Origin of the sequence: Pseudomonas sp. NY15435, from assembly GCF_048068295.1 — a bacterium.
Taxonomy (GTDB): Bacteria; Pseudomonadota; Gammaproteobacteria; order Pseudomonadales; family Pseudomonadaceae; genus Pseudomonas.
In genome coordinates this window covers 1-111008 of sequence record NZ_JBLUQA010000015.1, presented here as the reverse complement: position 1 = coordinate 111008, position 111008 = coordinate 1, and the positions used below count along the sequence as shown (strand labels likewise).

Annotated in this window: 103 protein-coding genes and 4 tRNA genes (1 of these 107 running past the window's edge); 45 read left to right on the top strand and 62 right to left on the bottom strand. The window is 64.7% G+C overall.

Annotated features, from left to right (window positions below; genetic code table 11):
- From ACNFH5_RS27220 to ACNFH5_RS27195, 6 genes are all read right to left on the bottom strand, one after another.
- Nucleotides 1–1038 carry the 5' portion of a cupin domain-containing protein gene (locus ACNFH5_RS27220; protein WP_138215500.1) on the bottom strand. Its footprint begins 138 nt before the window's first position, so only the first 1038 of its 1176 coding nucleotides appear in the window; the start codon lies at nt 1036–1038; its stop codon lies off the left edge, out of view.
- 60 nt (nt 1039–1098) lie between these two features.
- Nucleotides 1099–2469 (bottom strand): adenylosuccinate lyase, encoded by a 1371-nt coding sequence (gene purB / locus ACNFH5_RS27215; RefSeq protein ID WP_416751494.1) that lies wholly within the window; start codon nt 2467–2469, stop codon nt 1099–1101.
- A 96-nt stretch (nt 2470–2565) separates the two neighbouring features.
- A complete protein-coding gene (hflD, locus tag ACNFH5_RS27210) occupies nt 2566–3186 on the bottom strand; it encodes a high frequency lysogenization protein HflD (RefSeq protein WP_045214777.1) in 621 nt (206 codons plus the stop codon).
- Nucleotides 3183–4310, bottom strand: coding sequence for a tRNA 2-thiouridine(34) synthase MnmA (gene mnmA, locus ACNFH5_RS27205; RefSeq protein ID WP_416751492.1), 1128 nt, complete (start codon nt 4308–4310; stop codon nt 3183–3185). The genes hflD and mnmA overlap by 4 nt, the downstream gene beginning before the upstream one ends.
- 71 nt (nt 4311–4381) lie before the next feature.
- Nucleotides 4382–4825 (bottom strand): NUDIX hydrolase, encoded by a 444-nt coding sequence (locus tag ACNFH5_RS27200; protein ID WP_416751490.1) that lies wholly within the window; start codon nt 4823–4825, stop codon nt 4382–4384.
- Nucleotides 4826–4928: 103 nt separating this feature from the next.
- On the bottom strand, nt 4929–7151 hold the full coding sequence (locus ACNFH5_RS27195) for an NADP-dependent isocitrate dehydrogenase (protein WP_416751488.1): 2223 nt from the start codon (nt 7149–7151) through the stop codon (nt 4929–4931).
- Between the two features lie 357 nt (nt 7152–7508).
- Between ACNFH5_RS27195 and icd the strand changes: the two genes are divergently transcribed.
- Nucleotides 7509–8762 carry an NADP-dependent isocitrate dehydrogenase gene (icd, locus tag ACNFH5_RS27190; protein ID WP_416751486.1) on the top strand — a complete coding sequence of 418 codons (1254 nt, stop codon included), beginning with the start codon at nt 7509–7511 and terminating at the stop codon, nt 8760–8762.
- A gap of 73 nt (nt 8763–8835) precedes the next feature.
- Here icd and cspD read toward each other — a convergent pair whose 3' ends face one another.
- Nucleotides 8836–9111, bottom strand: coding sequence for a cold shock domain-containing protein CspD (gene cspD, locus ACNFH5_RS27185; protein ID WP_045214920.1), 276 nt, complete (start codon nt 9109–9111; stop codon nt 8836–8838).
- Between the two features lie 228 nt (nt 9112–9339).
- On the opposite strand from cspD, the gene clpS reads away from it, so the two are divergent.
- Nucleotides 9340–9702 (top strand): ATP-dependent Clp protease adapter ClpS, encoded by a 363-nt coding sequence (gene clpS / locus ACNFH5_RS27180; RefSeq protein WP_138526520.1) that lies wholly within the window; start codon nt 9340–9342, stop codon nt 9700–9702.
- Between the two features lie 28 nt (nt 9703–9730).
- A complete protein-coding gene (gene clpA / locus ACNFH5_RS27175) occupies nt 9731–12004 on the top strand; it encodes an ATP-dependent Clp protease ATP-binding subunit ClpA (protein ID WP_054909435.1) in 2274 nt (757 codons plus the stop codon).
- Between the two features lie 86 nt (nt 12005–12090).
- Here clpA and infA read toward each other — a convergent pair whose 3' ends face one another.
- The 4 genes from infA to trxB form a co-directional block, all read right to left on the bottom strand.
- A complete protein-coding gene (infA, locus tag ACNFH5_RS27170) occupies nt 12091–12309 on the bottom strand; it encodes a translation initiation factor IF-1 (protein ID WP_002553999.1) in 219 nt (72 codons plus the stop codon).
- Between the two features lie 106 nt (nt 12310–12415).
- Complete coding sequence (locus ACNFH5_RS27165; protein WP_416751479.1) at nt 12416–13123, bottom strand: arginyltransferase; 708 nt, start codon at nt 13121–13123, stop codon at nt 12416–12418.
- A gap of 31 nt (nt 13124–13154) precedes the next feature.
- The gene (gene aat / locus ACNFH5_RS27160) at nt 13155–13859 is read right to left on the bottom strand and encodes a leucyl/phenylalanyl-tRNA--protein transferase (RefSeq protein ID WP_416751477.1); all 705 of its coding nucleotides are present in this window, start codon (nt 13857–13859) and stop codon (nt 13155–13157) included.
- A gap of 35 nt (nt 13860–13894) precedes the next feature.
- Nucleotides 13895–14845, bottom strand: a complete 951-nt coding sequence (gene trxB, locus ACNFH5_RS27155) for a thioredoxin-disulfide reductase (RefSeq protein ID WP_416751475.1) — start codon at nt 14843–14845, stop codon at nt 13895–13897.
- Nucleotides 14846–15066: 221 nt separating this feature from the next.
- On the opposite strand from trxB, the gene ftsK reads away from it, so the two are divergent.
- Genes ftsK through ACNFH5_RS27125 form a run of 6 tightly spaced genes read left to right on the top strand, consistent with a single transcriptional unit; the run spans nt 15067 to nt 22541 of the window.
- Nucleotides 15067–17478 (top strand): DNA translocase FtsK, encoded by a 2412-nt coding sequence (gene ftsK / locus ACNFH5_RS27150; protein ID WP_416751473.1) that lies wholly within the window; start codon nt 15067–15069, stop codon nt 17476–17478.
- Between the two features lie 19 nt (nt 17479–17497).
- Nucleotides 17498–18121 (top strand): outer membrane lipoprotein chaperone LolA, encoded by a 624-nt coding sequence (gene lolA, locus ACNFH5_RS27145; RefSeq protein WP_416751470.1) that lies wholly within the window; start codon nt 17498–17500, stop codon nt 18119–18121.
- 36 nt (nt 18122–18157) lie between these two features.
- A complete protein-coding gene (locus ACNFH5_RS27140) occupies nt 18158–19483 on the top strand; it encodes a replication-associated recombination protein A (RefSeq protein WP_416751468.1) in 1326 nt (441 codons plus the stop codon).
- 46 nt (nt 19484–19529) lie between these two features.
- Complete coding sequence (serS, locus tag ACNFH5_RS27135) at nt 19530–20810, top strand: serine--tRNA ligase (RefSeq protein WP_416751466.1); 1281 nt, start codon at nt 19530–19532, stop codon at nt 20808–20810.
- A 1-nt stretch (nt 20811) separates the two neighbouring features.
- On the top strand, nt 20812–22197 hold the full coding sequence (cysG, locus tag ACNFH5_RS27130) for a siroheme synthase CysG (RefSeq protein ID WP_416751464.1): 1386 nt from the start codon (nt 20812–20814) through the stop codon (nt 22195–22197).
- Nucleotides 22198–22202: 5 nt separating this feature from the next.
- Nucleotides 22203–22541 (top strand): lysozyme inhibitor LprI family protein, encoded by a 339-nt coding sequence (locus ACNFH5_RS27125; protein ID WP_416751462.1) that lies wholly within the window; start codon nt 22203–22205, stop codon nt 22539–22541.
- Between the two features lie 123 nt (nt 22542–22664).
- On the opposite strand, the gene ACNFH5_RS27120 is transcribed toward ACNFH5_RS27125, so the two are convergent.
- The 7 genes from ACNFH5_RS27120 to ACNFH5_RS27090 all read right to left on the bottom strand — a co-directional run bounded on the left by ACNFH5_RS27120 (nt 22665) and on the right by ACNFH5_RS27090 (nt 26914).
- On the bottom strand, nt 22665–23666 hold the full coding sequence (locus tag ACNFH5_RS27120; protein WP_416751460.1) for a glutathione S-transferase family protein: 1002 nt from the start codon (nt 23664–23666) through the stop codon (nt 22665–22667).
- Nucleotides 23667–23754: 88 nt separating this feature from the next.
- Nucleotides 23755–24753, bottom strand: coding sequence for a glycosyl transferase family protein (locus tag ACNFH5_RS27115; RefSeq protein ID WP_416751458.1), 999 nt, complete (start codon nt 24751–24753; stop codon nt 23755–23757).
- A complete protein-coding gene (locus ACNFH5_RS27110) occupies nt 24750–25085 on the bottom strand; it encodes a TusE/DsrC/DsvC family sulfur relay protein (protein WP_416751456.1) in 336 nt (111 codons plus the stop codon). Before ACNFH5_RS27110 ends, ACNFH5_RS27115 begins: the two co-directional genes overlap by 4 nt.
- Nucleotides 25082–25387 (bottom strand): sulfurtransferase complex subunit TusB, encoded by a 306-nt coding sequence (gene tusB, locus ACNFH5_RS27105; protein WP_416751519.1) that lies wholly within the window; start codon nt 25385–25387, stop codon nt 25082–25084. The genes ACNFH5_RS27110 and tusB overlap by 4 nt, the downstream gene beginning before the upstream one ends.
- The gene (gene tusC / locus ACNFH5_RS27100; RefSeq protein ID WP_416751455.1) at nt 25384–25743 is read right to left on the bottom strand and encodes a sulfurtransferase complex subunit TusC; all 360 of its coding nucleotides are present in this window, start codon (nt 25741–25743) and stop codon (nt 25384–25386) included. The genes tusB and tusC overlap by 4 nt, the downstream gene beginning before the upstream one ends.
- Nucleotides 25743–26135 carry a sulfurtransferase complex subunit TusD gene (tusD, locus tag ACNFH5_RS27095; RefSeq protein ID WP_416751453.1) on the bottom strand — a complete coding sequence of 131 codons (393 nt, stop codon included), beginning with the start codon at nt 26133–26135 and terminating at the stop codon, nt 25743–25745. The genes tusC and tusD overlap by 1 nt, the downstream gene beginning before the upstream one ends.
- A 113-nt stretch (nt 26136–26248) precedes the next feature.
- Entirely contained in the window at nt 26249–26914 is a 666-nt protein-coding gene (locus ACNFH5_RS27090) for a Bax inhibitor-1/YccA family protein (protein WP_024765156.1), read from the bottom strand.
- A 135-nt stretch (nt 26915–27049) separates the two neighbouring features.
- Between ACNFH5_RS27090 and ACNFH5_RS27085 the strand changes: the two genes are divergently transcribed.
- From ACNFH5_RS27085 to ACNFH5_RS27050, 8 genes are all read left to right on the top strand, one after another.
- Nucleotides 27050–27137 (top strand) — tRNA-Ser (locus tag ACNFH5_RS27085).
- Between the two features lie 214 nt (nt 27138–27351).
- Nucleotides 27352–27615 (top strand): hypothetical protein, encoded by a 264-nt coding sequence (locus ACNFH5_RS27080; RefSeq protein WP_416751450.1) that lies wholly within the window; start codon nt 27352–27354, stop codon nt 27613–27615.
- A 534-nt stretch (nt 27616–28149) separates the two neighbouring features.
- The gene (gene uvrY / locus ACNFH5_RS27075) at nt 28150–28794 is read left to right on the top strand and encodes a UvrY/SirA/GacA family response regulator transcription factor (RefSeq protein ID WP_017517075.1); all 645 of its coding nucleotides are present in this window, start codon (nt 28150–28152) and stop codon (nt 28792–28794) included.
- A gap of 2 nt (nt 28795–28796) precedes the next feature.
- Nucleotides 28797–30623, top strand: coding sequence for an excinuclease ABC subunit UvrC (gene uvrC / locus ACNFH5_RS27070; protein WP_416751448.1), 1827 nt, complete (start codon nt 28797–28799; stop codon nt 30621–30623).
- Nucleotides 30624–30656: 33 nt separating this feature from the next.
- Nucleotides 30657–31217 carry a CDP-diacylglycerol--glycerol-3-phosphate 3-phosphatidyltransferase gene (pgsA, locus tag ACNFH5_RS27065; RefSeq protein WP_416751446.1) on the top strand — a complete coding sequence of 187 codons (561 nt, stop codon included), beginning with the start codon at nt 30657–30659 and terminating at the stop codon, nt 31215–31217.
- A gap of 68 nt (nt 31218–31285) precedes the next feature.
- Nucleotides 31286–31361 (top strand) — tRNA-Gly (locus ACNFH5_RS27060).
- A 35-nt stretch (nt 31362–31396) separates the two neighbouring features.
- A tRNA-Cys gene (locus ACNFH5_RS27055) sits at nt 31397–31470 on the top strand.
- A 155-nt stretch (nt 31471–31625) separates the two neighbouring features.
- Nucleotides 31626–31711: transfer RNA gene (locus ACNFH5_RS27050), tRNA-Leu, on the top strand.
- Nucleotides 31712–31813: 102 nt separating this feature from the next.
- Here the strand turns inward: ACNFH5_RS27050 and ACNFH5_RS27045 are convergent.
- Both ACNFH5_RS27045 and ACNFH5_RS27040 read right to left on the bottom strand, forming a co-directional pair.
- Nucleotides 31814–32179 carry a DUF3509 domain-containing protein gene (locus ACNFH5_RS27045; RefSeq protein WP_416751444.1) on the bottom strand — a complete coding sequence of 122 codons (366 nt, stop codon included), beginning with the start codon at nt 32177–32179 and terminating at the stop codon, nt 31814–31816.
- A gap of 178 nt (nt 32180–32357) precedes the next feature.
- A complete protein-coding gene (locus tag ACNFH5_RS27040) occupies nt 32358–32522 on the bottom strand; it encodes a hypothetical protein (RefSeq protein ID WP_416751442.1) in 165 nt (54 codons plus the stop codon).
- 156 nt (nt 32523–32678) lie between these two features.
- Between ACNFH5_RS27040 and ACNFH5_RS27035 the strand changes: the two genes are divergently transcribed.
- Both ACNFH5_RS27035 and galU read left to right on the top strand, forming a co-directional pair.
- Complete coding sequence (locus ACNFH5_RS27035; RefSeq protein WP_416751440.1) at nt 32679–33044, top strand: LexA family protein; 366 nt, start codon at nt 32679–32681, stop codon at nt 33042–33044.
- Nucleotides 33045–33250: 206 nt separating this feature from the next.
- Nucleotides 33251–34090 carry a UTP--glucose-1-phosphate uridylyltransferase GalU gene (gene galU / locus ACNFH5_RS27030; RefSeq protein WP_088421520.1) on the top strand — a complete coding sequence of 280 codons (840 nt, stop codon included), beginning with the start codon at nt 33251–33253 and terminating at the stop codon, nt 34088–34090.
- A 58-nt stretch (nt 34091–34148) separates the two neighbouring features.
- Here galU and ACNFH5_RS27025 read toward each other — a convergent pair whose 3' ends face one another.
- Nucleotides 34149–34580, bottom strand: coding sequence for a VOC family protein (locus ACNFH5_RS27025; RefSeq protein ID WP_416751437.1), 432 nt, complete (start codon nt 34578–34580; stop codon nt 34149–34151).
- Nucleotides 34581–34668: 88 nt separating this feature from the next.
- On the opposite strand from ACNFH5_RS27025, the gene gorA reads away from it, so the two are divergent.
- Nucleotides 34669–36027: a glutathione-disulfide reductase gene (gene gorA, locus ACNFH5_RS27020; RefSeq protein WP_416751517.1), complete on the top strand. Its 1359-nt coding sequence runs from the start codon at nt 34669–34671 to the stop codon at nt 36025–36027.
- A 74-nt stretch (nt 36028–36101) separates the two neighbouring features.
- Here the strand turns inward: gorA and ACNFH5_RS27015 are convergent, their stop codons facing one another.
- Together ACNFH5_RS27015 and ACNFH5_RS27010 are read right to left on the bottom strand one after the other, a co-directional pair.
- Nucleotides 36102–37100: a bile acid:sodium symporter family protein gene (locus tag ACNFH5_RS27015; RefSeq protein ID WP_416751435.1), complete on the bottom strand. Its 999-nt coding sequence runs from the start codon at nt 37098–37100 to the stop codon at nt 36102–36104.
- A 98-nt stretch (nt 37101–37198) separates the two neighbouring features.
- Nucleotides 37199–37498 carry a hypothetical protein gene (locus tag ACNFH5_RS27010; protein ID WP_416751433.1) on the bottom strand — a complete coding sequence of 100 codons (300 nt, stop codon included), beginning with the start codon at nt 37496–37498 and terminating at the stop codon, nt 37199–37201.
- Nucleotides 37499–37667: 169 nt separating this feature from the next.
- On the opposite strand from ACNFH5_RS27010, the gene ACNFH5_RS27005 reads away from it, so the two are divergent.
- On the top strand, nt 37668–38141 hold the full coding sequence (locus ACNFH5_RS27005; RefSeq protein WP_416751431.1) for an Lrp/AsnC family transcriptional regulator: 474 nt from the start codon (nt 37668–37670) through the stop codon (nt 38139–38141).
- A gap of 31 nt (nt 38142–38172) precedes the next feature.
- Here the strand turns inward: ACNFH5_RS27005 and ACNFH5_RS27000 are convergent, their stop codons facing one another.
- Together ACNFH5_RS27000 and ACNFH5_RS26995 are read right to left on the bottom strand one after the other, a co-directional pair.
- Nucleotides 38173–38679 carry a DUF1993 domain-containing protein gene (locus ACNFH5_RS27000; protein ID WP_416751429.1) on the bottom strand — a complete coding sequence of 169 codons (507 nt, stop codon included), beginning with the start codon at nt 38677–38679 and terminating at the stop codon, nt 38173–38175.
- 88 nt (nt 38680–38767) lie between these two features.
- Nucleotides 38768–39481 (bottom strand): endonuclease, encoded by a 714-nt coding sequence (locus ACNFH5_RS26995; protein WP_416751427.1) that lies wholly within the window; start codon nt 39479–39481, stop codon nt 38768–38770.
- Between the two features lie 432 nt (nt 39482–39913).
- Here ACNFH5_RS26995 and ACNFH5_RS26990 point away from each other — a divergent pair, with 432 nt between their 5' ends.
- The gene (locus tag ACNFH5_RS26990) at nt 39914–40285 is read left to right on the top strand and encodes a hypothetical protein (RefSeq protein WP_416751425.1); all 372 of its coding nucleotides are present in this window, start codon (nt 39914–39916) and stop codon (nt 40283–40285) included.
- A gap of 6 nt (nt 40286–40291) precedes the next feature.
- Here ACNFH5_RS26990 and ACNFH5_RS26985 read toward each other — a convergent pair whose 3' ends face one another.
- On the bottom strand, nt 40292–40477 hold the full coding sequence (locus tag ACNFH5_RS26985; RefSeq protein WP_045217600.1) for a hypothetical protein: 186 nt from the start codon (nt 40475–40477) through the stop codon (nt 40292–40294).
- Between the two features lie 112 nt (nt 40478–40589).
- The gene (locus ACNFH5_RS26980; protein ID WP_045217597.1) at nt 40590–40904 is read right to left on the bottom strand and encodes a hypothetical protein; all 315 of its coding nucleotides are present in this window, start codon (nt 40902–40904) and stop codon (nt 40590–40592) included.
- Between the two features lie 222 nt (nt 40905–41126).
- Between ACNFH5_RS26980 and ACNFH5_RS26975 the strand changes: the two genes are divergently transcribed.
- The gene (locus ACNFH5_RS26975) at nt 41127–41507 is read left to right on the top strand and encodes a hypothetical protein (RefSeq protein ID WP_416751423.1); all 381 of its coding nucleotides are present in this window, start codon (nt 41127–41129) and stop codon (nt 41505–41507) included.
- A 286-nt stretch (nt 41508–41793) separates the two neighbouring features.
- Nucleotides 41794–43113: a CoA transferase gene (locus ACNFH5_RS26970; protein WP_416751421.1), complete on the top strand. Its 1320-nt coding sequence runs from the start codon at nt 41794–41796 to the stop codon at nt 43111–43113.
- Here the strand turns inward: ACNFH5_RS26970 and ACNFH5_RS26965 are convergent.
- The 4 genes from ACNFH5_RS26965 to ACNFH5_RS26950 all read right to left on the bottom strand — a co-directional run bounded on the left by ACNFH5_RS26965 (nt 43100) and on the right by ACNFH5_RS26950 (nt 47297).
- Nucleotides 43100–43666: a flavin reductase family protein gene (locus tag ACNFH5_RS26965; RefSeq protein WP_416751419.1), complete on the bottom strand. Its 567-nt coding sequence runs from the start codon at nt 43664–43666 to the stop codon at nt 43100–43102. The two genes, ACNFH5_RS26970 and ACNFH5_RS26965, sit on opposite strands and share 14 nt — an antisense overlap.
- Before the next feature lie 21 nt (nt 43667–43687).
- The gene (locus tag ACNFH5_RS26960) at nt 43688–44605 is read right to left on the bottom strand and encodes a bestrophin family protein (protein ID WP_416751417.1); all 918 of its coding nucleotides are present in this window, start codon (nt 44603–44605) and stop codon (nt 43688–43690) included.
- Between the two features lie 171 nt (nt 44606–44776).
- Nucleotides 44777–45652 carry a 3-hydroxyisobutyrate dehydrogenase gene (gene mmsB, locus ACNFH5_RS26955; RefSeq protein ID WP_416751415.1) on the bottom strand — a complete coding sequence of 292 codons (876 nt, stop codon included), beginning with the start codon at nt 45650–45652 and terminating at the stop codon, nt 44777–44779.
- A gap of 136 nt (nt 45653–45788) precedes the next feature.
- Entirely contained in the window at nt 45789–47297 is a 1509-nt protein-coding gene (locus ACNFH5_RS26950) for a CoA-acylating methylmalonate-semialdehyde dehydrogenase (RefSeq protein ID WP_416751413.1), read from the bottom strand.
- A 146-nt stretch (nt 47298–47443) separates the two neighbouring features.
- On the opposite strand from ACNFH5_RS26950, the gene ACNFH5_RS26945 reads away from it, so the two are divergent.
- Nucleotides 47444–48343, top strand: coding sequence for a LysR family transcriptional regulator (locus ACNFH5_RS26945; protein WP_416751411.1), 900 nt, complete (start codon nt 47444–47446; stop codon nt 48341–48343).
- A 129-nt stretch (nt 48344–48472) separates the two neighbouring features.
- On the opposite strand, the gene ACNFH5_RS26940 is transcribed toward ACNFH5_RS26945, so the two are convergent.
- The 4 genes from ACNFH5_RS26940 to ACNFH5_RS26925 all read right to left on the bottom strand — a co-directional run bounded on the left by ACNFH5_RS26940 (nt 48473) and on the right by ACNFH5_RS26925 (nt 52042).
- On the bottom strand, nt 48473–49174 hold the full coding sequence (locus ACNFH5_RS26940) for a YebC/PmpR family DNA-binding transcriptional regulator (RefSeq protein WP_416751409.1): 702 nt from the start codon (nt 49172–49174) through the stop codon (nt 48473–48475).
- Nucleotides 49175–49250: 76 nt separating this feature from the next.
- Entirely contained in the window at nt 49251–49670 is a 420-nt protein-coding gene (locus tag ACNFH5_RS26935; protein WP_416751407.1) for a PaaI family thioesterase, read from the bottom strand.
- Nucleotides 49667–50467 (bottom strand): RNA polymerase sigma factor, encoded by an 801-nt coding sequence (locus tag ACNFH5_RS26930; RefSeq protein ID WP_416751405.1) that lies wholly within the window; start codon nt 50465–50467, stop codon nt 49667–49669. The genes ACNFH5_RS26935 and ACNFH5_RS26930 overlap by 4 nt, the downstream gene beginning before the upstream one ends.
- Nucleotides 50468–50653: 186 nt before the next feature.
- A complete protein-coding gene (locus ACNFH5_RS26925) occupies nt 50654–52042 on the bottom strand; it encodes a PLP-dependent aminotransferase family protein (protein ID WP_416751403.1) in 1389 nt (462 codons plus the stop codon).
- Nucleotides 52043–52213: 171 nt separating this feature from the next.
- Here ACNFH5_RS26925 and ACNFH5_RS26920 point away from each other — a divergent pair, with 171 nt between their 5' ends.
- Complete coding sequence (locus ACNFH5_RS26920) at nt 52214–52987, top strand: class II aldolase/adducin family protein (protein ID WP_416751401.1); 774 nt, start codon at nt 52214–52216, stop codon at nt 52985–52987.
- 82 nt (nt 52988–53069) lie between these two features.
- On the top strand, nt 53070–54098 hold the full coding sequence (locus ACNFH5_RS26915; protein ID WP_416751399.1) for an ABC transporter substrate-binding protein: 1029 nt from the start codon (nt 53070–53072) through the stop codon (nt 54096–54098).
- 181 nt (nt 54099–54279) lie between these two features.
- Here ACNFH5_RS26915 and ACNFH5_RS26910 read toward each other — a convergent pair whose 3' ends face one another.
- The 3 genes from ACNFH5_RS26910 to ACNFH5_RS26900 form a co-directional block, all read right to left on the bottom strand.
- A complete protein-coding gene (locus tag ACNFH5_RS26910) occupies nt 54280–56742 on the bottom strand; it encodes a PAS domain-containing protein (RefSeq protein WP_416751515.1) in 2463 nt (820 codons plus the stop codon).
- Nucleotides 56743–57001: 259 nt separating this feature from the next.
- On the bottom strand, nt 57002–57280 hold the full coding sequence (locus ACNFH5_RS26905) for a DUF2892 domain-containing protein (RefSeq protein WP_416751397.1): 279 nt from the start codon (nt 57278–57280) through the stop codon (nt 57002–57004).
- Between the two features lie 91 nt (nt 57281–57371).
- Complete coding sequence (locus tag ACNFH5_RS26900; RefSeq protein ID WP_416751395.1) at nt 57372–59111, bottom strand: response regulator; 1740 nt, start codon at nt 59109–59111, stop codon at nt 57372–57374.
- 155 nt (nt 59112–59266) lie between these two features.
- Between ACNFH5_RS26900 and ACNFH5_RS26895 the strand changes: the two genes are divergently transcribed.
- Together ACNFH5_RS26895 and ACNFH5_RS26890 are read left to right on the top strand one after the other, a co-directional pair.
- The gene (locus ACNFH5_RS26895) at nt 59267–60823 is read left to right on the top strand and encodes an EAL domain-containing protein (protein ID WP_416751393.1); all 1557 of its coding nucleotides are present in this window, start codon (nt 59267–59269) and stop codon (nt 60821–60823) included.
- A 30-nt stretch (nt 60824–60853) separates the two neighbouring features.
- Nucleotides 60854–61258: a hypothetical protein gene (locus tag ACNFH5_RS26890; RefSeq protein WP_416751391.1), complete on the top strand. Its 405-nt coding sequence runs from the start codon at nt 60854–60856 to the stop codon at nt 61256–61258.
- A gap of 22 nt (nt 61259–61280) precedes the next feature.
- On the opposite strand, the gene ACNFH5_RS26885 is transcribed toward ACNFH5_RS26890, so the two are convergent.
- Together ACNFH5_RS26885 and ACNFH5_RS26880 are read right to left on the bottom strand one after the other, a co-directional pair.
- Nucleotides 61281–62027 carry an AraC family transcriptional regulator gene (locus ACNFH5_RS26885; RefSeq protein WP_416751389.1) on the bottom strand — a complete coding sequence of 249 codons (747 nt, stop codon included), beginning with the start codon at nt 62025–62027 and terminating at the stop codon, nt 61281–61283.
- Nucleotides 62028–62204: 177 nt separating this feature from the next.
- Nucleotides 62205–63158, bottom strand: a complete 954-nt coding sequence (locus ACNFH5_RS26880; protein ID WP_416751386.1) for an AraC family transcriptional regulator — start codon at nt 63156–63158, stop codon at nt 62205–62207.
- Nucleotides 63159–63249: 91 nt separating this feature from the next.
- Here ACNFH5_RS26880 and ACNFH5_RS26875 point away from each other — a divergent pair, with 91 nt between their 5' ends.
- Entirely contained in the window at nt 63250–64083 is an 834-nt protein-coding gene (locus ACNFH5_RS26875; RefSeq protein WP_416751384.1) for an oxidoreductase, read from the top strand.
- Between the two features lie 8 nt (nt 64084–64091).
- On the opposite strand, the gene map is transcribed toward ACNFH5_RS26875, so the two are convergent.
- The 3 genes from map to ACNFH5_RS26860 form a co-directional block, all read right to left on the bottom strand.
- Nucleotides 64092–64862, bottom strand: coding sequence for a type I methionyl aminopeptidase (map, locus tag ACNFH5_RS26870; protein ID WP_416751382.1), 771 nt, complete (start codon nt 64860–64862; stop codon nt 64092–64094).
- Nucleotides 64859–65068, bottom strand: coding sequence for a ParD-like family protein (locus ACNFH5_RS26865; RefSeq protein ID WP_416751380.1), 210 nt, complete (start codon nt 65066–65068; stop codon nt 64859–64861). The genes map and ACNFH5_RS26865 overlap by 4 nt, the downstream gene beginning before the upstream one ends.
- Nucleotides 65069–65152: 84 nt before the next feature.
- Nucleotides 65153–66058, bottom strand: a complete 906-nt coding sequence (locus ACNFH5_RS26860) for a LysR substrate-binding domain-containing protein (RefSeq protein ID WP_416751378.1) — start codon at nt 66056–66058, stop codon at nt 65153–65155.
- A 135-nt stretch (nt 66059–66193) separates the two neighbouring features.
- Here ACNFH5_RS26860 and ACNFH5_RS26855 point away from each other — a divergent pair, with 135 nt between their 5' ends.
- From ACNFH5_RS26855 to ACNFH5_RS26835, 5 genes are all read left to right on the top strand, one after another.
- Entirely contained in the window at nt 66194–67021 is an 828-nt protein-coding gene (locus tag ACNFH5_RS26855) for an FAS1-like dehydratase domain-containing protein (RefSeq protein ID WP_416751376.1), read from the top strand.
- 48 nt (nt 67022–67069) lie between these two features.
- Entirely contained in the window at nt 67070–68230 is a 1161-nt protein-coding gene (locus tag ACNFH5_RS26850; protein ID WP_416751374.1) for an acyl-CoA dehydrogenase family protein, read from the top strand.
- Between the two features lie 19 nt (nt 68231–68249).
- Nucleotides 68250–69599 carry an MmgE/PrpD family protein gene (locus ACNFH5_RS26845; protein WP_416751371.1) on the top strand — a complete coding sequence of 450 codons (1350 nt, stop codon included), beginning with the start codon at nt 68250–68252 and terminating at the stop codon, nt 69597–69599.
- Nucleotides 69600–69708: 109 nt separating this feature from the next.
- Nucleotides 69709–70899: a CaiB/BaiF CoA transferase family protein gene (locus tag ACNFH5_RS26840; RefSeq protein ID WP_416751369.1), complete on the top strand. Its 1191-nt coding sequence runs from the start codon at nt 69709–69711 to the stop codon at nt 70897–70899.
- Nucleotides 70900–70931: 32 nt separating this feature from the next.
- On the top strand, nt 70932–71747 hold the full coding sequence (locus tag ACNFH5_RS26835) for an HpcH/HpaI aldolase/citrate lyase family protein (RefSeq protein WP_416751367.1): 816 nt from the start codon (nt 70932–70934) through the stop codon (nt 71745–71747).
- Nucleotides 71748–72020: 273 nt separating this feature from the next.
- Here ACNFH5_RS26835 and ACNFH5_RS26830 read toward each other — a convergent pair whose 3' ends face one another.
- Nucleotides 72021–72680, bottom strand: coding sequence for a MarC family NAAT transporter (locus ACNFH5_RS26830; RefSeq protein ID WP_416751365.1), 660 nt, complete (start codon nt 72678–72680; stop codon nt 72021–72023).
- Nucleotides 72681–72850: 170 nt separating this feature from the next.
- On the opposite strand from ACNFH5_RS26830, the gene ACNFH5_RS26825 reads away from it, so the two are divergent.
- The 8 genes from ACNFH5_RS26825 (at nt 72851) to ACNFH5_RS26790 (ending at nt 84518) form a co-directional block, all read left to right on the top strand.
- Nucleotides 72851–74578: a SulP family inorganic anion transporter gene (locus ACNFH5_RS26825; RefSeq protein ID WP_416751363.1), complete on the top strand. Its 1728-nt coding sequence runs from the start codon at nt 72851–72853 to the stop codon at nt 74576–74578.
- A gap of 126 nt (nt 74579–74704) precedes the next feature.
- Nucleotides 74705–75241, top strand: coding sequence for an MgtC/SapB family protein (locus ACNFH5_RS26820; protein ID WP_416751361.1), 537 nt, complete (start codon nt 74705–74707; stop codon nt 75239–75241).
- Nucleotides 75231–75497, top strand: coding sequence for a hypothetical protein (locus ACNFH5_RS26815; protein ID WP_416751359.1), 267 nt, complete (start codon nt 75231–75233; stop codon nt 75495–75497). The genes ACNFH5_RS26820 and ACNFH5_RS26815 overlap by 11 nt, the downstream gene beginning before the upstream one ends.
- The gene (locus tag ACNFH5_RS26810) at nt 75485–76345 is read left to right on the top strand and encodes a Ku protein (RefSeq protein WP_416751357.1); all 861 of its coding nucleotides are present in this window, start codon (nt 75485–75487) and stop codon (nt 76343–76345) included. The genes ACNFH5_RS26815 and ACNFH5_RS26810 overlap by 13 nt, the downstream gene beginning before the upstream one ends.
- Nucleotides 76346–76465: 120 nt before the next feature.
- A complete protein-coding gene (locus tag ACNFH5_RS26805) occupies nt 76466–78448 on the top strand; it encodes an alpha-1,4-glucan--maltose-1-phosphate maltosyltransferase (protein ID WP_416751355.1) in 1983 nt (660 codons plus the stop codon).
- Between the two features lie 15 nt (nt 78449–78463).
- Complete coding sequence (gene treS / locus ACNFH5_RS26800) at nt 78464–81814, top strand: maltose alpha-D-glucosyltransferase (RefSeq protein WP_416751352.1); 3351 nt, start codon at nt 78464–78466, stop codon at nt 81812–81814.
- Entirely contained in the window at nt 81811–83985 is a 2175-nt protein-coding gene (glgB, locus tag ACNFH5_RS26795) for a 1,4-alpha-glucan branching protein GlgB (RefSeq protein ID WP_416751350.1), read from the top strand. The genes treS and glgB overlap by 4 nt, the downstream gene beginning before the upstream one ends.
- Before the next feature lie 173 nt (nt 83986–84158).
- Nucleotides 84159–84518 (top strand): winged helix-turn-helix transcriptional regulator, encoded by a 360-nt coding sequence (locus ACNFH5_RS26790; protein ID WP_416751513.1) that lies wholly within the window; start codon nt 84159–84161, stop codon nt 84516–84518.
- Nucleotides 84519–84609: 91 nt separating this feature from the next.
- Here the strand turns inward: ACNFH5_RS26790 and ACNFH5_RS26785 are convergent, their stop codons facing one another.
- From ACNFH5_RS26785 to ACNFH5_RS26735, 11 genes are all read right to left on the bottom strand, one after another.
- On the bottom strand, nt 84610–85572 hold the full coding sequence (locus ACNFH5_RS26785) for a lysylphosphatidylglycerol synthase domain-containing protein (RefSeq protein WP_416751348.1): 963 nt from the start codon (nt 85570–85572) through the stop codon (nt 84610–84612).
- The gene (clsB, locus tag ACNFH5_RS26780; protein ID WP_416751345.1) at nt 85569–86768 is read right to left on the bottom strand and encodes a cardiolipin synthase ClsB; all 1200 of its coding nucleotides are present in this window, start codon (nt 86766–86768) and stop codon (nt 85569–85571) included. Before clsB ends, ACNFH5_RS26785 begins: the two co-directional genes overlap by 4 nt.
- A gap of 16 nt (nt 86769–86784) precedes the next feature.
- Nucleotides 86785–87567 (bottom strand): endonuclease/exonuclease/phosphatase family protein, encoded by a 783-nt coding sequence (locus tag ACNFH5_RS26775; protein WP_416751343.1) that lies wholly within the window; start codon nt 87565–87567, stop codon nt 86785–86787.
- Nucleotides 87564–88481: a DUF72 domain-containing protein gene (locus tag ACNFH5_RS26770; RefSeq protein WP_416751341.1), complete on the bottom strand. Its 918-nt coding sequence runs from the start codon at nt 88479–88481 to the stop codon at nt 87564–87566. Before ACNFH5_RS26770 ends, ACNFH5_RS26775 begins: the two co-directional genes overlap by 4 nt.
- A gap of 143 nt (nt 88482–88624) precedes the next feature.
- Nucleotides 88625–90754 carry a glycogen debranching protein GlgX gene (glgX, locus tag ACNFH5_RS26765; protein ID WP_416751339.1) on the bottom strand — a complete coding sequence of 710 codons (2130 nt, stop codon included), beginning with the start codon at nt 90752–90754 and terminating at the stop codon, nt 88625–88627.
- A gap of 16 nt (nt 90755–90770) precedes the next feature.
- Nucleotides 90771–91244 (bottom strand): DUF2934 domain-containing protein, encoded by a 474-nt coding sequence (locus tag ACNFH5_RS26760; RefSeq protein ID WP_416751337.1) that lies wholly within the window; start codon nt 91242–91244, stop codon nt 90771–90773.
- Nucleotides 91241–93967 (bottom strand): malto-oligosyltrehalose synthase, encoded by a 2727-nt coding sequence (treY, locus tag ACNFH5_RS26755; protein WP_416751335.1) that lies wholly within the window; start codon nt 93965–93967, stop codon nt 91241–91243. The genes ACNFH5_RS26760 and treY overlap by 4 nt, the downstream gene beginning before the upstream one ends.
- Nucleotides 93960–96014 (bottom strand): 4-alpha-glucanotransferase, encoded by a 2055-nt coding sequence (gene malQ, locus ACNFH5_RS26750; RefSeq protein WP_416751333.1) that lies wholly within the window; start codon nt 96012–96014, stop codon nt 93960–93962. Before malQ ends, treY begins: the two co-directional genes overlap by 8 nt.
- A complete protein-coding gene (gene treZ / locus ACNFH5_RS26745; RefSeq protein ID WP_416751331.1) occupies nt 96014–97771 on the bottom strand; it encodes a malto-oligosyltrehalose trehalohydrolase in 1758 nt (585 codons plus the stop codon). Before treZ ends, malQ begins: the two co-directional genes overlap by 1 nt.
- Entirely contained in the window at nt 97768–99297 is a 1530-nt protein-coding gene (glgA, locus tag ACNFH5_RS26740; protein WP_416751329.1) for a glycogen synthase GlgA, read from the bottom strand. The genes treZ and glgA overlap by 4 nt, the downstream gene beginning before the upstream one ends.
- 421 nt (nt 99298–99718) lie before the next feature.
- Nucleotides 99719–99922 carry a DUF2934 domain-containing protein gene (locus tag ACNFH5_RS26735; RefSeq protein ID WP_416751327.1) on the bottom strand — a complete coding sequence of 68 codons (204 nt, stop codon included), beginning with the start codon at nt 99920–99922 and terminating at the stop codon, nt 99719–99721.
- A gap of 87 nt (nt 99923–100009) precedes the next feature.
- Between ACNFH5_RS26735 and ACNFH5_RS26730 the strand changes: the two genes are divergently transcribed.
- Both ACNFH5_RS26730 and ACNFH5_RS26725 read left to right on the top strand, forming a co-directional pair.
- The gene (locus ACNFH5_RS26730; RefSeq protein ID WP_416751325.1) at nt 100010–101119 is read left to right on the top strand and encodes a DUF3182 family protein; all 1110 of its coding nucleotides are present in this window, start codon (nt 100010–100012) and stop codon (nt 101117–101119) included.
- Nucleotides 101106–101891: an alpha/beta hydrolase family protein gene (locus ACNFH5_RS26725; protein WP_416751323.1), complete on the top strand. Its 786-nt coding sequence runs from the start codon at nt 101106–101108 to the stop codon at nt 101889–101891. Before ACNFH5_RS26730 ends, ACNFH5_RS26725 begins: the two co-directional genes overlap by 14 nt.
- A gap of 42 nt (nt 101892–101933) precedes the next feature.
- On the opposite strand, the gene ACNFH5_RS26720 is transcribed toward ACNFH5_RS26725, so the two are convergent.
- The 7 genes from ACNFH5_RS26720 to ACNFH5_RS26690 form a co-directional block, all read right to left on the bottom strand.
- Complete coding sequence (locus ACNFH5_RS26720) at nt 101934–102965, bottom strand: DUF2955 domain-containing protein (protein ID WP_416751321.1); 1032 nt, start codon at nt 102963–102965, stop codon at nt 101934–101936.
- Nucleotides 102955–104079 (bottom strand): HlyD family secretion protein, encoded by a 1125-nt coding sequence (locus ACNFH5_RS26715; RefSeq protein ID WP_416751319.1) that lies wholly within the window; start codon nt 104077–104079, stop codon nt 102955–102957. The genes ACNFH5_RS26720 and ACNFH5_RS26715 overlap by 11 nt, the downstream gene beginning before the upstream one ends.
- Entirely contained in the window at nt 104076–105596 is a 1521-nt protein-coding gene (locus ACNFH5_RS26710) for an efflux transporter outer membrane subunit (protein WP_416751316.1), read from the bottom strand. The genes ACNFH5_RS26715 and ACNFH5_RS26710 overlap by 4 nt, the downstream gene beginning before the upstream one ends.
- A gap of 13 nt (nt 105597–105609) precedes the next feature.
- Nucleotides 105610–106713: an AI-2E family transporter gene (locus tag ACNFH5_RS26705; RefSeq protein ID WP_416751314.1), complete on the bottom strand. Its 1104-nt coding sequence runs from the start codon at nt 106711–106713 to the stop codon at nt 105610–105612.
- An 11-nt stretch (nt 106714–106724) separates the two neighbouring features.
- Entirely contained in the window at nt 106725–108587 is a 1863-nt protein-coding gene (locus ACNFH5_RS26700; RefSeq protein WP_416751312.1) for a monovalent cation:proton antiporter-2 (CPA2) family protein, read from the bottom strand.
- 318 nt (nt 108588–108905) lie between these two features.
- A complete protein-coding gene (locus tag ACNFH5_RS26695) occupies nt 108906–109595 on the bottom strand; it encodes a hypothetical protein (RefSeq protein ID WP_416751310.1) in 690 nt (229 codons plus the stop codon).
- 848 nt (nt 109596–110443) lie between these two features.
- A partial coding sequence (locus tag ACNFH5_RS26690; protein ID WP_416751308.1) for an electron transfer flavoprotein subunit alpha/FixB family protein occupies nt 110444–111008 on the bottom strand: 565 nt, incomplete at its 5' end.

Genomic DNA, 111008 nt, shown 5'->3' with positions numbered 1-111008 from the left:
CAGTTTTTCCGGCAGGACCACGGTCTGGCCGCTGGCGAACAGCAGCAGGCCGACGTCCACTTCGCTCCAGGCCATGCGGGCGCTGGGGTTGCGGATCAGTACCTCGCCGTCTTCGATGGCGGCGGTCAGGTCGTCTTCCTCGATCTCCTCGCCGGCTACCAGTTCCGGATAGCGCGGCTCGGTCATGAACTGGCCGAACCAGGTGAGCAGCAGGCGTTCGTCGCTCATGTGCTCCTGCAGCAGGTTTTTCAGGCGATCAAGGGCGTCGCGCTGGATCTGGTGCTGGTCGAAGTCGCCTTTCATCGCTGCCATTCCGGCGTCGCTGTAGCGCTCCTCGTCGGAAAGGAACTGGGCGAGGAAGTCGGTGAAGTGGGTCAGCACTTCGGCGGCGCTGGGGGCGCGGAAGCCGACCGAGTAGGTCATGCAGTCGTCTTCGGCGATGCCGTAGTGAGCTACGCGCGGCGGCAGGTAGAGCATGTCGCCGGGTTCCAGCACCCAGTCGGCGCTTTCTTCGAATTCGGCGAGGATGCGCAGGTCGGCGTGCGGCAGCATCGGGCTGCTGGCGTCGCAGGTCTGGCCGACTTTCCAGCGGCGGCGGCCGTGGCCCTGCAGTAGGAATACGTCGTAGTTGTCAAAGTGCGGGCCAACGCCGCCGCCGGGAGCGGCGTAGCTGATCATTACGTCATCGATGCGCCAGCTGGGCAGGAACTTGAAGTGTTCCAGCAACTCGGCGACTTCCGGGATGAACTGGTCGACGGCCTGTACCAGCAGGGTCCAGTCGCGCTCGGGCATCTGGCTGAAGGTGTCTTCCTGGAACGGGCCGCGGCGCAGCTCCCAAGGGCTGTCGCCGTGTTCGAGGACGATGCGCGATTCGATCATCTCTTCCAGGGCGAGGCCAGCCAGCTCGTCAGGGTCAAGCGGGCTCTTGAAGTCGGGGATGGCCTGGCGCACCAGCAGGGGCTTTTTCTGCCAGTAGTCGCGGAGGAATTCTTCGGCGCTGATGCCGCCCAAAAGCTGAAGAGGAATAGCAGGATTCATGTGTAAGTCCTTGAAACAAAAACGCCCGGCACAGCCGGGCGTGCAAAGTCAGGGCGAATCTCAGATGCGCTTGGCCTGGGCGGCAGCGTTACCGATGTAGTTCGCGGGAGTCAGTTGCTTCAGCTCGGCCTTGGCTTCTGCCGGCATGTCGAGCCCCTCGATGAACACCTGCAGGGCTTCGGCGCTGATGCCTTTGCCGCGGGTCAGCTCCTTGAGCTTCTCGTAGGGGTTCTCGATGCCGTAGCGGCGCATGACAGTCTGTACCGGCTCGGCCAGGACTTCCCAACAGGCGTCCAGGTCGTCGGCGATGCGTGCGGCGTTCAGTTCCAGCTTGCTGATGCCCTTGAGGCTGGCTTCGTAGGCGATGACGCTGTGTGCGAAGCCGACGCCCAGGTTGCGCAGCACGGTGGAGTCAGTCAGGTCGCGCTGCCAGCGGGAGATCGGCAGTTTGCTGGCCAGGTGCTGGAGCAGTGCGTTGGCGATGCCGAGGTTGCCTTCGGAGTTCTCGAAGTCGATCGGGTTGACCTTGTGCGGCATGGTCGAGGAGCCGATCTCGCCAGCGATGGTCTTCTGCTTGAAGTAGCCCAGGGAGATGTAGCCCCAGATGTCGCGGTCGAAGTCGATGAGGATGGTGTTGAAGCGTGCGACGGCGTCGAACAGTTCAGCGATGTAGTCGTGCGGTTCGATCTGGGTGGTGTAGGGGTTCCAGTTCAGGCCCAGGTCGCCTTCGATGAATTCGCGGGCGTTGGCTTCCCAGTCCACTTGCGGGTAGGCCGACAGGTGGGCGTTGTAGTTGCCCACTGCGCCGTTGATCTTGCCCAGCAGCTCGACCGAAGCAACTTGCTTGATCTGGCGCTCCAGACGGTAGACGACGTTGGCCAGTTCCTTGCCCAGGGTGGTCGGGGAGGCCGGCTGGCCGTGGGTGCGCGAGAGCATCGGCACGTCGGCGAACTTGATCGCGAGCTCGCGGATGGAGTCGGCGATCTGGCGCATCAGCGGCAGCAATACGGTGTCGCGGCCTTCGCGCAGCATCAGGGCGTGGGACAGGTTGTTGATGTCCTCGGAGGTGCAGGCGAAGTGGATGAACTCGCTGACCTTGGCCAGTTCCGGCAGCTTGGCGGCTTGTTCCTTGAGCAGGTATTCCACGGCTTTGACGTCGTGGTTGGTGGTGCGCTCGATGTCCTTGATGCGTTGCGCGTGCTCCAGCTGGAAGTCGTCTGCCAGCTGGTTCAGCAGGGCGTTGGCTTCGGCGGAGAAGGGCGCCACTTCAGGGATGCCGGCATGGGCGGCGAGACGCTGCAACCAGCGAACCTCCACCAGGACGCGGAAACGGATCAGACCGTATTCGCTGAAGATCGGACGCAGGGCGCTGGTTTTGCTGCCGTAACGGCCGTCAACGGGGGAAACCGCGGTAAGGGAGGAAAGCTGCATGGGGGCGTTCTCGTAGCTGTCGGTCAACGAAAAGGGCGCACATCATACACGAATGGCGCGAACCGGTCGCCCTTGCGGCGACCGCAAGGGCGTGTTTCAGCCGCGCAACAGAGGGCGCAGTTCGTTCAGCATTTTCTTCCGGCTGAACAGCATCTGCCAGCGGTTGCCGCCGAGCTGTCGCCACAGGCGCGCGGAGCGGATACCGGCCAACAGCAGGGCGCGGATGCGCGCGGCGTTGGCGTTGATCTGCAGGTGGCGCATGTCGCCATGCACCTGGATGCGCTGGCGGAAGGTGCTTAGGGTGTCCTGGTAGAGGCCCGCGCAGGAGGCGATGACGTTCTCGTGGACCAGGCCGAAGTGCTGCACCTGTTGCTGGATCTGGTCCAGACGGGTGCCCATGATGTCGAGCATGTCGTCGCGCTTGTTCAGCTGGCGTTCCAGGCCGATCAGCGAGAGCGCGTAGCGCAGCGGCTCGCGCTGCAGGCTGTTGGGGTCGCGCTCGAGGGCGCTGACCAGGGCGCGGAAGCCCTCGCGCAGGTTGGCAGTGTCGCCGCCGTAGACGTCGAGGGTGGTCTTCGGGTCGCGCACCAGCAGGCTTCCGAGCATGCAGCCCAGCGGTGCCTCGGGAACCTGGCCGGTGCGGGCCAGGCGGTCTACCAGGGCGGCGGCTTCGAAGACGCCGGAGAGTGCGATGATCTGGTCGTGCAGATCGCTCATGTACGGTCCTTAGCGAACGCGGGTTCTGCGGATTCGATGACACCACCGCCCAGGCAGACTTCGCCGTCATAGAAGACGACGGACTGGCCGGGAGTGACAGCGCGCTGCGGCTCGTCGAAGACGGCACGGTAGCCGTTCTCGGTGCGCTCCAGTACGCAGTCCTGGTCGGCCTGGCGGTAGCGCACCTTGGCGCGCAGGGCCTTGGGCTGGTCCAGGTCGATGGGGTTGACCCAATAGATGTGCGAGGCGTGCAGGGCGCGGGAGAACAGCCACGGATGGTCGTTGCCCTGGCCGACGACCAGGACGTTGCGCGCCAGGTCCTTCTCCAGCACGTACCACGGGCTGTCGTCGGCGTTCTTCAGGCCGCCGATACCCAGGCCCTGGCGCTGGCCGATGGTGTGGTACATCAGGCCGACATGCTTGCCGATGACCTGGCCGTCGGTGGTCTCGATGTCGCCCGGCTGGGCCGGCAGGTACTGCTTGAGGAAGTCGCTGAAGCGGCGCTCACCGATGAAGCAGATGCCGGTGGAGTCCTTCTTCTTCGCGGTGGCCAGGCTGTATTTTTCGGCGATGGCGCGCACTTCGGGCTTTTCCAGTTCGCCGACCGGGAACAGGGTCTTGCCGATCTGCTCGCCGCCCACGGCATGGAGGAAGTAGCTCTGGTCCTTGTTCGGGTCCAGGCCCTTGAGCAACTCGCTGCGGCCGTCGATGTCGCGACGGCGCACGTAGTGGCCGGTGGCGATCAGGTCGGCGCCGAGGGCGACGGCGTAGTCGAGGAAGGCTTTGAACTTGATCTCGCGGTTGCAGAGGATGTCCGGATTCGGCGTGCGGCCGGCCTTGTACTCTTCGAGGAAGTGCTCGAAGACGTTGTCCCAATATTCCGCGGCGAAGTTGGCGGTGTGAAGCTTGACGCCGAGGCGGTCGCAGACGGCCTGGGCATCGGCCAGGTCGGTCATGGCGGTGCAGTATTCGGTGCCGTCGTCCTCTTCCCAGTTTTTCATGAACAGGCCCTCCACCTGGTAGCCCTGTTCCTTGAGGAGGAGGGCGGAGACGGAGGAGTCCACGCCGCCGGACATGCCGACGATGACGCGGGTGTTCTGCGGGGCTTTCAGGGAATCAGACATGGTGGCGCATCACGGGTGCAGGTAAAGGCGGGGATTCTACCAGAGCCGAGCGGCTCAGGCTCGGCTGGGGCTCAGGTGCGGATCAGGCTCAGCGGGAAACGCTCGCCTTCCAGGTAATCGTCGATGCAGCGCAATACCAGATGGCTGCGCCAGCGCTCGGGCTGGTCGGCCAGTTCATCGCGGGTCAGCCAGCGGGCGCCGAGGATGCCGTCGTCCAGTGCGCGCTCGGGGTTATGGCGCACAGGGCGGGCTGCAAAGCAGACGCGCTGGTAGGTCACGCCGTTGCTTGGCGCGGTGTACAGGTAGATGCCGGTGACGGCCGTCAGCTCCACGTCCCAGCCGGTTTCCTCGAGGGTTTCGCGCACGGCGGCTTCGAGCAGTGTTTCGTTGGCTTCCAGGTGGCCGGCCGGCTGGTTGAACACCTGTTTTTTGTCAGCGGACATTTCTTCCACCAGCAGGAAGCGGCCCTGGTCTTCGACGATGGTGGCGACGGTGACGTGTGCTAGCCAGCGCATGAATCTGTTCTCGTGGTTCGAAAAGGCGCGAGTTTAACGTGGCGGGGCGCAGAAAGCAGAACCCCCGGGAAGGCCCGGGGGTTCTGGTGTCACGCGAAGTGGCTTACGCCAGTGCGTCGATCGCGGCGTTGAAGGTCGCGCTCGGGCGCATGACCTGGCTGGTCAGCTCCGGGTTGGAACGGTAGTAGCCGCCGATTTCCGCCGGCTTGCCCTGGACGCCGTTCAGTTCGGCGACGATGGCCGCTTCCTTCTCGGTCAGGGTCTTGGCCAGGGTGGCGAAGTGAGCCTTCAGCTCGGCGTCGTCATTCTGTTCGGCCAGGGCCTGGGCCCAGTACATGGCCAGGTAGAAGTGGCTGCCGCGGTTGTCGATCTCACCGATCTTGCGCGACGGCGACTTGTTGTTGTCGAGCAGCTTGCCAGTGGCGATGTCCAGGGTCTTGCCCAGTACCTTGGCCTTGGCGTTGTCGGTCTTGATGCCTTCTTCCTCGAAGGAGACGGCCAGGGCCAGGAACTCGCCCAGGGAATCCCAGCGCAGGTAGTTCTCTTCCACCAGCTGCTGTACGTGTTTCGGAGCCGAGCCGCCGGCGCCGGTTTCGTACATGCCGCCGCCCGCCATCAGCGGAACGATGGACAGCATCTTGGCCGAGGTGCCCAGTTCCATGATCGGGAACAGGTCGGTCAGGTAGTCGCGCAGGACGTTGCCGGTCACCGAGATGGTGTCCAGGCCGCGCAGCTGGCGCTCCATGCTGGTGCGGATGGCTTCGTTGTAACCCTTGATGCTGATGTCCAGGCCGGTCAGGTCGTGGTCCTTCAGGTACAGCTCGACCTTCTTGCGCAGCTCGTTGTCGTGGGCGCGCTCCGGGTCCAGCCAGAAGATGGCCGGGGTGTTGGAGGCGCGGGCACGGGTAACGGCCAGCTTGACCCAGTCACGGATCGGGGCGTCCTTGGTCTGGCAGGCGCGCCAGATGTCGCCGGCTTGTACTTCGTGCTGCATCAGGACCTTGCCGTCGGCGTCGACGACGCGCATCACGCCGTCAGCTTCCAGTTCGAAGGTCTTGTCGTGGGAGCCGTATTCCTCGGCCTTCTGCGCCATCAGGCCGACGTTCGGTACGCTGCCCATGGTGGTAGGGTCGAACGCGCCGTTGGTTTTGCAGAAGTTGATCATTTCCTGGTAGATGCGGGCGTAGGTGCTTTCCGGCATTACCGCTTTGGTGTCTTTCTGCTTGCCGTCCTTGCCCCACATCTGACCCGAGTTGCGGATCATGGCCGGCATGGAGGCGTCGACGATCACGTCGCTGGGGATGTGCAGGTTGGTGATGCCCTTGACCGAGTCGACCATCGCCATTTCCGGACGGTGGCTGTACACCTCGTGGATGTCGTGCAGGATCTCTTCCTGCTGCGAGGCCGGCAGCGACTTGATCTTGTCGTAGACGCTGGAGATGCCGTTGTTCGGGTTCACGCCCAGCTCTTCGAACAGCTGGCCGTACTTCTCGAACACGTCCTTGTAGTAGACGGTGACGGCGTGGCCGAAGACGATCGGGTGGGAGATCTTCATCATGGTGGCCTTGACGTGCAGGGACCACATGACGCCGGTTTCCTTGCAGTCCTGCAGGGTCTTCTCGAAGAAGGCGCGCAGTTTGCTGCAGCTCATGAACATGCTGTCGAGGACTTCGCCGTCCTGCATCTTCAGGGTCTTCTTGGTCTCGACCTTGCCGTCCTTGCCGACGAACTCGATGCGGACTTCACCGGCCTTCGGGATGGTGACCGACTGCTCGCTGGAGAAGAAGTCGCCGCCACGCATGTAGTCGGCGTGGGAGCGCGAAGCCATGCTCCACTTGCCCATGCTGTGCGGGTGCTTGCGGGCGTAGGCTTTCACGGCGGCCGGGGCGCGGCGGTCGGAGTTGCCTTCACGCAGGACCGGGTTCACGGCGCTGCCCAGTACCTTGGCGTAGCGGGCGCGAGTGTCTTTCTCTGCGTCGGTCTGCGGGTCTTCCGGGAAGTCCGGAACGGCGTAGCCCAGTTTCTGCAGCTCGGCGATGGCGCCCTTGAGCTGCGGCACCGAAGCGGAGATGTTCGGCAGCTTGATGATGTTGGCTTTGGAGTCTGTGGCCAGTTGGGCCAGGTAGGCCAGATCGTCTTCGATCGCCTTGTCGCCGAGCTTGTCAGCGAAGGAGGCCAGGATACGGCCCGAAAGAGAGATGTCGCGGGTCTCGACGTCGATGCCGGCGGAAGCGGCAAAGGCTTTTACGATAGGAAGAAGCGAATAGGTGGCAAGGGCGGGTGCTTCGTCGGTGAAGGTGTAGGTGATCTTCGAGCGGATGGACATCTCGTTCTAACTCTCTTCTTTGCTGGGCGCGCACAGAGTCTCGAATCGCGTTGGTACACGCTTGCGGTCAGCGAAGTGGTTGACCGACCTTCGAGATTTGCCGCGGGGATATTGGGGCGCCAGTAGAGCGTTGTACGGCGGGATCCTGGTGAGGACGTGCGCCGCTGCGAGGAGAGAGTCTGGTCCCAGACTGCTCGGACCTCGATGACCATTAAGTCATGCCGGCCAGTATACCACCCTAAAGGCGGGGTGAAGCGTGTCCCTTTTTTAGACTAAGGAATGATGTGGTTCGATTACCGGCTTGTGAGCTACCCTCAGTGGCTGCAAGAGGGTTTCAACCAAAAAGCGGAGTTCAGCATGGGATACCAAAAGATCCAGGTGCCGGCCGGTGACAAAATCACCGTCAACGCCGATATGTCCTTGAATGTACCGAAGAACCCGATCATCCCCTTCATCGAGGGCGATGGCATTGGCGTCGATATCAGTCCGGTCATGATCAAGGTCGTCGACGCCGCCGTCGAGAAAGCCTACAAAGGCGACCGCAAGATTGCGTGGATGGAAGTCTACGCCGGCGAAAAGGCCACCCAGGTCTACGACCAGGACACCTGGCTGCCCCAGGAAACCCTGGATGCCGTTCGCGATTACGTGGTGTCCATCAAGGGCCCGCTGACCACACCGGTGGGGGGTGGCATCCGCTCCCTGAACGTGGCCTTGCGCCAGCAGCTGGACCTTTATGTCTGCCTGCGCCCGGTTCGCTGGTTCGAAGGCGTACCGAGCCCGGTGAAGAAGCCCGGCGATGTGGACATGGTGATCTTCCGCGAGAACTCCGAAGACATCTATGCCGGCGTCGAATGGAAGGCCGGCACCCCTGAGGCGCAGAAGGTCATCAAATTCCTCACCGAGGAAATGGGCGTCAAGAAGATCCGCTTCACCGACAACTGCGGCATCGGCATCAAGCCGGTTTCCCAGGAGGGCACCAAGCGCCTGGTGCGCAAGGCCCTGCAGTACGCCGTGGACAATGATCGTGACTCCGTCACCATCGTCCACAAGGGCAACATCATGAAATTCACCGAGGGTGCGTTCAAGGACTGGGGCTATGAGATCGCTCGCGACGAGTTCGGCGCTCAGTTGCTCGACGGGGGCCCGTGGATGCAGTTCAAGAACCCCAATACGGGCAAGAACATCGTGGTGAAGGACGTGATCGCCGATGCCATGCTGCAGCAGATCCTGTTGCGCCCGGCCGAATACGATGTGATTGCCACCCTCAACCTGAACGGCGATTACCTGTCCGATGCCCTGGCGGCGGAGGTCGGCGGCATCGGCATCGCGCCGGGCGCCAACCTGTCCGACTCGGTGGCCATGTTCGAGGCAACGCACGGCACTGCGCCCAAGTACGCGGGCCTGGACAAGGTGAACCCGGGGTCGGTGATCCTCTCTGCCGAGATGATGCTGCGCCACATGGGCTGGCCTGAAGCGGCCGACCTGATCATCGACGGTGTGAACGGCGCCATCGCCGCCAAGACCGTGACCTATGACTTCGAGCGACTGATGGACGGCGCCAAGCTGCTGTCGTGCTCCGAGTTCGGCGACGCGATCATCGCCAAGATGTAACCGGGTGATTCCCCGCCCATGAAAAAGGCCGGCTTGCTGCCGGCCTTTTTCGTTTCGTCTGATCCTTGACGAATCAGGCTTCCGCCGTGAGGTTCTCTACCTCGCTGCTCGGAGCAGTCTGCGCGGATGGGGTGGATGCATTGGCGTTGACGGGCTGGATGTTCACCGCGTGCAACCCCTTCGGACCTTGCAGGATCTCGAAACTGACGGGTTGGCCGGCCTTGAGTGTCTTGTAGCCATCCATCTGGATTGCCGAGTAATGAGCAAACAGGTCCTCATCTCGGCCATCAGCCAGGATGAAACCATAGCCCTTGGCGTTGTTGAACCACTTGACCTTACCGCTAAGCATGCTGATATCCCTCTGCAAAGGACTCCATCGCTGGAGTATCATCCACTACTATTCCGCTATGCCTTTTTCTAAAGACTGGCGTCCGGAACTCCTGATACCCTCCGGGGGGTATCCTTTGGTTGTAACACCCTTTTGCCGTTAGTCAAGGCGGCGTCGTCTGGGCCTGAGAGGCGATTCAAACTCCGGCCGGCCCACTCATTCACCCACTCGCAAAGCTTTTATTCCAGCATGCATGCAAGTAGCCAGATTCGACTAACATTCAATCAGGACCGCCCGGATCCATTGGAAGACGACGGAACGGGGCTGGCGGTTGAGGAAGCCAAACCTGCCCTGAAGGCGCCGTCCATGTATCGGGTCATCATGTTCAACGATGATTACACCCCGATGGATTTCGTGGTTGAGGTGCTCGAGCTGTACTTCAACATGAACCGCGAGCAGGCAACCAAGGTCATGTTGACTGTGCATACCCAGGGCAAGGCGCACTGCGGGACCTTTACCCGCGATGTCGCGGAAACCAAAGCCATGCAGGTCAATCAATATGCGAGGGAGAGCCAACATCCACTGTTGTGCGAAATTGAGATAGAAGGTTGATGCGGATGTTTGGGAGCGAGGTGAAGTCATGTTGAATCGAGAGCTCGAAGTCACCCTCAATCTCGCCTTCAAGGAGGCGCGGGCGAAGCGGCATGAGTTCATGACCGTTGAGCACTTGCTGTTGGCGCTTCTGGATAATGAAGCTGCCGCGACGGTTCTGAAGGCGTGCGGTGCGAATCTGGACAAGCTGCGGCGAGACCTGCAGGAGTTCATCGATTCCACCACGCCGCTGATTCCCCAGCACGACGAGGATCGCGAAACCCAGCCAACCCTGGGCTTCCAGCGTGTCCTGCAGCGTGCCGTATTCCACGTGCAGAGTTCCGGCAAGCGCGAAGTCACCGGCGCCAACGTACTGGTTGCCATCTTCAGCGAGCAAGAAAGCCAGGCGGTGTTCCTGCTCAAGCAGCAGAGCGTCGCGCGGATCGACGTGGTCAACTACATCGCCCATGGCATCTCCAAGGTGCCGGGGCATGCCGAGCATCAGGACAGCGAGCAGGAGATGCAGGACGAGGAGGGCGGCGAGTCCTCCACTTCCAGCCATCCGCTGGATGCCTATGCCAGCAACCTGAACGACCTGGCGCGCCAGGGGCGCATCGACCCGCTGGTCGGTCGCGAATCGGAAGTCGAGCGCGTCGCGCAAATCCTGGCTCGTCGCCGCAAGAACAACCCGCTGCTGGTTGGCGAGGCGGGTGTCGGCAAGACCGCTATCGCCGAAGGCCTGGCCAAGCGCATTGTCGATGGCCAGGTGCCGGACCTGCTGTCCGACAGTGTCGTCTACTCCCTGGACCTGGGGGCGCTGCTGGCGGGCACCAAGTACCGTGGCGACTTCGAGAAGCGCTTCAAGGCACTGCTCAACGAGCTGCGCAAGCGCCCGCATGCGGTGCTGTTCATCGATGAAATCCACACCATCATCGGTGCTGGTGCGGCCTCGGGCGGGGTGATGGATGCGTCCAACCTGCTGAAGCCACTGCTGTCGTCCGGTGAGATCCGCTGCATCGGCTCAACCACCTTCCAGGAATTCCGCGGCATCTTCGAGAAGGATCGCGCGCTGGCGCGTCGCTTCCAGAAAGTCGACGTCACCGAGCCGTCCGTCGAGGATACCTTCGGCATCCTGAAAGGCCTGAAACCGCGCTTCGAGCAGCACCACCACATCGAGTACAGCGATGAGGCGTTGCGTGCCGCTGCCGAGCTGGCTGCGCGCTACATCAATGATCGGCACATGCCGGACAAGGCCATCGACGTAATCGACGAAGCCGGTGCCTACCAGCGCCTGCAGCCGGAAGAGAAGCGTGTGAAGCGCATCGAAGTGCCGCAGGTCGAGGACATCGTCGCGAAGATCGCACGGATTCCGCCCAAGCACGTGTCCAGTTCCGATAAAGAACTGCTGCGTAACCTTGAGCGTGATCTGAAACTGACCGTGTTCGGTCAGGCCGCGGCGATCGAATCGCTGTCCACTGCCATCAAACTGTCACGCGCCGGCCTCAAGTCGCCGGACAAGCCTGTCGGTTCCTTCCTGTTCTCCGGCCCGACCGGGGTGGGCAAGACCGAGGTGGCTCGCCAACTGGCCAAGGCGCTGGGTGTGGAGCTGGTGCGCTTCGACATGTCCGAGTACATGGAGCGGCATACCGTGTCCCGTCTGATCGGCGCGCCTCCGGGTTACGTCGGTTTCGACCAGGGTGGCCTGCTCACCGAGGCGATCACCAAGACGCCGCACTGCGTGCTGCTGCTGGACGAGATCGAGAAGGCGCATCCGGAAGTCTTCAACCTGCTGCTGCAGGTGATGGATCACGGCACGCTGACCGACAACAATGGACGCAAGGCGGATTTCCGTAATGTCATCCTGATCATGACTACCAACGCCGGCGCGGAAACCGCGGCGCGGGCCTCCATCGGCTTCACGCAGCAGGATCACACCAGCGACGCCATGGAAGTGATCAAGAAGAGCTTCACGCCGGAGTTCCGCAACCGCCTGGACACCATCATTCAGTTCGGCCGCCTGAGTCACGAGACCATCAAGAGCATCGTCGACAAGTTCCTCACCGAGCTGCAGGCGCAGCTGGAGGACAAGCACGTGCAGATCGAGGTCAGCGATTCGGCTCGGGTCTGGCTGGCGGACAAGGGCTACGACCCGCAAATGGGTGCCCGTCCGATGGCGCGCCTCATCCAGGACAAGATCAAGCGGCCGCTGGCCGAGGAGATCCTGTTTGGCGAACTGGCCGAGCATGGTGGCGTTGCTCACGTCGACCTGAAGGATGGCGAACTGGCCTTCGAGTTCGAGGTGATTGCCGCTGAGCCGGCTTGACGATTGAAATGCAAGGCCCAAACGAAAACGCCCGGCAATGCCGGGCGTTTTTCTGTGTGCCGGTTTTTGCCGGCACCTACCGTCTGTCAGCGAGCGCGGTAGGTGATGCGACCCTTGGAGAGGTCGTAGGGCGTCAGTTCAACGCGAACCTTGTCGCCGGTCAGGATGCGGATGTAATTCTTGCGCATCTTCCCGGAGATGTGCGCGGTAACGACGTGCCCGTTTTCCAACTCCACGCGGAACATGGTGTTGGGCAGGGTGTCGACGACAGTGCCTTCCATTTCGAAGCTGTCTTCTTTCGACATGCAGTAGAACCCTCGGTATCTAAGATTGCCTGAAGTGTTTCAGGCCATTAAAAAAGGCACATAGTGTGCCTGAAATCGCCCCACAACGCCAATGGGTGTTTTCGCGTCAGTTCAATGCCACCCAGCGCTGGTTCACGAAAAGCTCGATCGGGCGGTACTGGGTCTTGTAGTTCATCTTGCGGCAATTCTTGATCCAGTAGCCCAGGTAGACGGCGTGCAGGTTCAGCCGTTCGGTCTCGGCGACCTGCCAGAGGATGGCGAATCGGCCGAGGCTGCGGCGCTCTTCGTCCGGGTCGTAGAAGGTATAGACAGCGGAAAGGCCGTTCGGCAACACATCCGTCACGGCGACGGCGAGCAGGCGGCCTTGCAGGCGGAATTCGAAGAAGCAGCTGAACGGCAGGTCGCGCACCAGGAAGGTGGCGAACTGGTCGCGGCTGGGCGGGTACATGTCCCCGTCGGCATGGCGCTGCTCGATGTAACGCATGTACAGCGCGTAGTACTCCTCAGTGAAGGCGGGGCGCTTGCGGATTACCTCCAGGTCGACATTGCGCTTGATGATGCGCTTCTGCTGGCGACTGGGCTGGAAGCCCGTAGCCGGAATGCGCGCAGGTATGCAGGCTGTGCAGTGCTGGCAGTGCGGCCGGTAGAGGTGCTCGCCGCTACGCCGGAAGCCCACCTCGGACAGTGAGGCGTACAACTGCGCGTCCATGGGCTGGCTGGGGTCGAGGAACAGGGTAGTCGCCTGTTCTTCGGGCAGATAGCTGCATGGATGCGGTTGTGTGGCGTAAAACTTCAGGCGGGCGAGCTCGGTCATCTTCAACCCCTGCGAGGTCCCTCAGGCAAGTTTAAGACAGGCTGAGCAGGTCCGCTCGTGAAGTCCAGTCCTGCGAAGGTGTTTCGTCGAGATGACGGCGCAGGTAACTGGCGAATTCGCGGCGGGAAATGGCGCGGGCGCCGAAGCTGTGCAGATGCTGGGTCGGCATCTGGCAGTCGATCAGCACGAAGCCGGCGGCCTTCAGGCGCTGCACCAGCGCAACGAAGGCGACCTTGGAGGCATTGTCGGCGCGGCTGAACATGGATTCGCCGAAAAACAGGCGGCCGATGGCCAGGCCATAAAGCCCGCCGACCAACTCGTTGCCTTGCCAGGCTTCCGCGGAGTGAGCAACGCCCAGGCGGTGCAATTGGCAATAGGCGTCCTGCATCGGAGTGGTGATCCAGGTGCCGTCGGCGTAATCGCGCGGGCCCGCGCAGCCATGGATGACCTGCTCGAATGCCTGATCGATGGTCACCTGGTACTGCTGCTGGCGGATGAACTTGGCGAGGCTGCGGGAGACGTGCAGCTCTTCCGGGAAGAGTACGGTGCGCGGGTCAGGCGACCACCAGAGAATCGGCTGGCCGTCCTGGTACCAGGGGAAGCAGCCATGGCGGTAGGCCTGGATCAGGCGCTGCGGATTGAGGTCTCCACCGGCCGCAAGCAGGCCGTTGGGCTCATGCAGGGCCTTGTCGAGAGGGGGGAAGTCGAAGTTGCTACGGGAAAGCCACTTGAGCATAGGGAGGAGGGGAGGGCGAGCCTCCCCTTGGCCGATCAGTTGTCGTCGAGGAACTTTTCGGCGTCCAGTGCGGCCATGCAGCCGGCGCCAGCCGAGGTGATGGCCTGGCGGTAGACGTGGTCAGCCACGTCGCCGGCAGCGAACACGCCGTCGATGCTGGTCAGGGTGGCATTGCCTTCGGCGCCGCCCTTGATCTTCAGGTAGCCGTCATGCATCTCCAGCTGGCCTTTGAACAGGTCGGTGTTGGGTTTGTGGCCGATGGCGATGAATACGCCGGCCAGGTCCAGCTGGCGGGTTTCGCCGCTGTTGGCGTCCTTGAGGCGCACGCCGATAACGCCCATGTTGTCGCCCAGAACTTCATCCAGGGTGGTGTTCCAGTGCAGGCGCACGTTGCCGTTCTTGGCTTTTTCGAACAGTTTGTCCTGCAGGATCTTCTCCGAGCGCAGCTTGTCGCGGCGGTGGATCAGGTGGACTTCCTTGGCGATGTTGGAGAGGTAGAGTGCCTCTTCCACAGCGGTATTGCCGCCGCCGACCACGCAGACGACCTGGTTGCGATAGAAGAAGCCGTCGCAGGTGGCGCAGGCGGAAACGCCCTTGCCCATGAAAGCCTCTTCCGAGGACATCCCCAGGTACTGGGCAGAAGCACCAGTGGCGATGATCAGTGCGTCGCAGGTGTAGGTGCCGCTGTCGCCCTTGAGGGTGAAGGGTTTCTGCTGCAACTCGGCAGTGTGGATGTGGTCGTAGACGATCTCGGTATCGAAACGCTTGGCATGCTGCTCCATGCGCTGCATCAGGGCCGGACCGGTCAGGCCTTCCACGTCGCCCGGCCAGTTATCGACCTCGGTGGTAGTGGTGAGCTGACCGCCGGGCTGGATGCCAGTGATGACAACAGGCTTGAGGTTGGCCCGCGCGGCATACACGGCCGCGGTATAGCCCGCGGGGCCGGAGCCCAGGATGATCAGGCGCGAATGCTTGACTTCACTCATAAAAAGACTCCATAAGCCTTTGTCACGTAAGAGAATGCATGCTCCAATTGAGCAGCCGAAAAGCGGTGTTGGGCTATGCTACACCGAACCCCGGAAAGCCGGCAAAAGCGCAATCGGACACGCCCGGGTTCGCTGGCATCAGCCGGCCAAAGCCGTACAATAGGCCCATTTCGCGGCCCAACGACTCTCGGACGCGCGTATAGCGCAGGAATAGAAGCGTTTTGAAGGACACCACAGCAAGCCATGCCGCCGCCTGGCGCCAGCAACTGCACTACCGTCTGAAGGAAGGGGCACTGATCGCGCTTGGCGCGCTCTGCCTCTACCTGTGGATGGCGCTGCTCACCTACGATTCCTCCGATCCGGGCTGGAGCCATTCCAGTCACGTCGAGCAGGTGCAGAACGCTGCCGGCCGCCTGGGCGCCCTCAGTGCAGACATCCTGTTCATGGTGCTGGGCTATTTCGCCTACCTGTTCCCGCTGTTGCTGGCAGTGAAGACCTACCAGGTCTTCCGCAAGCGCCACATGCCCTGGGAGTGGAGCGGCTGGCTGTTCTCCTGGCGGCTGATCGGCCTGGTATTCCTGGTGCTGTCCGGTTCCGCACTGGCCTATATCCATTTCCACACCAGTGGTGCCCACATGCCGGCCACGGCGGGTGGAGCCCTGGGTGAGAGCCTGGGCCAACTGGGCGTCAATGCCCTGAACGTGCAGGGCAGTACGCTGCTTTTCCTGGCGCTATTCCTGTTCGGCATGACGGTGTTCGCCGACTTGTCCTGGTTCAAGGTGATGGACGTCACCGGCAAGATCACCCTCGACCTCTTTGAACTGATCCACAACGCCACCAATCGCTGGTGGAGCGCCCGCAGCGAACATAAGCAGCTCGTCGCCCAGTTGCGTGAAGTTGACGAGCGCGTGGCCGAAGTCGCTGCGCCCATCGTTGCCGACCGACGCGAGCAGGCCAAGGTCAAGGAACGCCTGATCGAACGCGAGGAAGCGCTGGTCAAGAGCGTTCAGGAGCGCGAAAAGCGCGTGGCGCCAAAGATCGACGTCCCGCCGCCGCCCAGCAAACCGGCCGAGCCGAGCAAGCGCGTACTGAAAGAGAAGCAGGCGCCGCTGTTCGTCGATACCGCCGTGGAAGGCACGCTGCCGCCGCTGTCGATCCTCGACCCGGCCTCGGAAAAGAAGCAGAGCTACTCGCCTGAATCCCTGGAGGCCATGTCGCGCCTGCTGGAGATCAAGCTCAAGGAGTTCGGCGTTGAAGTCATCGTCGAGTCCGTGCATCCCGGCCCGGTGATCACCCGTTTCGAAATCCAGCCGGCCGCTGGCGTGAAGGTCAGCCGCATCTCCAACCTGGCCAAGGACTTGGCGCGCTCGCTGGCGGTAATCAGTGTGCGCGTGGTGGAAGTCATCCCCGGCAAGACCACTGTCGGCATCGAGATTCCCAACGAAGACCGGCAGATGGTGCGCTTCTCCGAAGTGCTGATGACGCCGGAGTACGACGAGCACAAATCCACCGTGCCACTGGCACTGGGCCACGACATCGGCGGCAACCCGGTCATCACCGACCTGGCGAAGATGCCTCACCTGCTGGTAGCCGGTACTACCGGCTCCGGTAAGTCGGTGGGTGTGAACGCCATGCTGCTGTCGATCCTGTTCAAGTCCACGCCGGAAGAGGCGCGACTGATCATGATCGACCCGAAGATGCTGGAACTGTCGATCTACGAAGGCATTCCGCACCTGCTCTGCCCGGTGGTCACCGACATGAAGGAGGCCGCCAACGCGCTGCGCTGGAGCGTCGCCGAGATGGAGCGTCGCTACAAGCTGATGGCGGCCATGGGCGTGCGTAACCTGGCCGGCTTCAACCGCAAGGTGAAGGACGCGGAGGAGGCTGGCACTCCGCTGACCGACCCGCTGTACCGCCGTGAGAGCATGGAAGACGAGGCTCCGCTGCTGCAGACCCTGCCGACCATCGTGGTCGTCGTGGACGAATTCGCCGACATGATGATGATCGTCGGCAAGAAGGTGGAAGAACTGATCGCCCGTATCGCCCAGAAGGCGCGTGCGGCGGGCATCCATCTGATCCTGGCGACCCAGCGTCCGTCCGTGGATGTAATCACCGGTCTGATCAAGGCGAACATCCCGACCCGTATCGCCTTCCAGGTGTCCAGCAAGATCGACTCGCGCACCATCCTTGACCAGGGCGGTGCCGAGCAACTGCTGGGGCACGGGGACATGCTCTACCTGCCGCCGGGCACCGGCCTGCCGATTCGTGTTCATGGCGCCTTCGTGTCCGATGACGAAGTGCACCGCGTCGTTGAGGCGTGGAAGCTGCGTGGCGCGCCGAACTACATCGAGGACATCCTCGCTGGTGCCGATGAAGGCGCTGGCGGTTCGTTCGAAGGTGGCGGTGGCGGCGAAGGCAGCGAGGGCAGCGAGGACGATCCGCTCTACGACGAAGCCGTGCGCTTCGTGACCGAAAGCCGCCGCGCTTCGATTTCCGCCGTGCAGCGCAAGCTGAAGATCGGTTACAACCGCGCCGCGCGGATGATCGAGGCAATGGAGATGGCCGGCGTGGTCACTCCGATGAATACCAATGGCTCGCGCGAAGTTATGGCGCCGGCCCCGATCCGTGATTGATTCGACTTCGAGGATTTCGATGCGTCTGATCCGCCTGATGTTCGTAGCTGCGCTGGCCTTGGCTGGCGTCCAGGCCCATGCCGACGATGCTGCATCGCAGCGACTGAGCGGGATGCTCACCAAGGCCCAGACAATGACCGCGCGCTTCTCCCAGCTGACCCTGGATGGCAGCGGCACCCGCCTGCAGGAAACCGCCGGCACCCTGGGTCTGAAACGTCCGGGCCTGTTCCGCTGGCACACCGATGCGCCGAACGAGCAGCTGTTGATCTCCAATGGCGAGAAAATCTGGCTGTACGACCCGGACCTGGAGCAAGTGACCATCCAGAAGCTCGACCTGCGCCTGACCCAGACCCCGGCGCTGCTGCTGTCTGGCGACGTATCGAAGATCGGCCAGAGCTTTGACATCACCGCTAAAGATGGCGGCAACGTAGTCGACTTCACCCTCAAGCCGAAGTCCAAGGACACCCTGTTCGACAGCCTGCGGATTTCCTTCCGCAGTGGCGTAGTGAACGACATGCAACTGATCGACAGCGTCGGTCAGCGCACCAATATCCTGTTCTTCGACGTGAAGATGAACGAGCCGATGGACGCCAAGCAGTTCGTCTTCGATGTGCCCAAGGGCGTCGACGTCATCCAGGAATGACCGGCCTTACGCCGGATTGATCGATAGGTAAGATTCGTGGACCTGTTCCGCTCCGCCCCCGTTTCCCAGCCCCTGGCCGCGCGCCTGCGCGCGACCAGCCTGGACGAGTACGTCGGCCAGGAGCACCTGCTCGCCCGTGGCAAGCCACTGCGCGAGGCGCTGGAGCAGGGCGCGCTGCACTCGATGATCTTCTGGGGCCCGCCCGGTGTCGGCAAGACCACCCTGGCGAAGCTGCTGGCGCAGGTCACCGACGCGCACTTCGAGACCATTTCGGCGGTACTCTCGGGTGTGAAGGAAATCCGCCAGGCGGTGGAAGTGGCCAAGCAGCACGCGGCCCAGTACGGTCGCCGCACCATCCTCTTCGTCGATGAAGTGCACCGCTTCAACAAGAGCCAGCAGGATGCCTTCTTGCCCTATGTGGAGGACGGCACGCTGATCTTCATTGGTGCGACCACAGAGAACCCGTCCTTCGAACTGAACAATGCGCTGCTGTCCCGCGCCCGAGTCTATGTGCTGAAAAGCCTGGACGAAGCCGCGCTGCGCCGGCTGGTCGAGCGCGCGCTGAGCGAAGAAAAAGGGCTGGGCAAACGCAACCTGAGCCTGCCCGACGACAGCTTCGCCATCCTCATGGCGGCTGCCGATGGCGATGGTCGGCGCCTGCTCAACCTGCTGGAGAACGCCTCGGACCTCGCCGAGGACAACGGCGAGATCAGCGCCGAGCTGCTGCAGAATCTGCTGGGCGACTCGCGCCGGCGCTTCGACAAGGGTGGCGAGGCGTTCTACGACCAGATCAGCGCGCTGCATAAGTCGGTGCGCGGCTCCAGCCCCGATGGCGCGTTGTACTGGTACTCGCGCATGCTCGATGGCGGCTGCGATCCGCTGTACATCGCCCGCCGCGTGGTTCGCATGGCCAGCGAGGACATCGGCAATGCCGATCCTCGCGCATTGACCCTGTGCCTTCATGCCTGGGACGTGCAGGAGCGCCTCGGCAGTCCGGAAGGCGAGCTGGCGATTGCGCAGGCTATCGTGTATCTGGCCTGCGCGCCGAAGAGCAACGCCGTCTACAACGCCTACAACACGGCGCGCCGTGACGTGGCGGAGAGCGGCTCGCTGGAAGTGCCGCTGCATCTGCGCAACGCGCCGACCAAGCTGATGAAGAACCTGGGTTATGGCGACGAGTACCGCTATGCCCATGATGAACCGGATGCCTATGCGGCCGGAGAAGACTACTTCCCCGAGTCCATGGAACCGCGCCAGTATTACCAACCCGTGCCGCGCGGGCTCGAACTGAAGATCGGCGAAAAGCTGCGCCACCTGGCCAGCCTCGACAAAGCCAGTTCCCGCCGTCGCAGAAAATCCTGAAGTGGCGCCCGCGAGCGCCGCCTGACACTCGACACGAGAAGACACCATGCTCGATTCCAAACTGGTTCGTACCCAGCCGCAGGAAGTGGCCGAACGCCTGGCCACCCGTGGCTTCACCCTGGACGTGGCGCGCATCGAAGCGCTGGAGAGCCAGCGCAAATCCGTGCAGACCCGCACCGAGACCCTGCAGGCCGAGCGCAACTCGCGTTCCAAGGCCATCGGCCTGGCCATGAAGAATGGCGAAGATGTCGCGCCGCTGAAGGCCGAGGTCAACCGCATGGCCGAGGAGCTGGACGCCGGCAAGCGCGAACTGGACGTCATCCAGGCCGAGCTGGATAACCTGCTGCTGAACATCCCGAACCTGCCCCACGAGTCCGTGCCGGTGGGCGCTGACGAGGAAGAGAACGTCGAAGTCCGCCGCTGGGGCACTCCGCGCACCTTCGATTTCGAGATCAAGGACCACGTCGCCCTGGGCGAGCAGCACGGCTGGCTGGACTTCGAGACCGCTGCCCGCCTGTCCGGCGCCCGCTTTGCGCTGATGCGCGGCCCGATCGCGCGCCTGCACCGCGCCTTGGCGCAGTTCATGATCGACCTGCACACCCGCGAGCATGGCTACGAAGAGGCCTACACCCCGTACCTCGTGCAGGCTCCGGCGCTGCAGGGTACCGGCCAGCTGCCGAAGTTCGAGGAAGACCTGTTCAAGATCCAGCGTGAAGACGAAGCGGATCTGTACCTGATCCCGACCGCCGAAGTCTCGCTGACCAACATTGTTGCCGGCCAGATCCTCGATGCGAAGGAGCTGCCGCTGAAGTTTGTCGCCCACACTCCCTGCTTCCGCAGCGAGGCCGGCGCGTCGGGCCGCGATACCCGCGGGATGATCCGCCAGCACCAGTTCGACAAGGTCGAGATGGTGCAGATCGTCGAACCGTCGAAGTCCTGGGAAGCCCTGGAAAGCCTGGTCGGCAATGCCGAGAAAGTTCTCCAGGCACTGGAGCTGCCGTACCGCGCCCTGGCGCTGTGCACTGGCGATATGGGCTTCGGCGCCGCCAAGACCTACGATCTGGAAGTCTGGGTGCCGAGCCAGGACAAGTACCGCGAGATTTCCTCCTGCTCCAACTGTGGCGACTTCCAGGCGCGCCGCATGCAAGCGCGTTACCGCAACCCGGAAACCGGCAAGCCCGAGCTGGTGCATACCCTCAACGGCTCCGGCCTGGCCGTGGGCCGTACCCTGGTCGCCGTGCTGGAAAACTACCAGCAGGCCGATGGCTCGATCCGCGTCCCGGACGTGCTCAAGCCGTATATGGCCGGCATCGAGGTCATCGGCTGAGATGGACTTCCTGCCGCTGTTCCACATCCTGCGCGGACGTCGCGCGCTACTGGTCGGCGGCGGTGATGTCGCACTGCGCAAGGCGCGCCTGCTGAGCGACGCCGGCGCGATGCTGCGAGTCGTGGCTCCGGAAGTGCATTCCGAGCTGCGTGAGCTGATCGAGGAGGGCGCTGGCGAACTGCTGCTGCGCCCCTACGCCCAGGGGGATCTGCAGGACTGCGTGCTGGTCATCGCTGCCACGGATGACGAGTCACTCAATGCCCAGGTGTCCCGCGATGCCCACGAGCGTGGTGTGCCGGTCAACGTCGTCGATGCGCCGGCCCTGTGCAGCGTGATCTTCCCGGCCATCGTCGACCGCTCGCCGCTGGTGGTGGCGGTTTCCAGCGGCGGCGATGCGCCGGTGCTCGCGCGCCTGCTGCGTGCCAAGCTGGAAACCTGGATTCCCGCGACCTATGGCCAGTTGGCCGGCCTCGCCAGTCGCTTCCGCGAACGCGTGAAACACCGCCTGCCGGACCTGCAGCAGCGCCGCAAGTTCTGGGAAGACGTGTTCCAGGGCCCGGTCGCGGAGCGCATGCTCGCTGGCCAGCCGAACGAGGCCGAGCGACTGCTGGCGGACAAGCTGGAATCGCCGCAACCCGAGTCTCGCGGTGAGGTCTATCTGGTCGGCGCTGGTCCCGGTGATCCTGATCTGCTGACCTTCCGCGCCCTGCGCCTGATGCAGCAGGCCGATGTGGTTCTGTACGACCGCCTCGTCGCGCCGGCCATCCTCGAGTTGTGCCGTCGCGATGCGGATCGCCTCTATGTCGGCAAGCGCCGCGCGGACCACGCGGTGCCGCAGGACGAGATCAATCGCCAGTTGGTGGAGCTGGCCCAGCAGGGCAAGCGCGTGCTGCGCCTGAAAGGCGGCGATCCGTTCATCTTCGGCCGTGGCGGCGAGGAGATCGACGAGCTGGCGGCCAATGGCATTCCGTTCCAGGTGGTGCCGGGCATCACGGCGGCAAGCGGTTGCGCGGCTTACGCCGGGATCCCGCTGACTCACCGTGACTATGCGCAATCCGTGCGTTTCGTTACCGGTCACCTGAAAGACGGCACCACCGACCTGCCATGGAACGACCTGGTCGCACCGGGGCAGACCCTGGTGTTCTACATGGGGCTGGTTGGTTTGCCGGTCATCTGCGAGCAACTGGTGCGCCACGGCCGCTCCGCCGATACACCTGCGGCGCTGGTTCAGCAGGGCACCACCGTGCATCAGCGCGTATTCACCGGCACCCTGGCAAACCTGCCGGAGCTGGTGGCTGAGCACGAAGTGCATGCGCCGACGCTGGTGATAGTCGGGGAAGTGGTGCAGTTGCGCGAGAAGCTCGCCTGGTTCGAGGGGCAGCAGTGAGCCCCATGCGCGCCGTGATCCTGGGTGGGTTGTGTGCCCTGGGTTGCGTCGCACTGCCGGCTCAAGCGGCCAGCTTTGACTGCAAGAAGGCCAAGCAGGCCGACGAGAAGGCGATCTGCGCGGATCGCCAGCTTTCCGAGATGGATGTGCAGGTGGCAACCACCTACCGCCTGTTGCGCGGGCTTTTCGCCATGGGCATGCGTGGCAATCTGGGTGACTCCCAGCTTGCCTGGTTGGAGCAGCGCCGCGCCTGCGGCGCCAACAAAGTCTGCCTCAGGCAGCGCTACCAGGAGCGTCTGGACGCGCTGCAGAAGGTCTACGACGGCATCGAAAAACCGATCTGATCCGCTCTTGACCTTGTAGGAGCGAGCTTGCTCGCGAATCGCTTGACGCTGATGGCCTGCGCTGGGTTCGCGAGCAAGCTCGCTCCTACAGGTCTGATGGCAAATTTCGGTCCAACGGCTGGTTCAACCTCTACGGAAAATACCCTTGCCCGGCAGATGTTCCCGCCCGTGCGGCGCGGTGAAGTCCTGCCGCGGCCCCAGCGGCACGATGCCGGTCGGGTTGATGGTGCGATGGCTGCCGTAGTAGTGGTGTTTGATGTGCTGGAAGTCCACCGTGCCAGCCACGCCATCCAGTTGATACAGCTCACGCAGCCAGCCGGACAGGTTCGGGTAGTCCGCGAGGCGTCGCAGGTTGCACTTGAAGTGCCCGTGGTAGACCGCATCGAAGCGAATCAGCGTGGTGAACAGGCGCACATCCGCTTCGGTCAGGTATTCGCCCGCCAGGTAGCGCTGTTTGTCCAGGCGCTCTTCCAGCCAGTCCAGTTCGTTGAACAGCGTCCTGAAGGCCTCTTCGTAGGCGCCCTGGGTCGTCGCAAAGCCTGCGCGATACACGCCATTGTTTACGGCCGGGTAGATGCGCTCGTTCAGCGCGTCGATCTGTGCACGCAGCGCTTCCGGGGACAAGTCCAATGGGTTGCCGGTGATCCCGTCAAAGGCTGTGTTGAACATGCGGATGATTTCCGCGGATTCGTTACTGACAATGCGCTGCTCGTGCTTGTCCCACAGCACCGGCACGGTCACGCGGCCGGTGTAGTGCGCATCGTCCTTCGTGTAGCGCTGATGGAGGAAGGCCAGGTCGTCGAGCTTGTCGCCCGTGGAGCCAAGTGCCTTGTCGAAGGTCCAGCCGTTCTCCAGCATCTGCCAACTGACCACCGAAACGTCGATCAGCGACTCGAGGCCCTTGAGCTGGCGGTAGATCAGCGTGCGGTGTGCCCAGGGGCAGGCCAGGGAAACATAGAGGTGATAGCGGCCGGCTTCGGCGCAGAAGCCGCCTTCGCCGGTCGGGCCAGGCTGGCCATCGGCAGTTACCCAGTTGCGGCGCTGTGCGTTCTCGCGCTGGAAACGACCGTCCTTGCTGGTGTCATACCACTGGTCATGCCAGCGGCCATCGATCAACTGTCCCATCTTGAGTGCTCCAGGAAGCGGGAAGATGGGACCAGTCTATCGGCTCAGGCTTGATTGTTTAGCGCAAAAACAGGATTCCAGGTATCGATTAAATCGATCTGTTGCGGGCAGCCCAGCGTTTGTTGGCCTCTGCGAAGGCGTCGTCCCGCTGCAATCCCATCGCGCGCAAGGCCAGCGCCATGGTCGCGCGGACGGCCAACTCACCGTAGGCGTCCTCTGTGTCACCGCGCCAGACGGCGGCCAGATGCCGCGGGTCGAGGCTTTCTGGCTTGACATGGCGCAGCGGTGAAAGCGCTGGCCATTCTTCGTCCCAGTCTTCGCCGTCGCGGCAGCCGTACAGGTGCGACGTGGCGTCCGGGTTCACTTCGATCTCGCCGCCTTCGCCCTTGATGACGATGGCGTAGTCGCCCAGCAGGCGGCTGCCTTCACGGTGCACGGCCTGGTAGCCGGGATGGAAGATGCTTTGTAGCACGCAGGTGGCGCCCAGCGGGTTGATCAGGCGCACCGAGGAGTGAATTGGTGAGCGCAGGCCAAGGGTGTTGCGCAGGTCGATCATCCGCTGCAGGCGCGGCATCCAGTCCGCCAGCGGGGCGAAGGCGACGCCCTGGGTGTCCAGTGCCTGGCTGACTGCGCTCCAGTCGCGACACAGCGGCAGGCCCAGCAGTTCAAGCAATTGCTCGGTGTAGAGACGGCCGGCGGTGTGGGCGCCCGCACCATGCAGAAGTATGCGGGTGCCGCTGCCGCCCAGGCATTTGGCCGCCAGCAGGTACCAGGGCAGGTGGCGCTTCTTGCCGGCGTAGCTCGGCCAGTCCAGGTCTACGGCGATCTTTGGTGTCTGCAGGCGCTCGCGCACGGCTTCGGTGAACCCGGCCAGTTCCTCGGCGCTTTCCTCCTTGTGTCGCAGCAGCATCAGGAAGGCGCCCAGCTGGGCTTCCTCGGCCTGGCCGTCAAGGATCAAACCCAGTGCTTCGCGAGCTTCCTCGCGGGTCAGGCCGCGCGCGCCGCGCTTGCCTTTGCCGAGGATGCGGACGAACTGGGCGAAGGGGTGTTCGGCGGGTGTCTGCAGGACGAGCGGGGCGGCAGTCATAGGCAATTGGTCGGCTTCGGCAGGCCGGCGAGCTTGGCGGCAAGCTTGGCCGGGGTGCCCTTGAACAGAAGGTTGAGGTGCAGGCTGCTGCCCTTTTCCGCGCCCAGCTTCTGGGCGACGTACTTGATCAGCGGGCGGTTGGCCGGGGAGAGCTGAAACTCCCCATAGAACTCGCGCAGCAGCAGGAGGATTTCCCAGTGCTCGGGCGTCAGGTGGATGCCTTCGTTGTGCGCCAGGGCCTCGGCAGCGGCGTCGCTCCAGTCGTTCAGGTCGGCGAGATAGCCGTCCTTGTCCAGCAACAGGGCGTTTCCATTGACCAGGAGAGTGCTCATAACCAGGCGTTCACCTTGTCGAAGCGCGTACAGAGATCGACGAATCCGGCGTAATCCACAGCAACGACACGCTCGGGCGGGTTATCCAGGCCGCGTGCCTGCAGGTCTTCCAGCAGCGCAAAGAGCGCGTTGGTTGCGGGCGTCTGATCCAGCTCGCGGCGAGGCGCGGTGCCATCGCGCAGCGCGTGGACGGCTTCGCCAGTCAGCAGTAAGCCGTCGCCCGGGCCGAGCAACTGCAGGCAACTGGCGAACCGGCCGTCATTGAAGGGGGAGTGCGAGAGCAGGTGGAGAGTAGCCATCAGATCGTGATCACCTGGTCATGGGTTTGCAGCAGGTTGCGCAGCGCGTTGTCGTCCAGCGCCTGGGCGGCCAGTGTAAGGCAGGAGCCGTCCAGTCCGCGCTCGGCAAGGCTGCGGCTGCTGGCGTAGAGCGCCTCCACGCCGAACAGCGGCAGGGCCTGCAGGTTGGCTTGCAGGTCTTTCTGCTCGAGTGTGGCGGGACGCTGGTTGGGCGCCAACTGGAACACGCCATCATCGAGGAAGAGCATCGAGATCGGCAGGTCGAAGGCACCGCCGGCCAGGGCGATATCCAGCGCCTCACGGGCGGCGGGGCCGGCCCAGGGCGCCTGGCGGCTGATGATCAGAAGGGACTTGGCCATCAGTTGCCTCCAAAGCAGACCAGGCGGTCCGCCAGTTGCGCTGCTTCATGCAGTTGGCCGAGGCCGGAAAGGTCCCAGGGTGCCTGCAGGTTGGCGGCGGGGCGGGAATAGCGGTTGGCTTCCTCGCCATTGAGCACGCCGCGCCGCAGGGCGGCGGCGATGCAGACGACTCCGTCCAGTTGATTATCAGCGACGAATCGCGTCCAGGCGGCGGCGACGTCCAGCTCATCCTGGCTGGCTACGGCGTTGGCCGAGGCGCTATGCACGCCGTCCTGATAAAAGAACAGCCGGGTGATTTCATGTCCGCCGGCCAATACAGCCTCGGCGAAGCGCAAGGCGCGCCGGGCGGCCGGCGAATGCGGCGGGGAGAAGAGGGCGATGACGAACTTCATGGAGCAGGCCTTGGCGGCGAATTTTCGCAGGATGATACGGCGCTGAGCCGTTTTTTGCCGCGACTGAAATGAAAAAAGCCCGTCGAAACGGGCTTTTTCCTGAAGCGCGAGGATTAGTCGTCGCTACCCATGATGCCGAAGATCTGCAACAGGCTGATGAACAGGTTGTAGATCGACACGTACAGGCTGATGGTGGCCATGATGTAGTTGCGCTCGCCACCGTGGATGATCGCGCTGGTCTGGAACAGGATCATCGCCGAGGAGAACAGCACGAAGCCGGCGCTGATGGCCAGTTGCAGGCCGCTGATCTGGAAGAACAGCGAGACCAGCACGGCGCCCAGCAGGACGAAGAAACCTGCGGTGATGAAGCCGGACAGGAAGCTCATGTCCTTGCGGGTCGTCAGTACATAAGCGGACAGGCCGAAGAACACCAGGGCGGTCATGAAGAAGGCCGAGGAGATGATGCTCGCGCCGTTGGCCATGCCCAGGTACATGTTCAGGATCGGGCCGAGGGTGTAGCCCATGAAGCCGGTGAGGGCGAAGGTGCTGACCAGGCCCCAGGCGCTGTTGCGCAGCTTCACGGTGAGGAAGAACAGGCCGTAGAAGCCCAGCAGCACTACGAAGAAACTGGGGTAGGGCAGGCGCATTTGTTGCGAGGCGAAGGCTACCAGGCCGCTGAAGGCCAGGGTCAGGGCCAGCAGCCCGTAGGTATTGCGCAGGACGCCGCTGACCTCTTTCTGCTCCACCGCTGTGGAGTCGAGATATTGCCGTTCTTGCATGTCGAGACACTCCTGTTAAGCGGGATACGGATCCATGACCGTAGTGGTATCCATCATAACAGAGGGAAAAGCGCGCTGAATCATCAGAGTTTGACAGTGTGTTGCGATCCGGTAATATTGCCGCCCGCTCAATGTGGAAGCGTGGCCGAGTGGTTTAAGGCAACGGTCTTGAAAACCGTCGACGGGCAACTGTCCTAGAGTTCGAATCTCTACGCTTCCGCCACTATTACAACGTTGAAAGCCCCGCACTGCGGGGCTTTCGCGTTTCTGGCGGTGAAGTGCCGCTGGCGGCGCTCCTGCCGATTACGCATTGCGCTCATTGCGTTTGCATTGCGCAAGTTCAAAGCATCAGAAAAGTCAGTCATACCGAAAGATGATTCTGTAGGACGTTGATGCACTCAGTTAAACTTCAAGCACCAATCTCCGGAAAATCCTGAATGAACCAAGTCGAAGATCTCGAGCGGCAGATGCGCGAAGCGCTGGGTGTTGCTCCGAAAAAGACGAAAACCACTCGAGAAGTCAGTAACCCCATGCGGGGCTATCTGATCGTCCTCAGTGTGCGAGGCGCGAGCGGGCCGGCATTTCGTTTCGAGCATCGTTCGCGTTCGCTGAGTCGTACTGAGGCGATTCTTGAGGCGGAGAAGGCCGCGCGCGCTGCCGGCTACAAACCATGGGCCCTGCTGGATGCAGTCGAGGCCTGAGGTTATCGGGGAAAGAGTGCAGCGGTGGCCCAGGCAGCGGTCGCCAGCGCGGTTATGTTTATTGCCGGCGCCGAGTGGCGGGCATTGCAAAATAAGACGCCGGCCCGTGCGATAAATCGGAAGGGTAATTCCCATTCCGACTCCAATGGTTCATGCGGCGATACAGGGTGGCGACTTGTTTCAAGGCGGTGCTACTCCAGCTATCTGCAGCATCGGAGATAGCGATGCCGGCGGTGGGGGCGATTCAGGTGTGGGCGCGGACTAAAGGTGCTTGATCGATCGGGCTGCTTCGATATGTCCCTCCGATTTTTGTGCTGACGCGATCCGGACATGAAATTTGTCGGCACGCCCGTCCTAGACGCACCGGCAAGCATCTGTCAGCATTTGCCCCGCCTGCGCTGCGTTTCTCTGGCGCTTGCATTTTGGCGAAGCGCTTCCAAGCTAGGTCGTAGAGCCTCTTTCTGTTAAGGTTCGGCAATTGTTCGGAGTCTCTTTCTCGGGGCCCGCCATTCCATTCTGCTCAAGGGGTGCTGCGTGATTAAGGTGCTGGTGGTCGATGATCACGATCTGGTGCGCACCGGAATTACCCGCATGCTCGCTGATATCGACGGCCTGCAGGTTGTTGGGCAGGCAGACTCCGGTGAACGGGGGCTGCAACTGGCACGCGAGCTCAAGCCCGACGTCGTGCTGATGGACGTGAAGATGCCCGGCATTGGCGGCCTCGAAGCCACCCGCAAACTGCTGCGCAGCCAACCCGATGTGCGTGTCGTGGTGGTGACCGTGTGCGAAGAGGACCCGTTCCCGACTCGCCTGATGCAGGCGGGTGCGGCGGGTTACCTCACCAAGGGAGCCGCCCTGGACGAGATGGTCCAGGCGATTCGCCAGGTATTTGCCGGTCAGCGCTACATCAGTCCGCAAATTGCGCAGAACCTTGCGCTGAAGTCCTTCGAGCCGGAGCGCAACGCATCGCCATTCGACACCCTGTCCGAACGTGAAATCCAGATCGCGCTGATGATTGCGAACTGCCACAAGGTACAGAGCATTTCGGACAAGCTGTGCCTCTCGCCCAAGACCGTGAACACCTACCGCTACCGCATCTTCGAGAAGCTCTCGATCACCAGTGACGTCGAACTGGCGCTGCTGGCTGTCCGGCACGGCATGGTCGACGCCAGCAACTGATCATGGTGCAACAGTTCGATTCGGCGGCCTTCCTGGCTACCTGCAGTGGGCGGCCGGGCGTTTATCGCATGTTCGACGTCGAGGCGAAGCTGCTCTACGTCGGCAAGGCGAAGGACCTCAAGAAGCGTCTCTCCAGCTATTTCCGCAAGTCCGGCCTTGCGCCGAAGACGGCTGCCCTGGTGGCGAAAATCGCCCAGGTCGAGACCACCATCACTTCCAACGAGACCGAGGCGCTGCTGCTCGAGCAGACGCTGATCAAGGAGTGGCGGCCGCCGTACAACATCCTGCTGCGGGACGATAAGTCCTATCCGTACGTGTTCCTGTCGAGCGAGGACCAGTATCCGCGCCTGACCATCCACCGCGGTGCGAAGAAAGCGAAAGGTCGTTATTTCGGCCCATACCCCAGCGCCGGTGCCATTCGTGAAAGCCTGGCGCTGCTGCAGAAAGCCTTCTTCGTGCGCCAGTGTGAGGACAGCTATTACCGTAATCGCACGCGCCCGTGCCTGCAGTACCAGATCAAGCGTTGCAAGGCGCCCTGCGTGGGGCTGGTGAGCGAGGAGGAGTACGCCGAAGACGTCCGCCACTCGATCATGTTCCTCGAAGGGCGTAGCAACGTGCTGGCCGAGGAACTGTCCACCAGCATGGAGCAGGCGGCGATGCGCCTGGACTTCGAAAAGGCGGCGGAGCTGCGCGATCAGGTGCAGATTCTGCGTCGTGTGCAGGACCAGCAGAGCATGGAGTTTGGCACTGGCAACGTCGACGTGGTGGCGGCCATCGTCACACCAGGCGGAGCCTGCGTGCACCTGATCAGCGTGCGTGGCGGACGGGTGCTGGGCAGCAAGAATTTCTTCCCGCAGGTGGCGATCGAGGAGGAGGTGGGTGATGTGCTGCTGGCTTTCCTCGGGCAGTACTATCTGAGCCACCACGAGCGCGATCTGCCGAACGAGCTGATCGTCAATGCCGTGCATGAGGACTTCCCGGTCCTGGCATCGGCCATCGAGGAATCCCGCGGTCGGCTGCTGGAGATCACTCCGCGGGTTCGTGGCACGCGTGCGCGCTGGCAGCAACTGGCGGTGACCAATGCCGAGCAGGCGCTGGCGGCTCGTCTTGCCAACCGCCAGCACATGGCGGCGCGCTTCGATGCGCTGGGTGAGGCGCTTGATCTGCCGGAGCCGCCGCAGCGGCTCGAATGCTTCGATATCAGCCATTCCAGCGGCGAGGCGACTGTGGCTTCCTGTGTCGTCTTTGGCCCGGAGGGTGCACTGAAGTCGGACTATCGTCGCTTCAACATTGAAGGCATCACTGGTGGCGACGATTACGCCGCGATGCACCAGGCGTTGACCCGCCGCTTCAGCCGCCTGAAGGAAGGCGAGGGCAAGATGCCCGATATCCTCCTCGTGGACGGCGGCAAGGGACAGCTGGCCATGGCCCAGGAGGTGCTCCAGGAGCTTGCGGTTGTGGGTCTGACGCTGCTCGGCGTGGCCAAAGGTGTTACCCGCAAGCCGGGCCTGGAAACGCTGTACCTCAACGACGCCGAACATGAATTCACTCTGCCTGCCGACTCGCCAGCGTTGCACTTGATCCAGCAGATCCGCGACGAAGCACACCGCTTCGCCATTACCGGCCACCGCGCAAGACGCGGCAAGGCGCGACGTACCTCGACATTGGAAGATGTTGCGGGCGTCGGACCGAAGCGCCGGCGTGACCTGCTCAAGCATTTTGGCGGGTTGCAGGAACTGGGCAGAGCCAGTATCGATGAAATTGCCAAAGCCCCCGGTATCAGTAAAAAGCTGGCAGAGCAGATTTATGCTGCACTGCACAGCGAGTAGAATGCCGGCTCAACTCGCAGACCTTCCGACCCGATGAATATCCCGAACCTGCTCACACTGCTCCGCGTTCTGCTCATTCCGATCTTCATCCTGCTGTTCTATCTCCCGTTCCCTGCCAGCCATCTGGCTGCCAGCGCCGTATTCGCCCTTGCTGCCGCCACTGACTGGCTGGATGGCTATCTGGCGCGTCGGCTGGGGCAGAGCACGCCCTTCGGCGCCTTCCTCGACCCGGTAGCGGACAAGCTGATGGTCGCCACCGCGCTGGTGCTGCTGGTGGAGGAGCACGCGAATCTGTGGCTGACCTTGCCGGCTGCCATCATCATTGGTCGCGAGATCGTCGTCTCTGCACTGCGCGAGTGGATGGCAGAGATCGGGGCGAGGGCGCATGTCGCCGTTTCCAGCCTGGGTAAATGGAAAACGGCGGCGCAGATGCTGGCGTTGGTGATTCTCCTGGCCAATCCGCCGCTGATGACGTTCTGGGTCCTGGTCGGTTATGCGCTGCTCATTGTTGCCGCCATCCTCACCTTGTGGTCGATGGTGCACTATCTGGTGGCTGCCTGGCCGCACCTGAACACCACCCCGAAAGAGAAATAACTATTTTTGAATCAAGGAGTTGACAGGCATTTCCAAATCGTTAGAATGTCGCCCGTCAACACGACAACGCGGGAATAGCTCAGTTGGTAGAGCACGACCTTGCCAAGGTCGGGGTCGCGAGTTCGAGTCTCGTTTCCCGCTCCAGATTTTGATGATTCGCCTTGAGTCATCCGTGTTATGGCTGAGTAGCAGAGTGGTTATGCACCGGATTGCAAATCCGTGAACGCCGGTTCGATTCCGACCTCAGCCTCCAATAGAAAAGCCCTGTAAATCGAAGATTTACAGGGCTTTTTCTTTAACTGCCCACTGCAAGGATTGCGAGTTTCTGCAACTTGCGCAGGGGGAGAGGGGCTGTATATAGTCCAGCCCTTTCCGGGCTTGCACCCGGGAACGCTGTAACGCGCTACTGCCCGGATGGCGAAATCGGTAGACGCAGGAGACTTAAAATCTCTCGCCCTTTGGGCGTGCCGGTTCGAGTCCGGCTCCGGGCACCAACTTCCTGTATCCCCCGAGTCATTGCGGATTGCATGCTTGATTCGAGGTGAGCGCAAAATACGAAAAACCCGGCTTAGGCCGGGTTTTTCGTTTCTGGCGATTCACGCGCCTGCGTTGGCCATCGAGCGCAGTTTCGCGCCAGCCTTGACGATGCGGCGCTGGCGCAGTGGTCCGGCTGTCTCGTAGAAGTTCTGCAGCGGTACTTCTTCCTTGAAGTGGCCGGCGTCGCCCTCCTGCAGCGGGCCGTATTCGGTTGCCAGGTCGCGGCGAATGCGGCCTACCAGGCTGGTCAGCAGTTCTTCATTGCGTTGTTCTTCCAATCGCACCACGCGGCAGGCGATGTGTTCGCCTGCATCCTTGCTCAGCGTCATGATCAGATTGCCGTCCGGTCGAGCAGTGAAGCTGACGTCGAAATCGGAGAAGACCTGGCAAAGGTATTGGGCGGCAGGCAGACGGTCGATTGGCATGGTGTCGTCCTCGGCAGTGAGTGGGGAGTTCCTTCCCGTTCATTGCAGGGTGCATACCAATCTGAATGAAATAATAATTACTTTTAAATCAATGACTTAAAAGATAGTGCCGTTTCGTTTTCCATGCAGCTTGCAAGGTAAAGCGGAAATGGCAGGGCATTTTGCACGACGATGACATTCAGTGCGGGAGAGGGTGGTGCCGCGATGAGGTCGTTTTTACTGCGGACTTGGTCTTCTGCAGGCGTGCCCGGCGCATCGGCACCCGCAGGATCGCCCATAGCGTGACCAGTGCCAGCAGGACCCAGCCAATAATCATGAGTGTGACGAACGTGCCTGGATTCATATCGATATCCTCACCCCTCCCTAAGGGTAGTCCACCGTCATCGGTGCGCTGTCCTTTCGGTTGAGCGGCATTTCTCCCCGGAGGTTCCATTCAATGGCTTGTCTGGCTGCTGAGCATCTGGTATCTGTATATGCATACAGTATTCGGAGTGCGGTTATGCAGCAAGCCATTCTGGAAGTTCGAGATGTGGTGCAGCGCGGCGGAGTGGCCGGAGCTGCGTCTCTTCATACCTACATAGTCCGCGCATGTGGCGAAGGCATGACGCAGGCAGGTATTCACGACTGCGACCTGCTCCTGGTCGACCGTTCGGAGCTGGCATCGCCTGGTGAGATCGTGGTGGCCGCGCTCAATGGCGAGGCGTTGATCCGGCGGCTCGCGATCATCGACGGTGCGTTCGCGTTGCAGGCGGCAGGCGAGGGCTATCCCACGCTCAAGGTCGAGGAAGGCGATGAGCTTTCGATCTGGGGTGTTGTGCGTCAGCGACTTTCTGCCAGCGACGTAGCGAAGGGGCTGAAGGCATAGGGCTGGGTCGGCAGGTGGATTGAATGCTGACCATTTGCCAGCAACCTCGAGAACTAAATAAGGGGCTCGATGGTCAGATGCGCGTGCCACCGGATTCGCAACTCCTCACGAGAGTCGTGCAGCTTGCAATCCGGGGCATTGTAAGGCGGGCGCAGCCTGATTAGACTGCGCGCAACTCGCACCCCTGTCCCTCTCGAAGGACTCCCATGATCAAGAAATGTCTGTTCCCGGCCGCCGGCTACGGTACCCGCTTCCTCCCGGCCACCAAGGCCATGCCCAAGGAAATGCTGCCGGTGGTGAACAAGCCGCTGATCCAGTACGCCGTTGAAGAGGCGCTGGAAGCCGGTCTCGGCGAAATCGGTATCGTCACTGGCCGCGGCAAGCGCTCCCTCGAAGACCACTTCGATATCAGCTATGAGCTGGAGCACCAGATTCGCAACACCGACAAGGAAAAGTACCTGGTCGGTATTCGTCGCCTGATCGACGAATGCACCTTCTCCTACACCCGTCAGATCGAAATGAAGGGCTTGGGCCACGCTATCCTGACCGGCCGTCCGCTGATCGGTGACGAGCCCTTCGCCGTCGTGTTGGCGGACGACCTGTGCCTGAACCTTGAAGGCGACAGCGTCCTCAAGCAGATGGTCAAGCTGTACAACCAGTTCCGCTGCTCCATCGTGGCGATCCAGGAAGTACCGCCGGAAGAGACCAACAAGTACGGCGTGATCGCCGGCGAGATGATCCGCGACGACATCTACCGCGTGAACACCATGGTCGAGAAACCGAAGCCCGAAGATGCGCCGTCGAACCTGGCGATCATCGGCCGCTACATCCTGACTCCGGACATCTTCGACCTGATCGAGCAGACCGAGCCGGGCAAAGGCGGTGAAATCCAGATCACCGACGCCCTGATGAAACAGGCCCAGGACGGTTGCGTGCTGGCGTACAAGTTCAAGGGCAAGCGTTTCGACTGCGGCAGCGCCGAGGGTTACATCGAGGCGACCAACTTCTGCTACGAGCACCTCTACAAGACTGGCAAGGCTTGGTAATCCAGACCTTTCCGCTCTTCGAGAAAGCCACCTCCGGGTGGCTTTCTCGTTTTCCGGTCTACATCGAGCGTGGAATCGGCATCGCTTCGGAACCCGGCCCCAGCGGCTGGCCATAGCTGAACTCGACGTAATTGCCGGCCGGATCACGAAGGCCGCAGTAGTAACCCACCGGGTAGGGTTCCGACCGTGGCGCCCAGATCAGGCAGCCGGCAGCTTCCGCATCCCTGGCAATGCGGTCGACCTCATCATGAGTGTCCACGGCGAAGCCGAAGTGGCTGTAGTCGTCGCTTGCCAGGTGCCGCTCCTGGCCGCCGGGCATGATGACGAAAATGAAGCTGTGCTCCTTGCCTGGTTCTGCCATCCAGACGATGCGCGAACCCTTTCCTTCACGCTCGTGAATGACGCGCATGCCGCAGAATCGCTCGTAGAACGAAACGCAAGCCTCCAGGTCGGGCACGTGCAGGGCGAGGTGGGTCAGGGTCGGGCGCATGGTAATGCCTCCTTCGGGTCCGTCAGTTGGCAGGATAGGCCAGGCGTCATGAGGTATGCTGCCTGGCATATCCAAGCGGAGATCCATGATGCCTTTCGATTTTGACCTGTTCGTCATCGGTGCGGGTTCCGGCGGTGTGCGTGCCGCGCGCTTCGCTGCGGGCTTTGGCGCCAAGGTGGCCGTCGCGGAAAGCCGCTACCTGGGCGGCACCTGCGTCAACGTCGGTTGCGTGCCGAAGAAGCTGCTGGTGTATGGGGCGCACTTCCATGAGGACTTCGAGCAGGCCGTCGGGTTCGGCTGGACGCTGGGTGAAGCGAACTTCAACTGGGCGGCCCTGATCGCCAACAAGAACCGCGAAATCCATCGTCTCAATGGCATCTACCGCAACCTGCTGGTGAACAGCGGCGTCACGCTGCTGGAGGGTCACGCCAAGCTGCGGGATGCGCATACTGTGGAGGTCGATGGCCAGCGTTTCCGTGCCAAGCACATCCTGATCGCGACGGGGGGCTGGCCGCAGGTGCCGGATATTCCCGGCAAGGAGCATGCGATCACCTCCAACGAGGCGTTCTTCCTCAAGGAGCTGCCGCGCCGCGTGCTGGTGGTCGGCGGCGGTTATATCGCAGTGGAATTCGCGGGCATCTTCCATGGACTGGGCGCGCAGACTTCGCTCCTGTACCGCAAGGACCTGTTCCTGCGCGGTTTCGACCGCAGCGTGCGTGAGCACCTGCGCGATGAGCTGACCAGGAAGGGGCTGGACCTGCAGTTCAATAGCGACATCGCGCGCATCGACAAGCAGGCCGACAGCACGCTGGCTGCCACGCTGAAGGATGGCCGCGTTCTGGAGGCTGATTGCGTGTTCTACGCCACCGGCCGCCGCCCGCAGCTGGATAACCTGGGCCTGGAAAGCGTCTCGGTCGACCTGGATGAGCGCGGTTATATCAAGGTCGATGAGGCCTACCGCACCAGCGAGCCGTCGATCCACGCCATCGGCGACGTCATCGGCTGCGTGCAACTGACGCCCGTGGCGCTGGCCGAAGGGATGGCGCTGTCGCGCAAGCTGTTCCGTCCGGAGGAATTCCGTCCGGTGGACTACAAGCTGATTCCTACTGCGGTATTCAGCCTGCCGAGCATCGGTACGGTGGGCCTCACCGAAGACGAAGCGCGCAGCGCCGGGCACAAGGTGAAAGTCTTCGAGAGCCGCTTCCGCCCGATGAAGCTGACCCTCACCGAATGCCAGGAAAAGACCTTGATGAAGCTGATCGTCGATGCCGACAGCGACAAGGTGCTGGGTTGCCACATGGTGGGCCCGGAAGCGGGAGAAATCCTCCAGGGCATCGCCATTGCGCTGAAGGCAGGGGCGACCAAGCGGGTCTTCGACGAAACCATCGGCATCCATCCGACCGCCGCCGAGGAGTTCGTCACCCTGCGCACGCCCGTCGGCGCCTGATAGCGAGCGAAAATGAAAAAGCCGGTGCATCTGCACCGGCTTTTTTGTGGGTGGCTTTCGCCTGGGTCAGGCTATCAGTTGGCGCGCTCCAGCGAAGCCTGAGCGTCTTCCTGGCGCTGAGAGTAGCGCTGAGCGAGCACGGCACAGACCATCAGCTGGACCTGGTGGAACAGCATCAGCGGCAGCAGGATCACGCCCACGGTGCTGCTGGCGAACAGTACCGAGGCCATCGGTACGCCGGTAGCCAGGCTTTTCTTCGAGCCGCAGAAGATGATGGTGATCCGGTCTTCCAGGGAGAAGCCCAGCCAGCGCCCCAGCAGGTTGGTGACCGCCAGCGCCAGTGCCAGCAGTACGCAGCAGGCCACGACCAGGCCGGCCAGGGCTGGCAGCGGAACCTGGTGCCACAGGCCCTGAATCACCGCGGCGCTAAAGGCGGTGTAGACCACCAGCAAAATCGAACCCTGATCCACGTAGCGCAGGACTGGCTTGTGCCGCTCCACCCAGGCACCGATCCACGGGCGCAGCAGTTGGCCGGCAATGAAGGGCACCAGCAGCTGCAGGGTGATCTTGCCGATGGCGTCCAGCGTCGACATCCCGGTATCGCCATGGGCGCCGATCAGCAATTGCACGAGCAGCGGCGTAACGAACACGCCCAGCAGGCTGGAGGCTGATGCGCTGCAGATCGCCGCCGGGATATTGCCCCGTGCCAGCGAGGTGAAGGCGATTGCGGATTGCACGGTGGCGGGCAGGGCGCAGAGATAGAGCATGCCCAGGTACAGGTCCGGAGTTACCAGCGGCGACAATACCGGCTTGAGCGCCAGGCCGAGCAGGGGAAAGAGGATGAAGGTGCAGGAGAAAATCAGCAGGTGCAGGCGCCAGTGGGTGGCGCCTGCCACGATCGCCTGGCGCGACAGCTTCGCGCCATGAAGGAAGAACAGCAGCGCGATGCCCAGGTTGGTGATCCAGCCGAAGATTACGGCAGCGGTGCCTTCGCAGGGCAGCAGGCTGGCAACGGTCACGGTGGCGATCAGCGCCAGGGTGAAGTTGTCGGGGAGCAGGCGTGGGCGAGCCATGGGCACATCTCTCATCGTTGTTGTGTGTGAAGGACCACGAGGGTCAGGTTCGCACTCTAAGCCTGGGAGAATGTGCCGGCTAACGCCAGAAAGTCAGCTTATGTCGCTGAGAGGACAGTTTCCACTCCCTGCACGTGCAGATCCACCGAGCACACGCTGACCATGCCGCGCATGCGCTGGGCGATCACTTCGGCGCGATAGCGCGGCAAGGTGTTCACCCGCAGGGCAATGTCCAGCCACTCTTCCCGGCGGAAGGACTCGACTTCGGCCGGTACATGGCCCTGGAGCGCGAACTGGTTCAGCAGCCGGCAGAGAATGTCTGCATCGATCTCGGCGCGGATCAGGTAGCGCACGTCGGCGGCCACTTCGGCAGGAACCGGGCGCTCCTGTTGGTCCAAGGGGAATTCGACGAGATGGAGTGCGGGGAGCGTCATGACGGCGTGCCGATACAAGGGAAAGTAGGAAGTATTCTGCGGTGGTCTTGTGGGAATTATTTGCCTGTTTTCTGCAATTTCTGGCCTGTTTATGCATTAATAAGTCCGTGAAATAGATATCAGAGACTTATCCATGCCTGTTTTTCTGGATGCCCATGACCGCAAGATTCTCGCCCTGCTACAGGAGGAGGCGACCCTTTCCACGGCCGAGATAGCTGAGCGCATCGGCCTGTCGCAGTCGCCATGCTGGCGCCGGATTCAGCGCTTGAAGGAAGAGGGGGTGATACGCAAGCAGGTGACCCTGCTCGACCGCAAGAAGATCGGCCTGAATACCCAGATATTTGCCCAGGTGAAGCTCAATGCCCACGGGCGCAATCACCTGACGGATTTCGCGCAGGCCATGCAGGACTTTCCCGAGGTGCTGGAGTGCCACGTGCTGATGGGGGCCGTGGACTTCATGCTGCGCATCGTTACCGAGGATGTGGAGGCTTACGAGCGCTTCTTCTTCGAGCGGCTGTCGCAGGTACCGGGCGTACAGGAGATCAACTCCATTGTGGCGCTCTCGGAGATCAAGTCCACCACCATGCTGCCGTTGCCGCGCGGCTGAAGGGCGCCGGGTATGCCGGCGCCCGGGGCGGTCAGACGCCGCCCAGGTAGTCCATCTTGCCGACTTCCACGCCGTTGTGGCGGAGGATGTCGTAGGCCGTGGTGATGTGGAAATAGAAGTTCGGGTTGACGAATCCGAGCAGGAAGTCCGAGCCCTTGAAGCTGACTTCGCGGGTGCGCAGTTTCAGCTCGATGGTGCGCTCCTCGGCGCCTTCGAACTGCTCCGGCTTGAGGGTCTTGAGGAAGTCGACGGTCTTCGCGATGCGTGCCTGCAGTTCTTCGAAGGTGGCTTCGTCATCAGCGAAGCTGGGCACCTCCACGCCGGCCAGGCGGGCACCAGCGCCTTTGGCGGAGTCGGAAGCGATCTGCACCTGGCGCGCCAGGGCGAACATGTCGGGGGCGAGGCGGGCGTTGATCAGGACGGCGGGATCGATGGACTTGGCCTGAGCATGGGCGGCAGCCTTGGCGAGAATCGCCGAGAGGTTGCCGAGCATGCGGATGAAGACGGGTACAGAGGCCTGGTAGATCGAGAGGGACATGCTGCGTACTCCAGACAGATAAAGGTTGGCTCGTCGCGCTGGACGGCTGTCGGAGTCTACTGCTGGCGCCTACGGCTGTCGCCAGGCTTCAGTGCCTCGCCACCTTCGGCGCCGGGCAGCGATCGGCTTCGATAGGGCCAACGTAAGGGTTGCCCCAACCCATCACGCAGCCAACCATCTGGTTGCGCTGGCGCTCCCAGGCTTCCACCGGGTACTGCTTGCTCCAGGCAGTGAACAGCTGGCGGTCCTGGTTGGATAGTCGCAGGCCGTAGCGGTCGCTCATGTAGAAGTAGGTGCGGGCGATCATGCCGCGGATCTGCGCACGGGGCATGGCCTTGCGCGCCTTGAAGTCCACCACCATCGGGCAGGCGCCGTACTGCGATGGCTTCTGCTGCAGCCAGCCGAAGCTGTAGTTGGCGCGGTCGCCATTCACCTCGCCGATGCTCGGCACCAGGTTGTGCAGGTCGGCCTCGGCCTTCTGGTAGACCCGGTCATTGCGCGAGCAGTTCTTGCGTCCGCCGCTTTGCCAGCACTGGCGCTGATGGCCAATCACCCAGGCGGGGACAATGTGTTCCCACTCGATGCGCGAAGCCCGGTTGGCATTCTTGCGCGGGGTGTAGCCGCAGCTCTTCAGGTCGACCTTGGTGCCGTTGTAGCGGCAGCCGCAATAGAACTCTACCGACTGGCGGGCGTAGAGCTTGCGCCCGACCTTCTTGGCTTCCTCGAAGGTGCGGGGGGCGGCAGCGGAGGCGACCGTGGGAATGGCGAGGATCAGCAGCAGGGTCAGGCAGCGTCCAAACATGAGGCGTTCCTTACGAAAGTCGCTGCATCTTACTGATTGAGAAAGAAATGCCAATCGTGGCAATGGAATGGCAAGGGGCGGAAAGCTGTGCGCGAGTGGCTGGGTGATGTGCCGGCAGGGGCTCCTTTGCGGAGGAGCCTTTGTTCTCTCGTAAAGCATCAGGAGATAGTCTTATCTATTTGTTTTTAAAGGATAAAAATATAATAGAAATCACTTTAAGAGTGAGCGCTATCTAACTGTTTGACGGTGGCAGCTGCTGGGTGGAAATCCACCTGTCGCGGAGGGGCGCTGGGGATTTGTTTCGTAGATTCAACATTCATAAATGAACATAACCTATTGATATGGATAGATTAAGATTCGAGTTATCCAGGGTCTGCACGGCGCGACCAAGGCTTGGTAAGCTGGAGTCTTTCCATCATTCGGGAGATCGTCATGATCGGTCTCAGAAACCTGGCGATCGTCGCCTGTTGCGCACTGGCGGCGCCGGCATTCGCGCAGCAGTTCATCGGGCAGCAGACACAGTCGCAAGGCACGCAGGGTCATCAGAACCCACCGCAGTGGCAGCAGTCGCCACCGGTGATCCAGCGCATCTACGTCAGCCCCGGTGCCAGCGGCAGCGTGGACAGTTCGTCCAGCTGGCAGCGTCAGGATGGCTATGGTGGCGTAACAGTGCCCAGGGGGTACGGTGAAACGCGCTCCAGCACTGTGATCATCGACCAGGGCAGCGGTGGCATTCGTCAGAGCATCGAGTACCCCAACGGTGCGGTTTACCCGCGCGGCAATGGCAATTACCAGCAGCAGTAGGCGGGTTCAGTCGATCAGATCGTCGCGGGTCAGGCGGGACTTGCGCAGACCACCGTGGCTGTAGAAAAGCCCGGTATCGCCGCGCCAATGGAAGAGTGTGGCGAGGAACGCCGAGCTGACCCGGCCCACATCCCAGCTACGGAGTTTGCGGTAGGCCCAGAGCCAGCTGTCGTCGGAGGAAGAGTCGCTCATGGAATCGTCCTTGATTCGGCAAGCGGGGAAAGTGCATGGGACATTAGTGCGCCGGGTAGGCCTTCGCAAGTCGCTGCTCCCGCAACCACGCCCTGCGAAAAGGCCCTCGCATTCAGGCGGTGCTGACCGCCTTCGATTCCTCGACGTATTCCTTCAACCAGCGCAGGACTTCCACGGCGTCCCAGCGGCTGGGATCGAACATGGCGTAGGCCTGGCCCTGGTAGCCCACCACATCCAGCGGGCGGTGATAGCCGGCGCGCTGCATCAGGGCTTCGATTTCCGCGAAGCAGACATTGAAGTGGGTACGGCTGAAAGGCGTCTTGCCCTCTGTGACCAGCCCCTCCAGCAGCAGTTCCGACACGGCCTCGCTGACTTCCTCGATGGCCATGTGGTTCACGGTGTATTTCAGCTGATGGATGCTGACCATCGCTTGCTCCTCAATGGGTTTCAGGCCCATGCCCTGTGATCCGAGGTGATCGACGTAGCCAATGGACTGTGGCCTTTCGTCGAGGTTTAAAAAATTTTCGCAAAATACTGTATGCATGAACAGTATTTTCTCCTAGTATCTCTCTCGCGGTCTGACAGAAACCCTGAAGTGCCCGTCGCCATTGGCCTGACGAGCACTCCTCGACGAACAGGAGCGATGGCGATGCTGCAGAAACTGATGCTTTGCGCAGGTGTGGCGATGCTGGCGGGCTGCGTCCAGCCCCAGGCAGATATCCCGCGCGCCAATGGCGCCTATCTCATCATTGAGGGCAAGGAGGCCTGGGCCGTGCTGGTGGCCGACGGCAAGCGCATCGAAGAGCGCGGTACCGTGCGCGACGCCATACGCCTGCCGAAGGAGCGCTCGGCCATCGCGGCCAGCTACGTGATCGACACCCCCAACTGCGGTCGCCTGCAATGGCTGACCGAAGGCGAGGGCGATTCCACCGTGCGTCTGTCTTCGCGGGGCGAGGCAGCCGATCTGTCAGGCTGCCAGATCAGCGACGCGCTCAGCAGGGTCTGGACCGCGCTGGATTATTCGAGCTGACGAGGCTGAACGTGCCGTCCTCCAACAAAATGTTTCGGCTGGGATGTCCTTCACGTTTTTTTCACACCCGGCGGCGGAGTATGAAAACCAGCTAAGGGATTAGCTCCCCATCGAAAAGCCCGCTTGATTGCGGGCTTTTTATTGCCTGTCGACCAAGGTCGGCTCGCCCACCGGCCGCGGCGCGGCTAAGGTGGAACTCCACGGAAAGGCGGAGATAGAGATGCAGCGGGTTCTTGCGGAACGACTTTGGACAGCCTTGGGCGGTCAAGCCGAGCGCCTTAGCCACTTGGCCTTTCGCAGCGAAGGCTCGCTGCCCTCGGCGTTCTTCGTCACCGAACTGGCGGCCGCCAGCATTGCCAGCGCCGGACTGGCGCTGGGTGAATGGCTGGAGCCGGATGCAGGCGCAAACACCTCAATGGTCGTGGACCGCCGCCTGGCTTCTTTCTGGTTTGCTACCTCCCTGCGCGCGCAGGGCTGGACACCTCCCGATCTGTGGGATGCCATCGCCGGCAACTACGCCACCCGCGACGGCTGGGTTCGTCTGCACACCAATGCTCCGCATCATCGCGCCGCCGCACTCCGAGTGCTCGGCACTGGGAACGATCGCGACCAGGTCGCTACTGCCGTGGCGAGCTGGCAGGCGGGCGAGTTGGAACTGGCGATCGTGAAGGAGGGCGGTTGTGCGGCCGAAATGCGTTCCTGGGATGCCTGGAAGCAGCATCCGCAAGGGATTGCTGTGGCGCGTGAGCCTCTGGTATTGCGCGATATCCAGTTGGTATCGGCGCCTTCCCTGGATATCGAGATCGACCGTGAGCGCCCGCTGACCGGTTTGCGTGTGCTCGACCTGACCCGCGTGCTGGCCGGTCCCATCGCCACCCGTTTCCTTGCCGGCTTTGGCGCCGAGGTCCTGCGTATCGATCCGCCGGACTGGGACGAGCCCGGCGTAGTGCCGGAAGTGACCCTGGGCAAGCACTGCGCGCGGCTGGACCTGCGCCAACCGGAAGGCCGCGAACGCTTCCAGGCGCTACTCGCCAGCGCCGACGTGCTGGTCCACGGCTACCGCGCCGATGCCCTGGAGCGCCTGGGATTCGGCACCGACGTACGCCGTACGATCGCACCAGGGCTGGTGGACGTCAGCCTGAATGCCTACGGCTGGTCTGGCCCCTGGAGCGACAGACGTGGTTTCGACAGCCTGGTGCAGATGAGCAGCGGCATCGCCGAGGCCGGGCGCGTCTGGCGCGGGGAAGACAAGCCCGTACCGCTGCCCGTGCAGGCACTCGACCACGCCACGGGTTACCTGATCGCTGCGGCCGCCCTGCGCGGTTTGGCCGAGCGCCGGCGCAGCGGGAGGGGGAGCCGCTGGCGGCTGTCGCTGGCACGCACGGCGCAATGTCTGCTGGAGGCGGGCGTTTCGTCGGTAGGCTCGCTGGCGTTGGCGGAGGAGACAGCTGCTGATCTGGCGCCCGGCATCGAGACAACGGCCTGGGGTCATGCGCGGCGCTTGCGCCCGCCGCTGCAAGTTGCCGGCTCGCCGCTCTACTGGGAGTTGCCGGCTTCCGAGCTGGGCTCGGCGTCGGCAGCCTGGCAGCCGATCAGCCCCGACTGACCTGGAACGCCTCGCCGGTGGCAAAGAAAGCGCCGCCAGCCTGGTAGTGAATGGTGCGCAGCTCGTCAGCGGGGAAATGCCAGCGGCCGTTGGAGAAGGCACGCTCATTGGCGTAGGCGGCCACCACTTCGGCGATGAACAGGTCGTATTTTTCCTGGTTGTGGGGCTCGCTGATCACCTTGCATTCCAGGTAGGCCACGCAGCCATCCACGATCGGCGCCTCGACCTGCTTCGCACGGGATGTGCGGATGTCCAGTTGCTCGAACTTGTTGCCTTCGCCGCCATTGCTGGAGCCTACCGCCAGGGTCAGTTCGGCCTGCTGACGAGTCGGCAACTGGATGACAAAGGTCCCCGAGCCTTCAACTAGATGGCGGGACCAGGTGTTGCGATCCAATACCAGCATCAGCTTGGGCGGGTCGAAGTCCAGCGGCATGACCCAGGCGGCGGCCATGACGTTCGCCACGCCTTCGTGCTCGCTGGTGACGAGGGTGCTCGGGCCGTGGTTGAGCAGCAGGTAGGCCTTGTTCAGCGGCACGTCTTTCAGGTGGTTCATTCAGTGGTCCTCAAGTCCGGATCAGAGCAGCAGGCCGTCCACCGGCTTCAGTGGTTCGGGCAGGTCGGTCTCGCCGAGGATTTCCAGCACGGCGATTTCAGTGTTACGGCTCATGGCATCCAGCGGCAGGTCGTTGGGTTGGGTGTCGAAAGGGTCGGCGATCTGATCGCCCAGGGCGTCCAGGCCGAAAAAGGTGTAGGCCAGCACACACACCGCCAGTGGGGTGAACCAGCCGATGCTGTCCACCAGGCAGAAGGGCAGCAGGAAGCAGTAGACGTGCACGATGCGGTGCAGCATCAGGATGTAGGGGTAGGGAATCGGTGTGTTGCGGATGCGCTCGCAGCCGCCCAGCACGTAGGACAGGCGGGTCATCTGCTGGTCGATGGCGGCCAGGGTTATGTCGCTGGCGCCCCTGGCACGACTGCGTTCGGCAAAGCGCTGGGCGAGGCTGGCGAGCAGGACGTTGGTCGGGCTGCGGCTGGCGGCCAGGGTGGCGGCTTCTTCGCCCAGCAGGCGCTTCACGTCATCGCTTTGCGCGGTGCCGCGCAATTGGTCGCGCAGGACATAGCTGAAGGCGATCAGCGGGTTGCACAGCTGGCGACGGTCCTCGGCATTCATATCCGGCAAAAGTGAGCGTGTCTGGCGCGCGAGGTTGCGGGTGACGATCAGCAACTCGCCCCACAGCGTGCGCGCCTCCCAGAAGCGCTGGTAGGCGACGTTGTTACGAAAGCCCAGGAAGATCGCCAGCGTCAGGCCCCAGAGGGTGAAGGGCGTGGAGGTGATGATGACCTTGTAGTGGTAGAGCGTGCCGTGGGTGGCCACCACCAGGGAGCTGAGCAATACCGTGTAGAGCACCTTGCGCCAGATGGCCGGGATGATCGATCCCTTGAGGGAGAACAGCAGGACCCAGAGCGTCGGGGTTTGCGGGCGGAGGATCATACGGCGGCATCCGGTGGGGCGGAGCGCGCATGATAGCCGAGATGAAGGCTTGGGCGACGTGTGTCGCAGAGGGCACCCTTTGTAGGAGCGAGCTTGCTCGCGAACCGGCCCGTAGCGAAGAGGTTCGCGAGCAAGCTCGCTCCTACAGAAAAGAGCAACGTTCGGGCGTACCTAGCCCTGCTGGTACAGCTTGACGATCGCCGAGAAGTCCAGCTGGCCATTGCCCTGGTTGCTGAAGGTCTGGAACAGCTGCTGGGCGAGGGCGCCGAGCAGCACCGGCTGGCGGATCTGTCGCGCTGCCTCGCTGGCCAGGCCCAGGTCCTTGAGCATCAGGTCGGTACCGAAGCCGCCGCTGTAGCCACGGGCCGCCGGCGCGCCGGTGAGCGGGTTGTTGATCTCCGAGGCCCAGCAGCGGCCGCTGGAGGTGTTGATGATGCCGGCCAGTACTTCTGCATCCATGCCCAGCTTCACGCCCAGGGACATGGCTTCCGCCACGCCGATCATGGAGATGCCCAGCAGCAGGTTGTTCGCCACCTTGGCCACCTGGCCGTTGCCCGCGCCGCCGCAGTGCACGATGTTCTTGCCCATGGCCGCGAGCACCGGGCGGGCACGCTCGAAGTCGGCCTGCTCGCCGCCGACCATGAAGGTCAGGGTGCCCGCAGCCGCACCAGCGGTACCGCCGGAAACCGGTGCATCCAGCATCGGGTTGCCGTGGACGTGAGCGGCAGCGGAAACCTCTCGGGCGTTGAGTGGGTCGATGGTGGAAGAGTCGATCAGCAGCACGCCAGGCTGCACGTTAGCCAGCAGGCCGGCGTCGCCGAGGAACACCTGCTTCACGTGGGCCGCGGCAGGCAGCATGGTGATGATCACTTCGACATCGTCGCGCGCCACTGCCGCGGGGGACTCCAGCGCACGGGCGCCGAGGGCGACGGCCGTTTCCACGGCCTTGGCGGAGAGGTCGAAGACGCTCAGGTCGAAGCCGGCCTTGAGCAGGTTGGCGGCCATGGGGCCGCCCATGTTGCCGAGTCCGATGAATCCAATGCGCATGGGGATTTCCTCTTCTTCTTGTGCGGTAGCGCCCTGAAGGTGGGCGCAAAAAGGGTGCCCGCCCGCGTGGTGCCGAACCCGGGCCCGCATCCATGCGGAGGTCCGGGCCGGCTCGGGGCAGGCGGGCGGGCAGCTTTTACTTGAGGTTGATGGTGGTGTTCACCGCACCACCGACCTCGTTCTCGTCGAACCAGCGCTCGGTAACGGTCTTGGTCTGGGTGTAGAACTGCACCACCTGCTTGCCGTAGGGGCCCAGGTCGCCCAGCTTCGAGCCGCGCGAGCCGGTGAAGGAGAACAGCGGCACCGGCACCGGGATCGGCACGTTGATGCCCACCTGGCCGACGTCGATCTCTTCCTTGAAGTGGCGGGCGGCGGCGCCGGAGCGGGTGAACAGCGCAGTGCCGTTGCCATTGGGGTTGGCGTTGATCAATTTGATGGCCTCATCGAAGGTCTTCACCGACACCACGCAGAGCACCGGGCCGAAGATTTCCTCGCGGTAGATGGTCATTTGCGGGGTGACGCCGGAGAACACGGTCGGGCCGACGAAGTTGCCCTTGCCGTAGCCTTCGACCTGCGGGTTGCGTCCGTCCAGCTCCAGCGTGGCGCCTTCCTGGGTGCCGCGTTCGATCAGGCCGCTGACGCGGTCCAGGGCAGCGCAGGAAACCAGCGGGCCGACGTCGGTATTGGCCTCGGTACCGCCGCTGACCTTGAGGGTCTTCGCCTTGGCGACCAGGTCCGGAATCCACTGGTTGGCTTCGCCGACCAGAATGGCCACCGACACCGCCATGCAGCGTTGCCCTGCAGCGCCGAAGGCTGCGCCGGCAATGGCATTGAGGGTCTGCTCCTTGTTGGCGTCGGGCAGCACTACCGCATGGTTCTTCGCGCCCATCATGCACTGCACGCGTTTGCCGGCCAGCGAGGCGCGGTTGTAGACGTGGGTGCCGACACGGGTCGAGCCGACGAAGGAAACGGCCTTGATGTCCGGGTGGTCGCAGATGGCGTTCACCACGTCCGGGCCGCCATGGATGACGTTGAGCACGCCCGGCGGCACGCCGGCCTCGTGGGCCAGCTCGACCAGCCGCATGGTCACCATCGGGTCCTGTTCGGACGGCTTGAGGACGAAGGTGTTGCCGGTGGCAATCGCCATCGGGAACATCCACAGCGGGATCATCGCCGGGAAGTTGAAGGGGGTGATGCCGGCGCACACGCCGATGGGCTGCAGGAGGGTGAAGGTGTCCACGCCGCCGGCCACGTTGTTGGCCAGTTCACCCAGTTGCAGGTTGCCGATGGCCGAAGCGTGCTCGACCACTTCCAGGCCGCGGAACACGTCGCCTTCGGCGTCAGGCAGGGTCTTGCCCTGTTCGGCGGTCAGGATGGCCGCCAGCTCCTTCATGTTCTCGCGGATCAGTTGCTGATACTTGAGGAAGATGCGCGCGCGGGCGCCGATCGGGGTCTTCTTCCAGGTCTTGAACGCGGTCTTGGCGCTGGCCACTGCGCGCTCGACTTCCTCGGACGTGGCGAAGGGCACGCGGGCGAGGACTTCCTGGGTGGCGGGGTTGATCACGTCACGCCATTCGGAGGTGGTGGACTCGACGGGCTTGCCGTCGAGGAAGAGTTTGACGGTCGGGACGGCAGGTGCAGTCATCGGGGTTCTCCCAGCCTGAAGGCTTTGTTCTTGTGTGGTCCGATCCTAACAGTGCATTTTTGATGTTCTCAATGCGGTGATGTGCAAGTATGGTCTGCGTTTTTGCACATGGAGAGCGCACATAGAGAGTGCGCAGCAGGCTGCTTATGGACTGGGACAATCTGCGTTTCTTCCTCGAGCTATCCCGCGCCGGCAAGCTCACCGTCGCCGCACGGCGCCTGGGTGTGGACCACACCACCGTCGCCCGTCGCCTGCAGGCGCTGGAGAAAAGCATCGGCGCGCAATTGCTGGTGCGCGAGCCTGCCGGCTATCGGCTGACCGAAGCCGGTCACGGTCTGCTGCCGCAGGCCGAGGCGATGGAAAGCGCCTGCAAGGTCATCGAGAAACGCCTGGCCGGCGCGGAAGACAATCTCTCCGGCAAGGTGCGCATCGGCGCGACGGAAGGTTACGGCTCGACGCTGCTGACCTCGCAGTTGGTAGAGCTGAACCAGCGCCATCCGCACCTGGGCGTCGACTTGCTGGCGGTGCCGCGTGCCCTGCAGCTGTCGCGCCACGAGGCGGACATCGTCATCACCCTGGAGCGCCCCGGGCGCGGCCCCTACCTGATCACCCGGCTGACCGACTACGTATTGCGGCTCTACGCCTCGAAGGACTACTTGGCCGAACGCGGCCCGATCCGCACGCGCGACGACCTGCGCGAGCACGCGCTGGTGGGCTACGTGGACGACCTGCTGTACAGCAAGGAGCTGCAATACCTCGACGAGATCGGCCGGCCACTGCACATGGCGCTGCGTTGCACCAGCATCCTGGCCCAGCAGCGGGCGGTGGCGGAGGGCGCGGGTTTGGCGATCCTGCCAGCGTTCGCGGCGGCTGAGGATTCGTCATTGCAGCCAGTGCTGGCTGGCGAGATCGAATTCGTGCGGACTTTCTGGATGCTGATGCCCACGGAGCTCAAGGACATCGCGCGGATGCGCACGACCTGGGATTTCCTGCGCGAGAAGGCAGAGGGAAGCCAGGATGTCCTGATGGGACGAGGACACAGGTAGGAGCGAGCTTGCTCGCGAACACATTTCACCCGCACATACCGGTGTGAGGCGGGTTGGCGAGCAAGCTCGCTCCTACCGTTCGTGTGACTCTCAAAGAAAACGGGCGGCCTGTTGGCCGCCCGTTTTGCATTACGCCAGACCGACGTAAAGGTTCTGCACGTCGTCGTTGCCGTCCAGGGCGTCGAGGAAGGCTTCGACTTCCTCCAGTTCCGCGCCGGACAGGCTCACCGGGTTCTTTGCCTTGTAGCCGAGCTTGGCCGAAGCGACGGTGAAGCCGTGCTCTGGCAGGGCGCGGCAGACGGCGTCGAGGTCGGTGGAGTCAGTGAGGAACAGGGTGTCGCCTTCTTCCTCGCCCGATTCGAAGTCCTGGGCGCCGGCTTCGATGGCGGCCAGTTCCGGGTCGGCGTCAGCGCTGGCCGGGGTGGCCTCGACCAGCCCCAGGTAATCGAAGTCCCAGGCTACCGAACCGGAAGCGCCCAGTTGCCCCTTGCGGAACAGCACGCGGATTTCCGCGATAGTGCGGTTCACGTTGTCGGTCAGGCATTCGACGATCACCGGCACGCGGTGCGGGGCGAAGCCTTCGTAGACCACGCGCTCGAAGTTGGCGGCGCCGTCCAGCAGGCCGGCGCCCTTCTTGATGGCGCGCTCCAGGGTGTCGCGCGGCATCGAGGCCTTCTTGGCCTGCTCGACGACCAGGCGCAGTTTCGGGTTCATGTCCGGGTCGGCGCCATTGCGCGCCGCGATCATGATTTCCTTCGACAGTTTGCCGAACACGCGGCCCTTGGCGTTGGCTGCGACTTCTTTATGTTTGGCTTTCCACTGGGCGCCCATAGTCGATCTCTTGCTGGCGGTTGCTGATGGGCGGCAAGTCTAAGGCCTCACGCGGCCGCTGGCGATATCTGCCGGATCAACGCGGGACGGCGAACACCGCGCTGGCCTGGGCCACCACCTTGTCGCCCACCGACAGCAGCGCATTGGCAAACGCCATCTGCTTGCCGCGCCGACTGTGTAGCAGGCGGATGCTCAGCCAGTCGCCGACCTGGGCGGTGGACACGTAGTCCAGCGTCAGGCTGGCGGTGACCAGTGGCTGCGGCGGCTGGCTGGCGAAGGCCATGGCGTAGCCCATGCCGATGTCGGCCAGGGTCGCCAGGATGCCGCCGTGCACGCCGCCGCGACTGTTGGTGTGGCGTTCGTCCAGCAGCAGGCCCAGTTCCAGCGCTTCGCCTTCGCCACGCACCAGGAACGGGCCGAGCAGGTCCAGCAGCGGATTGCGCCGTTGCAGCGGCTGAAATCCCTCGGGGTAGCCCAGATCGGCGATCGCGTTCATTGCCAGCCTCCGGTGTGCTGCTGCAGCACGGCGCGCACGGTTTCGATCACCCGTTGCGGGACCTGGTAGTCCGGGTGCGCGCGGAACACCGCTGCCGCATCCGCCAGGCGGGTGAGGGCGAGGAGCTCGCTTTCGGCCCGGCGAGTGTCGGCACCGCCGGCAGGCAGCGCCAGGGCCTGGCGCTCGCAGGAGCAGGCGGCCTGGGCATTCACCAGCCCGCAATGCTGCTGCATGAAGTCATCCAGCCGCTGGCGCGCGCGGGACAGTCGCTTGCGATAGGCCGCCGGCTCGATCTCCAGCACCGCCGCCGCCGTCTCCGAATCCAGCCCGAAGGCGATGTCCAGCACGTAAGCCAGGCGCTGCTCACGCTCCAGACACATCAGCATGCCTTGGGTGCAGGCCAGGGCGATGCGCTCGGCGGCCAGCTTGTCGGCCGGCTCCAGCGGGCGCTCGTTGGCCTCGGCCAGGCGCAGACCGAGGTCGAGCTTGTCGGCCAGGGCCTCCAGCGACACGGTGGGCGCCTCGCGGACCTTGGTGCGTGCAGTCAGCAGCGCGTTGCTGGCGATGCGGAAGGCCCAGGTGGAGAACTGGCTGTCGCCACGGAAGCTGGCGAGGTGGGTAGTGATGCGCAGGAGGATTTCCTGGCTGGCGTCCTGGGCGTCTTCGCGGCGGCCGAGCATGCGCAGGGCGAGGTTGTAGACCGGCGCCTGCATGACCAGCAGCAAGGCATCGAGGGCGGCGGGCTCGCCGCGCTGGGCACGCTGCAGGTGTTCGTTGTCGATGGCTGGGAATTTCACGGTGTCCTCCTGACGTGGCCGGCGAAATTCCGGCTCTTCTTCCTTGGACTCGGCGCTGCAGTTTTTTGTGACCGCCAGCCCCCTTTGCGTTGTGTCCCGTGTAGGAGCGAGCTTGCTCGCGAACGGACCTGCCGGCAACCAAGGTGCCTAGGCGGTTCGCGAGCAAGCTCGCTCCTACAAGTGGCGTCAGCTCTGGGCCGAGAGGAAGGCGTACAGCCGCTCGTCCAGTGAGTGCGCCACGTTGAAACGCATCCACGGCACGCTGCGGCCGTCGGGCATGAACAGCTGGCCGGGGAACAGCAGGATCTTCGCCTCCTTGGCCCGCCCGGCGAGCAGGGTGGCGTCATTCACCGCGCGGTGCCGCGCCCAGAGGAACAGTCCGGCACGGGGTTCGTGAAAAATGTCCAGGCCGGCAGCTTCCAGGCGGCGCGCCACGCTGTCGTGGGCTTCGCCGAGCTGGTCGCGCAGCTGGCGCACGTGCTTGCGGTGGCGACCCTGCAGGAGGATGTCCAGCGCCAGGGTCTCGGTAAGCTCCGAGCTGGTCAGGCCGCTGACCATCTTCAGCGGCACCAGCTCCTCGATCAGTTCAGGGTGCGCGGCGATGAAGCCAGTGCGCAGCGCCGGGGCGATGACCTTGGACAGGCTGCTGATGTAGATCACCCGCGCCAGCTGGTCGAGGTTGGCCAGGATCAGCTGGCCGGCAGGGTCGAGGTCGGCATAGATGTCGTTTTCGACGATGAGGAAATCGTACTTCTCGGCCAGTTGCAGCAGGCGGTGCGCGGCGGCCAGGGACAGACTGCCGCCGGTGGGGCTCTGCAGCCGCGCCTGGGTGAAATAGACCTTGGGCCGGTGCTCGCGGGCCAGTTGCTCCAGGCGGTCCAGGTCCAGCCCGTCGGCGCTGCGCGGCACTCCCAGCAATTGTGCGCCCTGCAGACGCAGGTTGAGGAACAGATTGTGGTAACCCGGCTCGTCCACCAGCACCGGGTCGCCGCGCTGCACCAGGTAGCGCACGGTGAGGTCCAGCGCCTGGCTGGCGCCAGCGGTGAGCAGAATCTGCTCGGGGCTGGCGGCCACACCCGCATCGCCCAGGCGGTCGGCCAGCTTGCCGCGCAGCTTCAGGTTGCCCTTGCTATGGCCGTAGTTGCCGAACTGGGTCGGCTCTTCCCGCGCTAGGCTGCGCAGCCCTCGCTGCAAACCCTCGCCATCGAGCCAGTGCTCGGGCAACAGGCCGACGCCGGGGCGGATCTCCATGCCCAGCGGCTGGAAGACCTTGTGCAGCAGCAGGTGCGCATCGAAGTCGAACTCCGTGGGAGTCTCATCGCTGGCGCTGTCCTCGACTGCCGGGCCGCGTACGTAGAAGCCGGCATTGGGCACCGCGTTCAGGCAGCCGCGCGCCACCAGCCGGTCGTAGGCCTCGACCACAGTGAAGTGGCTGACGCCATTGGCCTGGGCGAACTTGCGGATCGAAGGCAGCTTGGCGCCGGGGCGCAGGCGCTGCTCGTCGATGGCCTGGGCAATGCCTTCGACGATCTGGGTGACCAGGGGAATGTCCGAGGTGGGGTCGAGCAACAGCATCCGAAGGTCCGTTCACGAAGGGAAGAAATCTGTACAGGTCCGGTGACCATAACAGCACTGCAAAATCTGCGATGTCCCTGTGCATGGTGCGGGCAGGGCGCGCCCAGCACACTCGGTTCCAGACGGCGGCAATACGCCGCACAGCCTGAACAAGAACAAGGACCACCGGTCATGCGTGACACAGCTTACAACATCGATCCGTCGAGTATTTCCGCCGAAGAGTGGCAGGCCCGCTGCGACCTCGCCGCGCTGTATCGGCTGATTGCGCACTTCCGCTGGACCGACCACATCGACACCCATATCTCTGCGCGGGTGCCGGGCGAGCCGGGCCACTACCTGATCAACCGCTACGGCGTGCTGTTCCACGAAATGCGCGCCTCCGACCTGGTGAAGGTCGACCACGCGGGCGACGTCATCGACCCGCGCTTCGGCCCGAAAAGCGTCAATCGCGCCGGCTTCAACATCCACTCCGCGGTACACGCCGCCCGCGAGGACGTGGCCTGCGTGATCCACACCCACACCGCCGCCGGGATCGCGGTGTCCGCCCAGGAAGACGGCCTGCTGCCGATCAGCCAGCATGCGCTGAAGTTCTATAACCGCCTGGGCTACCACGACTACGAAGGCATCGCCCTGGACCCGGACGAGCGCTCGCGCCTGGTCAACGATCTGGGCAGCCACATGGTGATGATCCTGCGCAACCACGGCCTGCTGGCCACCGGGCGCTGCATTGCCGAGGCCTTCAACCAGATCTACTTCCTCGAACGTGCCTGCCAGGCGCAGGTCCAGGCCCTGGCTGGCGGCCGCCAGCTGCGTTACCCGTCGCACGCCGTGTGCGAGCGCGTTGCCGTACAGGAAGAAGAGGCGCTGACCGACGGCCTGCACCTGCTGGCCTGGGAATCGGCGCTGCGCCTGATCGAGGACGGCGCGGCCGTCTATCGGAGCTGAGCCTGATATCGTGCCCCGGTCCGCAGAGACCGGGCGCCTGCGTGCTTGAACCATCTGCCAACAACAATGCCAAGAGGTGGAAATGAAGAACCCGATTCTGGGAGCCCTGCTCATGGGCGTGGCGTCCGGCGCCATGGCCGCGGACCTGACCGTGATCTCCTTTGGAGGCACCAGCAAGGATGTGCAGACCGAAGCCTTCTACAAACCCTTCGAGAAGAAGGAAGGAATGAAGGTGATCGCCGGCGAGTACAACGGCGAAATGGGCAAGATAAAAGCCATGGTCGACACCGGCAGCGTCAACTGGGACGTCGTCCAGGTGGAAGGCCCGGAGCTGCTGCGCGGCTGCGAAGACGGCCTGTTCGAACAGCTCGACCCATCCATCCTCGGCAATCCCGAGGACTACGTGCCCGGTACCATCTCCGACTGCGGGGCGGGCCTGCTGGTCTGGTCGATGGCCATGGTCTACGACGGCAAGCGCTTCGCCAACGGCCCGACCGGCTGGACGGATTTCTGGGATACGAAGAAATTCCCCGGCAAACGTTCCCTGCGCAAGGGCGCCAAGTACACCCTGGAAATCGCCTTGCTGGCCGACGGCGTGAAGAAGGAAGACCTGTACAAGGTGCTGGCCACCAAGGAAGGCGTGGATCGCGCCTTCAAGAAGCTCGATGAAATCAAACCGTCGATCCAGTGGTGGGAGTCCGGTGCACAGCCGATGCAGTTCATCGCCAGCGGCGACGTAGCCATGAGCACCGCCTATAACGGCCGCGCCTTTGCCGCGCAGGAAGAGGGCGCGCCGATGAAGGTTGTATGGAACAACAGCCTGTACGCCATCGACTCCTGGGCGATCCCCAAGGGCAGCCCGAACAAGAAGGCTGCCGAGGACTTCATCGCCTTCTCGCTCAAGCCCGAGCAGCAGAAGATCCACACCGTGAAGCTGGGCTATGGCTCGGTGAACCTGGGCACCACCAAGCTTCTCGATCCAAAGCTGGTGGAGCGCCTGAACACCGCACCAGCGAACCTGGAACAGGCCGTACCGGTGAACTTCGAGTTCTGGGTCGACCACGGCGAGGACCTGGAGCAGCGCTTCAACGCCTGGGCGGCAAAAGGCTGAGGGGTGGTGGAGCGCTGACGGCAGTGACTGTCTGACTGCGCTACTGCCGCAAGCCCGTTCCTGTGTGTGCCGCGCGTCCCGGCACCCACGGGAACGGGCTTTTTTGATTGAATGCCATGCGATAAAACCCGACTTCAGGCCCCGTCGATGATCCGTAAAGGCACTTTCGGCCAGACCGGCTTCAGCCTGCACTCACCAGCTGCAGCAGGCGCGCGGCCAGTTCGGCGCGGCGGAAGGGTTTGGATAGCACCTCGTAACCGCGAATCTGGCTCGGGGTGAGATTGGCGTAGCCGGTGATGATCAGCACTGGCAGGCCGGCGAAACGCTGGCGCAGGTCCTGGGCCAACTGGGCCCCGGTGCGGTCGGCCATGATGTGGTCGGTGACCAGCACGTCCGGCACCAGACCGTTGTCGATCAGTGCCATGGCCGCGGCCGCCGAGCAGGCATCGGTGACCTGGTAGCCCAGGTCGCGCAGTTGCAGGCGCGTGGTGTAGCGCACCATGTCCTCGTCATCCACCAGCAGCACATGGATCGGCCGGGGCGCCACCGGGGCGTCGAAGGTATCCGTCTCTTCGCTAAGGATCAGTTCATCGGTGATCGGCAGCCAGACCGTGACCTGCGTGCCGCTGCCTTCCTGCGAGGCAATGCCCAGGCCGCCGCCGGACTGCGCCGCCAGCCCCTGCACCATGGACAGCCCAAGTCCGGTGCCCTTGCCCATGCCCTTGGTGGAGAAGAACGGCTCCAGGCAGCGTGCCAGGGTCTGGGCGCTCATTCCGCTGCCGTTGTCGCTCACCACCAGGCCAACATAACGCCCGGCGCAGAACCCTTCGAACTGGCCATCGGCGATTTCGCTGACCTTGCCGCTGATCTTCAGCTGGCCGCCGTCAGCCATGGCATCGCGGGCGTTGACTGCCAGGTTGAGGATTGCCAGCTCCAATTGGTGCGGGTCGACGATCACCGACGGCAGGTGCGCTGGCACTTCGATCGCCACATCGATCATGCCGCCGAGGGACCGCTCGATCAGGTCGCGCATCTCGCTGATCAGTCGCTGCAGCGACACCACCTGGGGCTTGAGGGTCTGCCGGCGGGCGAAGGTCAGCAGGCGGCCGACCAGGATGCGCGCGCGGTCGGCGGCCTGCAGGGCTCCGTCGATCAGCGTGGTGGAGCGCTCGTCGTCCAGGCGCCGGCGCACCAGTTCCAGCGACGCCATGATGGGCGTCAGCAGGTTGTTGAAGTCATGGGCGATGCCGCCGGTGAGCTGGCCGATCATCTCCATCTTGCGCGCTTCGTGCAGCTGGGCCACCGCGGCCTCGCGCTGGGCGACCATGGCGGCTGCCCGTTCCTCCAGGCCTTCGTTGAGCTTGCGCAGCTCTTTCTCGGCGCGGATGCGGGCACTGATGTCAACGCAGACGCAGAGCATCCCGGTGACGGCCAGCTGTTCGTCGAGCAATGGCGTCAGCTGATCCTGTACCCAGACTTCACGGCCATCGGGGTGCAGGTGGCGATGGACGATTTCCCTCGATGCTGTCGCTCCGGCCAACAGCTCGGGCGGAGGCTGCTCGTGCAGGCGGGACTGCAGCAGGTCCTGGCGGGAGCGGCCGACTATCTCGCAATAACGTTCGTTGACCCGCGTGAAGTAGCCGTCGCGGTCGCACAGTGCGATGCCGGCGCTGGCCTGGTCGAACATCGCCGCAAGCTGCGTGGAGCTTTCGCGCAACGCTGTTTCCGCCCGCGCATGGAGGATCGCCGTCCAGGCCTGCTTGGCGGTTTCCTCGGCCAGACGCAGTTCGAACTCGGTATGGATGTGTGGCCGTTCATGGTGGATCGCCAGCACAGCCTCCAGTACCCCGTGGCGGATTACCGGCACGTGCAAGGTGGCAGCCAGACTGAAGTCGCGGCAGGACTGCGCTTCGCTTTCGGGAAGGTTGCCCGAGTCGCTGCGGTAGTGTCGCGCCACCGACAATCCGGCCTGCAGCGAGCGCAGAAGATCGACGCCGAAGTCACGGTAACGATGGCGGCCCACGGCGCTTTGCGGCGCGCCGGGAAATTCGCGGGCGACGTCGAAGGTCACGCCATCGCCGTTGTCCTCTGCGAAGAACACCCGTGTGGCGCCCAGCTCCTCGGCAAGCCTGCTGGCGGCGACGATCTCGATACGCTCAGGCTCGGCAATGGTCGGCAGGGCGCGGCCCAATTCCAGCAGGAAGGCCTGGCGGCGTTCGAACTGCACGCGCTCGGTGGTCTCGGTGACGATGCACAGCACGCCGCCGATGGAGCCGTCGTCGTCGCGTACCGCCGAATAGGACACGTCGAAATACACGGTTTCGCCGGCGCCGTGGCGTTCGATATAGAAGGGGCGGTCCTTGGCCGAGAAGGTCTCGCCGGTCTCGCGTACGCCGCGCAGCAGCGGTTCCAGGTCATCCCACAGCTCGGTCCAGTTCTCGACAGCGGGGCGGCCGAGGGCGCGCGGGTGTTTGCCGCCAATGCTGGGCGAGTAGGCGTCGTTGTACAGGGCGACGTACTGCGGGCCCCAGAACAGCACAATCTGCGCCTTTACCGGGAGCACCGTGCTCATCAATGTCTTCAGGCTGGCCGACCAGGTCTCCGGCGCACCGAGCGGCGAGGCGCTCCAGTCGCGCGTGCGCATCAGCGTGGCGACATCCGGCAACGGCTGGTCGTCCTCGCGGGCGAGGATATCAGTGACATCGAGGGCTGCCGGTTCGGCGGCGATATCGGAAAACTGTTCCATGTCGTCGGGGCCGAAAGAGTCGAGGCGAAGGGGTGTTTGTCGTAGAGACGCTTGTCGTTATGAGCGCAGGAACGGTCGCCGCGTTCCGTTTCAATGAGGCCCGGTTTCGCGGCGATGCCCCTGACTATAGCGCGGCCGTGCGAGACGCAGCGTTTATTCAGGCCCTGGCGGAGCGGGGCGGGCGACGGTGCGGGGAGGGCTCCGGCAGCGGATGCACCTCGGATACCGACGCCTGCTGCAGCTCGCCCAGAACTTCCTTCACCCGGCAGTGGCCGGTCAGGCCACGCTTGACCACCAGCACGGCCGCTGCCACTTCCAGCCAGCCGCTCACACCGCCTCGGCGCACGCCCTTGCCGATGCCGGCCAGGCCGATGGCCACGGACAAGGCGCGCTCCCATTTGCCGAGATTCTGGCCACCGAAAGTCTGCTGAGTCATTTCAGGTCTCCCATTGCGATTGTGCGGAACGGGCACGGGTTTCACGCCCTGTAGCTGGGAGCCGGCAACCGGCGCGCGGGTTCAGTCGAAACTACGGATGGTCACTCTCGCGGGCGAGCAGCAGGTGCACGGTGGCGCAGCAGCCTTGTCCAGGCAGATGGGAAATCTGCAGTTCGCCGCCGATGCTGTTGATCAGGTGCTGGGCGATGTTCTGGCTCAGGCTGTGGCGTGCCGGATTGCGGGTGGGGTAGTCGCGGGTCAGTTCGGAGAGGGAATAGGCACGCATTTCCGCCCGCCCCGCGCTCGGCAGGCCTTCCAGAACTATGCGTACGCCCAGCCCGTCCTGCGTCGGACTGGCGACGATGCGAACCTGCACACTGCCGTTGTCGGTCAGGTCGATCACATAAAGGCCCAGGTGTCGCAAGGCCTCGCGCAGGGACTTGGCATCGACCAGCACGCTTTGTCGCGAGCGCTTGTCGGTTTCCAGCTTCAGTGTCAGTTGCTTCCGGTCTGCCTGCCCGTGCAGCGCTTCGAGCACCTCGGCGACTAGCACGTCCAGTCGCGTGGGAAGCAGCGGGACTTCGTCCTGGGCAACGAGTGCGCGCTTGAGCGAGGCGCCGTGCACGCGCAGTTCATCGAGGATCGCCTGGGCCCGTTCGAGATTGGCGGAGGCGGGCTGCGCCAGGGTCTGCGCAAGCGCATCGATGCGTTCGTTGAGGTGGGTGGTGGCGCTGGTGAACAGGTCCGTCAGTTGCTGGTGCGCCAGCTCGCCGGCTTCGGCGCGGCTGCGCAGTTCGTTGAGCTGGTCATAGCGCTCAGTGACGTCGGTGCTGCAGCAGATCATCCCGAGCAGATTGCCGTCGCCATCCCGGTAGGGCGTGCCCCAGTGGTGCAATACGCGGCGCTCGCCATGCACGGTGAGCTCGATATCCTTGCTGAAGGATTGCTCCTCGGCGATGGCGCGCTGCAGGAAGCGCAGCATGTTGCGCGCGTCGTCCGGGGGGTACCAGTCGACCTCGGTGGTGCGGGTGCCCAGCACATCATCGAGGCGGGTCTGGTACAGCGCCAGGTGCGCCGGGTTGGCATACATCAGGCGCGCCTGCGTATCGCGCACGTAGAAGGCTGCCGGCAGGCTCTCGACCATGGAGCGCCACATGGGCTCCTCGCCCTCGTCACGGGCTCCGTCACGGGCAAGGCTGGCGGGTGCGGCAAGGCGGTTGCGGCGGGCGAAGTCGATCAGGTCGAGCATGCTGGAGAGGTTGAGCTTGCTGCGCATGCGTGCCCGGTAGGTACTGACGGACTTCTCGCTGATGGTCAGTTCGCGGGCGATCTCCTGGTTGCTGTAGCCGCTGGCAAGCAGACTGAGGACGCTCAATTCACGGTTGGACAGCGAGGCCACACGCTCGGCGTCGTTCTCCTGCAGGCTGGCGCGATGCACGCTGCCGAGCATCTCGGCGGGGAAGTAGCTGTGCCCGCGCAGGAGCACCGCCAGGGCTTCCTTGAGCCGGTCGATGTCCTGATGTTTGCTGACGAAACCCGAAGCGCCAACCTGCAGGAAGCGGCCGACGTAGTGCTCGGAATCCTGGGTGCTGTAGCCCAGGATCGGCAGCGTCAGGCCCCGCGCACGCAAGCGCGAGATCACGTCCAGGCCGGTAAGCTGCGACAGGTCGATATCGATGATCAGCAGGTCCGGCGTGAGGCGGGTCGTCAGGCTCAGCGCTTCAAGGCCGTTGCAGGCTTCGCCGACCACCGTATGCCGCTCCGCCTGCAGCAGCATGCGCACGGCATAGCGGGTCATCGGGTGTTCGTCCGCGATCAGTATTCGCGCCATCTCATCCCCCAGGTTTGCCCTTCACTCTAGGGCAGGACGAAGGCGATCGTGTAATCATTTTCCTACAAGAGGTGACTGGTTTTCGCATCCTCACTGCGCTGCCGCCGGGAAACAATGCTCGCAAAGGCCCATCACTTCCCCTCAAGGCGGCCGTCATGGATCGCGCTCCTGTTATTCGCACCGGCGTCATTGCCAGCCTGCTGGGTGCCGCGCTGGTGGTCACCGGCACCGGCTACCTGGCCTGGACCCTGGTCATGCAGCACACCGCGGATCGCCTGGAAACACTGGCCAGGCTCGCCTCGCAGAGAGCGGACGACACCATCGCCCAGGCCGCCGCGGCACTGCGCGAGCTGAACCGCTCGGCGCTGCCGCCATGCTCCGTGGAAGGCATCGAGCAGATGCGTCTGGTGGCCATCGACACGCTGGCGGTCAAGGCGGTGGGGTATGTCGAGGAGGAGGTATTCGTCTGCAGCTCCTGGGGGCTGATCGACAAAGGCGCGCAGCGTTGGCCGGCAGAGTTCCATACCCGCGAAGGGCTTGGCGTTTCGATCAACGTGCCGCCCTTCGTGGCGCCGGCCAAGCCGATGCTGGCGCTGCAGGATGCCGCGTTCAACCTGCTGATCGACCCCGAACATTTCCTCGAAACCTCGCTGGCGCCCGGCGTCAGCCTGGCCCTGGGCACGCCGGCAGGGCACTGGCTGGGGGCCCCGGCTGCCGACTTCGCCCAGGTGCTAACGCGCATCCATGGCGAGCCGCACGCCGGCCTGCGCGACGGCTACGTCTACACGCGGGTCGCTCATGGCAACTGGCAAACGGTGGCCGCCGTTACCCGTCAGGAAATGCTCCGTGACCTCTGGCGCGAGTTACTCATGCTCACGCCACTAGGGCTGCTGCTCTCCGGCCTGTGGTGCTGGGTGGTCGCTCGGCGCGTACGGGCGTACCTGTCACCCTTGGCCGTGCTGACACGGGCGGTGGCGAATGGCGAATTCACCGCCTTCTACCAGCCCATCCTCGACCTGCGTGACGGCCGCTGCATCGGCGCCGAAGCCCTGGTGCGCTGGCGCCGGACGGATGGCTCGGCCCACATGCCTGACACCTTCCTGCCCTTGGCGGAGTCCAGCGGGCTGATCGAACCCATTACCGGACAGGTAATCTCCACCGTCTGCCGGGAGCTCGGCCCCAGCCTCGTCTCGGGGCAGTTGCCGCATGTCTCGATCAACCTCTCGGCGTGTGATGTCGCCAGCGCTGCCTACCTGCCGCATCTCACAGAGCAGCGGCAGCGGGCAGGAATCGCCGCCGAATCCATCTGGCTGGAAGTGACCGAAAGCAGCCTGCTGAACATCGATGCCGCGCACCGGACACTGGTGCAGAGCCGCGAGGCTGGCCATCCGATCGCCCTGGACGATTTCGGCACCGGATACTCCAGCCTGCAATACCTGCGGCGCCTGCCGTTGGACCTGCTGAAGATCGACCGCTCCTTCGTCCAGTCACTGTCCGCTGGCGCGCCTTGCCCGGTGACCGACCACACTATCGCCATGGCGCGCCAGTTGGCGTTGCTGATGGTGGCCGAAGGCATCGAGACCGATGAACAACTGGAGTACCTGCGGCAGCGCGGCGTGCAGTACGGCCAGGGCTGGCTGTTCGGCAAGGCGATGCCGCTGGACGAGTTGCTCGCTTACCTCGCCGGCCAGAGCTGGCGGGCGGCGTCATGACTTCCAACTTCTGACAACAGGATGATCACCATGAAAACTTCCCTGCTGCTGTTCTGCCTGCTCAGTGCCACGCCGGCATTAGCGCTGGCGGCCGACACCGTCTCCACGGTCCCGGTGCATTTCGCCAAGGGTGCGAGCAGCACTACCGCCAAAGGCAATTTCAAGGGCTACGACTCGGTGCTCTACACGCTGTCGGCAAAGGCCGGGCAGCACATGAAAGTCGGCGTCAGCGGCAGCAGTAACGCCAACTTCAATCTCTTCGCGCCCGGCGACAAACCGGGTGAATCCACCGCCCTGGGCAGCGGCTCGGTCGGCCAGGACTGGAGCGGCGCGCTGCCGGCCTCGGGGACCTACAGCGTGCAGGTTTACCAGATGCGCGCCAGCGCCCGGCGCGGCGAAAGCGTGAACTACAGCATCCACTTCGGCATCGAATGATGCCGGGCCTGCCCGGCACGCCTCAGACTCGCTCTGCCCGATACTGACTCGGCAACCGCCCGAGAACCCGCTTGAAGGTCTGCGAGAAGGCGCTCGGGCTCTGGTAGCCGTGCTCCAGCGCCACTTCCAGCACTGAGGCGCCGGCGAGCAGGCGTTGCAGGCTGAGGACCATGCGCACGCGGGTGCGCCAGTCACCGAAGTTCATCCCCAGTTCGCGCAGGAACAGGCGGGCGAGGGTGCGGCTGCTCATGTTCAGTTGCCGGGCCCAGTCCTCCATGCCGGTTTCATCGGCCGGTGCGCCGATCACCGCGTTGCACAACCGCAGCAGGCGCGGGTCCCGTGGCATGGCGAGGTGAATGCCGACGGTCTGTGCCGCGTCCATCTCCACCAGCAGCAGTTCGTGCAGGCAGCGGCGGCGGTGCGCGTTTCCATCCGTTGCCTGCATCTCACTGGCGGCAACCAGCAGTTCCCGCAGCAGTGGCGTTACCGTGATTAGCTGGCATTGCTGGCCGCCCCAGGGCCAGGTGGAGGCAGGCATGAACAGGGTGCGCATGCGCACGCTGCCGAACATGCGGATCTGGTGCTCGGTCCCCGGCGGTACCCACAGTGCGTGGCCAGCCGGTAGCACCCAGTTTCTCTGCGCCGCGCCCACCAGCATCACGCCGGAAATCGAGTGGATCAGCTGCGCCTGGTTGTGGCAGTGCGGCAGGATTTCCTCGCCGTCCTGGTGGTCGTAGGCGAGCGCTTCGAGGGACAGGGCGCACGTCATGCTGCGTCGCCTCTCGTTGGCGTGGAGTTGTCGAGTGGTTTCATGCGGAACTCCTGGGGAGTCAGCATTCTAGGTGAAAGTGATGGCATGAATATGGCGTCTTATTGCTCGTGTTTCATAAAGAGAGCAATAAAAAATCGTCTTTATGCGAATTTGTGGAGCTCGAGTGCGCAATCCTCAGTGAGAGGAGACATAATCCGAACCTTCGTGAGCCGGCGGAATCGCGAAGTTTTCCCGCATGCGCTGCGCTTCCGCCAGCGGCGTTCGCCCGAACAGGCGCTTGAACTCTCGGTTGAACTGCGAGGCACTGGCGTAGCCAACCGCCAGGCTCGCCGCCTGCGCTGTCATACCCTGGCGCACAATCAACAGCCGCGCCTGGTGCAGCCGTGTGCACTTGAGGTACTGCATAGGCGAGGTACGGGTGATGGCCTTGAAGTGGCTGTGGAAGGACGGAACGCTCATGCCCGCTTCGCTGGCCAGTTGCGGCAGGTCGATGGCCTGCGAGTAGCTCGTGTGGATGCGCTGCAAGGCCCTGGCGATATTGCCGAAGCGGCCGCGCATTGCCAGCGCCGCGCGCATGGCGTTGCCCTGGGCACCGGTGAGCACACGGAAATACAGTTCGCGCAGCAGGGCTGGCGCGAGGATCGCCGCTTCCAGCGGCCTGCCCAGTGCTTCGAGAAAACGCAGCACGGACTGCGTCAGCGCCGGGTCCATCGGGCTGGAGAACAGGCTGCGCGGCGCGTCTTCGGCGACGTGTTGGCCAATCTGATCGATCTGCAGCATCAGCTCGGCAGCGAGCTGGAAATCCAGGTGCAGGTAGATGGCCAGCAGCGGCTGCTCGGGCGTGGCGTCGGTTTCCATGGTGAACGGCACCGGCACCGCGACGGCCAGGTAGTGCTGCTCGTCATAGATGTAGACTTCATCGCCGAAGTAGCCGCGCTTGCAGCCCTGGCAGACGATCACGATGCCGGGGTCGTAGAGCACCGGAGTGCGTGCCAGCGGGCGATTCGAGCGGAGCAGCCGCACGCTCGGCAGCGCGGTGAGGTTGTAGCCTTCCTGCGGGGCCAGCTCGGAGAGCAGGGCAGCCATGCGTAATTGGACGGAGCAGGGCGCTTCGATGGACTCATTCATAGAATCAGGCAATAAAGACAGAGTTTGAGGTCTCTGAAGCAGGGTGGGCGTTACGTATTGTGCACTCAATCCCTCTGCAATGGAGTCACCCATGTCATCTCGCAAGACCCTGCTGATTACCGGAGCCAATAGTGGCTTCGGCCTGGCCCTGGCCCGCGAGGCGCTGGCCGCCGGACACCGGGTGGTGGGCACGGTGCGCAGCGAGCAGGCTCGCGCTGAGCTCGAGGCGCTGGCGCCTGGGCTGATCTCTGGCCGCCTGGTCGATGTGACGGACTTCGACGCCATCCCCGCCGTGGTCGCTGACGTAGAGGCCAGCGTCGGCCCCCTGGACGTGCTGGTGAACAGCGCCGGCTACGGTCACGAAGGCGTCCTCGAGGAGTCGCCGCTGGAGGCCATGCGCAGGCAGTTCGAGGTGAACGTGTTCGGCGCCGTGGCGATGATTCGAGCCGTACTGCCGTACATGCGCCAGCGCCGCCGTGGGCACATCCTCAACATCACCTCGATGGGCGGTTACATCACGATGCCGGGCATCGCCTATTACTGCGGCAGCAAGTTCGCCCTGGAGGGCATCAGCGACGCGCTGGGTAAGGAAGTCGAGGGCTTCGGCATCGCGGTGACCGCGGTGGCGCCGGGTTCCTTCCGCACCGATTGGGCGGGGCGCTCCATGGTGCGCAGTCCGCGTTCCATTGCTGACTACGACGCGCTGTTCGATCCGCTGCGCCAGGCGCGGCAGGAAAAGAGCGGCAAGCAACTGGGTGACCCGGCGAAAGCCGCGCAGGCCATGCTGGCGGCTATCGACGCCGCGGCGCCGCCACGGCACCTGCTACTGGGCAGCGACGCTCTGGGGTTGGTGCGGCAGAAGCTTTCGGCGTTGGAAGAGGAGATCAATCACTGGCAAGCGCTCACTCGTTCCACCGACGGCTGAGACGCGGGTCAGTATCCGGCGTTGCGCTCTTCGGGGCGCAGCGTGAGGACTTCGAAGCCTTTCGCGGTGACGGCCACGGTGTGCTCGAACTGCGCGGAGAGCTTGCCGTCGAGAGTCACGACGGTCCACTCGTCCGCGAGAGTCTTCACCCCGGAATGCCCTTGATTGAGCATGGGCTCGATGGTGAACACCATGCCTTCCTTGAGCACCTGCCCAGTGCGCGGACGGCCGAAGTGCAACACCTGCGGCGGCTCGTGCATTTCGCGGCCGATGCCGTGGCCGCAGTATTCCTCGACCACGGTATAGCCATGCTGACGGGCGTGCCGCTCGATGGCATGGCCGACGTCGCCCAGCCGTGCTCCGGGTTTCACCGCACGGATACCTTTCCACATCGCTTCGTAGGTGATTTCCGCCAGGTGCTTCGCTGCGGGACTGACCTTGCCGATCAGGTAGGTCTTGCTCGAATCGGCGATGAAACCGTTTTTCTCCAGGGTGATATCGAAGTTGACGATGTCGCCGCCTTGCAGACGGTCCGCCTCGGACGGCACGCCATGGCAGACCACCTGGTTGCGCGAGGAGTTGAGTGCGTAGGCGAAGCCATACTGCCCCTTGCTGGCCGGCCGAGCCTGGAGTTCGTCGACGATGTAGCGCTCGACCTGGTCGTTCACTTCCAAAGTGGTCATGCCTTCCAGCGGCAGCCTGTCGACGAAGCCGAAAACCTCTGCCAGCAAGCGTCCAGACTCCCTCATCAGCGCCAGTTCCGCCGGGGTCTTGATCACTTGGCACCTCCGGCGGCGGGGTATTTCACCCCGGCTTCCTGAAGTTCGCGGGTGACGATGTCGTTGAAGCTCAGGGTCGGTTCCAGTTCGCAGAGCATGCCGATCTTGATCCAGAACGCCGCCTGGGCGTTGATCGAACGGCACGCGACGGAGCTTGCGCGGCGCAGTTGGTCGTGCAGTTCGTCATCCAGGTTAATGATGCCCATGAATTCGATTTCCATATAAACCATTACAATCCATATATGCATCATATGGCTTTGGGCATGACAGCGCAAAGCCCGCGCGCCAGCTTATCGGGGCGAACCGGCGTCCTGCATATCGCGCAACAGGTCCACCAGCGCACGGGCGCAGGCGGGCAGGGCTTCGCGGTCGCGCAACAACACGCTGCGCTCGCGCACCACCCAGGGCTCGTCCAGCGGCAGGATGCGCAGGTTCATGGTGCGGCTGTGGCGCAGGGCGGCGGTTTCCGGGATGACGCCGATGCCGACGCCGGCCTCGATCATTCGGCAGATGGCCTCGAAGCTGGCGACCTGGATGCGCAGGTTCAGCTCGCCTCCCATGCGGTCCACCCGTTCGCGCAGGAAGCTCTGCAAGGTGCTGCCTTCGTGCAGGCCGATATGCGGGTAGTCCAGCGTGTCGGCCAGGGTCAGCCGGGGCAGGGCGCACAAGGGATGATCCGGAGCGACCGCGAGGACCAGCCGGTCGGTGCTGAAGTGGACGATCTGCAGACCCTCGGCGCGCACCGGGCCGGCAACGATGCCCAGGTCCGCCGAGCCATCGAGGATGGCCCGCACGATGTCGCGGTTCAGCCGCTCCTGCAAGTCGACGCTGACACCAGGGCGCTCGGCGAGGAAGTCGGCCAGCAACTCCGGCAGGAACTCGGTGCACGCCGTGGTGTTGGCGAAGATGCGGATGTGCCCGACCTGATCGCCAGCCTGGCCGCTGAAGTCGCTTTTCAGGTGATCCACCTGCCGCAGGATCAGCCGTGCGTGTTGCAGCAGGCGCTCCCCGGCGGGAGTCAGCTCGACGCCACGGTTGTCGCGGTACAACAGGCGGCACTCGAGCTGGCCCTCCAGCGCCTTGATCCGCGCGCTGGCGGCAGCGGCGGAAAGGTGGGCGCGGCGGGCGCCCTGGGTGAGGCTGGGGGCTTCAGCGATGTGAGTGAAAAGACGCAGGTCGGCGAGATCGAAATGCATGTAACGGGTTCCCGCTAGGCTTGGGGATGAGAGTGGCGTTCGATTTAGCTTAACGCTGGATTATGAAAATGTGGATTCGCCGAACGCAAGCCCTGTTGCATGCTCGGCGTCATCCACTCTGCCAAGAGGTCACCCATGAGCGATTCGCCGTACGCCGACTGGATCGGCCGTTCCCAGGAACGCGAGGAAGAACTGAGTGCCGTGCTGGTCCGCCGTCTGGCCGTGACCCTCGCGGAAGATGTGCCAGCAAAAGGCGACGCGCTGCCGCCGCTGTGGCACTGGATGTTCTTTCAGGACGAAGTAGTCGAGTCGGGCCTGGGCGCTGACGGCCATCCGGCGCGCGGCGGTTTCCTTCCTCCGGCCGATGGGCGCAACCGCATGTGGGCCGGTGGCCGCCTGGAGTTCCACGAGCCACTGCGAGTCGGTGGCGTCGCGACTCGAATCACCACCATTCTCAATGTCGAGGAAAAGCACGGCCGCACCGGCTCGCTGCTGTTCGTCACCCTGCGTCACGAGTTCAAGCAGGATGGCCGCCTGGCCTTCAGTGAAGAGCAGGACATCGTCTATCGCGAGCCCACGCCGCCCAAACTGGCCAGCGGCGATGCGCTGCCTGCCAGCGACTGGAGCGAAGCCGTGGTGCCGTCGCCGATCCTGCTGTTCCGCTATTCAGCGTTGACCTTCAACGGCCACCGCATCCATTACGACTGGCCCTACGTCACCGAGGCCGAGGGCTACCCCGGCCTGGTGGTGCACGGCCCGCTGATCGGAACCCTGAACCTGCGCGCTTTCTGCCGCGCCAACCCCAAAGCGCGCCTGCGCCGTTATGCCTACCGCGGCCTGCGCCCGCTGATCAGCCCCGAACCATTCGAAGTCGGTGGGCGCGTGAGCGGCCCCGGCAAGGCAGAGGTCTGGGCTGGCAATGGCGCCGGCATCGCCCAGCGCGGCGAAGTGGAATTCGACTGATCGCACCCCTGGCGGTGCTTCCAACAAGAAAACATGAAAGGTGATTCGATGACCTCTACCCCCGAAGAACTCCAGGCCATCCGTGACGGCGTGCGCGCATTGTGCGCGGAATTCCCCGCCGAATACTGGCGCAGGATCGACGAAGAAAAAGGCTTCCCCGAGGACTTCGTCCGCGCCATGACCGAAGCCGGCTGGCTATCGGCGATGATCCCGGAAGAATACGGCGGCTCGGGCCTGGGCCTGGCCGAGGCGTCGGTGATTCTGGAGGAGGTGAACCGCTGCGGTGGCAACTCCGGCACCATCCACGGGCAGATGTACAACATGTTCACCCTGCTGCGGAACGGCAGCGCGGAGCAGAAAGCCTACTACCTGCCCAAACTCGCCAGCGGCGAACTGCGCCTGCAGTCCATGGGCGTCACCGAGCCCACCACCGGCACCGACACCACCAAGATCAAGACCACCGCCGTGCGTAAAGGCGACAAGTACGTGATCAATGGCCAGAAGGTGTGGATCTCGCGCATCCAGCATTCCGACCTGATGATCCTGCTGGCCCGCACCACGCCGCTGGCCGAGGTGAAGAAGAAGTCCGAGGGCATGTCGATCTTCCTCGTCGACCTGCGTGAAGCCATCGGCAACGGCCTGACCGTGCAGCCTATCGCCAACATGGTCAACCATGAGACCAACGAGCTGTTCTTCGACAACCTGGAACTGCCGGCCAGCAGCCTGATCGGCGAGGAAGGCAAGGGCTTCAAGTACATCCTCGACGGTCTCAACGCCGAGCGCACGCTGATCGCCGCCGAGTGCATCGGCGATGGCCGCTGGTTCACCGAGAAGTCCGCGCAGTACGCCCGCGACCGTGTAGTGTTCGGCCGGCCCATCGGGCAGAACCAGGGCGTGCAGTTCCCCATTGCCGAGGCGCATATCGAGATCGAGGCCGCCGACCTGATGCGCTGGCGCGCCTGCGAGGAATACGACAGCGGCAAGAACGCCGGCGCCGCCGCCAACATGGCCAAGTACCTGGCAGCCAAGGCCAGTTGGGAAGCAGCCAATGCCTGCCTGCAGACCCACGGCGGTTTCGGCTTCGCCAACGAATACGACGTCGAGCGCAAGTTCCGCGAGACGCGCCTGTATCAGGTGGCGCCGATCTCCACCAACCTGATCCTGTCCTACGTGGCCGAGCACCTGCTCGAACTGCCGCGCTCTTTCTAATCGACCGGGACGACAAGCGATGAACAATACCCACGCCCTCGCCGAGTTCCTTGCCGGCCTGCGTTACGAAGACCTGCCCGCGTCCGTGGTCGAGTACACCGAAGAACTGTTCCTCGACTGGCTCGGCTCGGCCCTGGCCAGCCAGAACCGCCACCCGATCCCGTTGTTCCAGCGCTACGCCCAGCGCATGGGCCCGGCGAGCGGCAAGAGCCGCGTGCTGGTGGATGGCACCTCGACTTCCGCTTACTTCGCCGCCCTGGTCAATGGCGCCAGCTCGCACCTGGTGGAGCAGGACGACCTGCACAACAGCTCCGTGCTGCACCCGGCCACAGTGGTCTTCCCGGCGGCGCTGGCGGCCGCGCAGGAACTGGGCAAGTCCGGACGCGAGCTGATTCTCGCCAGCGTCGCCGGCTACGAAGCGGGCATCCGCCTCGGCGAGTTCCTCGGTCGCTCGCACTACCGCATCTTCCATACCACCGCCACGGTCGGCACCCTGGCTGCCGCGGTGGCCGTTGGCAAACTGCTGGAGCTGGACTGCCGGCAGTTCGTCAACTGCCTGGGCAGCGCCGGCACCCAGGCCGCCGGGCTCTGGGAGTTCCTCCGCGATGCCGCCGATTCCAAGCAGCTGCACACCGCCAAAGCGGCGGCTGACGGCCTGCTCGCCGCCTACCTGACGGCCGATGGCCTGACCGGCGCGCAGAACATCCTCGAAGGCGAGCAGGGCATGGCCGCCGGCATGTCCAGCGACGCCGACCCAAGCAGGCTGGTGGATGGTCTGGGTACCCGTTGGGCGCTCTGCGAGACCTCCTACAAGTTCCACGCCTCCTGCCGCCATACCCATCCCGCCGCCGATGCGCTGCTGGGCCTGATGCAGCGCGAAGGGCTCAAGCACGGCGACATCGCCAGGGTCACCACTCGCGTGCACCAGGGCGCCATCGATGTGCTGGGCCGCGTGGTGGTGCCGCAGACGGTGCACCAGGCGAAGTTCTCCATGGGCACCGTGCTGGGCCTGATCGCCGTGCACGGCAAGGCCGGACTGGTGGAGTTCGAGGAGTTCTCCCTGAGCGACGCCAAGGTTTCCGCTTTCCGCGAGAAGGTCAGCATGCAGCTCGACGCGGAGGTGGACGGTGCCTACCCACGGCGCTGGCTCGGCCGTGTCGACGTACTGACCACCGACGGCCGCCAGCTGCACGGCGCCATCGACGAGCCTAAGGGCGATCCAGGCAACGGTCTGAGCCGAGCGGAGCTGGAGGATAAGTTCCGTCGCCTGCTGGCCTTCGCCGGCCAGCGCAGCGAGGCTGAAGCGGACCGCCTGGTGCAGGCCAGCTGGCGTCTGCATGAGCTACCGGAGCTGGGCGTCTTCCACTGACGGCGACCTCACCCGAGAGAGATTCGCGGGCGACATGGTCGCCCGATCCCACCGCCCGAAATTTCTGAAGAATTCGCGTTGGCCAGCCGGCCGGCGTCTGGAGTTGCCCATGAGTTCGCGTCCCCTCGACGGCATCACCGTCATCAGCCTGGAACACGCTATCGCCGCGCCGTTCTGCACCCGCCAGCTGGCCGATCTCGGCGCCCGTGTGATCAAGATCGAGCGCCCCGGCGTCGGCGATTTCGCCCGTGGCTATGACGAACGCGTGCGTGGTCTTTCCTCGCACTTCGTCTGGACAAACCGTTCCAAGGAAAGCCTGTCGCTGGACCTCAAGCAGGAGCCGGCGCAGGCCGTACTGGAACAACTGCTGGAAACCGCCGACGTGCTGGTGCAGAACCTCGCGCCCGGCGCCGCCGCGCGCCTGGGCCTGTCGTTCGAAGCGCTGCACGAGCGCTTTCCGCGGCTGATCGTCTGCGACATTTCCGGCTACGGCGAAGGCGGCCCTTATGAACAGAAGAAGGCCTACGACCTGCTGATCCAGAGCGAAAGCGGCTTCCTCTCGGTGACCGGTGGCCCGGGCGCCGACGAGATGGCCAAGGCCGGTTGTTCCATCGCCGACATCTCCGCCGGCATGTATGCCTACAGCGGCATCCTTTCGGCGCTGCTGTTGCGCGGCAGAACCGGGGAGGGCAGCCGCGTCGAGGTGTCGATGCTCGAGGGCATGGCCGAGTGGATGGGCTTTCCCATGTATTACGCCTTCGAAGGCCAGTCGCAGCCGCCGCGCGCCGGTGCTGCCCACGCCACCATCTATCCCTACGGGCCGTTCCCCACCGGCGATGGCGGCAGCGTCATGCTCGGCGTGCAGAATGAGCGCGAGTGGAAGCTGTTCTGCGAAATCGTCCTGCAGCGTCCGGAACTGGCGGTCGATGCGCGTTTCACCGCCACCAGCCTGCGGGTAAGCAACCGCGACGCGCTGCGTGGGCTGATCGTCGGGGCCTTCGCCACACTGCAGGCCGAACAGGTGGTCGCACGCCTGGAGCAAGCGCAGATCGCCAACGCCCACGTCAACGACATGCGTGGCCTGTGGCAGCACCCGCAGCTGGCCGCCCGTGACCGCTGGCGCGAAATCGACAGCCCGGCAGGCCGCCTGCCGGCGCTTTTGCCACCGGTGAACAGCAACGCCTACGCACCGCGCATGGATGCCGTGCCGGCCCTGGGTGAGCAGACTGATGACCTGCTGCAGGAACTGGGGTATACCGCCGGAGATATCCAGCGCCTGCACGAGCAGGGCGCGGTATGACCCAGGAGAGCCCAGTGAGCCAGAAAAGCCCCATGGATTCGATCGTACGAGCCGCGTTGTTCGTGCCCGGCAGCCGCCCGGAGCGCTTTGCCAAGGCCCTGGCCAGCGGCGCCGATGCGGTGATCGTCGACTTCGAGGACGCCGTCGAGCCTTCGCTCAAGGCACAGGCCCGCGAGAATCTCGAAGCCTTTCTCGCCGCCAACCCGGAGGCACGTGTGCGGGTGCGGGTGAACGCCGCCGGCGACCCGGAGCAAGCGGCCGATCTCGAGCTGTGCAGGCGCCTGCCCGGCGTCATCGGCCTCCTGCTGCCCAAGGCCGAACGGGCGATGCAGGTGCGCATCGCCGCGTCCTGTGGCAAACCGGTGTGGCCGTTGATCGAAAGCGCCCGCGGGCTGCTCGCGCTGGGCGAAATCGCCGCTTGCGAAGGCGTGGAACGCCTGACCTTCGGCGGCCTCGACCTGGCGCTGGACATCGGTATGAGCAGTGGCACCCCGGCTGCTGCGGTGGTCTACGACCAGGTGCGCCTGAGCCTGCTGCTGCATTCGCGGGTGAATGACCTGCAGCCGCCGCTGGATACCGTGTTCCCGGCGTTCGATGACGCTGAAGGCTTTGCCGCAACCATCCGCCATGGCCGCGACCTCGGGTTGCTCGGCGCGCTGTGTATTCATCCCAGGCAGGTGGGCGTGGTGCATGCGGCGTTGGCTCCCAGTGCCGACGAGTTGGATTGGGCACGGCGAGTGGTGGCTGCCTCGGAAAGCGGTGCGGCGGCCTTCCAGGTCGACGGGCAGATGGTTGACGCCCCGGTACTGGCCCGCGCCCAGCGATTGCTGGCCAGCGCCGGTAACTGACTGCTTTTTCGTATTCTGTAGGAGCGAGCTTGCTCGCGAACTTCGCTTCACGCCGGGGCATCCGGTGCCCTGCGTTCGCGAGCGAGCTCGCTCCTACACGGTTGCCATCCGCTTGGAGCGCAGTTGTTACTAATCGGCGCGCGCCAGAAGTCGACTGCTTATCTGTAGGAGCGAGCTTGCTCGCGAACCCGGCTTCATGCCGGGACATCCGGTGCCATGCGTTCGCGAGCGAGCTCGCTCCTACACGGTTGCCACCCGCTCGGAGCTCAGCTGTTACCGCGCATTGGCAGTGATGAGCCCCTGCACGACCTCCACCAGGCCGTTGATGGCGAACTGCACGCCCATGCAGACCAGCAGGAAGCCCATCAGCCGCGAAATGGCATCGATGCCGGATTTGCCCGTGGCTTTCATGATCAGGTCCGAGGCGCGCAGGCAGCCCCAGAGGATCAGTGCGGTGCACAGGAAGATCAGCGGCGGCGCCACCAGCACCACCCAATGCGGGAAGCTGGTGCTGTTCTTGATGCTGGCCGACGAGCTGATGATCATTGCGATGGTGCCAGGCCCGGCAGTGCTGGGCATGGCCAGCGGGATGAAGGCGAAGCTGGTCCGCTCGGGCACGCCGTCAGCGGGATCGGGGGAGGGCACGGGGTTGGGGAACAGCATGCGCGCGCCAATGATGCAGAGGATGCCGCCTCCGGCGATACGCAGGCCCGGGATGGAGATGCTGAACACCCCCATGATGAATTCGCCGATGTAGTAGGTGAGCGTCATGATGATGAACACGTAGCAGGCGGTCAGCAGGGCCTGCTGGTTCTTCTCTTCGCGGCTGAACCCCTGCGACAGGGCAAGGAAGAGGGCCACCGTCGTCGGTGGATTGATCAGGGGCAGCAAGGCGAGTAGCCCAAGTAGGATAGCGTCGAACAAACTGCTCATGGCCGGGCGTCTCTGTGCTCGTGTCTGGCAGGAATGAAGTTTAGGTGCGAATCGGCGAGCTGCCGGCAGACCTCGGTTAAAGGCCGTTCGAGTGCTGAACTACGCTGTCTGACGATAAGGTTGCCGCTTCGCTCGAACCTTGCGCTGTCTTCGCCTGGAGCCTTTCCCCGATGTCCGACACCTCGCCGTGCCCTCGTTCCGGCTTCGACTGGCAGCGCTGGCTGCCCGGCCTCGTGACCCTGCGCAATTACCAGGCGAGCTGGCTGCCGAAGGACCTGGCCGCCGGCCTGGTGCTGACCACCATGCTGGTGCCGGTGGGTATTGCCTACGCCGAGGCTTCCGGTGTGCCGGGCATCTACGGTCTGTACGCGACCATCATCCCGCTGCTGGCCTACGCGCTGTTCGGGCCCAGCCGCATCCTGGTGCTCGGTCCGGACTCGGCGCTGGCGGCGCCTATCCTTGCGGTGGTGGTGCAGTACGCAGCGAGCGACCCGCAGCGGGCTATCGCCATCGCCAGCCTGATGGCCCTGGTGTCCGGCGCGGTGTGCATGGTGGCCGGCTTGCTGCGCCTGGGCTTCATCACCGAGCTGCTGTCCAAGCCGATCCGCTACGGCTACATGAACGGTATTGCGCTCACGGTGTTGATCAGCCAGTTGCCCAAGCTGTTCGGCCTGAAGGTCGACAGCCAGGGGCCGCTGCGCGATCTCTGGTCGCTGGGCCAGGCACTGCTGGAGGGCCGCGCCAACTGGATGAGCTTCGCCGTGGGCGCCGGTAGCCTGGCGCTGATCCTGCTGCTCAAGCCATACAAGCGCCTACCGGGAATCCTCATCGCGGTGATCCTGGCGACGCTGGCGGTGAGCCTGCTCGATCTTGGCAGCCATGGTGTCCAGGTGCTGGGCCAGTTGCCGCAAGGGTTGCCCTCGCTCGCCTTCCCCTGGGTAAGCGATATCGACCTGGTGGAAGTGGTGCTCGGCGGAGTCGCCGTGGCGCTGGTGTCCTTCGCCGACACCAGCGTGCTGTCGCGGACCTACGCAGCGCGATTGAAGACGCCGGTGAACCCTGATCAGGAAATGTTCGGCCTGGGCGTGGCGAATGTCGCCTCCGGGCTGTTCCAGGGCATTCCCATCAGCAGCAGCTCCTCGCGCACGCCGGTGGCCGAGGCGGCCGGGGCGAAAACCCAACTGACCGGCATTATCGGCGCGTTGGCGGTGACCCTGCTGTTACTGGTGGCGCCCAACCTCATGCAGCACCTGCCCAACAGCGCGCTGGCGGCCGTGGTGATTGCCGCCGCGCTGGGGTTGTTCGAGTTCACTGACCTGAAGCGCATCTATCGCATGCAGCCCTGGGAATTCTGGCTGTCCATCAGTTGCTTCGCCGGGGTGGCGGTGTTCGGCGCCATTCCGGGCATCTGCATCGCAGTGGTGATCTCGGTGATCGAGTTCCTCTGGGACGGCTGGCGGCCGCACCATGCGGTGCTCGGGCGGGTCGACGGAGTGCGTGGTTATCACGACGTAACGCGTTACCCGAATGCCCGGCGCATACCCGGCCTGGTGCTGCTGCGCTGGGATGCGCCGCTGTTCTTCGCCAATGCCGAGCAGTTCCAGAACCAGGTGCTGGCCGCACTGGACGAGTCGCCCACGCCGGTGCAGCGGTTGGTGATCGCCGCGAGCCCGGTGACCAGCATCGATGTGACCTCCGCCGATATGCTCGCCGAGTTGGACAAGGTGCTGGAGCAGCGCGGCGTCGAGTTGCAGTTCGCCGAGATGAAGGACCCGGTGAAGGACAAGATGAAGCAGTTCGAACTGTTCGAGGGGTTGGGCGAGTCGGCCTTCCATCCGACCGTCGGCGCCGCCGTGGATGCCTATCTCGCGGATTCTGGCGTCGACTGGAGACCATAGCCCGACACTGCTCCCGCGCGCCGGGCGCATTGCCGTAGCAGGCGAAAGCGCGCCGCGAAGAAAATTCTGCAAACCAAATCGGCTCCGGGCGGGTCTGCACTCTTATGAGGGTTTGTGGAGCCCGCCATGGATATGTTGGAACGCGTCTGGGCCACGCTGGTCGCCGAGTTCTCCGACCTCAGCGAAGTCGAGCAGATCACCCGCGCCTCGCTGCGCCTTTCCCTGGCTGTGCTGCTGGGCGGGGTGCTGGGCTATGAGCGAGAAAGCAAGGGCAAGGCCGCCGGGCTGCGCACGCACATGCTGGTAACGCTTGGCGCAGCGCTTTTCGTCATGGCGATTCACGAGGGCGGCGCCCAGGCCGATGCGGTGAGCCGGGTGATCCAGGGGATCGCCGCGGGTATCGGTTTCCTCTGCGCCGGCACCATCCTCAAGGGCAACCGGGCGTCCGACGTGAAGGGCCTGACCACGGCGGCCGGTCTCTGGCTGAGCACCGCTATCGGCATCAGCGTCGGCCTCGGGCACTCGGCGACGGCGGTGCTGGGCACCTTGCTGGCGCTGCTGGTGCTTCACTGCTTGCCCCACGGTATGGAGCACAAGGCTGGGCCGGGCGGCCTGTCTGCAAACCAGCCCGAACAGCAGCGGGAGGACCGCGATGTTCCGTGAATTTCTCCAGGCCTGTGCCTGGACCGACGCCATGTTCGAGAACGGCCGCTACACCGGTCTGATCGAGTACCAGGTCACCCGCGAAGGCGCGGCGGTGGTGGTGCTCTGGGTCTACGCGCCTGGCAGCCGCAACATTGCCGAAGCTGAAGCAGCGGCGCGGCGGATGCTCGACCGGGTGTGCGACATCGATGGCGAAGGCCGCGTGTACTTCGACGACGGCGTGATCCTGCAGGAGAAATACCCATGGCCCGTGTGATCTGGAAAGGTGCCATCAGCTTCGGCCTGGTGCACATCCCGGTGGCGCTCAACAGCGCCTCGCGCTCCAGCGGCACCGATTTTGACTGGCTCGACGAGCGCAGCCTGGAACCGGTGGGCTACAAGCGTGTGAACAAGATCACCGGCAAGGAAGTGCCCCGGGAACACATCGTCAAGGGCGTGGAGCTGGAGAAGGGCCGCTATGTGGTGATCAGCGAGGAGGAAATCCGCGCCGCCCGGCCCGAGGCGACCCAGACCATCGACATCCTCAGCTTCATCGAGATCGATGAGATTCCCGTGCCGTTCTACGACTCGCCCTATTACCTCACGCCGGAAAAGCGCGGTGAAAAGGTCTACGTACTGCTGCGCGACACCTTGAAGAAGACCGGCAAGGCTGCCGTCTGCCAGTTGGTGATGCACAGCCGCCAGCACCTGGCGATGCTGCGCGAGGAGAGTGGCGCCATCCTGCTGATGACCCTGCGCTGGCCGGCGGACGTGCGTGAGGTGGACGAACTGGGCCTCGCACTGGGCAAGGTCAAGCTGGACAAGCGCGAAAGCGAAATGGCCGAGCGCCTGCTCAAGGACATGACCGGCCACTGGGAGCCGGCAGAGTACGAAGACAGCTTCAGCGAGGAAATCCACCGCCTGGTCGAGCAGAAGGCCGCCAAGGGGCAATTGGAGAACGTCCCGCAAGCAGAAGCGAAAAGCAGTGAAGGCGCCGACATCATCGACCTCACCGAGTTGCTCAAGCGCAGCCTCAAGGGCGATGGCAAGAAGCGCACTGCCGCCAGCGCAGCGGCGAAAAAGAGCACCGCCAGCAAGCCCGCGGCCAAACGGAAAACCTCTTGAGCGAACCGCTCGCGCAATTAGCCTGAACTTGCCCACCTCTCGTCGTTCCCAACCCCTGTAGCGAGGCAATCCACCCACGAGCGCGCCAGGGGCGCGCACCGCCGCGAGGAGGGCGCCGCGATGGAACTGGAGAATCCGGCAAGCAGAGCCGAGGCTGCCGCCAACGAGGCGCGCATTGTCATCGAAGACGTGGAGCCGCGCCTGGAAAGCGGGCGCTTTGCCGCCAAGGCAATCACCCACCGTGCATCACGCATCCATGCGCGCATCTTCAGTGATGGCCACGACAAGTTGGCTGCCGAAGTCGCCTGGCGCGAGAGCAAGGGCCAGCCCTGGCAGAAGACGCCCATGCAGCCGTTGGGCAACGACCACTGGGAGGCACACATCACCCCGACCCGGATCGGCCGCAGCGAATTCATTGTGCTGGCCTGGATCGACAGCTACGCGAGCTTTCGCTACGAGCTGGAAAAGAAATACGCCGCCGGGCAGATGGTGGACCTGGAGTTCCGCGAGGGCATCGAGCTGCTGCACAACGTGCTGCAGAGCGCGCCGGAAGATTGCGAGGCGGAGCTCGCACAGATCGTTCGCCAACTGCAGGACAACGAGGGCCGCGAGGAACGCTTCGGGCTGTTCATGGCGCGGCGCACCCTGGAGGTGATGCAACGCGCCGAGCACCGCCCCTACCTGACCCGCAGCCTGACCTTCGAGCTGGATGTGGAGCGCCCGCTGGCCGAGTTCGCCAGCTGGTACGAGCTGTTCCCGCGCTCGGAAAGCACAGTCCCCGGGCAACACGGCACCTTCGCCGATGTCCACCGGCGCCTGCCGGACATCGCCGCGATGGGCTTCGACGTGCTCTATTTCACACCGATCCATCCCATCGGTCACACCCATCGAAAGGGTCGCAACAACAGCCTGCAGGCCGGCCCGGAGGACCCCGGCAGCCCCTACGCCATCGGCAGCGAGGAAGGCGGTCATGAGGCGGTGCATCCGCAGCTGGGCACACTGGAGGATTTCCGCGAGTTGGTGAACGCCGCCCGCGGGCACGGCCTGGAAATCGCCCTGGATTTCGCCATCCAGTGTTCGCCCGACCACCCCTGGCTGCGCGAACATCCCGGCTGGTTCAGCTGGCGCGCCGACGGCAGTATCCGCCACGCGGAGAACCCGCCGAAGAAGTACGAGGACATCGTCAACGTCGACTTCTATGCGCCAGACGCGGTGCCCGATCTCTGGCTTGCTCTGCTCGACGTGGTGCGGGGCTGGGCGGAGCAGGGCGTCAACCTGTTCCGCGTCGATAACCCGCACACCAAGCCGCTGCCGTTCTGGGAATGGCTGATCGCCGAAGTGCGCCGCGAACATCCGCAAGTGATCTTCCTCGCCGAGGCCTTTACCCGCCCGGCGATGATGGCGCGCCTGGGCAAGGTCGGTTTCAGCCAGAGCTACAGCTACTTCACCTGGCGCAATACCAAGGCGGAGCTGGAGCAATACCTCAGCGAACTCAATGAGCCGCCGCTGCGTGACTGCTACCGGCCGAATTTCTTCGTCAATACGCCGGACATCAACCCGTATTTCCTGCAGCGCTCCGGGCGCGCCGGCTTCCTCATCCGCGCCGCGCTGGCGACCATGGGCTCCGGTCTGTGGGGCATGTACTCGGGCTTCGAGCTGTGCGAGGCAGACCCCGTGCCCGGCAAGGAAGAGTACTTCGACTCGGAAAAGTACCAGCTGCGTCAGCGCGACTACCACGGCCACGGCAACATCGTCGGCGAGATCACCCGGCTCAATCGCATCCGCCGTGAGAACCCGGCGCTGCACAGCCACCTCGGCTTCCAGGCCTATCACGCTTTCAACGACAACATCCTGCTGTTCGGCAAGCGCACCGCCGACCTCTCCAACTTCATCCTGGTGGCGGTCAGCCTTGACCCGGAGAACGCCCAGGAAGCGGATTTCGAGCTGCCGCTGTGGGAGTTCGGCCTGCCCGATGAGGCTGCCATGGGCGGCGAAGACCTGATGAACGGCCACCGCTGGACCTGGCAAGGCAAGCGCCAATGGATGCGCATCGAGCCCTGGCACCTGCCGTTCGGCATCTGGCGCCTGCACCCCGAGACCTGAAGAGGATTTGCGACCATGGCCAAGCGCAAGACCCGCCCCTTCCTCGACGACCCGCTCTGGTACAAGGACGCGGTCATCTACCAGTTGCACGTGAAGTCTTTCTTCGACGCCAACAACGACGGTATCGGCGACTTCCGCGGTTTGATCGAGAAGCTCGACTACATTGCCGAGCTGGGCGTGAACACCCTCTGGCTGCTGCCGTTCTACCCTTCGCCACGGCGCGATGACGGCTACGACATCGCCATGTACAAGGGCGTGCACCCGGACTACGGCACCCTGGCCGATGCGCGGCGCTTCATCGATGCGGCGCACGAGCGCGGCCTGCGGGTAATCACCGAACTGGTGATCAACCACACGTCCGATCAGCACCCCTGGTTCCAGCGCGCGCGGCGGGCGAAGAAGGGCTCCCAGGCGCGCAACTGGTACGTGTGGTCCGACGACGACAGCAAGTACGACCAGACGCGGATCATCTTCATCGACAGCGAACAGTCCAACTGGACCTGGGATCCGGTGGCCGAGCAGTACTTCTGGCATCGTTTCTATTCGCACCAGCCTGACCTCAACTTCGACAACCCGCAGGTGCTGCGCGCGGTGCTCGGGGTCATGCGCTACTGGCTGGACATGGGCGTGGACGGCCTGCGCCTGGACGCCATTCCGTATCTGATCGAGCGCGACGGCACCAACAACGAAAACCTCCCCGAAACCCATGTGGTGCTCAAGCGCATCCGCGCCGAGCTGGACGCCCACTACCCGGACCGCATGCTGCTGGCCGAGGCCAACCAGTGGCCAGAAGACACGCGGCCCTATTTTGGAGGGATGGGCGGCGGAACGGACGGCGGCCCCGGCGACGAATGCCACATGGCTTTCCACTTCCCGTTGATGCCACGCATGTACATGGCCATCGCCCAGGAAGATCGCTTTCCGATCACCGATATCCTGCGCCAGACCCCGTCGATTCCGGACAACTGCCAGTGGGCGATCTTCCTGCGCAATCACGATGAGCTGACCCTGGAGATGGTCACCGACGATGAGCGCGACTACCTCTGGAACTACTACGCCGCCGACCGCCGCGCGCGCATCAACCTGGGAATTCGCCGCCGACTGGCTCCGCTGGTGGAGCGCGACCGCCGGCGCATCGAGTTGCTCAACAGCCTGCTGCTGTCCATGCCCGGCACGCCGACCCTGTACTACGGCGATGAGATCGGCATGGGCGACAACATCTACCTGGGCGACCGCGACGGTGTCCGTACTCCCATGCAATGGTCGGTGGACCGCAACGGAGGGTTCTCCCGTGCCGACCCGGCGAGCCTGGTGCTGCCGCCGATCCTCGATTCGCTCTACGGTTACCAGACCGTCAACGTCGAGGCCCAGGCGCGCGACCAGCATTCACTGCTGAACTGGATGCGCCGCCTGCTGGGCGTGCGCAAACAGCAGAAGGCCTTCGGCCGTGGCAGCATCAGCATGCTGTCGCCACCGAACCGGCGCATCCTCGCCTACCTGCGGCAATACCGGACGGAGAATGGCGAGGGCACGAGCGAAGACACCATCCTTTGCGTTGCCAACCTGTCCAGCGCCGCCCAGGCGGTGGAGCTGGACCTGTCGGCGTTTGACGGTCGCGTGCCGGTGGAAATGCTCGGCGGCTCGTCCTTCCCGCCCATCGGCCGGATGACCTACCTGCTGACCCTGCCGCCCTATGGCTTCTACTGGTTCTACCTGGCGGACAGCCAGCAGATGCCCGCGTGGCACGTCCAGCCAGTGGAACGCATGCCCGAGTTGCCGACCCTGGTGCTCGCCCAGCGCCTGAGCGAAATCATGCACGGCGCAGCACGCGAACTGCTGGAGAGCGATTCGCTGCCGCGCTACCTGCCCAAGCGCCGCTGGTTCGCCAGAGGCCGGCTGGAGGCAGGCAGTGTCCGTCTGCTCTATGCCATGCCACTGGCCGACGCAGACGCCGCGCCGATGCTGGCGGAAGTGGAAGTCAACGGAGCGGAAGGTGCCGAGCATTACCAACTGCCGCTGGCCGCCGTGCCGGAGAAAGGCAGCTCCGGCAACGACCTGCCCCAGCAACTCGCGCTGGCGCGACTGCGCCGCGGCCGCAAGGTCGGCCTGCTCACCGATGCCTTCGCCTTGCCGGCATTCAGCCGCCTCGTACTGCGCCTGCTGCGCGAGACTGCAACGCTGCAAGGCCCCGCCGGCGAACTGCAATTCCTGCCGCAGCCGGGGCTGCCGCAATACGGCGAGATCGACGATGACGCAGAAATCCGAGTGCTCAGTGTCGACCAGTCCAACAGCTCGGCACTGATCGGCAACCGGCTGCTGCTCAAGTTGCTGCGCCGGGTCTTCCCCGGCGTGCACCCGGAGGCGGAGATGGGCGGCTACCTGAGCCGACGCGGCTTCGCCAACATTGCGCCGCTGCTGGGCGAGGTGCGTCGCATCGACGCCCGAGGAGAACCACACACGCTGATGTTGCTGCAGGGCTACCTGAGCAACCAGGGTGACGCCTGGAGCTGGACGCTGAACCAGCTGGAGCGTGCCATGCGCGACGGACCGCTGCCCGGCCCGGATGCACCCGAACCGGAATTCGACGTGATGGAGGAACTGCGCCTGTTCGCCGGCCGGCTCGGCCAGCGTCTGGGCGAGATGCATCAGCTGTTGTCCGAGGCCGCCGACGAACCCGAGTTCGGCCTGCATCGCAGCGCCGCTGTCGACAGCGCGCTGTGGACCAGCAGCATCAGCACGCAGATCGAACAGGCGCTGGAGGCGTTGCAGGGGGCACGCGGCCACCTGGAAGAGCGCGGCGGCGTGATGGTCGACTGGCTGCTGGAGAAACGCGGCGAGCTGCTGCAGGCGGTGGGCAACCTGGCGCGCCTGGCAGAGGGCGGGGTGATGATCCGTGTCCACGGCGACCTGCACCTGGGCCAGGTCCTGGTCGTGCAGGGCGACGCCTTCCTCATCGACTTCGAGGGCGAGCCGAACCGACCGCTGGCTGAGCGCCGCCAGCGCCATAGCCCGCTCAAGGACGTGACCGGCGTCCTGCGTTCCTTCGATTACGCCGCCGCCATGGCCCTGCGCAGCGCCCAGGGCACCGAGGCGCCGGCCGACGTGCAGGCCACCCGCGCGGAACTGGCCCTGCGCTACCGTCGCGAGGCCCGCGAAGCCTTCCTTGCGGCCTACCGCGCGGCGGCCGTCGACCTGCCCCACGAGTGGCATGGCCGCGAAGGCGAGGGCGCCGCGCTGGCGCTGTTCAGCCTGGAGAAAGCGGCCTACGAAGTGCTTTACGAGGCCGGTCACCGGCCCGACTGGCTGGAAGTACCGCTGCAAGGACTATTCGAACTGGCGCGCCACCTGATTGGAGGACGTACATGACACCGCGTAGCGACCTGGACCATCTGCAGCGTGCCGACCACGCCGATCCCTTCGCCTTCCTCGGCCCGCACCGTGATGAAAAGGGCGAGTTGGTGCGCGCGTGGCTCCCCGGCGCGCTGGCGGTGGAGTTGCTGTCGCCGCAGGAAGAGCTCCTTGCCGCCATGGATACGGTGGATGCCGGTGGGTTGTTCATCGCACGCCTGCCGCAAAAAACGCCCTATCGCCTGCGCATCCATTGGCCAGAGCACGAGCAGGTCACCGAAGACCCCTACGCTTTCGGACCGTCGATCAGCGAGCTGGACCTCTATCTTTTCGCCGAGGGCAACCACCGCCAGCTGGGCAGGTGCCTGGGCGCACAAGTGATGGAGATCGACGGCGTGCCCGGCGTGCGTTTCGCCGTCTGGGCGCCCAATGCGCGGCGGGTGTCGGTGGTTGGTGACTTCAATGGGTGGGACGGCCGCCGCCACGTCATGCGCCTGCGGTATCCGGCGGGTGTCTGGGAGCTGTTCATTCCGTGCCTGCAGCCGGGCGAGGTCTACAAATACGAGCTGCTCGGCCAGGATGGGCTGCTGCCGCTCAAGGCAGACCCCATGGCCCTGGCCACCGAAATGCCGCCGGCCACCGGCTCGCGGGTTCCAGACCCGGCGCCCTACGCCTGGCGAGACGAGCAATGGATGCAGCAGCGCGGCGAGCGCCAGGGCGTGGACCGGCCGCTGTCGATCTACGAGCTGCACGCGGGTTCCTGGCAGTGGGTGGAGAACCGTACGCCGACCTGGGATGAACTGGCCGACCGGCTGATTCCGTACGTCAACGACCTGGGTTTCACCCACATCGAACTGATGCCGATCATGGAGCACCCTTTCGGCGGTTCCTGGGGCTACCAGCCACTGTCGCTGTTCGCACCCACTGCGCGCTACGGCAGCCCGGCGGACTTCGCCCGCTTCGTCGACCGCTGCCACCAGGCCGGCATCGGCGTGATCCTCGACTGGGTGCCCGCGCATTTCCCCACCGATGCCCATGGCCTGGCGCACTTCGACGGCACCGCGCTCTACGAGTACGCGCACCCCTTCGAGGGTTTCCACCAGGATTGGGATACCTACATCTACAACCTCGGCCGCAACGAAGTGCACGGTTTCATGCTGGCCTCGGCGCTGCACTGGCTGCGCGAGTACCATATCGATGCGCTGCGCGTGGACGCCGTGGCCTCCATGCTTTACCGCGATTACTCGCGCAAGGACGGCGAGTGGATCCCCAACCGCCACGGCGGCCGCGAGAATCTCGAAGCCATCGAATTCCTCAGCCACCTCAACAGCGTCGTCCACACCGAGGCGCCGGGCGCGCTGGTGATTGCCGAGGAATCCACCGCCTGGCCGGGCGTCAGCAAACCCACGGAAGAGGGCGGGCTGGGCTTTGCCTACAAGTGGAACATGGGCTGGATGCACGACAGCCTTTCGTACATCCGCGAAGACCCGATCAACCGCGGCTACCACCACCACAAGCTGACCTTTGGCCTGCTCTATGCCTTCTCCGAACACTTCATCCTGCCCATCTCCCACGACGAGGTGGTGCACGGCAAGGGCTCGCTGCTGGGCAAGATGCCGGGCGATCGCTGGCAGCAGTTCGCCAACCTGCGTTTGTACCTGTCGATGATGTGGACCCACCCGGGCAAGAAACTGCTGTTCATGGGCTGCGAATTCGGGCAGTGGCGTGAATGGGACCACGACGGCCAGTTGGATTGGTACCTGCTGCGCTACGCAGAGCACTTCGGCGCCCAGGCGCTGGTGCGCGAGCTGAACCGCCTGCTGTGCGAGGAGCCTGCGCTGCACGCCTTCGACGACCGCGCCGAGGGTTTCCACTGGCTGATCGGTGACGACCAGCGCAACAGCGTGTATGCCTGGCTGCGTCTGGCCGGCGACGGCGCGCCGCTGCTGGTGGTGCACAACTTCACGCCGGTTCCGCGCCCGCACTACCGCATTGGTGTGCCGCTGGCCGGGCACTGGCAGGTCCTGCTCAACAGCGATGCCGACAGCTTCGGCGGCTCGGGCGCGGGGAGCCGCGGCTCGCTCGACAGCGACCCGCTGGAGTCCCACGGGCAGAGCCAATCCCTGGCGCTGGACCTGCCGCCCCTGGGGTGCCTGATCCTGCGGCCGGCGGGGGATGTTCAGTCTTAGCGTGGCCTGCTGTCGATCGCGGACAGAGTCCGCTCCTACGTTGTTTATGACTCCTCCGTGAAGCTTGCCTTCTCTCTAACCCTTTGGCGCGGGGCGCGCAGCCAGGGCAGGGGAGAGGGGAAAGGCAGGCACGGACTTTCAAATGAAGACAGTTGCTCCTACGGCGCCGGTGAATTTGGTGCGGCGGTTTTCGTAGGAGCGGACTCCGTCCGCGATCAGGCGGCAAAGCCGACGCCTGGCAGCGTAATGCTTACACCGCTGACGGTGCCTGCGCCTCGGTTCGCAAAGCCTCCAGCACTGCCGGCAGCAAACGCTTCAATGAGCTGCGCCGCGACATGCCGGAGATTTCCCAGCGGGTCCTGACCGCCGAGCTTCGCGCACTGGAAGAGGCGGGGCTGATTGTCCGTACCGTCCATCCCGAGGTTCCGCCGCGCGTGGAGTATTGCCTGAGCGTCGATGGCGAACGGCTGCGGCCGGTGGTGGATGCGGTGAAAACCCTGGGGCTCTGGCTCAAGGCCCGGGCGGAACGGTAGGACGAGCGGCACCCCTGGTGCGCAGGTCGGGCCAGCGTCGGGCGGGTGCGCGAGCAAGCTCGCGCCTACAGGGGATGTGCCGCACTCGGGCTCAGGTTGCCCGCGCTGACTCCTGGCGTTCTGCGCGGCGTTTGAGCTTCTTCGCGTGGCGCTCCAGCCACAGGTAGACCAGGCAGGCCAGCAGCAGCGGAATCAGGAAATACAGCACCCGGTAGCCGATCAGCGCCGCGACCAGTTCACCGCGGGAGAAGTGGTCGCGCAGCACCGTAATGAACACCGTTTCGATCACTCCCAGACCCGCCGGCACATGCAGCACGACACCGGCAATGCTGCTGATCATCAGTGTGGCCAGCACGGCCGGGTAGCTGGCTGAAGCCGGCAGCAGCGTGTAGATCAGCAGCGCCATCAGCGACCAGTTGGTGGCGCCGGCGATGCCCTGCAGGGCCGCCAGTCGCCAGGTGGGCAGGTTCAACTGGTAGCGCTTCCAGCCCCAGGTGCGGCGGTGGGCGAAGCGGCAGGCCAGCAGGTAGCCCGCCCCCAGCAACAGCAGGACCGCGCCGATGGCGCGCAGGCCGCTCTGGCCGAGGGACCAGCTGTCCGGCAGGTTGGGGTAGCCGAAGGCGAACAGCACGCCTGCCAGCAGCATGTAGCCATACCAGTTGGTGATCATGCTGAAGGTGAGGATGCGCAGGATATCGCTGGCGCTCATTCCTAGCCGGCCATACAGGCGAAAGCGCAGGGCGATGGCACCGACCCAGGAGCTCAGGTTCAGGTTGAAGGCGTTGCACACGAATGCCACGGTGAATACCCGGCGCACCGGCAGCGGGTGGCCGATGTAGTAGCGGCTGAGTACGTCGAAGCTGCTGAAGACACCGTAGCTGCACACGGCGATCAGCATGCCCAGGGCCAGGGTGCTGAACCTGTATTCACGCAGCAGGCGGAATACCTCGTCCCAGTCGGTGGCGCGCAGCAGCAGGAACAGCAGCACCGGCAGGGCGACCAGCAAGGCAATGTTGAACACGCGGTTGGCGCGTTTCCAGAAGCGCTTGTTCATGGTTGCACCTGCGATTGGCCGGGCTCGTCGGCGATGCTGGCGGCGTGCAGCACCTGCCGATGCGCCGGCAGTTGCCCGGCGATCGCCGGGAAATGGCGCAGGAAGTGGAAGCTCAGAAACACCAGCGGTGCCCGCCACCAGTAGCCGCGCCGGGCGTACTGGCGGGTGACGCGGCGGCAACTGTCGGCGGCCAGGCGCTGCAGATGCTCGTCGAGTTCGCTGGCGAAAGCCTCATCCTCGATCATCAGGTTGCCTTCCAGGTTCAGCGACAGGCTCAGCGGGTCGAGATTGCTGGAGCCCACGGTTGCCCAGCGCCGGTCCACCACCGCGACCTTGCCGTGCAGCGGGCGGTCGCAATACTCGTGGATTTCCACGCCATCGCGCAGCAGGGTGTCGTAGAGCAGCTTGCTGCACAGGCGCACCAGCGGCATGTCGGGCAGGCCCTGGAGGATCAGCCGCACCTTCACGCCACGCTTGGCCGCGTCACGCAGCGCGCGCAGCAGACGGTAGCCGGGGAAGAAGTAGGCATTGGCGATCAGCAGCCGCTCCTGGGCGCGAGCGATGGCGCGCAGGTAGTGCTGCTCGATGTCGGTGCGATGGTAGAGGTTGTCGCGGATGGCCAGGCAGGTGCGGCACGGGCCGGCGTGCTCCGGCGGGCGCACGGCGTCGGCCGCCGGGATCTCGCCATACTGGCTGAGCAGCTCCAGGCAGGCGCGACGGATGTCTTCCACGCCGGGCCCTGCGATCTTCACCGCATAGTCCTGCTTGGCCATGGCGCCGAAGTCGGCCAGGTGATCGGCGCAGAAGTTGATGCCACCGACGAAGGCCACTGCGCCATCCACCACGACATGCTTGCGGTGCAGGCGCCGGAACAGGTTGGTGCGCATCCCCAGCAACAGCGGCTGCGGGTCGAACAGGTGCAGGCGCACGCCGGCCTCCAGCAGGCCGCCGAGGAAGCCCGCGTCCAGGTCCGGAGTGCCGTAGCCATCGGCTATCACTTCAACGCGCACACCGCGCCGGGCAGCGTCGATCAGCACCTGGCGCAGGCCGCGACCGACCTTGTCGTCGCGCAGGATGAAGGTTTCCAGCAGCACCTCGTGCCGGGCGACTTCGATGGCACCGAACACGGCGGGGTAGAAGTCCTCGCCATTGATCAGCAGGTCGACCCGATTGCCCTCGCGCCATACGTCGGTCATGGCGAAACCTCGTCGTTCATAGCGAAACCTCGGCGAGCAGGGGTAAATGATCGGAGAGGTGCGGCCAGGGTTTGCGATTCAGCACTTCGCTCAGGGTGACCTTCAGGTGGCGCACGTAGATGCGGTCCAGTCGCAGCAGCGGCCAGCGCGCCGGGAAGCTGCGCGGCTCGCCGCCATTTTCCGGGAACGCCGGGCGCAGCCCGCAGCCCGCCAGTATTCCGCTGGCGCGGCAGCGCCAGTCATTGAAGTCGCCGGCGACCACCACCGGATCATTGGCCGGCAGCTCGCCGACCAACGCGCACAGCAGCTGGAGCTGTTTCTGCCGCTGCGATTCCTGCAGGCCCAGATGCACGCAGACTGCATGCAGCGCGCGTTCGCCGGGCAAGTCGATCTGCGCGTGGAGCAGGCCGCGCTCCTCGGTGCCGGCCACCGAGACGTCGTGGTTGTCCCAACTGCGGATCGGCAAGCGCGAAAGCAGGGCGTTACCGTGGTGGCCTTCGGGGTAGACGGCGTTGCGCCCGTAGGCGAAGGCCGGCCACATGCTGTCGGCGAGGAATTCGTAATGCGGCGTCGCTGGCCAATCGGAATGGCGTTCGGCGTGCAGCTGGTGTTCACCGTGGACTTCCTGGAGGAACACCAGGTCCGCCGAGGTCGCGCGCACGGCGTCGCGTAGCTCGTGGAGGATGAAACGCCGGTTGAAGGCATTGAAACCCTTGTGGGTGTTCACCGTGAGCACGCGCAAAAGGGTGCCGGCCTGCGCCTGGGCGATGCCCTGCGGGCCGGGTTCGGCCAGGCTCATGACCAGTCTCCCGCAGGTTCGTCGGGCTCCTGGCGATCTGCCAGTTTCATATCGAGCAGCGCCATGAGTTTGCTGGCGTCGTAGGGCGCGCGGACCTTCACGTCGTTATCGAAGTAGCAGAAGACGTCGCGGGAGCGGCGATCACCCCGGGTCGAAGCGTCGAACAGCTCTGCATCGACGGGTTGCAGTCCGCGCCGCCAGCGGTTTATCCGCTCTTTCCAGCGTTCGAGCGCGGGGGCGCCATAGCCGCTGGCGTAGAGTTCCTTGTCACCGTGCAGGCGCAGGTAGACGAAGTCCCTGGCGGTCAGGTCTTCGCCGTAGGGCCACTTGCGCGGCGCATCGGCGAAGACCAGCGCGACGCCATGGTGACGCAACTGCTGGGCGAATTCCGCGCAGGCGAAGCTTTCGTGGCGCACCTCCATGGCGTGGCGCAAGGGGCGTTTGCTCAGCGACCGGGGCCAGTGTTCCGGCCGGCGGGTGGCCGAGTCCTTTGCCAGCTTCAGCGCCGCTTCGGGAGTGCGGGGTAAAAGAGCGAGGAAGGCTTCGACGACGTCGACGTCGTACTTCAGGCTCGGTGGCAGTTGCCAGAGGAAGACGCCCAGCTTGGCGCCCAGTTCCAGCGGGCCGGAGGCAAAGAAGTTGGCGAGGCCTTCTTCGGCATCGCGCAGGCGCTTGATATGGGTGATGTAGCGCGGGCCCTTGACGCTGAAGACGAAGCCTTCCGGGGTGTCCTGGGCCCACTGGCGGTAGCGCTCGGGCTTTTGCAGCGCATAGAACGAACCGTTGAGCTCAATGCTGTTGAACGCGCGGGAGGCATAGCGCAGTTCATCTTTCTGGCGCAGTCCTTCGGGGTAGAAGTCGCCGCGCCAGGGAACATAACGCCAGCCGGATATGCCGATGTGCAGGGCCTTCATGGGCTCAGCTCGCCGGCTTTCGTAGGCTGGGGCGGGTATCGGCTGGGTTCATCGAGTTCTCCTTGTGGGATCGCTTTATCGCCAGTGCCTGAAGGTTCCGACCCGGCCGGGTGCAGAGGCGTTCAGAGGGATTGCCCGAGCGGTCAGTCCTCGCTGCGGCGCAGGGTGAAGAGGGCCAGCGAGCGTGCGCCGAGCGGGTAGGCGGCACCGAATTCCCAGTTGCGCTCGTGGTCCTGCGGCGGTTCGGCGGTGTCCAGCAGGAACTGCCAGTCGCGGCCCTGGGCTGTTTCCGGGAGGATGAAGTCGATCCCCTCGTGACCGGCGTTAACCAGCAGGAGCAGGGTGGCGTCGCCGCCGCTGCGACGGATGCCGGTGGGCTGGGCGCGGCCGTCCAGGAGCATGCCGAGGCTGCGGCGCAGCGGATCGTGCCAGTGTTCCTCGGTCATTTCCTCGCCGTCGCCCGCGAGCCAGGTGACGTCGCGCACGCCCAGCTCCTCGTTGTACTCGCCGACCAGGAAGCGCCCGCGCCGCAGCATCGGGTACGCCTGGCGCAGGCGGATCAGGCGGCGGGTAAAGGCCAGCAGCTCGCGGCCCTCGTCGTCGAGGCTCCAGTCGACCCAGCCCAGTTCGTTGTCCTGGCAGTAGACGTTGTTGTTGCCCTGCTGGGTGCGGCTGAATTCGTCGCCGGCCACCAGCATCGGCGTGCCTTGGGAGAGCAGTAGCGTGGCCATCAGGTTGCGCATCTGCTGCAGGCGCAGGCGACGGATGTCCTGATCGTCGGTGGGGCCTTCGACGCCGTGGTTCCAGGAACGGTTGTCGTCGCTGCCGTCGCGGTTGTCCTCGCCGTTGGCCTGGTTGTGCTTGTGGTTGTAGGTGACCACGTCGCGCAGGGTAAAGCCGTCGTGGGCGGTGATGAAGTTCACCGAGGCGTAGGGGCGGCGGCCGCGCTGGTCGTAGAGGTCGCCCGAGGCGGTGAGGCGCCGCGCCAGGTCCGGCAACTGGCCTTCGTCGCCGCGCCAGAAACTGCGCACGGTGTCGCGGAAGCGGTCGTTCCACTCCACCCAGCCGGGCGGGAAGCCGCCCACCTGGTAGCCGCCGGGGCCGCAGTCCCAGGGTTCGGCGATGAGCTTGCGGTGGCTCAGCACTGGGTCCTGGCGGCAGGCGACGAGAAAACTGTGGCGCTCGTCGAAACCGTCGGCGTAGCGGCCGAGGATCGACGCCAGGTCGAAGCGGAAGCCGTCCACGCGCATTTCCGTGGCCCAGTAGCGCAGCGAGTCGGTGACCATCTGCAGCACGCAGGGATGGCTGAGGTCCAGTGTGTTGCCGGTGCCCGAGTCGTTGACGTAGTACCGGCGGTTGTCGGCCTGCAGGCGGTAGTAGGAGATGTTGTCGATGCCGCGCATGCACAGCGTCGGGCCGAGCTCGTTGCCCTCGGCGGTGTGGTTGTAGACCACGTCGAGGATCAGCTCGATGCCGGCCGCGTGCAGGTGCGCGACCATTTCCTTGAACTCGTTGATGTGGCCGCTGGCCAGGTAGCGGGCATGGGGAGCGAAGAACGCGATGCTGTTGTAGCCCCAGTAATTGCTCATGCCCTTTTCCAGCAGGTGCTTGTCGTCGAGGAAGCCGTGCACCGGCAGTAGCTCCAGGCTGGTCACGCCCAGCTGCCGCAAGTGCTGCAGCAGCTCGCTGTTCATCAGCCCGGCGCAGGTGCCGCGCAGGCGCTCGGGCACATCCGGATGGCGCATGCTCAGGCCGCGCAGGTGCGCTTCGTAGATGATGGTCTGGTCCCACGGCACTCGCACCGGCTGTTGTTCGCCCCAGGTGAAGGCAGGGTCGATGACCTTGCACTTGGGCACGTAGGCGGCGCTGTCGCGCTTATCGAAGCTCCGGTCCGCATCGGGCGAACCGATGGTGTAGCCGAACAGCGATTCGGACCACTTCAGTTCACCCACCAGTTGCCGCGCGTACGGGTCGATCAGCAGTTTGTTGGGGTTGAAACGGTGACCGGCATCCGGCTCGTAGGGACCGTAGACGCGGTAGCCATAGATTTGCCCCGGATGGGCGTCAGGCAGGTAACCGTGCCAGATCTCGTCGCTGTACTCCGGCAGCTCGATGCGCTCGATCTCACGCTTGCCCTGGGCGTCGAACAGGCACAGTTCGACCTTGGTGGCGTGGGCTGAAAAAAGTGCGAAGTTGACGCCCAGCCCGTCCCAGGTGGCGCCCAGGGGGAAGGGGCGCCCTTCGGTGACGCGGGAATGTGCTCCGTGGCTCATTTACCGGCTCCTGGGCTCAGATGGGCGGTTGTTTCCTGCTGCGCGGCTTGCTCGGCGAGGGCTCTTGCGGCGCGGCTTCGTCCGGCACCGCCTGCTCGGCGGCGCTGGGCTTGCTCTTGCGCTGCTTCGCGGTGGGCGTAACCGTTGGCGCGCTCCGGGTCGGCTTGGCCTTGGGCGGTGATTTGCGCTCGGCGGGGCCGGGCGTAGGGGCAACGGTTTCGCCTTCTTCCTGGGGCGGCACTTCCGGGTCGGCCTTGGGCAGGCGCCCCTTGCGCCGGGGCAGTTCCTGCAACAGCGCAGGCTTTTCCGGCTCGCTGTTGCCGTCAAAGCGCGGCTGTACCGGTTGCTCCGCGCCCCCCTGGTTGGCCGCTTCGGCTTCCGCGAGGCTGCGCGCCATGCGCCAATGGCGGTCGTGCTGGCCTTCCGGGCGTCCTTCGGACTCCCAGATCTGGTAGGCCAGTTCACGGACTCTTCGCTCGTTGACCTTCATCGTTCACCTCCGGACATGAGCAGGTTGACCGGGACCTCGCCGAGCAACTCGGCCAGGCGGGGTTCCCCGTTATGCGGTTCGACCGTGCCGGCCAGTCCGTTCCAGCGGATGGCAGCCAGGGACGAGGGCAGATGCAATCGGGTGTCCGTCCAACATTCGGGCGGCACCCTGGGCAGCGGCGAATCGCCGAGAAGGCTGGCGGCGCAACGCGGCACCACCACCAGCAGGTGCTGGCCGGCATGGCTGCGGACGAAGGCGACGACCTGCGCTGCGTGTTCGCCACGTACTTCCAGCGCCAGGTAGTCGCCAGCGGAAAACAGCGCGGGCCAGCGTTTGCGCAGCCCGAGGGCTTGCGCCAGGAGGGCCTGTTTGATGTGACCGTTGCGCCAGTCACGCAACAGCACCGGCCAGTCCGGCGGCGCATCCAGGGCGGCTTCGAGGGTCGCGAAGTCGGGGATGCGGCGGTTGTCCGGGTCGACCAGGCTGAAATCCCATGCCTCGCAGCCCTGGTAGAGGTCAGGCACGCCTGGCGCGGTGTTGCGCAGCGCGCACTGCGCCAGGCCGTTGAGCGCGCCGGCGGGCATCAGGCTCGCTGCCGCGTCGGCGATGGACTGGCGCAGGGGCGCGCCGATGTCTTCCAGCAGAAGGCTGGCGAGGAATCGGGCACAGACTGTTTCATACGCCTCGTTGGGGGCGCTCCAGTCACTGTCCAGCTTGGCCTCGCGCAGCGCCTTGCGCTGCCATTGCTCGATGCGCTGGTGGTAGTCACGCAGCCCCTGCGCGTCGTCAGCGGTCAGCTCCAGCGGCCAGCTGCCGAGCAGGCACTGGTAGAGGATCAGCTCGTCGCCGCCGCTGGGCGCAGGGCCGCGCGCGATGTGCTGGCGCAGCGGCGCGGCAAGCTTCCACCAGCTCCAGACCTGTTCGGCGAACCAGGGCGCGCGCTCGCTGAGCACCGCCAGGCGCGCCCGGCAATCCTCGCCGCGCTTGTGGTCGTGGGTGGCGGTGGTGAGCATTGCCTGGGGGAAATCGCGCAGGCGCTGTACACACGCCTGGTGGAAGGCCTCCACATCGCCGCCGAGGGCTTGTGGATCGAAGCCGACGTCGTTGCGCCCGAGTGCCGCGGCCGAGCGATAGCAGGCGGTGTCCTCCAGGGACTTGGCGGCAATCGGCGGGGTGAGCTGCTGGAAGCGTTCCAGCGCCAGCCTGCGCAACTGGCGCATCGGGCCAGGCGGCTGGGTACGCAGCGCTTCGCCGCCGAGCATGCGGTCGAGCCAACCGAGGGTGCGCTGGTCACCAGGTTCCAGGTGCTGCCGGGCCTGCTCCAGGGCCTGGCTGAAGAAACGCTGATCCTGCTCGGAGCGCCCCAATGCGTCGGCATAGGTACGGTAGACCGGGAAGGCCGCGAGCAACTGGAACAGCGCGCGGCGGATCGAGCCCAGCGCAATGTCGCGGCTGGCCAGGGCGAAACGGGCAATGTGCCAGAGCTGCTGCGCCAGACTCTCGACATCGCCGGCGAACAGCGAAGCCAGCACGTGCTTGCGCGCCTGGCGGACTTCCTCGGCGAAACCGTCCGGCCGGCCGCTGACTTCCAGCCACAGGTGGCGCAGCTCCGGCTCGCCGCGGGCGTCGTGCTGCAGCAAGGAAACCTGGTTCATGAAGTCGTAGCCGCTGGTGCCTTGCACTTTCCAGTCCGCCGGCAGCGCTTCGCCGGGGCCGAGGATTTTCTCCACGTACACCGGCGCGCCGCCGGTTGCGCGCCACAGGCGCCGGCAATAGCCGCGCGGGTCGGCGAGGCCGTCGACGTGATCGATGCGCAGGCCGTCGATCAGCCCTTCGTGCATCAGTTGCAGGAGGTAGGCATGGCTGGCTTCGAAGACATCAGGATGCTCCGCGCGCAGGCCGACCAGTTCGTTGATGTCGAAGAAACGTCGCCAGTTGATGTCGTCCGCCGCCACCCGCCAGTTGGCCAGGCGGTAGTGCTGCTGCTCGATCAGCCGGTGCAGGCTGTGCCAGTCCTCGCGGTAGGAGGCGAGCAGGGTCGCGAGGCGGTAGCGGTCGGCAAGCGGTGCGGCGGCTTCCAGGCACAACGCGGGTGCCAGATGACGGCCCATCGGATGGTGATGCAATTCGACGAAGCGGGGCGCCAGGGCCAGCAGCTCGGGGCATTGGGTGTGGCAGAGGATCATCCCGTAGCTGGACGGGCAGACCGGGAAGCGCTGTTCGCCGTAGCGCAGCAGGAAGCGCGCGGTGCCTGCGTCGTAGTCCAGCTGGATGCGCCCGGAGGTTACTTCGTCGATGTAGTCCTCGCCCAGGCAGGGCAGCAGCACCTGCTGGTCCAGCAGCGGGTCATCGCTGTGCCAGCGGATATCGAAGAAGTGCGCGTAGGGGCTGTCCAGGCCCCATTCGAGCACGTCCTGCCACCAGGGGTTGGCGTCGCCGATGCGCATGTGGTTGGCCACGGTGTCGACGATCAGCCCCATGCCGTTCAGCCGCAGGCCTTCCACCAGCCGACGCAGCGCAGGTTCGCCGCCCAGCTCGTCGCTGATGCGAGTCGGGTCCACCGAGTCGTAGCCATGCATGGAGCCTGGCTGTGCGGCCAGCAAGGGCGAGGCGTAGAGGTGGCTGATGCCGAGGCGGGCAAAGTAGTCCAGCCAGGGCAGCGCGTCGTCCAGCGTGAACCCGCGGTGGAACTGCAGGCGCAGGGTGGCGCGGATATCAGCCATGCTCGTGCCCTCCGTCGCGGGGGTTGCCGCGCGCGCGGTGCAGGCGTTCAAGGCGGGAGCGCACCTGCGGGTCGTCGAGCATCTCGCCGGCATTGCGCTCGAAGCGTCGGCGCCAGTTCGGGTGGGCGTCGCCGGGCCCTGGCAGGTTCGGTTGCTCGATGCAGGCGAGGGCGTCTTCCAGCGGCAACAGCACCAGCGGAGCCGGAGTGGCACCGAGGAATTCGATGGCGCCGTCGAGCACCGGCTCGAGCTGGATGCCATGCTCGCCCAACGCGCGCCGCAGGGCGAAGCTCTCGTGCTGGCGCGTATTGCGCTCCTCGGCGGCGGTCTCGCGGGTGCGCTGGCCGAGCTGCTGGCGCCAGTCGATGTCGCGACCTTTCTGCCAGCCCTCCAGGGTCGGCAGGTCGTGGGTGCTGCTGGTGGCCAGGGCGCCATCGGGCCAGTGCGCCGGCGCGACGAAGTGGCCATGCTGCTGCTCGAACAGCAGCACGCGCATGCCGAGGATGCCGTGCTCGGCCAGTGCCTCGCGCAGCCCTGGCGGCACGGTGCCCAGGTCCTCGCCGATGATCACCGCCTTCGCGCGTTCGGCCTCGAGGCAGATCAGCCGCAGCAGGTCCTCGAAGGGGTAGTCCAGGTAGGCGCCATTCTGCGGCTCGGCGCCCTCGGGGATCACCCAGAGCCGGCGCAGACCGAGGATGTGGTCGATGCGCAGGCCGCCGACATAGCGCAGGTTGGCCCGCAGCATCTCGATGAAGGCGCGGAACCCGTTGCGCCGCAGGCCGTCCGGGGAGAAGGCGCAGATGCCCCAGTTCTGCCCCGTACGGTTGAGGATGTCCGGCGGGCAGCCGACGCTGACGCCGCTGAGCAGCTCGTCCTGGCGCATCCAGGCCTGGCTGCCGGAAGGTTCGGCGCCGACCGCGAGGTCGGCGATCAGGCCGATGCCCATGCCGGCGGCTCTGGCTTCGCGCTGCACCTGCTGCAGACCACGGGCGACCAGCCATTGGCCGAACGCCTGCTGGCTGATTGCCGGCTCTTCGTCGACCATGAAGTGGCCCAGCTCGGTGCTGCCGGCGTTGCGATACGTCTCGGGCCAGAAGCGCCAGTCCAGGCCATCGCCGGCTTCGGCGCGGCGCAACTGCAGGACCTGGAAGCAGCAATGTTCCAGCAGCTCGGCGCCGCCGAGGTGGCGGAAGGCGAGGAAGTCATCGTGCAGCGTGCCGTCCGACTGCTGGAACTGCTCGTAAAGCTCTGCCAGCAAGCGGTCGCGCAGGCGCGCGACGCCCAGCCAGTCGATCAGCGGCAGTGCCTCCAGGCGTGCCAGTTCGGCCTCCAGCCCGGCGGCGGAGAGGGCCTGGTGTACCGTCTCCTCGCCCAGCACCAGGTCGGGGGCGGCGTAGAGTTCGTTGAACAGCAGGCGGCTGGAGGGCGAGTAGGGGCTATAGATGTCCCGCGAGGCGGGGAACATGGCGTGCACCGGGCTGATGGCGATAGCGTCTGCGCCCTGTGCGGCTGCCGCGCGCACCAGCTCGGCGAGGGCGCTGATGTCGCCGGCGCCGCCGTCTTGGTCACGGCGCAGGGAATACAACTGCGCGGCGAGACCCCAGACGCGCTGGCGACCGCCGCAATACTGGGCCACCGACGGGCAGCGCGGCGGTGCCACGGCGAGGATGATCTCCCGCTCGCCCAGGTGGAGTGGGTAATAACCGCTCTGCTCGATGGCGGGAATCTGCCCGTGTTCGTCGACATGGCCCTCGCTGTGGCCGCTGTCGTCCTCATTGAACAGTTTGTAGCGGCTGCCCGGAGGAACCGGCACGGCAACCGGCTGGCCAAGGTCGGCGGTGATCAGCGGCGGCAGCTCGGCCTGACGGCGCTCCAGCGCCTCCAGGCTCCGGCGGATCTGCTCGGGGCTCTGCGCCGGGAAACCCAGGGCCTCCAGCACATTGCGCTGCACCTCGGCGGTCAGCCGCTGCGGGCGGTTGTCGGCGTCCATCCAGTCGATGGCCAGGCCCGCTTCGCTGGCCAGGCGTTCCAGTTGCGCGTCGCTCATCAGGCAGTCTCCAGGCTGGCCACCAGCGCGGCGGCGCCCAGCCAGCCATGGCGGTAATGGGCCACGCCCTGGCCGCAGCAGAACAGCACCTGGGCGTCTTCTCCCGGCGGTTCGACGCCGATGTCGTCGGTGCCAAGGTTGAGGTCCAGGCGCCACAGGCTGCCGTCGGCCAGCCGCCATTTCGCACTCAGGGCACGTTCGCCCAACGGTTGTGCAGCCAGCGCGCGGCTGCCGGGCAGGTGCGGCGTCAGCCAGCGCTGGCGCACCTGCAGCAGCTCGCGGTAATGCGCGCGCCAGGCGTCATCGCCTCGCTCGGGGTGCGGACGGGAGGCCACGAAGGTCTGGTAGTCGTTGGGATCGGGAATCCAGGCGGCAGCGCCCGGCGACGAGAACCGGCGGAAGCGCCGGAATTCCTCACGCCGGCCGTCGGTGACGGCCCGCGCCAGTTCGCCCTGGTAGTCGGTGAAGAACAGGAAGGGTTGTTGCTCGCCCCATTCCTCACCCATGAACAGCATCGGCACCATCGGGCTGAGCAGCACCAGCGCGCTGGCAGCGCGCAGTCGGTCAGTATGGGCGAGGGTGGTGAGTCGCTCGCCCAGGGCGCGGTTACCCACCTGGTCGTGGTTCTGCAGGAAGGCCACGAAAGCCTGCGGGGTCAGTTCAGCGCTGGGCTCGCCACGGGCGATGCCGCGATAGTCCGTCTCGCCCTGGAAGGCGAAACCTTCGCTCAGGCAACGGCACAGCTGCTCGATGGGTTTGTGCGAGTAATCGACGTAGTAGGCTTCGTCCTCGCCGGTGAGCAGCACGTGCAGGCAGTGGTGGAGATCGTCGTTCCACTGGGCATCGAAGCCGCGCGGACTCTGCAGGAGGCTGGCCTGGTTGTTCTCGTTCTCCAGGATCAGGTGCAGCTCGCGGCCTTCGGCGGCCTGGCGGGCACGCTCGGCCAGCTCGCGGAGAAAGTCGTTGTCGGCGATGGCATGCACCGCGTCGATGCGCAGGCCGTCCACGCGGTATTCGCGCACCCACATCTGTGCGTTGCCGATGAAGAACTCGCGTACGGCCGGGTGGCGGAAGTCGATGGCCGGGCCCCAGGGCGTCTGCTGGTCGGCGCGGAAGAAGGCGCTGGCGTAGCGTCCGAGGTAATTGCCCTGCGGGCCGAAGTGGTTGTAGACCACGTCAATGATCACCATCAGGCCGAGGCCGTGGGCGCTGTCGATCAGCCGCCGCAGGGTGTCCGGGTCGCCATAGGCACAGGAGGGCGCATAGGGCAGCACGCCGTCGTAGCCCCAGTTGCGCCGGCCGGGGAAGGCATTGAGCGGCATCAGTTCGATGGCGGTGACGCCCAGCGCCGCCAGCTCCTCCAGCCGCCCCTGCAGCGCCGAGAAGCCGTCGCAGAGTCCGACGTGCAGCTCATAGATCACCGCTTCATGCCAGGGGCGGCCTCGCCAGTTCGGGTGCAGCCAGCGATAGGCGCTGGGGTCGGTCACGCGGCTTTCGCCTTCGACGCCGCCGGCCTGGTCCCGCGAGGCCGGGTCCGCCACCAGTAGATCGTGGTCGATGCGGTAGCGGTAGGTCTGCCCGACGATGGCCGGAATCTCTGCGCTGAACCAGCCGTCAGCGGCCCTGGCCAGGTCATGCCGTCCGCCGCCCCCGAGTTCAAGCTCCACGCGCTGTGCATCCGGTGCCCACAGCGAGAACCTGACCCTGCCGTCCGGCAGGACCCACGCGCCATGCTGCAGACCGGTCGGCAGCGTCATCGCACGGCCTGCGCGGGCACCCGTTGCAGCAGGCGCTGGTAGAGGGCGGTGTAGGGGCGCACGGCGTCTTCCCAGGGCAAGGGCGACTCCATGGCCTTGCAGCGCATGGCGTTGAGCAGCTCCGGGTAGCGGTAGATGTTCAGCGCGCGGCGCACGGCGTCGAAGTAGCTGGCCGGGGTCGCATCGCGGAACAGCAGCCCGGTGACGCCATCGATGATGGTGTCGGCCAGCCCGCCGGTGTGCCTGGCGATTGGCAGTGAGCCGAAGCGCTGGGCGTACATCTGGCTGAGGCCGCAGGGCTCATAGCGCGAGGGCATCAGCAGGAAGTCACTGCCGGCGTAGATGCGCCGGGCGGTGGTCTCGTCGAAGCCGACGTGCACGCCGACCCGGCCCGGATAGCGCTCGGCCAGTTCGCGCATGGCCTGCTCCAGTTCCGGCTCGCCGCAGCCGATGGATACCAGGCGGCCACCGGCAGCTACCATCTCGTCGGCGATCGCCAGGGTCAGGTCGATGCCTTTCTGCTGTACCAGGCGCGAGACCACCGCAAACAGCGGGCCGCGCCCCGGCAGCAGGCCGAACTGCTTTTCAATGTACTCGGCGTTGCGGCGCTTGCCGGCCAGACGCGTGGCATCGAAGCCTTCGATCAGGTGCGGGTCGGTCAGCGGGTCCCAGCCGGCGTCGATGCCATGGGTGATGCCGCTGAGCTGGCCACGGTCGCGGCGCTGGGAGAGCACGCCGTGCATGCCGCAGCCCATTTCCTCGGCAGTGACCTCGCGGGCGTAGGTTTCGCTCACCGTGGTGATGTGGCTGGCATGGCTGATGCCGGCCTTGAGGAAGGACAGCTTGCCGTAGAACTCCATGCTGTCTGGCAGGCCCGCGGCATCCGGCAGGCCCAGTTCGGCGCAGCAACCCAGCGGGCAGGACCCCTGGTAGCCGAGGTTGTGGATGGTCAGCACGCTGGGGGTGATCTGCCCGCGCCAGGCCATGTAGGCCGGTGCCAGCGCAGTGGGCCAGTCGTTGACGTGCAGCAGGTCCGGGCGCCAGGCCAGCGCGCTCATGCCGGCGGCGATGTCGGCGGCTGCCAGGCTTAGGCGCGCGAAGCGGATGTGGTTGTCGGCCCACTCGTGGCCGTTCTGGTCGACATAGGGCGTACCTGGACGGTCGTAGAGCTCCGGGCAGATCACCGCGTAGACCACCAGTCCGTCGGCCAGCTTCAGCTCACCGATGTCGCAGGCCGGCAGTGCGGCCAGGCCCGGCAGGCGGCCAACCACCTTGCAGGCCACTGCGCCCTTGAGCACTTGCGGATAGCCGGGAAGCAGCACGCGGATATCGTGATCGGCAAGCAGCGCGCGGGGCAGGGCGGCGGAGACGTCGCCCAGACCGCCTGCCTTGACGAAGTCGCTGAACTCCGAAGTGGCGAAGAGGATTCGTTTGGGTCGCTGGGGCGGCGCGCCGTCGGTCGAGGAAATCGGGGTGAGATTGACTGTGGCTTCTTCCAGGCGCACATCGGCCAGCTGGTTGCGCATCGTTGACTCCTCGCTTTGTCAGGGGCTGGCATCTCCTGCCAGGCCGTGGATGTCTCCGTGGTGTTCGTCCTGTCCTCCGGGGGACTGGGTCCGGCCGAACGAAGTTTCGACTTTCCGCCAGGGCGATGGCGTCGGCGCCGCGGCGTTTGCCGCTCCCCTGGCGTTGCGACACGCATGCCTGCGGCATGGCAGGCTCCCTGGGTGGTGCGGGGGTAGCGCTGTCGAATGTCATTCAGGCAGGGGGCGAAGGCGCGACCGAGAAACTCTGCGGTCGACACCCATAGCTTCAAGCAGGGTCCGTACCAGTCTCTGGTGTGGTCGCAACTGCTTGATCGAGAAGGAAATGCGCGCAGGCGTGTGGCGATGTGCAACCAGCAGAATGCACGATGGCCCGCCCCGCCGGTTGCAATTCGCCTTACCGCTACGCTTCGCGGCGGGGAGTGTGTTTGCCCTTGTAATCCACCTCCTGGGCGCGCTCGACCGGCAGCGGCTGATCGAGGCTCTCCTCGGCCATCTGCCAGTGGCGGGCGGCCTGGCCGCTCGGCTTGCCTTCGGCCTCCCACAGGTCATGGGCCTTCTGGCGAATCTGCGCTTCGCGATCCTGTTCTCTGCGGTCGTGGCTCATGCGGATCTCCGACTGTTCGTCATCTGTGTAGAACCGATGACTGCCCAGCCAGTCAGGTGTTCATACAGCCTGACCGAGGGATGCTCCATGAACGATGCCGACCGTCCACGCCTGGTCGTGGCCTGCTCCCTGGACCCGCACGCCACTCCCGCTGACCGCCGCACCCACGAGGCGCTGGCTGCCTGGCTGGCGCAGATCCAGGGGCTGGACTTCCGCCCCGAGCCGCCTTCGCACCGCCAGCCCGGCCAGCAGTTCTACTGGGTGCCGGACGCCACCGTGGTCGGCCCCGAGCAGGCCGCCGAGTTCGGCATCCACGGCCCGATGGACCTGTTCGGCGGGTACGTGGAGCGCGCCTACCAGGCCGGTAAGGCCATCGTCCACCCACTGATAGAGCGCCCGACCCTGACCCCGCGTGGCTGGAACGACGCCTTTGCCTCCAGGGTAAAGCCGCTGGTGCTCGACGGTCACAGCGTGTTCTGCCACAACGACGCCGTGCGCTGCGCCAGCGCGCGGCTGCAGCGTGGCCCGCAGCGCCTGAAACCGGCGGCGAGCCGGGGCGGGCAGGGCCAGCGGGTGGTGGCCGATACCGATCAACTGGCTGAGGCGCTGGCCTGCTACGAGGAGGGCGATTACCACGAGGGGCTGGTGATCGAGGACGACCTCGACGAGCCGCAGACCCACAGCGTCGGCCAGGTGATGATCAATGGTGTGATGCTGAGCTACCACGGCATCCAGCAGCACAATCGCAACCCGCGCGGTGAGTTGGTCTACGGTGGGAGCGACCTGCTGGTGGTGCGTGGCGATTTCGGCTGCCTGCTGGCGCTGGACCTGGTGGATTCGGTGAAGCTGGCGATCCAGCAGGCGGTGCAATTCGACCATGCTGTCCACCAGCAACTGCCGGCGTTCTTCGCCTCCCGGCGCAACTACGACGTCGCTCAGGGCACGGACGCCCGCGGGCAGCGTTGCTCCGGCGTGCTGGAGCAGTCCTGGCGCATCGGCGGCGCCAGTGGCGCGGAGCTGGCGGCGCTGGAGGCCTTCGTCGGCGACCCGGCACTGTGCGTGGTGCGCGCCTCGACCTTCGAAATCTTCGAGGACAAGCCCTTACCGGACAACACCCACGTCCTCTATCGCGGCCCGGACGAGCACGGCGATTTCCTGATGAAGTACGCAATGGTGGAGCCTTATGTCTTCCAGTGACGAACGCTTTCCCAACGATTTTTCCAGTGACGAACGCATCGACATCGATGTCGGCAGCCTGCGCCTCCAGGGTAACTTCCTCAGCCCGCGCACCCACGTGCCCGGCGTGCTTTTCGTGCATGGCTGGGGCGGCAGCCAGGGGCGTGACCTGAGGCGTGCCCGTGGCATCGCCGGGCTGGGTTGCGTATGCCTGACTTTCGACCTGGCCGGACACGGCGCAGGCGAGGCGCTGCAGGGCTCGATCACCCGTGAGGACAACCTGCGCGACCTGCTCGCCGCCTATGACCGGCTGGTGGCGCACCCGCGTATCGACCCGAACGCGGTAGCGGTGGTGGGCACCAGCTACGGCGGCTACCTCGCCGCCATACTCACCGAACTGCGCGCCGTGCGCTGGCTGGCGCTGCGCGTGCCGGCGATGTACCGCGACGAGGACTGGGACGTACCCAAGCGCGATCTGCCCCGCGACGACCTGATGCAGTACCGCGCCAGCCATATCCCGGCGGCCAGCAACCGTGCGCTGAAAGCCTGCTCCGGCTTCCATGGCGATGTGCTGCTGGTGGAGTCCGAGCACGACGACTACATCCCCCACGCGACGATCATGAGCTACCGGGCTGCCTTCCAGCACACCCACTCGCTGACCCATCGGATCATCGACCAGGCTGACCACGCGCTCTCCAGCGAACAATCCCAAGAGGCTTATACCGACATTCTGGTGCGCTGGATCACCGAGATGGTCGTGGGCGAGCGTTCCACCCGGCTGGTGGTGGGCTGAGCTGAATGCCTGCCAGGTCGATTCGGGCGTGAACCGGCCGTCCTAGGCGGCGCTGGTCTTTGCGCGGCGGCTGTCGATCCAGATGAGCATGCCGCTGGCGTACAACGACACCGCGAGGAACAGCGCCATGCGCACGGCGAAGGCGCGGTAGACATCCTGGCCGCCGGCGCTGTCCTGTACGGACTGGCCAAGCAGGATCAGCATGGTGGTCAGGCAGCTGACCCAATAGGCAGGACTCTTGCGGGTAGCCACCGCTGCATACAGGCGGCGCCCCTGCCAGAGGGTGAACAGCAGTACCCAGAGAAAGAACATCCACAGGTGCACGAACAGGCTCAGGGCGCTCCACACCAGTATCGCCAGCAGCCCCGCCAACAGGGTGGAGCCGATCAGCTCGCGGCTGGCATGGCGCGCGCGGGTTTCCCCGGCCTGTTGGCCGAGGCTCACCGATTTCATGATCAGCGGCATGAAACGGTCCGGCGCGATGATCGCCAGGAGGAAGGCTGGCATCACGATCAGCGTGGCGCGCAGGGCGATCCACGCGGCATCTTCCGCGCCCGGTAACGGCGGGGCAGGGGGCGAGGGCGCATCGGCCGGTTCGGGGAACAGGGCATGGGCCACCGCGCTGCTGAGCACGGCCAGCAGCATGCCCTTGGCCAGCGCCTCGACCACCGACAATGCCAGGGTGAAGTCGCTGGTGCCGGCAGCGGCGATCATGGTCAGGCCGATCACCAGCAGGTTCGCCAGCAGGCCGTTGCCGCCGCGTAGCGCATAGCGGAACACGCAGTACAAGCCAACACCCACCAGCAGCACGCCGCTCAGTGGCGCGTGGCGCAGCAGCGGAATCAGCAGCAAGCCGATGCCACAGCTCAGCAGTACCAGCACTGCCAGCGCGGGGGCCGCGCGCAGTGGCAGGGCGCGGGCGCGCATCGCCAGCAGAAGCACGGCGAGCACCGGTGCAAGGAAAGGGATCGGCATGCCAATGCCGTAGCTGGCGGCCAGGCACAGTGCCGTGCCCCAGGCGAGGCGCAGGGCCCGCCGGCGCGCCAATGCCAGGCGCGGCGGATCAATAGGCATAGGACAGCCAGCTCATCAGCCACATGAACACCCGGCCGAGGAGGTTGAGCGGGTTTCCTTCGCTGGGTAACGCCATGACTTCCGCCTGGCCGCCCACGCGCAGGCCGGCGGGGTTATCCAGCTGATCGCGGTCCAGTTCGACGATCACCGGGAAGCGTTGCGCCGAGCGCAGCCATTCGCGGCTGTTCTGCACCGTTGGCAGTGTGCCCGGCGGCGTACCCTGGCCGACACTGACGCCATAGCCGATGCTGCGGATGCGCCCGTGCAGCAACTCACCGGGCAGCGCGTCGAGCACCACCAGCACCGGTGTGCCGTTGTGCAGGTGGCCGAGGTTGTTCTCGGTCATGTCGGCGCTGATCCACAGGTCATGGATGGCGATCAGCGTCATCACCGGGCTGCCAGGGCTGACGTAGTGGCCGACGTCGGTGCGCAGGTCGGTGATCAGACCGTTGGAATCGGCGCGCACCGTGGTGCGGGCGAGGTCAAGGCGAGCCTTGGCGACGCTGGCTGTGGCGCTGCGCAATTGGGCGTTGTCCTCGTCGTGGCCGCCTTGCTGTTCCCGGGCCCGCTCGACCTCGGCGCGGGCCGCCGCTACTTGGCTGGCCGCCTGTTCGCGAGTGGCCTGGGCGGCTTCCAGGCGGCGCACGGACACGGTGCCGGGGTCTTCCTGGTACAGCCGCTGCAGGCGTTCGGCATCCTGCCGCGCCTTGCGCTCATTGGCCTGGGCAGCGGCCAGCGAGGCCTGGGCCGAGTCGATACCGGCGGTGCTGGCGCCGATCTGCCGCCGCACGGTATCCAGGTCCGCTTCGGCGCGCTGCAGAGCGATGCGGTACTGTTCCTGGTCCAGCTCGAAGAGCACGTCGCCCTTGCGCACTTCCTGGTTGTTGCCCACTGCCACGCGCTTCACCTGGCCGGCCACTTCGGCGCTTACCGGCACCACGTAGGCCTGCAGGCGTGCCTGCTGGGTGTAGGGCGTAAAGCGGTCGGCGAGCAGGTACCAGACCAGGCTGACGACGATCAGCAGCAACACCAGGCGCATGCCCCAGTCCGGTGCGGACCTGGCGGGAGCGGGGGGCGAGGGTGGTGCCGGCGGCGTAGCAGGGGCGTCGCTCATTTCTGCTGTCCTTCATGCTGAGCTGGCGGGGCGGGCTCGTCGAGCAGGTCGCCCCACTCGGTGCGTTGTTGCATCTGCTGGCGGGTGGCGGCATCGATAGGCGTGCGCTGGCTGTCCCAGCCGCCTCCGAGGGCCTTGTACAGGGCCACCAGGCTACTGACCGCATTGCCGCGACTGACCAGGTAACCGTCCTGTTGTTGCAGCAGCAGTTGCTGGGCGTCGAGCACGCGCTGGAAGTCGGCGAATCCTTCGCGGTACTGGGAGCTCGCCAGGCTCAACGAACGCTGCGCAGCCTGCGAGGCCTGCTCGCGGATGCCAGCGCTCTGCAGCGAGCGCACCAGCCCGCTGGCAGCGTCGTCCGCTTCACGGGCGGCGTTGCGCACGTCCTGCTGGTAGAGCTCGATCAACTGCTGCAGGCGGGCGTCTTCCACCCGCACGGCGTTCTTGCGTCGACCGTAGTCGAAGGGGTTCCAGACCAGGCTCGGGCCGGCGGCGAGGTTGAAGCTGTCGGGCAGGTTGCTGGCCGAGACGAAGCTCCAGCCGATGCTGCCGATCAGGCTCAGGGACGGATACAGGTCGGCCTCGGCGACACCCACCAACGCCGATTGCGCGGCCACCGCCTGTTCGGCCGCACGGATGTCCGGGCGGCGTTGCAGCAGACTCGCCGGCACGTCCTGGAGGATCGCGCCGTCGGGCATCGGCAATTGCCCATGGCGCGCAAGCAGCTCCGGGATATCCCCCGGCGGGCGGCCGAGGAGGGCGCAGAGGATGTTACGCAGGGCGTTCACCTGGTTCTCGAACTCAGGAATGGTTGCCTGGGTCGCCAGGTACTGGGTGCGCGCCTGCTGCCAGTCCAGTTCGTCGTTCTCGCCGTGGCGGAACAGCCGCTCGGTGATCTGCAGGCTGCGTTCCTGGCGCTTGGCGTTCTCGCGGGCGATGTCCAGGCGCGCTTCGGCGGTACGCAGGCCGAAGTAGGTGTCGGCGACCTGCGCGCGCAGCAGCACCATGGCATCGGCGTAATTGGCCTGGGAGGCGAAATACACCGCGTCGGCCGACTCGATGGCGCGGCTGAAGCGGCCCCAGAAGTCGATCTCCCAACCGATATCGAAGCCGGCGCTGGATTGCCAGAACACCGAGTCCCGCGCGCTGGGGGCGCCGTGCTGGTTCTGCTTGAGGTAGAGGCTGTCCGCGCTGATCTGCTGTAGCTGTGGGTAGCGGCCGGTCTCGGCGATGGCCAGTTGCGCGCGCGCCTCGGCAATGCGCAGGCCGGCCACGCGCAGGCTGGTGTTGTGCGCGTCGGCCTCGGCGATCAAGGCGTCGAGGCTCGGGTCGGCGAATACCGTCCACCAGCGGCTGAAATCCGGGGCGCTCGCCCGGTGCCCGGCCTGGTCCAGCAAGGGTGTGCTCCAGCCATCCAGCCACGGGCTCTCGGGCTTCTGGTAATCCGGGCCGACCTGGGTGCAGCCGCCCAGCAGGGCGGCGAGAATCAGGCTGCAGCGTCTGGCGCGCTCTGGCATGGCGATCCCTGGGTCATTCGGCCGGATTGGCGGGTTTGTCCAGCTTCGGCACCTGCTGGTCGACCCATTGCCAGAACAGCTTGTAGGTCACGGCGAGGATCACCGGGCCGATGAATAGGCCGATGATGCCCTTGACCACCATGCCGCCCAGGGCGCCGATCAGCACCACCGGCATCGGCACGTCGACGCCTCGGCCCAGCAGCAGTGGCTTGAGCACGTTGTCGGCGAGGCCGGCGACGAAGATATAGATGGCGAACACAATGGTGGTGCCAGTGAAGCCTTCGGTGCTCAGCACATAGATGATCACCGGCAGCGTGACCAGGCTCGCCGGTGCCTGGGCGATACCCAGCACCAGCACGATCAGCGCCAGGATGCCCGCTCCCGGCACCCCCTTGAGCACGAAGCCCAGGCCGATCAGCAGCATCTGGATGAAGGCGATGCCAATCACCCCGAGGGCGACCGCGCGGATGGTGGCGGTGCACAGTGCGGCAATGTGCAGGCCGCGTTCGGCGCCGGAAATCCGCAGGGCGATACGCTGCGCGGCAATGGTGCCCATCTCGCCGAAAGCCATGATGATGCCGGAGATGATGATGGCGCCGATGAACAGCAGGAAAGCGCCGCCAGCGCTGGCGGCAGCGCTCAGCAGCACACGTCCGGCGTCCTTGATGTTGGGCATCAGGCCGCGCAGCACGTCGCTCAGGCTGGTGGAGGCGGCCAGCCAGAAGTCATAGACGCGTGGCCCGATCAACGGCCAGTCGGCCACCGAAGGAGAGGGGGCCGGCACGCTCAAGGTGCCGCTCTTGAGAATGGCCCCGACGCTGTCGACGGAGTCGGCGATGGACGTTGCCATCAGGTAGATCGGGGCGATCAGGACCAGGAGCACGAACACTACGATCAGGGTGGCAGCGTGGCCGTCCTTCAATCCGGTGTGTGCCTTCACCCAGCGCAGCACCGGATAGAGGGTGACTGCGAGGATCACCGACCAGAGCATCAGCTCCAGGAACGGCTGGAACACCTCGAAGGAAAAGATCACCAGGGCGGCCACCAGGCCCGCCTTGATGAGTATGTCGAGCATGCCCTGGGAGAGGGCGCCGTCGAGCTTGAATCCGGGTTGCATGGCCTTTCTCCTCAGGCAGGACGTTCATTGCGCCGCTCGGCGCTTGGCCGGGCGGGTTCGGATGATTCTTCGGATAATTGAGCGGGCGTTTGGCCAGTAACCTCTTCAGCCGCGCGCTGGCTGACGCCGGCCAGACCTGCACCGTCGTCGAAACGTCCGCCGGGTTCGTCGTTGCGGCCCTGACGATGCAATTCCAGCAGCGATTGCACTTCCTGCTGCTGATAGCCGCGTACCCAGGCCGTGGCCTGTTCCTCGCTGATGCCCAGCTCGATGAAGGCGCGACGCCCCATTTCCAGACTGGAATGGAAGGTTTCACGCACCGGATTCGCACCCCGCTCAAGCAGCTGCAGAACCTGCTGGCGGTTGAGCGCGCGGGCGATCACCCGGGTCTTCGGGTAAAGGCGGGAGAGGGCGTCCACGGTGTCCAGGTTGATCTGCGGGTCGTCGGTGGCGACTATCACCAGCTCGGCCTCGCCGACCTTGGCGGCGTGAAGGATCTCCGGGCGTGTGGGGTCACCGTAGTAGACCGCTACCCGGCCTTCCTTGCGCTGACGCACCAGGGCATCCATCGAGGTATCCAGCGCAACCACCGGCACGCCCTGGGCCTGCAGCAGGTTGGCGACCACCCGGCCCATGCGGCCCATGCCGGCAATCACCACGCGAGGCTCGCCGCTCACCTGCGGCGGGCCATCCGGCACTGCCTTGTCCGACGCTTCGTCGCGCAGCAGGCGGGCCAGCGCCATCATCACCAGCGGTACCACGGCCATCGACAGGGTGATGACCAGCACCAGAATGTCGTGGACCTTCTGCTCCAGCAGTCGGTGATCCAGCGCCAGTTTGAACTCCACGAAGGCGAATTCGCCGCCCGAGGCCAGCACGATGCCCAGGCAGATCGCCTCGGAGCGTTGCAGCCCACCCGTGAAACGGCCCAACCCGAACAACAGCGGCAGCTTGATGCCCACCAGCAGCACCGTCAGGCCCAGCACCAGCAGTGGCGCGCTGACCAGCAGGCTGAGGTCGGCGGTCATGCCCACGCCTACGAAGAACAGGCCGAGCAGCAGGCCCTTTAGCGGTTCGATCTGGGATTCCAGCTCATGGCGGAACTGCGACTCGGCCATCAGCATGCCGGCCAGGAAGGCGCCGAGCGCCATGGAGACGCCGACGTGCTCCATGATCCAGGCGGTGCCCAGCACCACCAGCAGCGCGGTGGCGGTGGACAACTCGCGTAGCCCCGAGCCCATCGCCCAGGTGAACACCGGGCGCAACAGATAACGCCCTCCGATGACCACCACGCCAATGCCGACGGCCACCGTCAGCAGGGGGCGGATACCTTCATTGGACGGGTCACCGCTGCCTGCGAGCAGCGGCACCACGGCGATCAGGGGGATGGCAGCGATGTCCTGGAACAGCAGGATGCCTACGGCCAACCGGCCATGGGGCTTGCCCAGGTCCTTGCGCTCGGCCAGTACCTGCAGGCCGAACGCGGTGGAAGAGAGCGCCAGGCCCACGCCCAGCACCACGGCCGCCGCCGGGGACTGATCGAACAGCAGGAACGCCATCATGCCCAGAGCCAGCGCCGTCAGCCCCACCTGCAGTGATCCCACGCCAAACAGCGAGCGGCGCATCATCCACAGGCGGCGCGGGGAAAGCTCCAGGCCGATGATGAACAGCAGCATCACCACGCCCATCTCTGACAGGCGGCTGACGTTTTCCGGATGGCTGACCAGGCCCAGTACGGACGGGCCGATCAGGATGCCGGCCAACAGATATCCCGGCACGGCGCCCAGCTTCAGGCGTTGCGCCAGGGGTACGAGGATGACGACCGTCAGCAGGAAGATTACCGTCGCCTGCAGCAGGCTTCCGTCATGTGGCATTCAACAGCCCTCTTGTGGTTCCTTGCGGGCTCCTCGCCCGATCGAGACTTCCGGTGGTCCTTCCACCGGGCGCTTCCTGGCTTCCACATCACCCTTGCTCCCAGGGCTTCTTGAAGGAAAGAGAGCAGGGGGCTTACCTGTTGCTGCGCCGCTCAGGCACCGCGCTTCGCCGAGAAACGTCCTGCCGGACGCTCTCGCGGGGTAGTGATGGGCGTGAATTGAGTATGGGTGATTCGTGGATTTTTGCCGGCCGGCGAGCTTAAGTCCGGATCACCTGTCGTGAAATACAACTCCAGCACTTTCAAAGACTTACGATGGCTAGAGTTTCCAGATGGGGCCGTAGGAGCCAAAGCAGGCGTTCGATAGCGCCTGCGGACGGACGCCGTGGGTTTCGTAGGCACCGTATTCGTTGATTTCCAGCGTCAGCTGCGGGGTGAGTTCCTTGCCACTTTTCAGGCGAACACTGTCGAATACCTGCAGCTTCTTGCCGGTGTTGACCACACTGGTTTCCATCCACGCATCGGGCGTGCTGGCTTCATCCAGGCGTGCCAGCAGCGCGTTGTAGAGCGGCAAATGGCGGCCATCGGGAGCCTTGCAGTCGATGTTGATCTTCTTCACCAGGGCCTCGGCCTCGGCGGAGCTGAAATACAGGCGGGCGCCGAAATTACGCTGCAACCGGTCGACATAGGAACCCTGACCGTCGTCCCTGGCCGCAGTGGCGAGCGGTTGCGGGGAGATATCCGCCAGGCAGGATTGCCGGCTCTTGTAGAACGTGTGCGAAACCCTGATCCCTGTGGGCTTGTAGATCGCGGAAGTGATCAACACATCGCCATTGGCGCTCAGGTGGTCACCATCGGCAACGTAATCACCGCCGTTTCCCCAGACGCCATCGGGCAGCCCGTTGGGCCACTCGACACAGGTGGGCTGTGAAGTATCGCGACGAAGCTCGTAAATACGTCCTTGAAGGAACGCACCGAAGGTATCAGCAAGAACGAGGAACGATGTCAACGATGTCAGTGACAGGCAGGATGCGAGGAACAGTCGAGTCCGATTCAAGAAACGCCTCCTAATGGCCCATCGGAGTTTCGCCCAGCGATTCGCACAGAAGAATAGCCGGGCTCTGGGCAAATGCTGTTCGAAGATTGGAGGCTGACTTGGAGAGGATGCTTCTGAGGTTTTGCCAGTTGGGTAATGGCGGAGGGGGTGGAGGGGGAATTGGTGAGAAGGATGAAGAAATCCTGGATAGCTGCTCAAGGGGCTACCTGGGTCTATATATAATTTAACATAATATATATTATGCGAAGTTATGGGTTTGAGTTTCAGGGCCGAGCCACGCGAAGCGAAACTGCCTGCACCGTCGCTTCAGGCTGGCGCCGCATGATTGGCAGTTTCGAAGGCCGCGCCCGATGCCTCGCATCATGCACATTCAATCAAACGCCTCCATGCTCATCGTGAGTCGGGTTCGCTGTCGCTGATGCATGGCTGGATTCGCTTCGCGAAAGCCGTTCATTGCATTCAGCGACAGCCAGCTCAATAACTCAGACAGTGAGCATGGAGATATCGACGAAGTCTCGGACCAGTCTGCGTCAAAGCAGTGAGCTCCCGATGCCATCCGCTGCTGAGCCGATTTGCACGCCAGGCATGTTCGACTCATGAACATACGGCTCATCAACCAAATCGCGATCATCGTCGTGACCCGGCATCAGCTGCTCACCGACATGGTGTTCTCCCAAGCTGAACAGGCATTGGGCCACGAAATTCAAAGCCCCGGACAACCTCCATTACAGATCGTCTTGGGTAGCCCCTGGGGAGCGGCAACTCCCCGGGGAGGCATCCCTGCCCTGTTCTGAGCGCAATCAGATTGCAGCCTGAATCTCCGGAACTGCTTCGAACAGATCAGCAACCAGACCGTAGTCGGCGACCTGGAAGATCGGCGCCTCTTCGTCCTTGTTGATCGCCACGATCACTTTCGAGTCCTTCATGCCCGCCAGGTGCTGGATGGCGCCGGAGATACCGACGGCCACGTACAGCTGCGGAGCAACGATCTTGCCGGTCTGGCCGACCTGCATGTCGTTCGGCACGAAGCCGGCGTCAACGGCAGCGCGGGAAGCACCGACGGCAGCGCCCAGCTTGTCAGCCAGGGAATAGAGGATGCTGAAGTTGTCGCCATTGCCCATGCCGCGGCCGCCGGAAACGACGATCTTGGCAGCGGTCAGTTCCGGACGGTCGGACTTGGCCAGTTCTTCACCGACAAAGGCGGACTTGCCGGCATCGGCCGGGCCGGAAACGGCCTCAACAGCGGCGGAACCGCCTTCGGCAGCGACGGCGTCGAAGCCGGTGCCACGCACGGTGATCACTTTCACGGCAGCCGAGGACTGCACGGTAGCGATGGCGTTACCGGCGTAGATCGGGCGCTTGAAG

What these genes read in the sequence shown, in the direction of transcription:
- purB (WP_416751494.1), bottom strand. Translation starts at nt 2,469, where the DNA reads ATGCAGCTTTCCTCCCTTACCGCGGTTTCCCCCGTTGACGGCCGTTAC.
- hflD (WP_045214777.1), bottom strand. Translation starts at nt 3,186, where the DNA reads ATGAGCGATCTGCACGACCAGATCATCGCACTCTCCGGCGTCTTCGAA.
- mnmA (WP_416751492.1), bottom strand. Translation starts at nt 4,310, where the DNA reads ATGTCTGATTCCCTGAAAGCCCCGCAGAACACCCGCGTCATCGTCGGC.
- ACNFH5_RS27200 (WP_416751490.1), bottom strand. Translation starts at nt 4,825, where the DNA reads ATGCGCTGGCTAGCACACGTCACCGTCGCCACCATCGTCGAAGACCAG.
- ACNFH5_RS27195 (WP_416751488.1), bottom strand. Translation starts at nt 7,151, where the DNA reads ATGTCCATCCGCTCGAAGATCACCTACACCTTCACCGACGAAGCACCC.
- icd (WP_416751486.1), top strand. Translation starts at nt 7,509, where the DNA reads ATGGGATACCAAAAGATCCAGGTGCCGGCCGGTGACAAAATCACCGTC.
- cspD (WP_045214920.1), bottom strand. Translation starts at nt 9,111, where the DNA reads ATGCTTAGCGGTAAGGTCAAGTGGTTCAACAACGCCAAGGGCTATGGT.
- clpS (WP_138526520.1), top strand. Translation starts at nt 9,340, where the DNA reads ATGCATGCAAGTAGCCAGATTCGACTAACATTCAATCAGGACCGCCCG.
- clpA (WP_054909435.1), top strand. Translation starts at nt 9,731, where the DNA reads ATGTTGAATCGAGAGCTCGAAGTCACCCTCAATCTCGCCTTCAAGGAG.
- infA (WP_002553999.1), bottom strand. Translation starts at nt 12,309, where the DNA reads ATGTCGAAAGAAGACAGCTTCGAAATGGAAGGCACTGTCGTCGACACC.
- ACNFH5_RS27165 (WP_416751479.1), bottom strand. Translation starts at nt 13,123, where the DNA reads ATGACCGAGCTCGCCCGCCTGAAGTTTTACGCCACACAACCGCATCCA.
- aat (WP_416751477.1), bottom strand. Translation starts at nt 13,859, where the DNA reads ATGCTCAAGTGGCTTTCCCGTAGCAACTTCGACTTCCCCCCTCTCGAC.
- trxB (WP_416751475.1), bottom strand. Translation starts at nt 14,845, where the DNA reads ATGAGTGAAGTCAAGCATTCGCGCCTGATCATCCTGGGCTCCGGCCCC.
- lolA (WP_416751470.1), top strand. Translation starts at nt 17,498, where the DNA reads ATGCGTCTGATCCGCCTGATGTTCGTAGCTGCGCTGGCCTTGGCTGGC.
- serS (WP_416751466.1), top strand. Translation starts at nt 19,530, where the DNA reads ATGCTCGATTCCAAACTGGTTCGTACCCAGCCGCAGGAAGTGGCCGAA.
- cysG (WP_416751464.1), top strand. Translation starts at nt 20,812, where the DNA reads ATGGACTTCCTGCCGCTGTTCCACATCCTGCGCGGACGTCGCGCGCTA.
- ACNFH5_RS27125 (WP_416751462.1), top strand. Translation starts at nt 22,203, where the DNA reads ATGCGCGCCGTGATCCTGGGTGGGTTGTGTGCCCTGGGTTGCGTCGCA.
- ACNFH5_RS27120 (WP_416751460.1), bottom strand. Translation starts at nt 23,666, where the DNA reads ATGGGACAGTTGATCGATGGCCGCTGGCATGACCAGTGGTATGACACC.
- ACNFH5_RS27115 (WP_416751458.1), bottom strand. Translation starts at nt 24,753, where the DNA reads ATGACTGCCGCCCCGCTCGTCCTGCAGACACCCGCCGAACACCCCTTC.
- ACNFH5_RS27110 (WP_416751456.1), bottom strand. Translation starts at nt 25,085, where the DNA reads ATGAGCACTCTCCTGGTCAATGGAAACGCCCTGTTGCTGGACAAGGAC.
- tusC (WP_416751455.1), bottom strand. Translation starts at nt 25,743, where the DNA reads ATGGCCAAGTCCCTTCTGATCATCAGCCGCCAGGCGCCCTGGGCCGGC.
- tusD (WP_416751453.1), bottom strand. Translation starts at nt 26,135, where the DNA reads ATGAAGTTCGTCATCGCCCTCTTCTCCCCGCCGCATTCGCCGGCCGCC.
- ACNFH5_RS27090 (WP_024765156.1), bottom strand. Translation starts at nt 26,914, where the DNA reads ATGCAAGAACGGCAATATCTCGACTCCACAGCGGTGGAGCAGAAAGAG.
- ACNFH5_RS27080 (WP_416751450.1), top strand. Translation starts at nt 27,352, where the DNA reads ATGAACCAAGTCGAAGATCTCGAGCGGCAGATGCGCGAAGCGCTGGGT.
- uvrC (WP_416751448.1), top strand. Translation starts at nt 28,797, where the DNA reads ATGGTGCAACAGTTCGATTCGGCGGCCTTCCTGGCTACCTGCAGTGGG.
- pgsA (WP_416751446.1), top strand. Translation starts at nt 30,657, where the DNA reads ATGAATATCCCGAACCTGCTCACACTGCTCCGCGTTCTGCTCATTCCG.
- ACNFH5_RS27045 (WP_416751444.1), bottom strand. Translation starts at nt 32,179, where the DNA reads ATGCCAATCGACCGTCTGCCTGCCGCCCAATACCTTTGCCAGGTCTTC.
- ACNFH5_RS27040 (WP_416751442.1), bottom strand. Translation starts at nt 32,522, where the DNA reads ATGAATCCAGGCACGTTCGTCACACTCATGATTATTGGCTGGGTCCTG.
- ACNFH5_RS27035 (WP_416751440.1), top strand. Translation starts at nt 32,679, where the DNA reads ATGCAGCAAGCCATTCTGGAAGTTCGAGATGTGGTGCAGCGCGGCGGA.
- galU (WP_088421520.1), top strand. Translation starts at nt 33,251, where the DNA reads ATGATCAAGAAATGTCTGTTCCCGGCCGCCGGCTACGGTACCCGCTTC.
- ACNFH5_RS27025 (WP_416751437.1), bottom strand. Translation starts at nt 34,580, where the DNA reads ATGCGCCCGACCCTGACCCACCTCGCCCTGCACGTGCCCGACCTGGAG.
- gorA (WP_416751517.1), top strand. Translation starts at nt 34,669, where the DNA reads ATGCCTTTCGATTTTGACCTGTTCGTCATCGGTGCGGGTTCCGGCGGT.
- ACNFH5_RS27015 (WP_416751435.1), bottom strand. Translation starts at nt 37,100, where the DNA reads ATGGCTCGCCCACGCCTGCTCCCCGACAACTTCACCCTGGCGCTGATC.
- ACNFH5_RS27005 (WP_416751431.1), top strand. Translation starts at nt 37,668, where the DNA reads ATGCCTGTTTTTCTGGATGCCCATGACCGCAAGATTCTCGCCCTGCTA.
- ACNFH5_RS27000 (WP_416751429.1), bottom strand. Translation starts at nt 38,679, where the DNA reads ATGTCCCTCTCGATCTACCAGGCCTCTGTACCCGTCTTCATCCGCATG.
- ACNFH5_RS26995 (WP_416751427.1), bottom strand. Translation starts at nt 39,481, where the DNA reads ATGTTTGGACGCTGCCTGACCCTGCTGCTGATCCTCGCCATTCCCACG.
- ACNFH5_RS26990 (WP_416751425.1), top strand. Translation starts at nt 39,914, where the DNA reads ATGATCGGTCTCAGAAACCTGGCGATCGTCGCCTGTTGCGCACTGGCG.
- ACNFH5_RS26985 (WP_045217600.1), bottom strand. Translation starts at nt 40,477, where the DNA reads ATGAGCGACTCTTCCTCCGACGACAGCTGGCTCTGGGCCTACCGCAAA.
- ACNFH5_RS26980 (WP_045217597.1), bottom strand. Translation starts at nt 40,904, where the DNA reads ATGGTCAGCATCCATCAGCTGAAATACACCGTGAACCACATGGCCATC.
- ACNFH5_RS26975 (WP_416751423.1), top strand. Translation starts at nt 41,127, where the DNA reads ATGCTGCAGAAACTGATGCTTTGCGCAGGTGTGGCGATGCTGGCGGGC.
- ACNFH5_RS26965 (WP_416751419.1), bottom strand. Translation starts at nt 43,666, where the DNA reads ATGAACCACCTGAAAGACGTGCCGCTGAACAAGGCCTACCTGCTGCTC.
- ACNFH5_RS26960 (WP_416751417.1), bottom strand. Translation starts at nt 44,605, where the DNA reads ATGATCCTCCGCCCGCAAACCCCGACGCTCTGGGTCCTGCTGTTCTCC.
- mmsB (WP_416751415.1), bottom strand. Translation starts at nt 45,652, where the DNA reads ATGCGCATTGGATTCATCGGACTCGGCAACATGGGCGGCCCCATGGCC.
- ACNFH5_RS26950 (WP_416751413.1), bottom strand. Translation starts at nt 47,297, where the DNA reads ATGACTGCACCTGCCGTCCCGACCGTCAAACTCTTCCTCGACGGCAAG.
- ACNFH5_RS26945 (WP_416751411.1), top strand. Translation starts at nt 47,444, where the DNA reads ATGGACTGGGACAATCTGCGTTTCTTCCTCGAGCTATCCCGCGCCGGC.
- ACNFH5_RS26940 (WP_416751409.1), bottom strand. Translation starts at nt 49,174, where the DNA reads ATGGGCGCCCAGTGGAAAGCCAAACATAAAGAAGTCGCAGCCAACGCC.
- ACNFH5_RS26935 (WP_416751407.1), bottom strand. Translation starts at nt 49,670, where the DNA reads ATGAACGCGATCGCCGATCTGGGCTACCCCGAGGGATTTCAGCCGCTG.
- ACNFH5_RS26925 (WP_416751403.1), bottom strand. Translation starts at nt 52,042, where the DNA reads ATGCTGTTGCTCGACCCCACCTCGGACATTCCCCTGGTCACCCAGATC.
- ACNFH5_RS26920 (WP_416751401.1), top strand. Translation starts at nt 52,214, where the DNA reads ATGCGTGACACAGCTTACAACATCGATCCGTCGAGTATTTCCGCCGAA.
- ACNFH5_RS26915 (WP_416751399.1), top strand. Translation starts at nt 53,070, where the DNA reads ATGAAGAACCCGATTCTGGGAGCCCTGCTCATGGGCGTGGCGTCCGGC.
- ACNFH5_RS26910 (WP_416751515.1), bottom strand. Translation starts at nt 56,742, where the DNA reads ATGCGCACGCGCGACTGGAGCGCCTCGCCGCTCGGTGCGCCGGAGACC.
- ACNFH5_RS26905 (WP_416751397.1), bottom strand. Translation starts at nt 57,280, where the DNA reads ATGACTCAGCAGACTTTCGGTGGCCAGAATCTCGGCAAATGGGAGCGC.
- ACNFH5_RS26900 (WP_416751395.1), bottom strand. Translation starts at nt 59,111, where the DNA reads ATGGCGCGAATACTGATCGCGGACGAACACCCGATGACCCGCTATGCC.
- ACNFH5_RS26895 (WP_416751393.1), top strand. Translation starts at nt 59,267, where the DNA reads ATGGATCGCGCTCCTGTTATTCGCACCGGCGTCATTGCCAGCCTGCTG.
- ACNFH5_RS26890 (WP_416751391.1), top strand. Translation starts at nt 60,854, where the DNA reads ATGAAAACTTCCCTGCTGCTGTTCTGCCTGCTCAGTGCCACGCCGGCA.
- ACNFH5_RS26885 (WP_416751389.1), bottom strand. Translation starts at nt 62,027, where the DNA reads ATGACGTGCGCCCTGTCCCTCGAAGCGCTCGCCTACGACCACCAGGAC.
- ACNFH5_RS26880 (WP_416751386.1), bottom strand. Translation starts at nt 63,158, where the DNA reads ATGAATGAGTCCATCGAAGCGCCCTGCTCCGTCCAATTACGCATGGCT.
- ACNFH5_RS26875 (WP_416751384.1), top strand. Translation starts at nt 63,250, where the DNA reads ATGTCATCTCGCAAGACCCTGCTGATTACCGGAGCCAATAGTGGCTTC.
- ACNFH5_RS26865 (WP_416751380.1), bottom strand. Translation starts at nt 65,068, where the DNA reads ATGGGCATCATTAACCTGGATGACGAACTGCACGACCAACTGCGCCGC.
- ACNFH5_RS26860 (WP_416751378.1), bottom strand. Translation starts at nt 66,058, where the DNA reads ATGCATTTCGATCTCGCCGACCTGCGTCTTTTCACTCACATCGCTGAA.
- ACNFH5_RS26855 (WP_416751376.1), top strand. Translation starts at nt 66,194, where the DNA reads ATGAGCGATTCGCCGTACGCCGACTGGATCGGCCGTTCCCAGGAACGC.
- ACNFH5_RS26850 (WP_416751374.1), top strand. Translation starts at nt 67,070, where the DNA reads ATGACCTCTACCCCCGAAGAACTCCAGGCCATCCGTGACGGCGTGCGC.
- ACNFH5_RS26845 (WP_416751371.1), top strand. Translation starts at nt 68,250, where the DNA reads ATGAACAATACCCACGCCCTCGCCGAGTTCCTTGCCGGCCTGCGTTAC.
- ACNFH5_RS26840 (WP_416751369.1), top strand. Translation starts at nt 69,709, where the DNA reads ATGAGTTCGCGTCCCCTCGACGGCATCACCGTCATCAGCCTGGAACAC.
- ACNFH5_RS26835 (WP_416751367.1), top strand. Translation starts at nt 70,932, where the DNA reads ATGGATTCGATCGTACGAGCCGCGTTGTTCGTGCCCGGCAGCCGCCCG.
- ACNFH5_RS26830 (WP_416751365.1), bottom strand. Translation starts at nt 72,680, where the DNA reads ATGAGCAGTTTGTTCGACGCTATCCTACTTGGGCTACTCGCCTTGCTG.
- ACNFH5_RS26825 (WP_416751363.1), top strand. Translation starts at nt 72,851, where the DNA reads ATGTCCGACACCTCGCCGTGCCCTCGTTCCGGCTTCGACTGGCAGCGC.
- ACNFH5_RS26820 (WP_416751361.1), top strand. Translation starts at nt 74,705, where the DNA reads ATGGATATGTTGGAACGCGTCTGGGCCACGCTGGTCGCCGAGTTCTCC.
- ACNFH5_RS26815 (WP_416751359.1), top strand. Translation starts at nt 75,231, where the DNA reads ATGTTCCGTGAATTTCTCCAGGCCTGTGCCTGGACCGACGCCATGTTC.
- ACNFH5_RS26810 (WP_416751357.1), top strand. Translation starts at nt 75,485, where the DNA reads ATGGCCCGTGTGATCTGGAAAGGTGCCATCAGCTTCGGCCTGGTGCAC.
- ACNFH5_RS26805 (WP_416751355.1), top strand. Translation starts at nt 76,466, where the DNA reads ATGGAACTGGAGAATCCGGCAAGCAGAGCCGAGGCTGCCGCCAACGAG.
- treS (WP_416751352.1), top strand. Translation starts at nt 78,464, where the DNA reads ATGGCCAAGCGCAAGACCCGCCCCTTCCTCGACGACCCGCTCTGGTAC.
- glgB (WP_416751350.1), top strand. Translation starts at nt 81,811, where the DNA reads ATGACACCGCGTAGCGACCTGGACCATCTGCAGCGTGCCGACCACGCC.
- ACNFH5_RS26785 (WP_416751348.1), bottom strand. Translation starts at nt 85,572, where the DNA reads ATGAACAAGCGCTTCTGGAAACGCGCCAACCGCGTGTTCAACATTGCC.
- clsB (WP_416751345.1), bottom strand. Translation starts at nt 86,768, where the DNA reads ATGACCGACGTATGGCGCGAGGGCAATCGGGTCGACCTGCTGATCAAT.
- ACNFH5_RS26775 (WP_416751343.1), bottom strand. Translation starts at nt 87,567, where the DNA reads ATGAGCCTGGCCGAACCCGGCCCGCAGGGCATCGCCCAGGCGCAGGCC.
- ACNFH5_RS26770 (WP_416751341.1), bottom strand. Translation starts at nt 88,481, where the DNA reads ATGAAGGCCCTGCACATCGGCATATCCGGCTGGCGTTATGTTCCCTGG.
- glgX (WP_416751339.1), bottom strand. Translation starts at nt 90,754, where the DNA reads ATGAGCCACGGAGCACATTCCCGCGTCACCGAAGGGCGCCCCTTCCCC.
- ACNFH5_RS26760 (WP_416751337.1), bottom strand. Translation starts at nt 91,244, where the DNA reads ATGAAGGTCAACGAGCGAAGAGTCCGTGAACTGGCCTACCAGATCTGG.
- treY (WP_416751335.1), bottom strand. Translation starts at nt 93,967, where the DNA reads ATGGCTGATATCCGCGCCACCCTGCGCCTGCAGTTCCACCGCGGGTTC.
- malQ (WP_416751333.1), bottom strand. Translation starts at nt 96,014, where the DNA reads ATGAGCGACGCGCAACTGGAACGCCTGGCCAGCGAAGCGGGCCTGGCC.
- treZ (WP_416751331.1), bottom strand. Translation starts at nt 97,771, where the DNA reads ATGACGCTGCCGACCGGTCTGCAGCATGGCGCGTGGGTCCTGCCGGAC.
- glgA (WP_416751329.1), bottom strand. Translation starts at nt 99,297, where the DNA reads ATGCGCAACCAGCTGGCCGATGTGCGCCTGGAAGAAGCCACAGTCAAT.
- ACNFH5_RS26735 (WP_416751327.1), bottom strand. Translation starts at nt 99,922, where the DNA reads ATGAGCCACGACCGCAGAGAACAGGATCGCGAAGCGCAGATTCGCCAG.
- ACNFH5_RS26730 (WP_416751325.1), top strand. Translation starts at nt 100,010, where the DNA reads ATGAACGATGCCGACCGTCCACGCCTGGTCGTGGCCTGCTCCCTGGAC.
- ACNFH5_RS26725 (WP_416751323.1), top strand. Translation starts at nt 101,106, where the DNA reads ATGTCTTCCAGTGACGAACGCTTTCCCAACGATTTTTCCAGTGACGAA.
- ACNFH5_RS26720 (WP_416751321.1), bottom strand. Translation starts at nt 102,965, where the DNA reads ATGCCTATTGATCCGCCGCGCCTGGCATTGGCGCGCCGGCGGGCCCTG.
- ACNFH5_RS26715 (WP_416751319.1), bottom strand. Translation starts at nt 104,079, where the DNA reads ATGAGCGACGCCCCTGCTACGCCGCCGGCACCACCCTCGCCCCCCGCT.
- ACNFH5_RS26710 (WP_416751316.1), bottom strand. Translation starts at nt 105,596, where the DNA reads ATGCCAGAGCGCGCCAGACGCTGCAGCCTGATTCTCGCCGCCCTGCTG.
- ACNFH5_RS26705 (WP_416751314.1), bottom strand. Translation starts at nt 106,713, where the DNA reads ATGCAACCCGGATTCAAGCTCGACGGCGCCCTCTCCCAGGGCATGCTC.
- ACNFH5_RS26700 (WP_416751312.1), bottom strand. Translation starts at nt 108,587, where the DNA reads ATGCCACATGACGGAAGCCTGCTGCAGGCGACGGTAATCTTCCTGCTG.